Source organism: Desulfococcus sp., from assembly GCF_050178255.1.
Classification (GTDB): Bacteria; Desulfobacterota; Desulfobacteria; order Desulfobacterales; family Desulfococcaceae; genus Desulfococcus; species Desulfococcus multivorans.
In genome coordinates, this window is the sequence record NZ_JBFXGG010000002.1 from 63018 (window position 1) to 151556 (window position 88539).

Consider the following 88539-nt stretch of genomic DNA (forward strand, 5'->3'; position numbering starts at 1 on the left):
AAAGCTTTGATCTTCGATTCATCCCCCACTCTCCAAGGAAAGGAATGCAGCATGAGTATAAAACGCGATGTAACGGGGTTGTGGATTGGAAGTCTCCTGGCAGGAATGTTGCTTTCGGGTGCAACGGCTGCGGCAGAGACCTATCAGGTGGATCCGGTCCATTCCTATGTCCTGTTTCGGGTAAAGCATCTTGACATCGGGTATTCTTACGGTCGCTTTCCAGGACCTGCAGGCGTCATCCAGTGGGACGACGCCGCGCCGGAGAAGAGCCGGGTGGAGATGTCGGTGGATGTCGCCTCCGTTGATACGGATGTCGAAAAACGGGATCAGCACCTCAAGAGCGCTGATTTCTTTGATGTCGAGCAGCACCCGGCCATCACCTTCAGGAGTACGTCCATAAAAAAGACCGGAGACGAGACCTTTGCGGTGGCGGGCGATCTCACCCTTCTGGGGAAAACCCGTCCCGTGACGGCGGTGGTACGGCGGACCGGTGCCGGAAAGGACCCCTGGGGACAGTATCGCATCGGGTTTGAGACCGTCTTCACCATCCAGCGGAGCGCCTGGGGGATGAATTTCATGTTGAACGGCGTCAGCGACGCGGTCGATATAACGGTGAGCGTCGAGGGCATCCGGCAATAGAAGAACCGCCTTGAAACCGTCGATGCGCACCCCCGACGAAAGCGGGGATGGCGACGCCCGCTTGACGGAGAGGGAGATACCGGTGGCGCTCGCGGATTTCGCCAAAGTGAAAATTCGTCTCGTCCTGGCGGTGTCGGCATTTGTCCTGGCCGCCGCCGCCCAATGGGGGGGAGGTGATCTTTATGAACGGCTGGACGCAACCCTGGTCGACCGCCTGGCCGAACTGAAGGGTATGCCGACGGAAGGCGTGTCTGCCGGCGACGCCCTTTCCGGCGCGTCGGATCCCATTGTCTACATCGATGCCAATTTCTATTACGATCGCTCCCACCACGCCCGGATCATCGACAATCTCGCCGCGGTAAAGATCAGAAGTCAGATTGTCGATTTCGTTTTCGAGGAGCATCTCGGGGATGAAAACGATCGGCGGATGACGGCGGCGGTAAGGGCCGCCCGGCGCGTCTACCTGGGGATGGTGTTCGGGTCCCTCGAGCCTCCCGTGAACGGGGTGTGGGGCTCGGCCCGAGGGGACGCCGCGGACCCCGAAGACTGGGCCGCGTCCGTCGTCTCGTCCTCTGATGACGTCTTTGTCGGCCGTCACCCCCGGATGACGGCCTCGCACCTGGCGAAAGCCGCTGCGGGCATCGGATTTTTGAACCTTCCCGCCGATGCCGACGGCATTCTGAGAGGCCTGCCCCTGTTTGTTCGCCACCGGGGCGCCTTCTACCCGAGCCTCTCGCTTCTGGCGGCCTGTGATTACCTGGGCGTTTTACCTGCGGACATCGAGGTCGACCCTGAAAAACAGATCATCCTCAAAGGTGCCAAAACCGCCCCCGGGGCGCCGGGCCGGGACATCGTGATTCCCGTTGACCGTCGCGGCCGCATGCTTGTCAATTTCAACGACATTCCGACCCGGACGGCCCATTACAGCTATCGGGAGATCTTTCGGGCCGCTGAAGACCCGGGCGTGAGGGCACGGTTGGAGCGGGATCTCGCCGGAAAAATCGCCGTCATTGCCGAAAACGTGGCTGCCGAGGTCAAGGTCCGACCCGCCGGGGGGCAAAAGCGTCTCACGACGGGGGCCGTCCACGCCGCCGTCATCCGGAATATTCTTTCGGAGACGTTCCTGCGCACCCTGTCCCCGGGAGTCGGCATAGGGGCTGCTGCGGTGTTGGCCATCGGTATATTCGGGTTGTCCCTGATCTGTTCGTCCACAGGCTTGATACTGGGAACCCTGGTGCTGTCCGGCCTCTATCTGGGAACCGGCGCAATTGCCTTCACGATGTTTTTGACTCTCCTGCCCTTTTCAGCGCCTTTGTTCACGGCGGGGTTGACCTGCGTTTTCATCCTGGCAGCGATCGCCGCGGAGCGGGCCATGCACTTTGCCCGTACCGAACAGGCCCGGCATCGGGCGGAGCACGAGCTCGACATCGGTCGCCGGATTCAAGCCGGTTTTTTCCCGACGATTCTGCCGGAGGTCGGGGGATGGGAGATCGCCGCGCATTTTCATGCCGCCCGTCACGTGTCGGGGGATTTCTATGATGCCTTTTGTTTTGAAGACCCCAGGTACATGGGGGTGGTGATTGCCGACGTGTGCGACAAAGGGGTGGGGGCCGCCCTTTACATGGCCATATTCAGGAGCCTTGTACGTATCCTCTCCCGGGCATCCGGCGTCGACTGCGGCGCCGCGCGGGGTCCGGAAAATTTCGACCCTTCACGGGTCCTTGCGAAAACGATCCGCTCCGTCAACGAATACATTGCCGTCACCCACGAAAAGGACGCCATGTTCGCCACCCTCTTCTTCGGAATTCTCGATACCGAGACCGGAGAGCTTTTCTACATCAACGGCGGCCACGAACCGCCGCTGATCGTAAGCGGCCTCGGGATCAAGGCGCGTCTGGCGCCCACGGGGGCGGCGGTGGGGGCCTTCCGGGAGGCGTCCTTCACGGTGCTCCGGGTCCGCATCGGCCCCGGGGAGACCCTCCTGGCCTACACCGACGGCGTGACCGAAGCCTGCAACCCCGCGGGGCGACTGTTTACCCGAGAACGCCTTGTCCGGAGGGCCGGCGCCTTTTGCGCTGCCCCCCACCACCTCATCGACGAGATCAGGATGGAGATCGAAAGCTTCACGTCGGCCGACGGCCTCCGCGACGATGTCACCCTTCTGGCCCTGGGACGACAACCTTCGGCGAGTGCGGATTAGGATGATGGAACCTCATTCGGCCCGGAGCGCCTCGATGGGGTTCAACCGGGCGGCCTTCCGCGCCGGGAAATAGCCGAAGACCACGCCCACGGCGCCGGAAAAGAAGAACGCAGCCCCAACGATGCCGGCGTTGAAGACAAAAGGAATGCCCATCATCCGTGCCCCCGCCATCGCCGCCCCGAGTCCCAGAATGATGCCCGTGAGGCCGCCAAAGGCGGAAAGGACCACCGCTTCCACCAGAAACTGGAGCAGGACGTCCCGCTCGAGTGCGCCGATGGCCAGCCGGGTGCCGATCTCCCGGGTGCGTTCCGTGACCGACACCAGCATGATGTTCATGATGCCGATGCCGCCCACCAGCAGGCTCACGGCGGCCACGGCCGCCAGGAGTCCCGTCAGGACTCGTGTGGTGCCGGTGAGGGTGGCGATGATCTCCTTCATGTCGCGGACGGTGAAATCGTCTTCCTTGCCCGGGGAGATGCCCCGGCGCTGACGCATCAGGCGTTCGATATTGGCCTGGACCGTTTCGGTGGCGACGCCGCTTTTCGCCGACACCATGATGGCGGTGACGTCGGTGTTTCCCGCAAGCCGGCGGTGGAGGGTCCTGAGGGGGATCAGCACGATGTCGTCCTGGTCCATGCCGAAGCTGGACTGCCCCTTTTCCGCCAGGAGACCAATGACCTTGAAGGAGATCCGGCCTAACCGGATGGTGTCCCCCACCGCCTCCGCCCTGCCGAAAAGGGCCTCCTTTACCGTTGCGCCCAGAAGACAGACCGCCTTTCCGGAGCGGATTTCCCCGCCTGTGAAGTTTCGGCCCGCCCCGATGTCCCAGTCCCGGACCTCGAGATACGCCGACGTGCTGCCGGTCACCGAGGTGGACCAGTTGGCGTTGCCGTAAATGGCCTGGACGGTCTGACTCGCCGTCGGCGCCACGGCCGAAAGACCGGGGATCTGACGCGCTACGGCCGCGGCATCGGCGGCCTCGAAGGGCCTGGCATCGGATCTTGCCCCCCCGGGCCCCCGGAATCCCTGTCCGGGTCGAATCTGGAGCATGTTGCTGCCCAGTTTCCCGATGTCGCCGGCGACCTTGGCGGTGGCGCCGTCCCCAAGGGTCACCATGGTAATGACGGCGCCGACCCCGATGACGATGCCCAGAATGGTGAGTGCGGAGCGCAGCACGTTGCGGCGGATCTCCCGCTGGGCCAACATACAGGTTTCCCAGAGCATCAGGTTTCCTTGTCCTCTTCAAATCCGCGGTCGATGCGGCCGTCGCGGAACTGGATCCGTCGGCCGGCATAGGCCGCCATATCGGCCTCATGGGTGACCATGAGGATGGTGATGCCCCGCCGGTCATTGAAGTCGGCAAGGAGTTCCATGATCTCTCGGCTGCGGGCGCTGTCGAGGTTGCCCGTGGGCTCGTCGGCCAGAAGCACCTGGGGTTCGCTCACGATCGCCCTCGCAATGGCCACCCGCTGCTGTTGCCCGCCGGAGAGTTCCCCCGGCGTGTGGGCGGCCCAGTCCGCCAGCCCCACCGTCTCGAGGGCCGCCAGGGCCGACTCCCGGCGTTGCCGGGCCGGTATCTTCCGGTAGATCAGGGGCAGTTCCACATTCTCCAGGGCCGAGGTGCGGTTGAGCAGGTTGAACCCCTGGAAGATGAAACCGAGGTAGTGGCGGCGCAGCAGAGCCCGCTGATCCCGGGTGAGGCCCCCCACATCCACCCCGTCGAAGCGGTAGGTGCCCTCGGTGGGGGTGTCCAGGCATCCCAGGATGTTCATGCAGGTGGATTTTCCCGAACCGCTGGGACCCATCACCGCCACGAACTCGCCCCTGGCGATGGTGAGATCGACGCCGTCCAGGGCCCGCATGACCGCATGCCCCTTGCCGTAGACCTTCGTGACCCCCCGGAATTCGATCAGGAGGGCGCTTCCGGCCGCTTTGCTGCAGGTTCCGGTCATGACGCCTCTCCCACGGCGTCCACCACCAGCGCCTGCCCGGCGTTGAGCGCGCCGCCGGTGACGGCGGTGAGGGACCCGTCGGTGGCGTCGACGGTTACGGGCACCGGTACGGGACGGCCATCCTTCAAAACCCATACCTGCCTGGCGTCGGGAGTTTCATCCGAACCGGCCCTGGGTTTTCTGGAATGGGGCGGACGCGGCAGGATCGCCCCCATCAAACCGCGGCGTTGGGACGTTTTGGGCTGGGGCGGCGTGAAATGGAGGGCTGCGTTGGGCACCAGGAGGGCGTCGGTCCGGCGCTCCACCGTGATGTCCGCCGTTGCCGTCATTCCCGGCCGCAGCAGCAGATCGGGGTTGTCGACATTCATGATGGCCGTGTAGGTGACGACGCCGTCGGTGTCCTGGGCCCCGAATCGCAGCTGGGTGATGCCGGCTCTGAAGGTGAGGTCGGGATAGGCGTCCACGGTAAATTCGGCGGATTGCCCCTCCTTCACCTGGCCCACGTCGGCCTCGTCAACGTCCACCTGGAGCTCCATCCGGCGAAGGTCCTCGGCCAGGGTGAAGAGCACGGGAGCCTGAAGGGAAGCGGCCACGGTCTGCCCCGGATCCACGTCACGGTTCAGCACGATGCCGTTGACCGGAGAGTATATGATCGTCCTGGCCAGGTTGGCTTCGTCTTCGACCCGTTGGGCGTCGGCTTCGTCAATGGCCGCCCGGGCGACGCCCACCGCGGCGACGGCCCGGGCCAGGGCGGCTTCCGCGGTCTCGAGCTCTTCCACGGAGGGCAGTTTTCCGCCGGTCATGGCACGGGTCTTCCGGTACCGGGCGAGGCGCTTTTCCGTTTCCACCCGGGTTGCCCCGGCCTCCTCGAGCCTGGCCCGGGCCGAGGCGAGGGCGGCGCGGGACTTCATAACAGCGGCCCTGAACTTGATATCGTCCAGTCGGGCCAGTGGCTGCCCCTTTTCCACCGGGTCGTTGTAGTCAACCTCTACCGTCTTGATGATGCCCGACAGCTCGCTGCCCACCATCACCTCGTTGGTGGCGGCGAGGTTTCCGGTGGCCGTGACGGTGACCACCAGGTCGCCGCGGGTCGCGGGTCGGGTAATGTAGGTGAGGGCGTTCCTATCCGCCTTCATGCGCCATATTGTGACCGCGGCGATGAGGAGAAGAAGGGCGACACCCGCCCCGATGATCCATCGTCTGCGGCGGGCGCGACTTCGGGTGGCGCCGATGCCCAGCGTTTTCCGGATGTCGGTTTCAGGGGGTTGTTTCATGGCTCTCCACTGGGATGAGGGGTTGGGTTTCGGAAGCGGCCGGTCGAACAACGTCCCATCCACCGCCGAGGACCTTGTAGAGGCGCACGAGATTGGCGAATACCGCGCCCCGGCTCGCTGCCGCATCGTCCTCGAAGGTGAGCAGGGATCGCTGGGCATCCAGCACGTCGGTGAACCCGACGAGACCCGACACGAAGCGCTGTTCGGCCAGATCGGCCGCCGACCGGGCCGAGCGGGTGGCCGCTTTCAGGGCCGTGAGCTTTTCCTGTTCCCGGACATAGGCGACCAAGGCGTTCTCCACCTCCTCCAGAGCGTTCAGGATCGCTGTTTCGTAGGCCAGCATCGCCTGCTCCTGGATGGCAGTCTGAATTTCGATGCCGCTGCGAATGGCGCCGGCGTCGAATATCCGCCAATTGAGGGCGGGTCCGATGCGCCATTGCCGGGACGAAGTCTGGAGGAGATCCCCGAGGGAGAGGGCCTCCAGCCCGATGGTGCCGTCCAGGGTAAACCGGGGGTACCGTTCGGCTTCGGCCACGCCGACCCGGGCGGTTTCCGCCGCCAGGATCCGTTCCGCCCTGCGGATGTCGGGGCGGCGGCGCAGAAGGTCCGCCGGGACGCCGATGGCGGCCTGGATGGCGACCTCGGGCAGAGGACGTGCCGCGGACAGCATTTCATGGACCGATCCCGGGGGCCGGGCCGTCAGGATGTCCAGCCGGTTAAGGGCCTGTGCCAGCCCGGTTTTCAGGTCGGGGATCCTGGATCGGCTGCTTTCCAGGTTGTACCGCGCCTGTTCCGCGGCCAGCCCGTCGCCCAGGCCGGAACGGTGGACCGTGTCCAGCAGCGCCCAGGTCTCCTCCTGGGTCGCCACGTTGGACCTGGAGACGGCGAGCCGGGCCTGGTAGGTTCTGACGTCGATGTAGTTGAGGGCCACCTCGGCCATCAGTGAGATTTTCACGTCCTGGAAATCCGCTTCATCGGCCGCCAGATCCGCCTGGGACGCCTCGAGGGACCGTCGCAGGCCCCCGAAGACGTCGAGCTCCCATGCGGCATCGACACCGCTCCAGTAGAGTTCGGATGTGCCGCCGGCGCCGCTCTTCCCGCTGCTTCGGCTTTTGCTCGCCGAGGCAGCGGCGTCGACGGCTGGAAACAGGTCTGCACGGCGGCCGCGCTGACGGGCCCGGGCCTCCCGAACGCGGGAAAGGGCCTGTTTCATGTCCAGATTTCGGCGGACGGCCGCGTCGATCAGGGCGGTGAGGGCCGGATCATCGAAGGTCTCCCACCAGCGCGCCAAGACCCCGGCATCGGATTTCCCGGAGCTCTCGGAGACCGGCGGGCGGGCGTACCAGGCGTCGGGCGTCCGGATGTCCGGTTTCACATAGTCGGGGCCCACCGGCGCACAGCCCCAGATGAGCAGCCAACAGACGATCAGGCCGCCAATCGCGGTGCGGATCCGGCCTTGCAGCCGGCGGGCGAAAATGTCATCATTGCGTTTCATGGTTTCAATGCCGTTTCATTCATGTCAACAGTCCTGGTAGAACCGACGCGAACCGTTCCGATCCATTGGATACCTTCAACCTTCGGATGTCGTGGTGATGACGGGCTGAGTGATATAGTATCAGTCGGCGTTTCGATGCATTGGGTTACACCTGGATCTGCCGGGTGTCTTTTGGCTTCCCCGGCAGCCCGGATCTCACGGTATCGATGACGCTTCCAAAGCCGTCGGGGAGGAGGGGCGTTGTCGGCCGGAAAGGGATGCTCGGACCGGGGAAGCGTCAATGAATCGCTCGATTTTTCAAAACGGCAACATACGAGAGGCCTGTACCGGTGTCAACACGTTTGATATCTCAACCCGGGTTTCCAGGCCGCCCGGAGCAGGCTTCAGCGGCATTTGATCGAAACCGCGCGGGGCATGGGTCGTCCCCTCGGTACTGGAAATTGAAAATATGGATGAGACTTTTCCCGGCTGCGAGAGGCATCGGTTGCGAAGGGCATTCCGCCTGTGGTAATGGATGGTGAGCCCTGGAAGGCACGTGCGAGGACGGATCCGCCGTGCCGACCTCGGCGGAAGGCAACAGGATCGTCGGATGTGCAACGATCCCGAAACGACGGAGTGAGGATATTGGTGAAACCTATCGGAGCAGGACGCCTGGCGGTGTTGACGGTGGTTGCGGCAGTGGTCGCCGCCTTGGGCTGGATGATCTACAACAAACTCCAGGGGGGCGGGGATCCCGAAAAACAGAGCGGCGGGCCGCAGCCCGCTCCTGTCGCAGTGGCCCCGATTCAGCGTGGCCCCATCGTGCTCAGCCGCACATTCAGCGGCGCCCTGGAGGCCCCGGCAAAGTTCGTGGTGGCGCCGAAGGTGAGCGGGCGCATCGAAGCGGTTTTCGTCGATCTGGCCGACACCGTCTCAAGAGGCCGGGTCGTGGCGGCCCTGGATGACGACGAATATGTCCAGGCGGTGGCCGAGGCCCGGGCCGAACTGGCGGTGAACCGCGCCAATCTTGCCGAGGCGGAAAGCGCCCTCGAGATCGCAGGCCGCGAGCTGGCCCGCATCGAAACGCTTCGGAAGCGGGGTGTGACCTCGGATGCCCAGATGGACACGGCCCGGGCCAATCAACTGGCCAAAAAGGCGCAGCTCGAGGTGGCCCGGGCCCATGTGACCAAAGCCGAGGCCGCTCTGGCGGCAGCCAACATCCGTCTCGGCTACACCCGGGTGACGGCGGGGTGGACGGGATCGGACGCCCTGCGCGTCGTGGCCGAGCGCTACGTCGAGGAAGGCGACACCGTCTCCGCCAACACGCCGCTGATGGCCATCGTCGACCTCGATCCGTTGATCGGGGTCATCTTCGTGACCGAGAAGGACTACGCGCGCCTGGAGCTCTCTCAGAGCGTCACCCTGACCACCGACGCCTATCCGGGCGAGCGGTTCGAAGGGCGGGTGGACCGCATCGCCCCGATCTTCCAGGAGGCCACCCGGCAGGCCAAGGTGGAGTTGACCATCGAAAACCCCCGGCATCGGCTCAAACCCGGTATGTTCATCCGGGCCACCGTGGTACTCGACCGGGCCGAGGACGCCGTGATCGTTCCGGAGGAAGCCCTGACATCGCGAGGGGACCGGACCGGGGTGTTTGTCGTCGATGCGGCGGGGCGGTCGGTCTCATGGCGCAGCGTCACCGTGGGTATTCGCGAGGCCGGACGCGTTCAGGTGGCGGGGGAAGACCTTGACGGACGGGTCGTGATTCTGGGGCAGCAGCTGCTCGAAGACGGATCGCCCGTCACGATTCCCGACGACGCCGGGAAGAGCGGCGGAGGCATCGGATGACCCTGCCGAAATTCAGCGTGGATCGGCCCATCCTCACCATCATGGTCACCCTCATCGTTGTCATCGTGGGTGCCGTCTCCCTGAGCCGCCTGCGCATCGACCTGCTGCCCAGCATCGAACTGCCCACCGTCTCCATCCGAACCGAGTACGAGGGGGCGAGCCCCGAGGTCATGGAGCGGCGGGTCACCCAGATCATCGAGGAAATCGTCGCTACGGTCCCGGGAGTGGAAGAGATCACGTCCACCTCGTCCGAGGGAAGCAGCATCGTCCGGGTCAACTTCGTGTGGGGCACGGACATCGACACCGCGGCCCTCGATGTCCAGTCCAAACTCGAGGATGAGATCAACGAATTGCCCGACGACATCGTGCGTCCCAGGGTCAGCAAGTTCGACATCGCCGGATTTCCAGTGGTCATTCTCGGCATCTCCAGCAGTCTCGACCCCGTGGAGCTCACCCAGCTCATCGAGGACCGGATCCGGTACCGGTTCTCGCGCATACCGGGGGTCGCGCAGGTGGACCTCTGGGGTGAGTACACCCGGGAGGTGCGCATCGCGCTGGACCCCGACCGGATCAAGGCCCTGGGGCTTCCCTTGAATCGGATCGTCGATGCCCTTCAAAACGCCAATATCGACCTGCCGGCGGGTCAGATCGAGTCGGGTCGGCATGAGGTCACGATCCGGGCGCCCGCCGAGTTCACGGATCTCGACCAGATCCGCAATACCGCGGTTTTCCGGCAGGGGGGCGCCGTGGTGACCCTCGGTCAGGTGGCCGATGTTCGGGACACCTACGAAAAGCGGACGCGCATCGTCCGCGTCAACGGCGAACGGGGTCTCCGGGTTGGGATCCGCAAACAGGCCGACGCCAATACCGTAGAGGTTTCACGGCGCGTTCTCGCCGAGATCGATGCGGTGAACGACGCCTTTCCCCAGGTTCGGGTCATTCCGGTGATCAACCAGGGCAACTTCATCGAAAGATCGATTGCCAACGTCGCGCAGTCGGTGCTTTACGGCGGCGGGCTGGCTGTTGCGGTGCTCCTCTTTTTCCTGCGCAATATCAGGAGCACGATCGTCATATCCGTGGCCATTCCCATCTCGGTCGTCGCCACCTTCGCGCTCATCTATTTCGGGGGCTTCACCCTGAACCTGATGACCCTTGGCGGCCTGGCGCTGGGGGTCGGTATGATGGTGGACAGCTCCGTGGTGGTTCTGGAGAATATCGTCCGGCGCGCCGCCGAGAACGGTGAAACGCCCACGGATGCCGCGGTGAACGGGGCTCAGGAGGTCGGCCCGGCCATTGTGGCCTCCACCATCACCACACTGGTGGTTTTTCTGCCGATGGCCTTTGTCCGCGGCGTATCGGGCATTCTGTTCCAGGAGCTGGCTTACGTGATTATCTTTTCGCTGGTCTGCTCCCTTCTCGTTTCCCTCAGCCTGGCGCCGATGCTCGCCTCGAGGCTCCTCCGTCCGGCCGGGACCCGCCTTCGCCCCCTCCCGGCCCGGATCGCCCGATGGGGGGCTGCTCTGGATCGGCTCTTTGAGGGCCTCAACAGCGGCTACCGCGATGTGATCGGCTGGGTGCTGGATCACCGGGGCCTTATCGTGGCGGGCTCCGTCGCTGCGCTCGGCGGGAGTCTCCTTCTGCTGCCGATGATCGGATCTGAATTCCTTCCCCCCAGCGACGAGGGGGAGGTGCGCGTCACGGGTGAGATGGAGATCGGCATCCGGCTTGACCTGCTGGACCGACAAGTCCGGCGCATGGAAGACATTATCACGGCGGCCGTGCCGGAGGCTGTCTCGTGGGTGGCCAGCCTTGGCGCCACTGGATGGCGCCCCGGTCAGTCCTCCGAGGGGGAGATCCGCATCTCCCTGCAGCCCGCGGGTCAACGGACCCGATCCAATGTGGAGATCGCCAATGATCTCCGGCGCCGCCTCACGGGCAGGATTCCGGGCATGGCGATCCGCACCCAGGCGCCCCAGGGACAGTTTCTTCTGGAGCGGATTCTGGGGGGGGAAGAGGGGTTGACCATCGAGATCCGCGGTTTTGAGCTGGAAACGCTGAATCTTCTCTCCCAGAGGGTCGCTGCGGCGGTTGCCGGAATTCCGGGACTCACCGACATCGACGTGGAGAATGAGGGGGGTATGCCCCAGCAGGAGATTTATGTGGACCGTGCCAAGGCCGCCGATCTCGGCTTGAGCGTCCGCGACGTGACCGAGGTGCTGGAAACCGCCGTGGCCGGCTCCCGTGCCGGCGAGTACCGGACGGGCGGCAACGCCTATCGGATCTTCGTGCAGCTTGAGGACGTCGAGAAGCGTTCCCTGGACGAAATTCTCGACCTGACCCTTACCGCCGCCGCAGGCGAGTCGGTGGCCCTCCGGAACCTCGTTGCAACACGGGCGGGTGAGGGGCCCATTTATATCGACCGGAAGGACCAGCAGCGAATCGTCACGGTCAGGGCCAACGTCACGGACGGGGATCTGGGCACTGCGGCAAAGGCCGTCCAGGCCCGGCTGGAGGGGATCCCCCGGCCTGTCGAGTACGATCTTCAGGTGGCCGGCACCTTCGAGGAGCAGCAGAAGGCTTTTCGCGAACTCGTGTTGTCCCTGGTCCTGGCCCTGGTCTTCGTGTACATGGTGCTCGCCTGTCAGTACGAATCGCTTCGGGATCCCGTCATCGTCATGGTCTCGGTGCCCCTGGCGGCGGTGGGGGTGCTGGTGACCCTCTTCCTGACCGACACGACGCTGAACCTGCAGTCCTACATCGGCTGCATCATGCTCGGGGGGATTGTCGTCAACAACGCGATTCTGCTGGTGGATCAGGCCGGGCGCCTGCAGGGGGAGGGCATGAGCCCCCGGAAGGCCGTGACCGAGGCCGGACGGCGCCGTCTGCGGCCGATCCTGATGACGACGCTGACGACCATCCTCGCCCTCCTGCCCCTGGCCTTTGGGATCGGTGAAGGCGCCGACGCCCAGGCCCCGCTGGCGCGGGCGGTTGTGGGCGGGCTTACGGGATCGACCCTGATTACGCTGATGCTCATTCCGGCCGTTTACCTGATCTTTCATCCCGAACCCAAAGGACGCGACCATTGAGACGGCAGAGCTGCTCCGGATGCCTGATACCGGCCGCGGTAATGTGGGCGATCCTGATGTCCGGGTGCATGATGCCGGATCATCGGCCTGTTTTCACGCCGGATTTCGATGTCCATATTGCCGAAGACGACGCCGAACCCGTGGCTGTTCCCGACGTGCTTCAACCGCGTCCCGACGCGCTTTCCCCCGCGGAATTTCCGAAAGACGGCCCCCTCGACCTGTCGGTGGAACAGGCCGTGATGCTTTCCCTCGCCAACAACCGGGACCTCCGTGTGCGACGGCTCGGCCCGGTGATCGCCGGCACCTTCGAGCAGATCGAGCGTGGAAACTTCGATCCTGAGATATTTGGAGAATTCGAATACGCCGAGGAGGAGGCGAGCGAGACCGCCCGGTCCACCGGCACCCAGTTCAGTGTCAAGGGACATGACGCTTTTGCCGCGGGCGGGGTCCGTCAGCAGCTGCCGTCGGGAACCCGTGTGGAGGCCTCCGTCTCCCATGAAAGGAGCATCTCCAACCGGGCGCCGGAACAGCAGATCGCCCGCCTGGGGGTGAGCGTCACCCAGTCACTCCTCAGAGGATTCGGTCCTGCGGTGAACCTGGTCAGCGTGCGCCAGGCCGAGCTCGATACCGCCGCAAGCGTGTATGAATTGCGGGGATTCACCGAGGCCCTGGCGGCCGATACGGAGATTGCCTACTGGAATATGGCCCTGGCCCGGAAGGAGATCGCCATCTACGAACAGTCCCTTGCCGTAGCCCGGCAACAGCGGGACGAGGTGGAACAGCGCATCGAAGTGGGCGTGCTTCCCGAGATCGAGGCCCCGGCCGCCCGGGCCGAGGTCGCCCGACGCGAGCAGGCCCTGATCGACGCCCGGAGCCAGCTGGAGGAGCGCCGCCTTCGGCTGCTGCGACTCCTCGACCCTGATCCGGAAGGGCTGCTGGATCGGGCCGTCAACACCGCCAGCGAGCCGTCTGTCTCGACTGTGCCCATAACCGATCTGGCCGATCGGCTTCGCCTCGCCGAACAGCTTCGTGCCGATCTGAACGAGGCCCGTCTGCGGCTGACGCAGAATCGCCTCGAAACCATCGTGACCCGGAACGGTCTTCTGCCGCTCCTCGACCTCTTCGTCGTTCTCGGTAAGACCGGCTTCGCCGACACCTTTCCCGATGCGTTCCGCGAACTGGACGGCGACACCTACGATGCGGCGGTGGGCATTCGCCTGAGCCGGTATGTCGGAAACCGGGCGGCCAAGGCGCGTGATCTGGCGGCCCGGGCATCCCGTCGACAGTCGGCCGAAGCGGTGGAGAACCTCCGGCAGCTCGTCCGTCTCGACGTCCGCCTCGCCGCCAACGAGGTGGAACGCGCCCGCAAGCAGATTTCAGCGTCGCGGATCACGCGGGAACTCGAGGAGCAGACGCTTCGGGCCGAAAAAGAGATGTATGACGTGGGGACGAGCACCGCGCTTCTGGTCGCCCAGGCCCAGCGCGATCTCCTGTTGAGCCAGATCGCCGAGGTAAGGGCCGTGATCAATTATCGCATCGCTCTCGTGAGGCTGCATCTTGCCGAGGGGAGCCTTCTGGAGCGGCGGGGGGTGAAAATGGCCGGGGATCTTCGCCGGGATCCGCATCAGGCATGGATGCCGTAGAAGAAATAGAGCATCGACATGACCACCGCGATGAAGATCAGGGTCATGCCGGCGCCGGCCCGGACATAGTCCTTGACCCGGTAGCCGCCGGGCTTCATGATCAGGGCGTTGACCTGATGGGTGGGGAGGATGAAGGTGTTGGAGGCGGCCACACCCACCAGAAGGGCCGCCATCCTCGGATCGGCGTCGCATTGCAGGGCCATGTTCATGGCCAGGGGCACCATCAGGACGGCGGCGCCGATGTTGGAGGTCACCAGCGTGAAAAAGGAGGTCAACAGGCCGATGACCAGGAATACGACCAGCGGCGTCAATGCTCCCGACATCGCATGGGTGATGGTGGTGGAGAGATAGAAGGCGGCGCCGGTTTTTTCAAAGGCGAGCCCCAGCGGAATCAGTCCCGCCAAAAGAAACACCGTCATCCAGTCCACCCCCCGATAGGCTTCGTCCAGCGAGAGCACCCCGGTCAGGATCATGCATAGTGCACCGCTGAGGAGCGCGATGGAGAGCTGGACCTTGAAGCCCAGGGCCAGAACGAGCGCGAGCGTGACCGCGGCAATGGCGAATCCCGCCTTTTCGGGATGCAGGATTTCGCCGGGGATGTGCTCGGTGAAGGCCAGATCCGGCTTTCGTTGAAGAATATGGAATTTTTCCCATTCTCCCTGAAGCAGCAAGGCGTCTCCGGGCTGGATCCGGGTCGCCGAGATATCTTCCAGCATCACCTGGTTTTTGCGGTAGAGGGCGAGCGGGTTCACATGGTATCGTTTCCGGAAATAGATCTCGTGGAGCGTCTTTCCCACCAACTCCGACCGGGGCGTGACGACGGCCTCGGTGATGCCGGCGACATCGGGGCTGAGCACCTCGTTGAGACGATCCAGTCCATCGCACAGGGCCCACCCCGTATCCGCCGCGAGCCTTTCCACATGCTCCTGGTTGCTGATGATCCCGACCACATCCCCGGGTTCGATGATGTCGGCCCGGGCGGGAACGGTCACCTTGTAACGCCCCTCCCGCTTGCAGATGCAGATGACGGTGGAATGATAAAGCGGCCGGATTCTGAGCTCGTCGAGCCGGCGGGTTTTGAAGTCCCTGGGGACATGGAGTTCATAGGCCCGCTGGATCTCCTTGCCGTAGGTGCATTCCAGGTCGTTTTTCAGGATACACCCGTCGGTTTCCGGGTGGGATGGGACTGCCGGCAGAACGATCTTGCCGAAGACCACGAAGTAGAGGATCGCGGCCAGGACCAGGGCGATGCCGATGGGTGCCACGCTGAAAAGACCGAAAGGTTCGAAGGCCCTGCCGTCTGCCAGGGCCGAGGGGGTGTTGGCCCACCAGGAAGCCATCAGGTCGTTGAGGAGGATCAGGGGACTGGACCCCACGAGGGTGATGCATCCGCCGATGACGGCGCAGTAGCCCATGGGGATGAGGATTCTGGAGATCGGAACGTTCAGCTGATGGGAGATGCGGTGGGTTGCCGGGAGGAAGAGTGCCGCCGCTCCGATATTTTGCATGAAGCTGGATATCAGCGCTACGGTTCCGGCGATGAGGGCCATGATCCGGCGCTCGCTTTTTCCGGCCAACCGGATGATCTGTCGCGCAAAAACGTTCATGACGCCGGTCTTGTCCAGCCCCTCTCCGATGATGATCACCGCGATGATGGACACCACGGCATTGGAGCTCAGGCCGCTGACGGCCAGGCCGGGCTCGATGACGCCCGACAGCGGGAGAAGAACCATCATCAGAAGCCCGACCATGTCGACGCGCACGACCTCGAATACGAAAAGGGCGGTGACAAGGACCAGAAAACCGAAAACCATGAGCATGTCCGGTGTCATTTCAAGGGGTGCTTCCATGCTGTTCTCCACCTCCCGGGCGTCCCGGGACTCCAGTCGGATTAGCGCCGATGCCGTCCCGGCGGTTTATGGCGTCAATGAACCGGGTTTTCATGACATCCTCTGCCGCTTTCGATTTCAGGGCGTCTGTCCCGCCGTATCGGGCACGAACCACTCCTTTTTTCGATAGACCAGGTTTTGGCTCCTGGCCACTATCGCCCCGGTTCGATCGTTCCGCACGGTGATGTCATAGAGGGCTACGGGCCCCGATTCGCTCTCTTCCACCGCTTCGGCCACGAGCCGGTCCCCGGATGTCGTCGCCCTCAGAAAATTGATGGCCACGTTCAGCGCCACGGCCGTTCGACCGTGGGAATTGCTCGCCGCGGCGAAGGCCATGTCGCCCATGGCGAAAATCAGGCCGCCGTGGGTGCTGCCGTGGAAATTGAGCATGTCGTCGGTGACCGTCAGGGTCACCCGGGCATGGCCCGGTTTCGGGATCTCCACATCGGCCCCCAGGAACCGGGCAAAGGGATCCTGCCGGATATAGTCGTTGATCGCTTCGGTTCTGTCGTCCACTATCGTCTCCTTGTTTTCGTCGGTCTTACGCCGGATCCTGTCGACGCGGCCGGTTCACCCAGTCGGGAACCCGCACCGTCTCCGCCGTTGTCTTGTCCATGGGAATGAAGGCCTTGATGTCGATGACGGGTGTCTGATCATAGGCGTCGACGGCATCGATGTGGATGAGGCTCCCATCGATGCCCGTGATCCGGCAGTGGGTCATGGCGATGAGATTGGGACGGCAAGGGGAGTGGGTGGCGAATACGCCGGTGAGGGGATTGGCCTTGTCCTTTCGGGGATGAACCTTCAGGATGGACCGCTTCTCCGGCGTGTCGTTCTGGTGGAACCAGTAGAGCACCGTGATGTGGGAGAACCCGGAAAGCCCGTCCATGGCCTCCCGGTAGGCCTCCTCGATCTCGATCCAGGTCTTGTCGCCGTTCTTGTGGATCCTGCCGACGGGATAAATTCGATAGGATGTCGTCATGATCTTTCCTCCCTCCAGGCCGGCGCTTTGGTCGTTATCAGGCCTTTTCCAGTTTGTCCAGTTCGTCGGTTTTCATGGTGAAGCTGTGCCGCTCCTCAGGAAACCGGCGGTTTTTAACCTCGTCGGCGTAGGCGGATATGGCCGATGCGATGATATCGCTGACCTTGGCGTACTGTTTGACGAATTTCGGGGTGAACCGATCGAAGAGTCCTACCATGTCGTGGATGACCAGCACCTGGCCGTCGCAGTGGACCCCGGCGCCGATGCCGATGGTGGGAATCGCGAGGGCCTCGGTCACCATCTGCGCGATGGGGGCGGGAATTGCCTCCAGGACAATGGAGAAGCAGCCCGCGGCTTCGAGGGCCTTGGCGTCATCGATGAGCGTTCGCGCCGCTTCGGCGCTCTTGCCCTGAACCTTGAACCCGCCCAGGGCCGACGCCGTCTGGGGCGTCAGGCCGATGTGTCCCTGGACGGGGGTTCCGGAGCGGACGACCGCCTCCACCACCGATGCCATGCTTCTGCCGCCTTCAAGCTTGACGGCGTCGGCCCGCCCCTCCTTCATTATCCGGTTGGCGTTCTCCACGGCCTTCTCGATGGAAACGTTGTAGGCGCCGAAAGGCAGGTCGCTCACCACGAGGGCGTGTTCGGCGACCCGACTCACCGCCTTGGTGTGGTGGACCATCTCGTCCATGGTGACGGATATGGTGTCCGGATAGCCCAGAACCACCATGCCGAGGGAGTCCCCCACCAGGATCATGTCGATGCCGCCCCGGTCCACGAGGAGGGCCATGGGATAGTCGTAGGCCGTCAGCATGGTGATGGGCGGACCGGTTTTTTTTCTGGCCTTGATGTCGACGATGGTCGTTTTACGTGTCATATGCGTTCCTTTCGGGAAGATGGTTTCGGATCAGACTGAATGGGGGACAAGTCCATGTCCCCATCGAGACGGGCCGCACCGGGGTTCATCGTGGTCAGTCGATGCGATGGGCCGCCGTTGCTTCGAGGGCTTCGATGATCTCCGACAGGAAGCGGTTGCAGGGCGTCTCCACGCCCAGGGCCGCACCTTTTTCGACGATGGCCCGGTTGATGACCCCCACCTCGGTCCGTGCGCCCCTCAGGACGTCCTGGAGCATACTCGCCCGGTTTTGAGCGGTTTTCCGGCAGACGGCCTTCACCTGCGCCAGGGGGTCGTCGTAGGGGAGGGTGATATGAAGCTGTCGCGCCACGGCCACCGCCTCATCGACGGCCCGGGCCATGAGGATTTCGCATGCGGGTGTCATGGCCAGGACGCCGTTGGGAACCCGCAGAGTGGCGGCCAATGCGTTGATGCCGACGTTGATGATGAGTTTGCCCCAGATGAGCGTGTCGGGGTTATCTGTCCGATCGGTATCGATACCCGCGGCCCGGAAGGCCGAGACCACCGCCTGGACGCCCCGGGTATCCGGCGATGCGCCTGCAATGTAGGTGAGGCCTTCTCCGGCGTGGCGGACATGACCCGGTGCGATGATCGTGCCCCCGTGGGAGGTGACGCCCACCAGGGCTCTTTCCGTGCCCAGCACCCTGACGATGTCGTCCAGGTTCCCCAGACCGTTCTGGAGGGTGAGGGCCACGCCCGTCGGCTTCAGCAGGCTGTCGGCCGTGAGGACGGCTTTCGGGGTGTCGAAGGATTTGGTAAATATGACGGCCAGATCGAAGGTCGGGGCGAGGGTGGCCGGATCCGTCGTGCCGTGAAGCCGAAAGATTCTTCGGGACCCGTCGGTGCGTTCGATGGTCAACCCGGTCTCCGTGATGGTGTTGATGTGATTTTCCAGGAGGTCCAGCAGCACCACATCCGACGTGGAAGACAGCATGGCGCCAAAGATGGAGCCCATGGCCCCGGCGCCGATAATGACGATACGCATGATTTCGATTTCCTGTAATTCCTTAAAACTGAATCTTATATCCGGTGGAGCGTGAGGGGGCCGTCTCCCATCTCCTCATTGGCCGCCCTCAGCTTCTCCTCGCTGGAGATGACCACCGTCGCCTGGGGTCCGGCACCGCCGAACCAGGTTTCGGCCGCCGCCTGGATCTGTTGCCGGTCGAGGGCCAGAAGGCGGGTCTTGAAGCCGAGGCGAATGTCGTCATCGAGGCCGATGAGTCGGCGGAAAAATGCCTTCCGGGCCGCCGGCCCCGGCGGATCGGGCTTGTCGATCTCCGAGCAGACCTGGAGGACGGCCTCCTTGACGTCCTCATCCGTGAATTTGCCGGACCGGATGAAGGGGCCCGCCTGATCGTAGACCTTGAGGGTGTTGACCACGTGGGGGTCCCGATAGGAGCCCAGGCAGAAGAGGCCGTCCTCGGGATTGTATATGGAAAATCCGCCGTAGGCACCGCCTTTTTCCCGAATCTCTCTGTGGAGGTAGAGGCTCCGGAGCATCTTGCCGATGACGGCCAGAGCGGGCGCGTCGGGATGTTCCATTGCCGCGGTTTCGAAGCTCCGTGCCACGAAGGAGACGGCGGTTCCCGTGCTCCACCCCTCCCGGGGGACCGTTGTTCCGGACAGCACGTCGGGGGGGGCGGCAAATTCGCTCCCCGTGCCCGCGCCGAGGCCGCCGAGAAGTCCCGAAAGCGGTGATGCCGCGTCCCGGAGGACTGCATCCTCCCCCACCAGCGCAATCTTCATGTTGCTGCGGGTGAAGATCCGGCGTCCGACGGCGATCAACTGTTCGGAGATCCCGGCGAGGTGGTCGTCCGAAAGATCTTCGGTAAGGGCCTTGACGGTCTTGAGTTGATGGACGCCCTGCCACGCCTCGCTCAGGGCCCGGGACACCGAAAAGTTCCGGGAAGCCAGGGAGATGGCGAGGATGTGGCCGTTCCGGACGATCATCGACTCCAGATTGGCCCGGTATTCCAGAAAGAGGGTCCGAAGTCGCGCGAGATCCGCGAAATTGAAGTCGTGGACCAACTCGGCCAGGATGTCGAACAACCGCTCCTGGTTGCGAGCGAGGCACTTCCCGCCCAGGGTGACGAAGGGCATACAGGGCCGGTTTTCGCCGTAATGGGTCCGGGTGTGGGCCGCGAGCCCGATACCGCCGGTGTACCGGTCTATCAGACGTGCCAGCTGGATGTAGTCCCGACGGGCGGTGCCGACCTTCGGAAAGGCGTAGCAGAAAAAGGGCACCAGGGGCACCAGATTCCCCGGCAGTCCTCCGACCCCTGCGGCCGCCGTGAAATAGAAAATGCCCGATGTCGACTGGGCATACCATGTCGCGGGCCCGGGTCCGTAAGGTTCGGCGGATGCGACGGAGTGGATGGACGGCGGGATGTCCTCGATCTCCAGGGTCGGCAGTACGGAAAGGTTCTCCTCAGCCTCCTGGAGGGCCTTCAGGGCCTCCTGGTCGGCCTTGATACGGGCGATCTCGGCCGGTGAGAGGCCTTTCTGAATCCGTTCCAGTTCGGCCGCCGTCCGGATCTCCGTCTCCCCGGCCATTTTCGGGTCGGGCACCAGGGTGAAGCGGATCCGGTGGGGGTTGTCGATCAGGAAGCGCCGGATGTAGTTCTCGAAAACGCTTTCCACGGAAAGCGCGGCCTTCAGACGGGAGAGATCCTCATCAAATCTCAGACTTCTGACGGGATTTCCGCCGTGGAACCAGGGGCCGGAAAACGCCAGGAACAGCTTGAGTCCGTACGGATAGGGCGTGTTGGTGATCTCCTTGCGGTGGAATTCAAGCTGGTGGATCGCCGCATCGACCAGCGCCGTGTCGATACCCTTTTGGACCAGGTCGCCCAGGGTATCGAAAACAATTTTCTCGATGACGTCGGCATCCGTGCCTTTGACGTCCTTGAGGCCGCAGGCGAAGAGGGTGTCCCGGTTATCGGCGTCGAAGCCTGTGCCGTCGGCCAGAGACGAACCGAGGCCGGAATCGATGAGCGCCTTTCTGAGTGGGGATGCGGCATTGCCCAGAAGGATTTCACCCATGAGCGAGAGGACCAGGACGTCATAGGCGGATTGGATATCCGCCGTGAGCCATGCGATGCTGACCTGATATTTTTTTTCGGGCGCCTCGTTGGGGTCGATGGGATAGGGATCAGCCGCCTTTCTGGGGGCGCTCCAGCGCGGCTGGGGGGGGACTTCGGTGTCGGGATCGATGCGGGTGAAATGATTCAGCACCTTTTTCTGAATGATGTCGAGGTGATCCGTCAGGGGAAGGCTCCCGTAAGTGTAGAAAAAAGCGTTGCTGGGGTGGTAATGACGCTGGTGAAAGGCCTTGAGTTGGGCGTGGGTCAGCCGGGGGATGACCTCGGGGTCGCCCCCGGAGTTGTGGCTGTAGGTCGTATCCGGATAAAGGGCTTTCAACATGGACCGCACCATCACCTGGTCCGGAGAGGACATGGCCCCCTTCATCTCGTTGTAGACCACGCCCTTGTAAACCAGCCGGCCGTCCTCCAGCTCCAGGCGATGCCCCTCCTGCTTGAAGTTGAGCTCCGAGAGCTCGGGATAAAAGGTCGCATCCAGGTAGACGTCCATGAGATTGTAAAAATCCTTCCGATTCTGGGTGCAGAAGGGATACATGGTCCAGTCGGATGCGGTGAAGGCGTTCATGAAGGTGTTGAGGCTTCGCTTGATCATGGAAAAGAAAGGGTCCCTCACCGGGAACTTGCGGGAGCCGCAAAGGGTGGTGTGTTCCAGGATGTGGGCGACCCCCGTCGAGTCCGTGGGGACGGTCTTGAAGGCGACGCTGAAGGCGTTCTCATTGTCGTCCCGGCTGATGTGGGCATGTCGTGCCCCGGTGGGCACGTGCTCCAGCTCGATATAGCGCGCGCCGATCTCCTCGAGCTCTGCCACGCGACGGACGCGATAGTCGCCGAGGCGGTCTTCCACCCTCAGGTTGGGATGTTGAAATTCCGCTGAAGCGTTCATGGATGTTCCTTATGTTTTTTGATGAAGGGTTCGTCCGCTTCCCAGGGAATGGGCGGTGGCGGACGCGTCATTCCCGGGATGCGATGTAGGTGCCGCGGTTGATCCGTTCGATCTTTCCCATTCGGTGAAGACGGTAGATGATATTTCGGAGCTTTTTTTCCTCGAATCCCGTGATATTCTTGATTTTGGCGAACTGGATGCCGTTCTGGAAATCCTGGATGACCGCCAGGACCTCGTCGGAGGCGGCTTTCCCGCTGCCGACTTTGGGTTGAGGCCTTTTGGGGCGACTGCTTTCCATGTCGAGCTTGATGAGCTGCTCGAGACGGTCGATCCTGGCCATCAATCGATCGACGTCCTTTTTGGTCGGAATGTTGTACTCCCGCAGGAACATCCTGACCAGCGCGTTGAGATTGACGTTTTTCTTCTTTCGGGTCGACATCGATGATCCTTCCCGGATCCTCCGAAGGATAACCGGCAGAGCCGAAACTCTCATGGAGACTTCGGTCGAGCCGCGATAGTGAATTGCCCGCAAGGTCGGAGTCCCGGCCCGATCGAGGGCTTTTCATCACCTTTTGTGCTGAAGTTAGACATTGAAATTTCTGAAGGCAATTACTTCAAAACTAGAAAAAAGTCAACACAATGCAAGACGACGGCTCGAAATCATTCAACTCCGGGCGGAACGGAGACAAGCCCTTCCGTCTGTCGCAGCCGCCCCCTTCAGCCTTCACGCTTTCATGGCGGCGACCGGATCGCCGTGTTGAAAAACGGTGGATTTCGTGATATTCACAAACGATGACATCACCGGTGACCCTACTCAAAGCATGGAAGATGCTGCCCAAAAAGCAGCTGGGCCAGAATTTTCTGACAAACCCCGCCATACCGCGGGCCATCGTCAACCGGGCCGGTATATCGGCCGGGGACGTCGTCCTCGAGATCGGTGCCGGACTGGGTGCCCTCACGGTGCCTGTGGCAGGCGCTGCCGGGCATGTTTATGCGGTGGAGACGGACCGTCGGCTCGTCGATCTTCTTGGGACGGAGCTTCTGCTGCACAAGTGTGATAACGTCACGGTCATCACAGCGGACATCCTCCGGCTCGATCTGGGGAATTTCGTCCGGGATGCGGGCATCGACCGTCCCCTCGTGGTCATCGGCAACCTGCCCTATCACATCTCCTCCCAGATCGTGGTCCGTCTCATCGAAGCGCGGCGGTGGATCGACCGGGCGGTGCTGATGTTCCAGAAGGAACTGGCCCGACGCTTCATGGCCAAACCCGGCGGGCGGGATTACGGGCGGCTCTCGGTCATGCTGGCATACTGCGCCGAGGTTCGGTCTCTTTTGACCGTTGGCGCCGACCGCTTTTTCCCCAAGCCCAAGATCGACTCCGAGGTCATCGAGATCCGGTTCCGGGAAACCCCGGTGCACCCGGCGCCGGACGAGGCCTTCCTGTTCCGGGTGGTCAAGGCGGCCTTCGGGCAGCGGCGCAAGACCCTCCGCAACGCCCTTGCCGGGAGCGAACTCCACATCCCGGCGGCGTCGGCCGAACAGGCCCTGACGGCGGCCGGCATCGACCCGGCCCGCCGGGCGGAGACGCTCACGGTGGCGGAGTTCGTGGCCCTGAGCCGAACGCTTGGAAATATGCCTCGTTAATCCTCACCATCATCTTGCGGATACCTGATTGTCAGCCTGACCTTGCGGTTATTGAGAAGCAGCGGCATACAGGTGAAAGCCCCTGTCAGGTGACCGCGATCCAATGTTACCGTCATCGGGATGACTCAACTTTCGACTTTCATGATGTTGACCGGAAAGCGGCCTGTGAAAGTCGAAAGTTGAGTTGAGGAAATGTCTTACATGCTCTCGGCGACGGTGACCGTCCGATCGCCCAGCATATTGACGTAGCTTCCCATCTCGTTGTCGTACCAGCCGTAGATGACGGCCTGGGTGATGGGGATCCTTACAACGGTCTCCTTCAGCAGCTCCCGCGCCCCCGGCGCTATCCCTGGGATGCGGCTCAGGTCCATAGTGACCTCGGCGGTCCGGGTGTGGGTTTCATGACCCTCGATGACGGCGGCGGCCCTGGGCGCTCCGATGATGTCGCCGGAAACGTTCTGCTGTTCCGAAAAATGGAGGTATTGGTGGGGATCCTGGAGGGCGGCCTGGCGATAGACGTCGTTGATGGTCTCCCGTCGGATGGGTTCCCCTTCAGGCTCCTCCTGGAAATTGACGACCAGGATGACCAGAGAGCCCGAGCTGGTGGGAATCCGAACCGACTCCGCAATGAAGCCGATCTCCTCCATCTCCGGGATGACCAGGCGCAATGCCTTGGCGGCCCCCGTCGAGGTGAGAATGATGTTGTTCATGATGCTCCGGTTTTTCCGCAGGTCTCCGGCGCCCGCCTTGGGCAACCGGTCGAGCACCTGCTGGGAGCCCGTGGCCGCATGGATCGTGGCCATGGACGCCGAGAGGATCTTTCTCGGCCCGAACATGTTGATCAGGGGCTTCATCATGTGGGCGAGACACGTGGTGGTGCACGAAGCATTGGAGATGATCCGGTGCCGGCGGGGGTCGTAATCGTGATCATTGACGCCCATCACGGTGGTCACCGCGTCCGTCGGCATCTCCCGTCCCTGATCCTTGATCTTGAACGGCGCCGATACGACGACCTTTTCGGCGCCGGACTCCAGATGGCCCCGGACGGATCCCTTGGCGTGGTCCCCCGGAAGGGTGGGATCCAGAAACTGACCGGTGGTGTCGACCACCAGCCGGACGTCGTGCGCTTGCCAGTCGATGGCCTGGGGATTGCGGTTTTCCAACAGAAACCGAACCCGGATGCCGTCGATGACAAGGGTCTGATTCGCGTCGTCGATTTCCTGGATGACCGACCCCCCTGCGTACCCCCGAAGGTAATTGGCGAGAAAGCCGTAGGTGGAGTCCCGCTCCACATAGTGGGCGATATCCGCCATGGATTTCCCCACCGACCGTCCGAGGTTGACCACCAGCTCGTCGAAATGTTTTCGGGCGATATGGTGCCACAGGGTGAGTTTGCCGATTCTGCCCAGTCCGTTGATGCCCAGCTTTGATGACGTGCTATCCATTTGTCTCCTTTCCGAATTTAAGGGTATCGAGATTGGAGTTTATTCTGCTATGCTTCCTTGATCTTCATGAAGCCTTTATAGACCAGACCTTCCTGACCGTCGATGCTGACGAAGTCCCCGGAGGTGATGAGGACGTCGCCGAAAAGACCGTTCCGTTCGGCTTCGTTGCAGACCAGATTGACGCACCCGACCACGCAGGTCTTGCCAAGCCGGTGGGCGACCACTGCCGCGTGGGAGGTGACGCCCCCCCTGGCGGTCATGAGGCCGTCGGCAGCGTTGATTTCCTGGATGTCGTCGGGCACCGTATCCCCGCGGATGAGGATGAGCTGGGTCTCGGGCTCGACGGTGCGCCACCGGTCGATCTCTTCCAGGCTGAAGACGGCGCGGCCGCTCATCGCCCCGCCGCTGACCCCGATGCCGCTGCCCAGAAAGACCCGTTCGTCCCCGGCGTCCTCGAGATCGAAGGTGAAGACTTTCTTGCGCTCCCGGATCGACATGTTCCGGCTTTGGAGAATATAAAGGTCTGCCTTGCGGGGGCTTTCGAAGGTGAACTCGATTTCCTGGGGACTCCAGCCGTTGTGGTAGATCAACTGGTTGGCCCACCCCTTGAGCGCCTGGTAGATTTCAGGAAAGTGGGTCTCCAGGGTGATGTCGGTGTCCCGCATCTCGTTCTCCTGCTGGATGATGGAGATCGGCAACGTTGTCACCAGCCCCGCGACCACGTCCTCCCCCTGGTTGCCTATGGTGAAATCCCCCCACAGTCGGAGATTGTCCTCGCTCCATTTGGGGTTGTGGGTGAAGAAGACCCCCGAGCCGGAGGCGGGGGAGAGGTTTCCGTAGACCATGGCCTGTACCGTGACGGCGGTACCCCAGTCGTCCGAGATGCCGATGATCTTCCGGTAGGTCTTGGCTTTGGCCGACTCCCACGAGTTGAGCACCTTGTTGATGGTCAGGAGGAGCTGCTCGAAAGGGTCTTCGATGATGGTGATCCCCGCTGCGGTGATCCGTTTCTGGTAGGCCAGGGCCAACTCCCGCATCTGGTCCCCGGTAAAGCCCCGCTTCACGGCGATCTCTTTCGCCTTTTTGAACAGCCGCATGATCTCGTCGAAGTCGTTTCTCTTGAGATCGAAGGCCATGCCGTAGCATTGAAGAAAGCGCCGGTAATTGTCCCAGGCAAACCAGGTGTTGCCCGTCTGCCGGGCGATGCCGTCGGCGATCTCCTCGTTGATGCCCACGTTCAGAAAGGTGTCCATCATGCCCGGCTGGGAGATGGATGAGCCGCTTCTCACGGAACAGAGGAGGGGGTTCTCCGGGTCTCCAAAACGTTTGCCCGTCTGTTCTTCGAGAAGCTGAATGTGCCGGGCGACCTGGTCCTTGAAATTCTGTCCGGCGGGGGGATAGGACTCGATGACGTCCCGACTCCGAAAGACCTCCGTGGTGATGATGAACCCGGGGGGCGTCTGGAAACCGAGCTGATTGAGCTTGACGAGGTTGTTCCCCTTGTTCCCCAGGTGGATGATGCCCTCGGCCGATTTTTTAGGGTTGCGGATAGGCGTCATGGCCCGTTGGGGGTTGTAGTTGAGCAGAAGCCTCAGCTTGCTGTCCGGCAGCTTGTAGGACTGGTGAAACAGGGTGGTGAGGATTCGGCTCAAAAAGAGGTCGAGCTGCTGGATCCCCAGGGAGAGGGCGATTTTTTCCCTGAGAAAAATCTCGGAGATCCAATGCTGAAGTTTTTCCGGGTCGCCGTCGCCGTCGGGGATGCGGTATTTGTCCAGAATTTCGTTTCGCGACATCCGGGCAATGATACGATTGAGATTGTACTCATGAATATTGTTGAAATAATCGTTGATGACATTGGACACCGATCGGGCGAATCCCTTGAAGATATCGAGATACTGGGTGAAGGTGAACCCGCGGGTTTCGAGCGAGTGTTTCAGCAGCTCCATCTGGCTCTGAAATTCCACCGAGGAGATGCCGTCCAGCTTCAGCGCCCGGTCGAAAAGCTTCAGCAGGCCGTAAATCTGGTAGAAGGTCTCCTTGGTGATGAGACTCAGGTCGATTTGGTCGACAACCTCCTCGAAACAGACATTGACCACGGATTCCACCCGAAAGGTCAGTCCCAGGGCATTGAACTTCATTTCGTGATAGCTGCCGTACATGGAGGGGATATCCACCGTGATGTGGCGCTTTTTGTAGATGTCCTCCCGGATTTCGTAAGTCTCCTTCGACAGAATGAGCGCCTTGAGCTCTTCGAGGTAGCCCAGCAGTCCGTGCAGTTTTCCGGAGATGTCATCCTCACGGAGCATTGTGTTCAGACGGTCCACGCCGGGGAATCCGTCCGATCTCAGCTGGGAGAGGTAGTTGTTGAGGTCTTCGCAGGCCTCCGGCGCCAGGATGAGGGAGTATTTTCGGTGGAGGAGCTGATAGAAATGGATCGCCAGGGTCATTCGCTCCAGCTCATGTTCCGGAACCGGCGGCAGATCCGCCAGAAGCCGGTCCAGGTCTGTTTTGCCCCGGGAAAGCAGATCCTCGGGCAGATGGAGGCCCTTCTCCCGCAGGTGGGTCAGGATCTTGTGGAGATCCCGGACATGGCGGCCGTGGGCGTCGATTTGTTCGAAGATGCTGGGGGGCACGAAAGGCTCGATGTGGCGCTTGTCCAGGGTCAGCCAGAAACGGAGCGTCGCCTCGATGAAGGAAACCACCCGGTTGCTGCTCTCCACGTGGGCCTGTTTTCTGAGAAAATGGATGAGGGGGTCTTTCCGGTGGGCGATCTCATCGATATTGGTGGATATGTCCCGGAGCGCCCCTTCGGCGCCGATGTCGTTGAAATAGACGGGAAAGAGCCGGGCCAGCTGCTTTACCAGGTTGTAGACGGGACCGATATCGCTGTTGAGCAGGCCGGTGATGTCCCGGGGAAAGAGGTCCGTGTCCTTGATGAAAACCCCGGTGAGCGAGAGGTGGATGATAAGATCCGACAGGAGGCGGGTCGACCATTTGGGGTTCAGCTCGATGAGCTCCAGCCAGGTCCGGATATTCTGGATGTGCGCTGGGTTGACCCGAATCTGCCAGTCGTTGCCGACCCCCCGGATCATGGGCGCCTGGAATCCCAGTTCGCTGACGTGATTGATGAAGGATTTGACCAGGTCGAGCTCATCGGTCTTGTAAAGCCCCTTGCCCATGTTGAGGATGCAGGAGAGCGCCGTCTGGGGAAACTCGCGGGTGCGGGCCTTCAGGATCGAAAAGGTGTCTTTGATCAGCTTTTCGATATAGGTGTATTTTTCATTGCCGATGAGCCAGCCGAGGGTCCGGTTGATGTCCCTGAGGGCCTCCTCGTGGATGAGGGCGAGGCCGGCGATGTTCATGATGTGAAAGAGGAAAATGACCTTTCTGCGATTTCCCTGGCTCTGATCCCTGCCGGAATGGAGCAGTTTCTGGGGGATCTCCCGATAGACGTCCGTAAAATGACTGTAGCCGGGCAGGGTCAAAAGCTGACTGAGCTGATAGAGCTGCTTGTCGACGGCCGCGTCAACGTCGATGTGGCCGATGCCGTCCAGCTCGACCTTCAGTGCCTCGATCTGCCGGTGGGAGACGGTCTCGAAAATATCCATGAGCCGATCCCGATCCGTCACCTGTTTCACCTGCTTCTCGAACCATTCCATGGGATCTTCGATGCCCAGCCAATACGCATAGGTGAACTGGAAATACTTGAAGAGAAGGGCGTTGAGCTCCTTCAGATCCAGCGCGATCTCCTTGGTGTGGAGGATCAGCTCCTCTCCGATTTTTTCCATGGGGTAATAGCTGGTGACGAAGAGGAAAAAGGCGGCGTCGTCGAGGGCCCGAATGCGCCGGAAGGCGTCGTCCAGCACCGGCATGAACCGTTCGATGTGATCGGATCCGGCGTCCTTGGCGGTTTTCTGGATAAAGAGGAGAAGGTTGTCGATGGCATCCCTCAAAACCTCCGGATCCGCAGTGGAGTGAATGGCGTCGAGAAAGATATCGACGTAGAGGGACGCTGCTCTGGGGCCTTCGGGATGCGTTTTGAGCAGATAAAAATACTTGAGGGCATACCCCCGGGCCTCGTCCACGATAAACTGGAGGTTCCGTCGGGGGTGGGAAAGCTCCTTCAGAAAGGTGTTCATCCCCTCCATCAGGCCGTAATATTTGGCCATGACCTCCTGGAGGACGGTGTAACGCGGGTCGATTTCGACCTCGACGTGATAGCTGGCCAGATTGACCTCGAGAGCCTGGGATCGGATCAACGCAACCTCCTCGCCGATAGGTCCTGGGATGATATCGTGGGCAGAGGACTTTTCATCATTGGTGTTGATAAAACAGGGAAATCAGTCGGTAGACCAGCATTCCGGCATACCAGGCGACGTCTTCGGGTGAAAGGAAGTCCGCGATGTTTTCCCTGAAGAGGATGTTGGCTTCAGGTTCGAACTCCTCGTCGCCCTCCCACAGAATCAGCTGGACAGGGATGTGCGGCAGGACATGAAACTCGAATCCGGCATCGCCCGCCTTGATGGGGGTGCCGCCCAGAATCGACGCGGGTTTCCCCAGACTGTCGGCGCTGCGGCCGAAAACCTTTTTAAGGGGATCGACGGCCCGTTTCACGAAGGAGGAAAAATAAAAGGCCGCACCCTCGATCTCCCGGTAAGCGATGAACTCCTCCGTGACGGCGGTGCTCCCCCCGGTCAGGTAGTGGAGGATCAGAACCTGTTCCTGAACCGGAATCTCCGCGCCGTCGCCGGTTGCGTCCTCGAACCGGAACTCGGGGTATGTGACCCGGTAGACCCGATTCAGAAAAGGGATCCTGAGTTCGTTTTCAGCCGGGGATTCCAGGCCGGAGCGCCCCTTGATCGCTTCAAAGGGCTGTGCCGCAAGCGTATCGACGGCGATTTTCCTCGCATTGAGATAATCATCCATTCGTGCCATAAAACCAGGTTCCTTCCAGAAAAAAAAGCCTCGCCCCGAAGGGAGAGGCTTCGTTGAAATCGTGCGGAAATCAGACTTCCAGCCAGGAGTCGGAAAACAACGTTTTTCCGAGAATGACGTTGGTCGACTTCACGTAATGCTGAAGTTCCTGGGAAAGGCTGCTCATATCCGGCGGGTTGCCGTCCATGGTGTCCTTGATGGCTTTCATGATGTCCGGACGTTTGCCGTGGGCCAGGTCCATGGTGATGTCGTCCTTGCAGTCGGCGATGAAGGACTTCATGCCGTGATGGTAGAGCATCACGGTAAAGGTGATGTTCAGGACATGGCGCAGATTGTCCGGAACCCCGCTGGAGATGTTGGAGACGCCGCAGGTGCTCATGGCGCCCGGCATGATCTCGGGGAGCATGTCCATGAAGTTCATGAGGGAGATGGCCTGGGGTTGCTGGATGTTCACCGGCGTCACGATGCCGTCGACCCACATCTGGTCGTTCTCAATTCCGGCCTCGTTGGCCACGGTCATGAGTTCCACCAGAAGGGCGGCCCGCTCGTTCTCGTCGCGGGGCAGACCTTCGGGTCCCCACATGAGGGCGCAGAAGTCGGCGCCGAACTCGGCGGCCATGGGAATCATTGCCTCGTAGCGCGCCGGCCGCACCATGATGGAGTTGATCATGGGGGGCATCTTGCACTTCGGCAGGGCAGCCCGGATGGCTTCGATGTTGGAGGTGTCGAGCACCAGAGGAACGTCGTCCACCACCTCCTGAACCGTTTCAACGACCCAGGGCATCAGTTCGTGACCGTCCTTCTTGGCCGGTCCGAGGTTGATGTCGATCAGGTCCACCCCTTTTTCCTTCTGAACCAGGGCTTCCTTCTGAATGGGCTTGGGGTCCCGCTCCTTGAACGCCTTGCCGATCTCTTTTCCGATCACGTTCAAGCTTTCTCCGATAACCCAGAATTCACCGTCGTTCAACGGCCGCAACGCATCTTTTAATTTCGCCATGAAAAATCCTCCTACCCGGAAAAATAGTTAACCCAAAAGGTTGACTGCAACCGATCGGCCCGCCCTGACGGAGTTGCTTTCGAAGGAACCCGAAAGAAAGATACGACGCCTGAAACTGGAAGCGCCGTCCGGGGCAGCCGACGGTATTGAACAGATATTATCAAGCCGCGGACAAATGCAATAAAAAAATGCCGAAGCGGCTCCCCCCGCAGATAAGCCCGGGGGGGATGTCCGGCATTTTTCGTGGATGATTTACTTGGTCTTCTCCTTCAGGAAGGCCGGAATGTGGGCGGCTTCCCTGGGGCCTACGGTGATTTTCCACCCGGGCAGTTCCTCCTCCACGTCGCCTGCGATGGCCGCGGCGTACCCGGGGATGACCAGCTCGGTGGTCTTGGCCTTGTCCATGATGCCCGATTTCTTGACGAACATGCCGACATCGTCTCCGGAGAATTTGCCTGCGGCCCAGGCCGTCAGTACGGAGAGTCCCTCGGAGTCCTTGATCAGCAGCCAGCACGGCACCTTGCTGCCTTCGATCTCACCGGAAACGATGAAGTAGGTGAGGGCGAAGTTGGTGGTGATCAGGATCGGGGAATTCTCGTCGGGGTTGTTGATGGGATAGATGCCCTCGGTGACCGTCATGGGCCGCTGCGGGTCGGTGTAAATGTTGAGGCGTTCCAGAAGCAGCGGGAAGATGCTTTCGCCGGCGAAGTCGGACATGACGTTGACGGCGCCGTATTTGGCCGTGAACATGGCGCTGATCAAGGTCTCCATCTCCAGGTTGTCCGCCATGGCGCAGGGGAAGGTGATGGTGGGGAAGCCCAGCTTTCGGTTCGCGTTCTTGAGGGCGGAGCGCCGGATGGCCACCTGATCCTCCAGAGCCTGCTTGATCTCGCGGGAACCCGGATCCAGGATGATCTTCTTGTGGCCCATGCCCACCAGCTTGTCGGTCAGGTCCTGGAGGGCTTCCACCGATTCGGCCCTGACAACGATGGGCAGGTTGTTCTCCTTGGCCAGAGCGCCCCATTCATCGATGTTGGCCGACGTTGCAGCGCACATGAGGGGATTCTTGAACCCGCAGGCCTCGATGCCGGCTTTCATGACGTCGGTCTTCTCGGTCATCAGGATCACGTTGAACTCGGAGGTTTCGGCCACGGTCTTGGCAACCTTGGCGAAGGCGGCGGCGTCGCCGTTCACGTCGTTCACGGCCACCAGCTCGGGTCTCAGGTTGAGACCCACCCGTTCGTACTGCAGGGCGTTCCATGCCTTGAGCTTGGTCTCGAGATCGGCGTCGGGGATATCGGAGCCCACAACGGCGGCGTAGGCGCAGGCGTTGAAAAATGTTTTTTCGTGGCGGTAGAGGACGGTTTCACCGCCGACGGTGACCTTGCGCACGCCCTTGCCGATCTCCACGGGGAGGATCGGCGGTGCGGAAGCCTCGGCGAGCTTCTCTCTGGCTTCGTCGGATACGTATGGGCACTGGTCCAGTTCAGCCTTCCCGGATGCCAGGTTCATGGCGAATGCAAGACATGTGGGAACCCCACATTCCTTGCAGTTGGTTTTGGGCAGGAGTTTAAAAATCTGAATACCGGTTAAAGCCATAAAATGATCTCCTTATTCGCTATCGGGCATCCGGCGGGGGGCCGGCGCCCGAATCGGTGTCTTGGTAAAGGAGCGGGATTCCGCATCCCGCTCCTCGATCTCGTCTAAAGGCCCTTACCCGACGATCGGCTCCATATCCAGGGCCGGATGCTTCTTCTCCTTGAGGAAGGGCATGATCTCCTCCTCGGTGACACCGACGGTCTCGTCGGCGATCCGGTCGATGAGGTCCGGACAACCCATCTCCGCGCCCCGTTTGAGCAGCCGCTCACGGATTTCTTCCTTCAGGCTCTTGGGCATCCAGACCATCCGGAGCAGCCCGCCGTCGCCCACGATGAACTTCCGCTGGGTAATGTTGTACTTGGAGTGGCCGACGAACCCCGGGGAGGACGCGCCGCCGCCCATGACGCCGGCCAGGGTCGTGAACTTCATGCCGCAGGGCGTCTCGCCGGTGTATTCCCGGTTGACGGTCATGACGCCGTTGCAGCCGGGCAGCAGGGCGGCGATGGCCTCGCAGCAGCCGCAGGTGGTCATGGGGTCGTGGACCAGGGAGTAGAAGTTATAGTGGGTGACCGCGCCGCGGGAGGCCTTGGACACGAAGTCGTTGACGCCTTTCCACTGGCCCAGCTTGGGATCGAGGCATTCGCCCTTTTCGATGGGCTGGTTGGGTCCGGTGGGGTTGATCTGGTAGGCCGCCTTGCAGTCCATCCAGTTGTAGGCGCCGCAGAGGCCCGTCCGCTCGGGGCTGACGCTGCAGACGTGGTTGGGGGCGAAGGACTGGCAGAGGGTACAGGAGTAAAAGGTATCCACGTCGTCGTCGGTCATCTTGTCGACGCGTTCGTCCCGATACTTGTAGGCGGCACGAGCCTTGGCCGTCAGCTTGTCCACATCCTCCTTCTTGGTGTAGATGATGATCTGGATCTTGTCGAGAATGGCCGAGAAATCCTGGTGGAGCTTGGCGTGGAGCACCACGCCCAGGTCTTTCAGGGTAAAACCCTTATCCACGGCAGCGTCGCTGATGCGGACCCAGGCGATGTCGCGCTGGCCGGCGTGCATGACGCCCTGGATATAGTTGATCAGGTGATGGGTCTGGCGTTCCAGGATCGGTTCGAAATCCTTCTGGAATTCGCGTCCGCCCACCTGGACGAAGATGCCCAGCGGAAAGACGTCGCCGCGCTTCATGTCGGGGATGTCCGGGCCGATGACCGTGACCTTGCCGTCGTCGATCTCCTTCATGTCGGCCAGTTCCAGGTACTCCGTGCACTGGGTCTTGCCGCCGCCGGCCTGGACAAAGAGGTCCTTGCCGCGGACCCGCTCGCCCTCGTAGGCGGGGCCGAAGGAGCAGGGGATGTCGATCTGGGCGATCGTGACCTTGAGGCCGCGGGTCTCGATGGACTTCTCCACGATGTCGTCATGCGCGATGTTGCCGACGACATGCTCGTAGGTACAGATACCCGTGGGCAGGATCTGGGGGATGTCGGTGTCGGCGATGGTGGGGAAGCCCCAGTTGACGGCACCGGCCGCCGCGGCGGCCCACTCCGCGTTGACGTCGCCCAGGGCGTTGACGAAGGCGAAGACGCGGTTCTTGTTGTACATGAGGATCTTCTTGTAGTCCCCGGCCGGAACGCCGCCGAAGGCCATGGCGACGCGGTTGGCGAAGCCCAGGGCGAAGACCGCCGAAGAGATTTCAGGCCCGAAGGGGACGATCTTGGTGTGCCAGCCGATGTCCACGCCGGCCTCGATCAGCTGTTGGGCGCAGGAAGTCCCGTTCTGATTGGCCGCCAGAAAGACGTAGATGGAGCGTTTCTGATACTCCTCGATGATGGTCTTGGCGATCTCCGGGGACGGGGCCGCGCCGACGATGGCGGCGAACCCGGGGGCGGAGCCGTCGACGAACTCGACGCCGCGTTTACGGAAGATGGTATCCTCCGCCGCACCCAGCCAGATTTTCCCGTTCTCGACGTCGGTTTCCTCGGAAACATAGTAGAAATCCGGTTTTTCGAGGTAGTTGAGGGCTTCGTCGAGCTCGAAGGCGAAGATGGCGGCCATGCCGGCGTCCAGAAGGGGCCCGAGGTAGGGCAGGTGGTTGCTCCCCTTGATATGGGGGGGCAGGAGCTTCCGGATGACGTCCAGGGGCTTCTTCATGTCCTCGAGGGTTTCGACCTTGAGGCCCAGAAGGGAGTAGATGACCGGCAGGTAATACGCCGTGTTGGGGAATCCGACCTTGGTGGTGGCGTCAAAGGATTCCAGAGCTCTGTTGTAACGGCCCTCGACCTTGGAAACGATGTTGTAACCGCCTTGAATACCGGCGAAAGCAACTAGTCTTGACATATACTTTCCTCCTTCGTTGAGGATTTAGGTGTGTTGTAATAATTTGTAACAATTATGGAACCGTCGATCATGGCTTGGGGCGCCTGTCAGGCGTCCAGGGCCTGACGATCGGCGAAGTCCATCATGACGCGCTCGCGGGCCTGGTCGATGCCCAGGGCCTTGCGCTTGGCGTCGATGTGGTTGATCATCTTCCACGCGTGCTTGATCGGGTCGGCTTCGAAATCCCACATGCCGCCGTACATCTTTTCCATCTCCTCGAAGAGATACCGCTGGAAGACCGGCGCGCCGGCCGTCGGGAAGACCGCGCCGAACACGGTGTAGATGCCGGAGGCCACGACGTACTGGCCGATGCTGATGGCCTTCTCGCTCATCCACTCGGGGGCGCTGCCGGCAACCGGCAGGTCGCTGATGTCGTTGCCCAGACCGCCTGCCTTGACCACCTCGGTGGCCGCCAGGAGGATCCGGCTGTTGTCGACGCAGGAGCCCAAGTGAAGGACCGGTGGGATACCCACGGTTTCACAGACCTCGGCCAGGCCGGGGCCGCAGAAGACCTTGGCCGATTCCGGCGTGAGCAGCCCTTCCATGGCGCAGGCGATGGCGTTGCACCCGGTGGAAAGAACGATCACGTCGTTCTTGATGAGCTCCTTGACGACGGCGATGTGGCCCTCGTTGTGCTTGACCCGGGCGTTGTTGCAGCCCACGACGCCGGCGATGCCCCGGATGCGGCCGTTGATGATGTTGTCGTTCAGGGTATAGTAAGTGCCGCGGAATGAGCCGCCCAGGTGGTACTCGATGGATTCAACGCCGAAACCCGCAACGATGGGGGATTTCTGGCGGGGAATCATGACCTCGGCGCCGCGGTTGGCGAAGTTGTCGATGGCCATGCGCACGATCTTCTCGGCATCCTCGACGGCGTGGTGCTCGTCGAATTCGATGTGAATCGCGTTGTCCTGCTCCATCTTGGCGATGGGGTGGGTCGTGATCAGCTTGGTGTGGAAGCAGTTGGCCACGTTGGCGATATTCTGCATGATACATTGAATATCCACCACCATGGCGTCGACGGCGCCGGTGATGATGGCGAGCTCCTGCTGGAGGAAGGTCCCGCAGAGCGGCACGCCGTGGCGCTGGAGGATCTCGTTGGCGGTGCAGCAGATGCCCGACAGCTGAATGCCCTTGGCGCCCTTGGACTTGGCGTATGCCACGATCTCGGGTTTCTGCGCAACCGCCACGATCATCTCGGAGAGGACCGGCTCATGTCCGTGAATCACGAGATTGACGTGGTCCTCCTTGAGAACGCCCAGGTTGGCTTCGGAGGCCAGGGGATAGGGGGTCCCGAAAAGGACGTCCTGGAGGTCGGTGGCCAGCATGGAGCCGCCCCACCCGTCGGCGATGGACGCGCGAACCCCTTGCTTCATGAGGTTCTTGTAGTCCTGGTCGACGCCCATGTGGGTCCGGTGCATGATCTCGACGATCTCGCGGTCGATGTTTCGCGGCAGTACGCCCTGTTTTTTCCAGAGCTCGTAGCGCGCCTTGGGCGCCCGCTTGAGGTATTGCAGCTCACCTTCGGCCTTGCCCCATTCCTCCATCGCCTTCTCGCCGACCTCAAGGGCGATCTCGTCAATATCCCGGTCCAGGACAGCCCCGTCTTTTTCCACTGTCGTGGCGACGCCCAGGAAGGGTGCGATCTCCAGGAGCTTCCGCACGTCTTTGATCTGGTAGGCGTCGGTCTCCTTCCGAGCCGCCGACAGGAAGACCTCGGCCACGCTTCGGCCGTGGTCGGAGTGGGCCGCGGCGCCGCCGGCGACCATGCGGATGAAGTTTCTGGCGGCGATGGTGTTGGCCGTGGCGCCGCAGATGCCTTTCCGGGTGTCGTTGGCTTCGTCGTAGTCTTTGGGCAGCGGCAGGCGGCAGGGGCCCATGCTGCAGTTCTTGCAGCAGGTGCCCTGGTTGCCGATACTACAGGGTTTCAGGGTGACGTTTCGGTCGAAGCAGGTGTCGATACCCAGGTCCTGGGCGCGTTTGATCATGATTTGACTTGCGACGTCAATCGTCGCATCCTGGGGATTGGCTACTTTTGCCTTTTCATCTTTTTTAACGACTGCCATTGAGGTTCCTCCTCGTCATTAATCTCTATCTCTCGCAGTTTGCAAACAACTGAAGGGAGTGGTTTGGGCTAATAAAGTCTTCCGTTGACCCATTGAATCTTTTCGACCAGTTTGTCCAGTTCGCTCTTCTGGATTCCCGCGGGGGTCATCCCGGCCCCTGCCGCAACCTTGCCGGCGCGCTCTTCCGCCATCTTCTTCAAACGCTCCTCGCGCTCCCCGGCTCTGGCCTGACGGATGGCGTTCTCCTCGGATTCCCGTTTGGCCACTTCGGCCGCCCTGGCATCGGCATCGGCTTTGGCCTTGGCTTCGGCATCGGCCTTGGCCTTGGCTTCGGCATCGGCCTTGGCCTTGGCATCGGCATCGGCTTTGGCCTTGGCCTCGGCCTCGAGTTTGGCCTTGGCTTCAGCTTCGGCTTTAGCCTTGGCCTCGGCCTCGAGTTTGGCCTGGACGGCCGGATCTACCGCGGGTGCCGCTGCTGCTGCCGGAGCGGGCGCCGGTTTTGCGGCTTCGGGTGCCGCGGGGGCGGCGGCTGCCGGGGCGGCGGGCTTGGGTGCTTCCTTGGGGGCTTCGGCCGCCTTGGGAGCGGCTTTTTTAGCGGGCTCCGCCTTTTTCTCTTCGGTGATCGTCAGATCCGGCGCGGGGGCCAGGGCCGCCAGGTCGATCTCCGCGGCCGGCAGTTTCTTTTCGATGGGAGCGACCGTCTTGGCCGATCCGCCGGCGATGCCGAGATCGATGAAGGCCTTGACCAGGCGGACGGATTCAGGGTGGCGCATGATCAGAATGTCGGAGCCGGCCAGAAGATAGCTCACGGCGCCTACGGCCTCCATGAGGATGCCGCGGCGTTCCGGGTCGCCCAGGGTGGGGGCTTCATCAGCCTTGAGCTTGGCTTCCTTGGATTTCCAGATTTCAAAGCCCAGGTTGTTGATGACGGGGTACTGGAGTTTGTCGTCGCCCTGGTTCATGGCCGCCATTCTCAGGCGCTCCATGACGGAGTAGCTGTATTCCATGCCGTATCCGAGGCCGCCGGTGGTGGGGTCCACGATCACGCGGTCCATGGGCATGCCCAGGTTTTCAAGGAGGATGTTGATCTGTTTGGCGATATTGACGTCGATGGGTGAAGACGAGATGACGGTGTGGCCGAAGCCCATGGCCGCGGCGCCGATGCCCTTGTGGTTCTTGTCCTCCACCGGTCCGATGATCAGGTTTTTGCCCTGGCAGTCCTCGGCGATTTTCTTGAGGACCTCTTCGTCCTTCTTGGGGCTTGCGGTTCCCCAGACGATTACGGGAACGTCGACGGCGGCCAGAACCTTTTTGACCGTCGCGGCGGCATCGGCCGGGCTCGCGTCCTTGTCGTTGGGGTCGGTGCTTCTGAGCTGAAGGGCGATCATCTCCGCTCCGTAGGTGTCAACGCACTTTTTCGCCCAGGCCGCCGGGTCGTCGAGGACATCCTCGAAAGGTTTGAGTGCCGACTCCGCCCAGTCCGTGGGTCTCATGTCCCAGACCTCCATGGCGATCTTGGGCTTGTTGGGCATCTCGCCTTCGAACTGATAAAACGGGTAGCATGTCTGGCCGCCGACGGTGACAGCCTTGTCGCCTTGTCCCAGCGTAACCTTCCTTACAGCTCCGGAATAAGATTCTTTGAAAAATTCAAAAGCCAATGTTGTACCTCCTCTGGATGTTCTCACGAATTGGTTTTAGTGGAAAACACACAAAAAAAGGGGGCAGTATGCTTACCCCCCGAAAGCATATCACCCCCCTTTTTGAAGCAGAATTATGTTCATATTGCTGAATTTTACGCGCACGTTATCCAATCTCACCAGGTTGATTTTCTGAATCGTCGTCCAGTTGCCGACGTATTTTCCAATGATTGAATGATCATTGTAAATCTGAAATATTCACTATATTTAACCGCGTACACGTTGTCAATATGTAGCTTGCACATTTCACGGCCGCAATTAAGAGACGCCGTCAACGGTTATCGACGGATTGTTGTCTTTTTTTCCGGATATCCTGTTGTAGCGTCGATGCCTCACGCTGTTTTCGGGCTCCCGGCGGCCTCGAAATTTCATGAAATCCGGGGGAAAGTCGACTCGGCAAAGACATAGCCTGCCTCTTCTCATGTTCGTTCATTTAGCAGAATGTCAACCCATTTGCCAAACCTTTTTTGCCCTGCCGCCGGTTTTCGGAAGGCTGAGTTCTTCTTGCTATTGCCGACAATTTAAAGTAAATGGAAATTTTAATGAAAAAAGAGATTTGATGTGAAAAACAACCGGGAAAGGAGGGCGTATGGCCAAGACGAGCTATTGGGCGGATGATTTTGTCGAGAAACAGCGAACGGCCAAGGAGGCCGTCAAAATGATCCGGCCCGGCCAGCGGGTGTTTATCGGATCGTCCTGCGGTGAGCCGCAGTACCTGGTCAAGACGCTTGCGGAGGCATCATCGGTCTTCACGGACCTCGAGATCGTCCGTCTGCTTTCCCTGGAACGGACGCCGCTGGGGCTTATCGCCGACAAAACCAAAAGCCGGAGCATCAATATCCGTTCCTTTTATCTGGGATCCGGGAAGGCCAGGGGGCTGGCCATGAACAAGCGTTTCATCACGCCCGTCAATCTTTCCGCGATTCCCCGGCTTTTCAAGAGCCGACAGCTCCCGATCCACGCGGCCCTGATTCAGGTGACCCCTCCCGACGATTTCGGCTGGATGAGCCTCGGCGTTTCCGTGGACGTGACCCTGTCCGCCGCCTTTTCCGCCGATCTGGTCATCGCCCAGGTCAACCCGCGCATGCCCCGGGTTCTGGGTCAGAGCTTCATCCACGTGGATGATGTGGACGTCATCGTCGAGCACGAGGAGGAACTGCTGGCGACGGAGCCCCTCCCGGAAACCGAAGCGGCCAACACCATCGGCCGGCTCATCGCCCGCCTCGTCGACGACGGGTCCACCATCCAGATCGGCCTCGGCGCCACATCCAAGGCCACGCTGCTGGCGTTGGCCGACAAGAACGATCTGGGGGTCCACAGCCAATACCTGACCCAGGATATGATGCACCTCTTTTCGCGGGGGGTCATCACCAATCGGCGGAAGGGCTTCAACGAGGGTAAAATGGTGGCCAGTGCCGCCATCGGCGGCGAGGTCCTCTACGAGTTCCTTCACGACAACCCTTCGGTCGATTTCAGGCCGTCCGACTATGTCAACGACCCCGCCATCATCGCCCGACATCATCGGATGGTCTCCATGAACGTGGCCCTGGCCATGGACCTCACCGGTCAGGTAGCCGCGGATGCCCTGCCGCGAACCTATTTCACGGGCGTCACCGGCATCAACGATTTTATCCGCGGGGCGGCGCTGGCCGAGGGCGGCAAATCGATCCTCATGTTCGCCTCGACCTCCGGGTCGGGAGAAGATCAAACCAGCCGCGTCGTGCCCAGCCTGGGCGATACCGCCGTGGTGGTCCCCAGGGGAGACGTCCACTATGTGGTGACGGAATACGGTGCCGTCAACCTTTTCGGGAAAAGCCTTCAGGAGCGGGCCCTGGCCATGATCAGCATCGCCCACCCCGAGTACCGGGAGGAGCTCTTCTTCGAAGCCAAGGAGATGGGACTGTTGAGCGAGGACAGGACCCTCAGCGACTCGATTCACGGCGTCTACCCGGTGAAGCTCGAGGAGGTCCGGGAGATCAACGGGGAGACCGTCGTCATCCGTCCCGCCAAACCGGTGGATGAACGCCGCATCCAGGAGCATTTTTACAATCTCGAACCCGATGACGTCGTCTCCCGTTTTTTCCACGAGAAGCACAGTTTCGTGAGGGACGATCTCGAGGAGATGCTCGAGGTGGACTATGTGAAGGATCTCACCATTGTGGCGGTGGTGGGAGAGTTCGGGTTCGGGAAGGTCATCGCCATGGGGGAATACCTGCTGAATGAGGCGAGCAACATGGCGGAGGTTGCCTTTACGGTGAACAAGGCATACCAGGGCAGGGGTCTCGGCAAACTCCTCATGCGGAAACTGGCCGAGGCTGCCCGGGAAAACGGTCTGGCCGGGCTGTTTGCCTATACCGCCCCCCATAACAGGGGCATGATCAATCTTTTCAAAACGCTGCCCTACAAAATCAAGACGGTGTTCGAGGACGACATGGTGCTGCTTTCCTGCCGGTTTGACACGATGGAGACGTGATGTCCCGCCCCATTTCGGCGGTAATGGTGTTTTTTTAGTTTACATTATCTCATTCTGTAATATCTTAGTGGGTATCTCATTGGTTTGAAAGAATCAGCCGGAGGAATCGCTTATGGATACCCATCTTGTAACGTTTCAACCCCAGAATCGAACGGTAAAGGTCCGGGACGGCGAAAGCCTTCTCCGCGCGGCCATGGAGGCCGGCGTCCACATCAACGCTTCCTGCGGCGGGGAGGGTGTCTGCGGGAAATGCCGGGTGATCATCGAGGCGGGTGAGGTCGAGGGCGGCCTTTCCGAACGCCTCAAACCCGAGGACCGGGAAAAGGGATACCGCCTGGCCTGCCGGGCCTCGGTGATCGGCGACGTCACCGTACGGGTTCCCGTGGAGTCCGTCGTCGATGCCAGTGTTCTCAATATTCCCCCGACGCCCCGGAAAACCGCCCGCGTCAAGACCTTCGATCTGGATGAACTGAAGGAAAAAGGGCTTTTCATTCCCCCTATGGAAAAGGTCTATCTGACCTTGCCGGAGCCCAATGCCCAGGATCATCTGCCGGACGTGACCCGCCTCGTCAGCTTTCTCACCCTAAAAAATCACGAGCATCGACTGGGGGTCGAGTTCCCGGTGATCCGAAAACTGCCGGACATTCTCAGGCGGGAGGGCTTTCAGGTGACGGCCACCCTGGCCCGACCGGTCCGCGAGGACGGCCAGACCGTCATCATCAACGTTCAGCCCGGGGACACCACCTCGGAGAATTACGCCGTGGCCGTCGATATCGGGACCACCACCGTATATGTGCAGCTGATCGATCTCGTTTCGGGGAATGTCCTTGCGGAAGAGGCTGATTTCAACGGCCAGATCAGCTACGGCGAGGATGTCATCTCCCGGATCATGTTCGCCGAGAAGGGGGATGGGCTCATTCGTCTTCACGACGTGGTGACGGAGACCATCAACAAGCTCATCCGAAAGAACGTCAAACGGGCCGGGATCGATCCCGACGGCATTTCGAGCGTCACCCTGGCGGGGAACACGACAATGACCCAGCTCTTTCTCCAGGTCGATCCCCGTTACATCCGGAGATCTCCCTACGTGCCGGCGGCCTCCATCTATCCGCCCATCAAGGCGAAGGACCTCGACCTCGACCTTCCCGACCACGTCACGGCCCTTGTCTACCCCCAGGTTTCCAGCTATGTCGGCGGCGACATCGTGGCCGGCGTCATGGGCTCGGGACTTTACCGGACCGAGGAACTGACGCTTTTCATGGACATCGGTACCAACGCGGAGATCGTGGTGGGAAACCGGGACTGGCTGGCCTGTGCCGCCTGTTCGGCGGGACCGGCTTTCGAGGGGGGCGGCATCGAGTTCGGCATGCGGGCGGCCAAGGGCGCCATCGAGGACTTTTCAATTGATCCCGTTACCTTCGAACCCATGAACCTCACCATCGGAAACGTCCGGCCCAAGGGGATCTGCGGTTCGGGATTGATCAACATCGTCGCCTCGCTTTTCGAGGCGGGGGTCGTCAACCCCAACGGCAAATATGAGCGGAATCTGCCCACGGACCGCGTCCGGGAACGCGAGGGCATCTGGGAGTATGTCCTGGTCCGACAGGCCGATACCCAGATCGACCGGGATATCGTGCTGACCGAGATCGACATCGAGAATCTGATCCGGGCCAAAGGGGCCATTTACAGCGGATGCCAGACCCTTCTCGAGGAGGTGGGGCTCTCGATGCAGGACCTGGACCGGATCTATCTGGCCGGCGGGTTCGGAAGCTACGTGGATCTGGCGCGGGCCATGGTTATCGGCCTCCTGCCCGAAATGGACGCCGACAAGATCACCTACATCGGCAACGCCTCGCTCATGGGCGCCCGGATGAGCGCCTTGACCAACCGGATTCGACGGGACGTGGTCGAGGTGACGCGGAAGATGACCAACTTCGAGCTTTCGGAGACACCGTCCTATATGGACCATTACGTCGCTTCCCTGTTCCTTCCCCACACGGACCTGGAGTTGTTTCCCAGGCTCAAGGCCCGGATCGACCTCAGGCGGTCGGCGGGACGATAGGCGGCGCCGTCAGCCCAGGCGGTGCCGCAACCGGGTGTGGCGCCGCCGGGTCTTGTCGTTCCGAATTCCCATGGCCAGAGCCTTTTTCGTTCCCACCAGGATCACCAGGTTGCGGCCCCGGGTCACCCCGGTGTAGATGAGGTTCCGCTGCAGCAGCATGTAGTGCTGGACCAGCACCGGCATCACCACAACGGGATACTCGGACCCCTGGGACTTGTGGACGGATATGGCGTAGGCCAGGACGATCTCGTCCAGGTCGGCGTAGTCGTAGACGACCTCCCGGCCGTCGAAAGCGATGACGAGCGTCTGATCCTCGGGCGTGATGCGGACGATCCGGCCGATGTCTCCGTTGAAGATCTCCTTGTCGTAGTTGTTCCGGATCTGCATCACCTTGTCCCCCGCCTTGTAGATTCGCTGACCCCGCAGCACCCCCGCTTCTCCGGGGTTGAGGGCCTCCTGAAGCGCGATGTTGAGATTGCCTGCGCCCACGAGGCCCCGGTGCATCGGGGTCAGCACCTGGATGTCGTCCACGGGGTCGAAGCCGAACCGGCGGGGGATTCGCTCCGTGACCAGTTTCAGGATAATGTCCAGCACCGCCTCCGGGGCCTCTTTCCGGATGAAATAAAAGTCCGTTCCAGGGGCGGTGGGATTGAAACGGGGCAGCTCGCCCCGGTTGATCCGATGGGCGCCCACGACGATGTCGCTCTCCCTGGCCTGCCGGAAGATCTCCTCGAGAACGATCACCGGGACCGTACCGGAGGCGATGATGTCCCCCAGCACGTTTCCGGGGCCCACCGAAGGCAACTGGTTGACGTCGCCCACCAGGATCAACGTGGCCGTTGCCGGAACGGCCTTGAGGAGGTGGTGCATGAGGACGGTGTCGATCATGGAGGCCTCGTCCACGATCAGGACGTCGCAGTCCAGGGGGTTTTCGAAGTTCATCTCGAATTCGCCTCTGGCGGGACTGAACTTGAGAAGCCGGTGAAGCGTCTTGGCCGGATATCCGGTGGTTTCCGCCATCCGCTTGGCCGCCCGGCCGGTGGGTGCAGCCGTGAGCATCCGGGCGCCTGCGGCGGTGAAGATCTTGAGAATGGCGTTCACGATGGTGGTCTTGCCGGTGCCGGGCCCGCCGGTGATGACCATGACCTTGCTGTCGACGGCACAGCGGACCGCGCGCTCCTGGGCCTCGGCCAGGCGGATGGCAAGTCGTTTCTGCACCCAGGACAGCGCCTTGTCCGGATCGATGGCCGGAAGGGATTTGGGCACGGCCAGAAGGATCCTGAGCCGGTTGGCGATGCCCGTTTCACAGACGTGAAATTTTGAAAGATAGACGGCCTGGTTGTCGGTTTCGCAGGCGATGGGGAGCTCGTTGAGCGCCTCGATGCGGATCTGTTTGTCGGCTTCGAGGCGGGCCAGGGCATCGACGAGGATCTCGCGGCTCACCGATAGCACCTCCCGGCATTTTTCGATCAGGGGTGCGTATGGATAGTAGACATGGCCTTCATCGGCCAGGCGGTTCAGGACATAGACGATCCCGGCCTCGGCCCGCACCGGGGAATCCTTGGTGAAACCCAGGTTCAATGCGATGCTGTCGGCGGTGATGAATCCGATGCCGAAGATGTCCATGGCCAGGCGATAGGGGTTTTCCCGAACCACCGGAATCGATCGATCCCCGTAGAACTTGAAGATCTTGGCGGCATAGGCGGCGCTGACCCCGTGGGACTGGAGAAAGAGCATCACCTGTCGGATCTCTTTCTGGTCTTCCCAGGCCTTTCGGATCATGGCGATACGCTTTTTGCCGATGCCCTCCACCCTGGCCAGGTCCTCGATGTTCTCCTCGATGATGTCGAGGGACTTTTCCCCGAAGGTGTCGACGATTCTTTCGGCAATGACGGGGCCGACCCCCTTGATGAGGCCCGAGCCCAGGTACTTTTTGATGCCGTAGGTCGTGGCCGGGACCGTGATGTGATAAGCGGCAATCTTGAACTGCTCTCCGTATTTCGGGTGCTGAATCCATTCCCCCGTCATCTTGAGAACGCCGCCCGGCATGGGTGCCGCCAGGTTCCCCACCACCGTCACCAGGTCCTGCCGCCCCCGAACCTTGAGCCGGGCGATGGTGAAGCCGTTTTCTTCGTTGCTGTAGGTGATTCGCTCGATCTGTCCCTGGAGTTCGACCAACATCCTGCGCCGTCCTTTGGGGTTGACGATGAGGCCCGGGTGTCCGGGCCTGTTTTCAGGACCTCTGATATCACATTATCGGGTTTCGGAAAATCCGCAGATGCCGTCCGAGCACAAAAAACTTGCCTTTTGAAGGGGAACATTTTATAAAGATCAGCCATGTCGACGCCGAATTTCAGCCAACTCGAAAAACAGGTCATCGCCGCGACGCAGGGGGATATACCGATTACGGAGCGGCCCTATCTCGCCATCGCCGAACGGCTGGGGGTGACGGAAAAGGATGTGATCGAGACACTTGACGCCCTTACCCGCCGAGGCGTCATCCGCCGGTTTGGCGCCACCCTCAAGCACCAGAGATCGGGGTTCCGGGCCAATGCCATGGTCGCATGGTGTGTGGACGAGGCCCGAATCGACGCGGTCGGGACGAAAATGGCGGCCTTCAGGGCCGTAAGCCACTGCTATCGAAGGGATCCAACGCGAGAGTGGCCCTACAACCTCTACACGATGGTCCATGCGTCGGACGAGGCGGCCTGCCGGGAGATCGCCGGTGAAATGGCCGCGGCCACCGGCGAAACGGAGTACGCTCTGCTCTTCAGCCGCAAGGAGTTGAAGAAGATCTCCATGCAGTACTTTCCGGACCTCCTGTCAACGTCGCCGGAGGACTGATCCCCGTTTCGCGGTGAACGCAAAGCCCCCCCAGATTCTCCTCGTCAACCCCTGGATCCACGACTTCGCCGCCTACGACTTCTGGGCAAAGCCCCTGGGACTGCTCATCCTTGCCGCCCTTCTGCGGGAGCACGGCATGGGGATCTCCTACATCGATTGCCTGGATCGGTTTCATCCCGAGGCCCCGCTCCAGGATCCCTCAGCCCGTCACGGCCGGGGACCCTATCACAAACGCCGGATTCCCAAGCCGCCGGGGTTTTACGACATTCCCCGACATTTCAGCCGCTACGGCATCGAGCCTCCATGGCTTGACGCGGATCTGGAGGCCGTTCCGCCGCCGGATCTGATTCTGGTCACCTCCCTGATGACCTACTGGTACCCGGGAGTCCGGGAGACGATCGGGCGGCTTCGCCGTCGGTTTCCCGGGGTTCCGGTGCTTCTGGGGGGCGTTTACGCCACCCTGTGCAGGGATCACGCAGCAGCGCATGCCGGGGCGGACCGGGTCGCGGCCGGAGACGGCGCGGAAAGCCTGTTCCGCTGGATCGAAGTCCTTACGGGATTTCGACCCCAATGGCGGTTCGATCCCGGAGATCTCGACGCCTACCCCTATCCCGCTTTCGACCTGCAACGAACCATCGGCTACATCCCCTTGCTCACCTCCCGGGGATGCCCGTTTGCCTGCGCCTACTGCGCCTCCCGATATCTGGAACCGCGACGCCGGACACGGCGACCGGAGCGCGTGGTCGACGAGATCCGCTTCTGGCATGATCGTCACGGTGTAACGGAGTTCGTCTTCTACGACGACGCCCTGCTTATCCATCCCGAGCGGCACATCGTCCCCATTCTGGAAGGGGTGATCGCAACCCGGCGTCCCGTCCGGTTTCATACGCCCAACGCCGTACATATCCGGGAAATCGACGGATCCCTGGCAGATCTGATGCTCCGGGCGGGGTTCGAGACACTCCGTCTGGGGCTTGAGACCACGGCCTTTGATCGCCGTTCGGCCCTGGACCGGAAGGTCGATGAACGCCAGTTCCGGGAGGCCGCGGTCTGTCTCCTGCGCGCGGGCTTCGATAAAGACCGTCTGGGCGCCTATCTCCTGGCCGGGCTCCCCGGGCAGCCGATTTCAGATGTCGAACGTGCCGTCCTTACGGTCAAGGCAAGCGGCATCACACCGGTGATCGCCCACTACACACCCATTCCCCATACGGACCTCTGGCCGGCGGCCGTGGCGGCGTCCCGCTACGATATCGAGGCGGACCCCGTCTATACCAACAACGCCGTCTTCCCCTGCATGCCCGAGGGGTTTGCCTGGGAGATCCTGACCCGTCTCAAAAATCTGGTTCAGGAGGGTTGAGCGCCGGTATCCGGCGGCGTCGTTTTATCGCCGAAGGGCGATTCTCCCGCCAGGGTCCGCGGTGCGCCGCGGCGCGCCGTTCCGGGTGATGGGTTCGGGCGGCGGGAACAGCCGCTTCCGCAGCGCCAGTTCGTCCGCAAGTTCACGGATGCGGCGGGAGAGCTGATATCGACCGTCGGCGAAAACCCCGAAATCCCCGCCGCCGGCCATGGCCGAGGCAAATCGAACAGTGTTGGCGTAGAAGAGCCAGCTGTCGCACCAGGTCCGTTCGATCGCCTCGTCAAAGGGGCTGGCCTGCTGCGCGAGACCCTGGGCATATCCCCGCGCCCAGATCTCTTCCATGAGGCGGGTGGCCGTCAGGATGTCGCGGTCGGTCGTTTCGAGGGTATTCTCGAAGCGTTTCCAGTGACCGTCCACCCAGGCCTTGCCGTGGCACCCCAGACAGACCGCCTGGAGGGTACGGTTACGGGTTTCCTGCTCGAGGGGGGCGATCAGGAATTCCGAAGCCGGGGTCCCGTCGAAATCCGTCGGCAGGGGGAGACCGTCCCGGTTTCGGATAATGCTGGTTTCCGGCCGTCGCGGGTGGGGGTGGCTGAAGGGCAGGCCGAAGATCCGCCAGGCAAGGCGATCGCTCATGGCGTGGGTTCTTTGCACGACGGTTTGACCGTCGGTGTTGACCAGAAGGCTCATGTGGCAGGCCCCGCACGTGGGTGCCGTGAAGTCCTTGCCGATGGTCCAGGGAACGGCGGCGAAATCCCAATCGGCGCCTGCGGCGGAAAAAATGTTGCCGTGCTTGCTGGCGGTGTAGACCTTATAGGCCGGAACATCGGGACCGACATGGCATTCCCCGCAGGTGTACGGTTTTCGGGCCGCTTCGATGGAAAAGGCGTGGCGGGTGTGGCAGGCGGCGCAGGAGCCCAGGCTGCCGTCGAGATTGATGCGGCCCACGCCTTGGTTGGGCCACCCGTCGATCCTCGGAAATTCCATCTCTCCCATGTCGGTGTTTCGGGTCTCCATCCCTTTGTGGACGAGGCGGGTACCGTGGCAATACTCGCAGGCTTCGGCCCGGGTGTCCGCATCGGCGGGCTCGTACCGGATGCCGGCGTCGCTCATAACGGGAGTGCCGATGATGCTCAGCTGGAGATCCTGGAACACGGGGTTGTCCACGAGGTTTCCCCGGGCATGCGCCATGATGTTTTCGGCGTATTCGTCGGCTTCGGTGACGTGGCAGACGGCACAGTCCCGGGGACTCACAACGACGTGGATCTCCACCTCGTTGTGGATGAAGGCGTCGGCGTGATGCTCGACGCGCAGGGTATGGCATTCGGCGCATCCCACGGAAACGTATTTCAGGCGATCTGGGATGTCGGTGGCGGAAATCCTGCGAGCGATGGGCTTTTCCCTCAGGGCGTCCCGGGGAGCGACCCGGGCGTGGCGACTTTTCTGCCACTCCTCCACGATGCCCGGGTGGAGGGACGAATGGCATCCCAGGCACGCCTCGGTGGCCTCGCTCACCGGCGCCCGGGCCGAGAGCCCGATCGAAGGCGGCAAGAGAATGAATGCGATAATGAGCCGGATTACGGTGCTTCTCATCATGGTCTTCCCCTCTCCCTTCAGGTTTTTATCCTTGGGCATCACCGCCGGCGACGGACGGCGCCGGGCGATGTCCATTCGGTGGAACTGCGAAAGCCGCCGTAACCGCCACGGTTTTCGGCACGGCCGATATCTTCGACTATAGCCGGTGGCGTGCCGATATCAAAGAAAAAATTGATTCGAACGAGGCGATGGTGTAGATTCGGTGCCCGTTGGGACGATTTTTTCGCAGCTTCGCGCATCCGAACGACAACAATCATGGAGCAGGATTCCAAGATGGGTAGATGGGTTCGAACCGCCCTTATCGCCGTGGTTACGGTTTCAGGGCTGCTGATGCTGGTGCTGGTGGGCGGCGTTTCATATCTCAAGACCCCCCAGGCCCAGAAGCGCCTTCAACAACATGTCGACCGGATTCTTCCGGGGGCCGTGAGGTGGGGAAACCTCGATTTTTCATTGCTGGCCGGCCGTGTCGACATCCGTGATCTGTTGGTGGAAGGCCCCGAACAGGAGCGGCTGGCCGGACTCGATCATCTCCGTATCGACGTCTCCTGGTGGGCGTTGCTGAAGGGCGTGATTGCCGTGAAGGCGGTGCGCGTCGAGGCGCCCTGGGCAGACCTCGCGGTGGATGCCAGGGGCCGGCTCAACCTCATGGGGGCCTTCCCCGAACCGGAGCCCCGGGCGTCGGAACCGGCCGAGACACCCGGTCAGTCCGCCGTCGAGGTGGTCGTCGACCGTTTTCGTCTGACCAACGGCGTGTTTTCATACAAGGATCCCGAAGCGCCTCTGGCCGTTTCGCTGGAAGGCGTTTCCATGCAGATTGACGCCCTGTCGTCGTCGACCCCGGCAGGACGCCTTCGGATCGGCATCGTCGGCGGCGATATCGAAAGTCCGGCCTTCACCGGCCCCATCGATCAATTCGAGGCTGCGGCAGACCTGAACGCCGACCGGCTTTCATCCGTTATATTGGCGCTTTCGGCCGGCAAGACCCATATCCGACTCGCCGGAGCCGTGGATCGACTGGGCGATGATCCGGTTCTCGATCTCACGCTCGATGCGGATCTGGCCCTTGCCGAGATCCGGGACGTGCTTAACCTCGATCCCGAACTGAGCGGCAGCGCGGCGATGCACCTTTCGGCAAAGGGGCCCCTCAGCGATCCCGACGCCGCGGTGAAGCTTGATTATGGCGGCGGTCTTCTGGGCGGCTTTCCCGTGGATCGGATCGATCTGCACCTTTCCTTGGCGGACAGGCATCTCCATATCGCCCCCCTGTCGATCACCTCCCGTCTCGGAACCCTGTCCGTCCAGGGGGACGCCGATCTGACGGCCGCTTTTCCCCGGGGATTCCTGTCGGCGGATCGGGCACTTTTCGCCGTGGGCCTGAAGGGCGATCTCGCCCTTCAGGCGCCTGATCTGGCGGCGCTCCTGTCTCCGGCGGGCATCGAGGGCGTCGCCGGGGGGCTGTCGGCGAATCTTTCCATGAGCGGCAGCCCGGACCGCCCCACGGCGACGCTCGCTGTCTCCGGAAAACGGCTCGTCGCGCCGGGGGCCGTCCTGGGAGATGTTCTTCTCGAGGCCGACCTGGACCAAAGCGGCACCGTCGCGATTTCGACCCTGACGTTGAAGAACAGGGGGTCCCGGGCGACCGTCCGAGGCAGCATCGCCCTCCTGGAGAACCGTCCGGGCGACGTCCCCAAGGTCCGTCCGGATTTGCCGGTGGATCTCGCCCTCGCTCTCGAAAACGTTGCGCCGGGAGACTTTCTTGAAATCGGAGATATCAAAGGCCGGTTCGCCGGCACCGTCAAGGCCGATGGCCCGGCGCGTTCTCCGGACCTGCGGGCGGACATTTCGGGTGAAGGGCTTGCCGTGGGATCCAACCGCATCGGTGACGTGGATGCCCGGATCACGATGACCGAGGGACGGGTTGGACTGTCGCCCGTTGCGGTGGTGAACGGAGAATCCCGCCTGACCCTGACCGGCACTGTCGGGGTCATGACGCCCGGGACCGGGGCCTTTTCGGATGACCCGACCCTCGACATCCGACTTTCAGGCGACCCCGTTCGTCTGGAGGATTTTGTCGACGGCATGACCGGCACATTTTCTCTCGCGGGTGAGATCGGGGGGAGCGTCGCCCGGCCCCGGGGGACGATCACCGTGGACGGGGGACGGCTGGAACTTGGCGACCAGCCCCTGGACGGCGTGACGATGAACGCCCGGATGGACGGGGGGACCATCCGGCTCGACCGGTTTCGGGTGGCCGTGACCCCGGAAGAGTTCCTCGACGGACAGGGCATCATCGATCTCGACCGGTCCACCTACGAGATGCGCGTGACGTCGACGGGGATTTCCCTGGGCAGCATTCCTGCGGCAGGCGGCCCCGACCGCCTCGCCGGTACGGTCTCCCTCGATCTTTCCGGCAAGGGGTCCTTCGCGGATCCGCGGGCCGAGGGGCGCGTGGCCATGACGGATATCCGGATCAACCGGAAGCCGATGGCGGATTTTCGCATCCAACTGGCTCTCGCGGATCGCACGGCACGCATCTGGGGACGGCCGGGGTTTGACCTGAACGGCCGGTATCATCTGGACCGGAAGACGTTTTCCGCGGTCCTGGGCTTTGACCGAACCGACCTGGCGCCCTATTTCCGGATCGCGGGGTTGGACGACCTGACGGGACGCATCGACGGCACCCTCACGGCCGAGGGGAAAAGCGACGCTTGGGAGACGATCCGGGTCGCGGCAGACCTGCGCGACCTGAGCCTGGTGAGCGGGGGGCGGCCGTTGCTGGCCGGCCGGCGGATCGAAGCCCGTTTCGAGGAAGGGCGTTACACGCTGCCGGCTACGGAGATTCGCCTGCTGGAGGACGGCCGCATCACCCTGAAGGGCGCCGGGGACCTGGCCGGAAGGCTGGCGCTGAGCGCCGACGGCCGTATTCCCCTGGCGGTGATCCGACCTTTCCTGGATGCGGAAAGCGATCCCCAGGGGGTGATTCTCCTGGCGGCCGAAATGTCGGGAACCCTCGAAAAACCGGAACTTCAGGGCCGCCTCACCCTGGATCGTCTCGGCATGAACCTCCCGGGGCTGGATCAGCGCCTCCATGACGTGACGGGCCGGGTTGTCCTGTCGTCCGGAGCACTGTCGCTGGAAAATGTGACGGGCCGTATCGACGACGGAAGCTTTGGCCTGGACGGGCGTGTCGACCTCGAGGCATTTGCGCCGGTAAGGGTGGATCTCCAGACCTCGGCCCGGAGACTCCCCATCGAGATTCCCGACACCTTGAGCCTGCTTTTGGACAGCCGGTTGAACCTGAGTGGAACCCCTGAAAAATCCATGCTTTCGGGAGAGATCGTTCTTCTGGAAGGTCGCTACACCAGGGATGTCGAACTCAACCTCCTTCAGGGCATGACGACGAAGACCCGTGAGACGGCCCCTGAACCGGACGCGGGGGAGACCCCGTTCCTGAGCGATATGGCCCTCGATATCGTCGTCAAACGCCGGGAACCTTTCGTGGTGGAGAACAATGTGGCGGACATGCGCCTCAGTCCGGATCTCCGTGTGCTGGGCACGGCCCAGCGTCCGGTGATCAGCGGTCGGGCCGCGGTGGACGAAGGGGTGGTCACCTATCAGAAGCGGGCTTTCGAGATACGGAGAGGGGTTGTCGACTTCCTCAATCCTTACCGGACGGAACCCACAATCGAGATCGAGGGAGAGGTCGAGGTGCGGGACTGGATCGTTACGCTCAAGATCGGCGGGACGCCGGATAATCTGAGATTCGAGCTGACATCGAATCCCGCGGAAGAGCACGGGGACATCATCTCGCTTCTGGTGTTCGGAAAGACCCTGAAGGAGATGCGTCGGGATGACGGCGGTTCGGGCTTCTCCGCCCGTGGGATGCTGGGGGAGATTCTCTCGGATTCCCTATCGTCGGGTGTCAGAGACGCCACCGGCCTGGACATCGTCGAGGTGGAATTGAGCGAGGCCGGAAACGGCGGTGACGCAGAGGACATCAAGGTAACCCTGGGCAAGGAACTTTCCCGACGGATTACAGTGAAATACGGCGCCGACATCAAAAATGGCGTGACCGTCCAGAAGGTGATTTCGGAATACAGGATTCTGGAGGAGCTGATGGTGAGCGCTTTTCAGGATACGGCGGGCAATTTCGGCGGCGCCCTGACCTTCCGGATGGAATTCCGGTAATGCATGACGCGTCCTTGCGTCGGGAAAGGGAATCATTGATACCCAGAATGCTGTTGATTGGCGTTGCGCTGCTCTTGATCCTGGACTCGGCTTCCGCACCTGCGGCGGACCCGAACGGCAACGGCCGTCTTCCGGCCGGAGAGGGACCCATCGTTTCAGGGATCGATATCGAGATCGAGGAGGGCCGGGGGGATACGGCCCGGTGGGAATCCATGGCCAGGGGCATGATCCTGGTGAAGGCGGGGGAGCCGTTTTCAGAGGCCGCGCTTCAGAAGAGCCTTGCGGCGCTGGATGACTCCGGGATGTTCGAGGCTGTTCACGTTCCAGACCCCGATTGGACGGCGGACAAGATCGTGCTGACCTTCCGGTTGACGCCCTTTTTCAGGATCCGGGCGATCCAGGTGGCGGGGGCGTTTCCCGTCTTCGATCGGGAGGTGCGGAATGCCCTCACCTTCCATTCCGGCGGCAGTTATGACGCTGAAAGGATTCCGGCCGAGGAGGCGTCGGTGGTCGATCTCTTCAAAAGCCAGGGCTACATCGCGCCGGTGGTGCGCATCACGGCGGAACCGAGCGAAACGGCGGGGATCGTGGACCTCCGGGTAAGGATCGATAAGGGCCGGTACTTCCGGCTCGAAAGCTTTGCCGTCGACGGCAACCGCGCTTTTTCCGACTTTCGGCTCAAATTGAGGACGGACGCATGGAAAAAATCGCTCCTTTTCGGGGGCGTCACCCGATTCGTTCGGAAGGATCTCGATGAAGACGTGCGGGAGCTTGTGAAATTCTATCGTGCCAAAGGCTATGCCGACGCGGCGGTGGACGCCCGTGTGGCCAGAGACGTCGAGACGGCGGCAGTTGACGTATGGCTGGCGGTGGAGGAAGGGCCGCGATATGACGTTTCGTTCGAGGGGAACGATGCCTACTGGGCCTGGTGGACCCTGCGCCGGGATCTCGCCCTTTCAACCGGAAACCGAAACGATGCGGGCCTCAAAAAAAGCCTGCGGAACATCCGCAATCGCTACCGAAGCGACGGATATCTCGACAGCCGCGTGACGACGACCGAATCGCTTTCCGGGGAGGCCTCCGAAAAGCGGCGGGACATCCGCATCCTGATCGACGAAGGCCCCCGGTCCGTTGTCGAGCATATCGACATCGAAGGGAACACCACCTTTGACGACGACAGGATACTGAAACAGATGCTGACGCGGACCCCGGGCCTCCTTGCAGACGGCGAATACGATCCGCGGCGGCTCAAAGACGATATCGGCGCCGTCAAGGCCCTCTACCTCCGGGAGGGATTCCTGAAGACGACCGTGGCGTGGAAGATGGATTGGCAGGCCGGGACGGAAACCGCCGACGGCGACGACAGCGGGGACGGTAAACGCTACGGCCGTCTGGCCATCACCATCGACGAGGGGGTTCAAACCCGCGTATCTTCCCTGTCGATCACCGGTGTGTCCGTGGTCTCCCTGGAGACCCTCGAGACGGTCCTTCTCCTGAAGCCCGGCGAACCCTACCGGGAGTACCTGCTCAAAACCGATGAAGACACCATCACGGGCATTGTCGCGGAAAAGGGGTATCCATACGTTCAGGTCAAGGGTTCGGCCGCGCTCTCTTCCGACGGCACCGGCGCCCACGTCCGCTATACGGTTTCGGAGGGCGGATACGTGGGAGTGGGGCGGATCCATTTTACGGGGAATTTCCGGACGGTGGAAGAGATTCTCCGGAATGAACTGGAGATCCGGCCCGACGGGCCTTTTTCGGCCCGGAAGATCCTGGAAAGCCGTCGGAACATCCAGAACATGGGGGCCGTCGACTCGGTTCGTTTCAGGTTTCCCGGGTTGCAGGAGCGGGCGGAGACGGTCGATCTGATCGTAGAGGTGGAGGAGGAACCGCCTTACTGGATGGAATTCAGTCTGGGGTACGACACGGAACGACACTTTTTTGCCGCAGCCAGGGGCGGAGACCGCAATTTCCTGGGACGGAACCAGGACCTGAGGGGCGGCATGGAGATCAGTCAGATCGGCTATCGCCTGGAGGCCGCCTTTACGGAGCCCCGTTTCCGGCAGAGTCGGATTTCCGCCACAAGCACCGTGTTCGGCGAAAAACGGGAGGCGTTCAACCAGGATTTCGGAACCCGCAACTTCGGCGTTTCCCAGGTGTTCAGCCGTCGGCTGCTGGACGGGGCGCTGGATCTCGGACTGGCTTTCAGCCTGGAACGGCGGGAACAGTATATGCGCGGCGGCAGCCCGATTCCGGAGGGCGACGAGGAACTCTACAGGACGCGAACCGTCCTGGTCGGGACACCCTCGGCCGTTTACAATACGACCGATTCCTTTGTACGACCCACCCGGGGGGTATTCGCCTCTTTCCACGTCGATCTGTCCAGAGGGCTCCAGGAATCCCTGGACGATTTTCTGAAGTATCGATTTGAAACCCGTTATTACAAGACGCCGGTGGATCGCCTGACCTTTGCGATTCGCGGCATGTATGGCTATATTTACCCCTATGGATCCGACAGCGTCGTCCCGGACGACCAGTTGTTCTATCTGGGGGGGACCGCCACCGTGAGGGGGTTTGACGAAAACCTTCTGCGGATCGATGCCGACGGCAGGGCCGTGGGCGGTCGGGAATCCCTTCTGGGAAACCTCGAGGTCCGCTATGACCTGGGGATGAACCTCGAAATGGCGGCCTTCTATGATGTGGGCCGGATTGGTCGCGCCGGCGGCTCGGGCGGCTCGGACGATCTGCGGTCTTCCGCGGGCCTCGGTCTCCGATACATCACCCCCATCGGCGCCGTCGGTATCCTGTACGGCTGGAAACTGGACCCGATGGCGGGAGAGGATGCGGGGCGTCTTCACTTTTCCATCGGTTACACCTTTTGACGTCTCGGGCAGCCCCGACCCGGGTGAAAGGCAACAGATGAGGAGGTACCGTTATGTCGGTTCTGATGGAGTTGGCCATTTTTCCGACGGACAAGGGCGGGAGTGTCGGCGCGGCGGTCGGCCGGGTCGTCGAAATGATCCGGGACAGCGGCGTCGTTTATCAGGTGACGGCCATGGGAACCCTTGTCGAGACCCCGACCCTGGCGGAGGCCCTGGACATCGTCCAGCGTGCCCATGATGTTCTGGCGGGCGATTCATCCCGTATTTACGCCACCGTCAAACTCGATATCCGCAAGGGGGATACCGGACGCATTTACGGCAAGGTCCGATCCGTCACGGACAGGATCGGCAGCGTCAATACGTGACGCGTTCGTGCTATTTCAAAAAAGGAGGCATCATCATGACGAATCGAGGATTTCTTTCGGTAATCGCAATTATTGTCGTCGTTCTTGCCGCGGGTTTGGGAGCCGGTTTGGCCGGCGGTCCCAGGGAGATGGGGGGGTGGGAGATCGACGGCCCCTACAACCAGCTTTACAAAAACAGCGAACGGGACCGGCTCAAAGGAACGGTGGAGGGCTTCTCCGAAGTGGTGCCCCTGGCCGGCATGTCCCCGGGGACGGCGATGATCCTCAAGGACGAAGACGGCGATCGGATCGAGGTTCATCTGGGGCCGAAATGGTTTGTGGACCCTGACGGGATCGGGATACGAAAAGGGGATGAGGTGAAAATCAAGGGGGCCTGGGCTGAAATCGAGGGGCGGGACCTCTTTATCGCCGCCAAGGTGAAACGGGGTGAATTTGATGAGTACAAGATTCGACGGACCCGGGACGGCTTCCCCTTCTGGTGTATGAGCGACGAGGAGCTTGCCCGTGAAAGAGCCGGCGAATAGTGCCGCGATCCTCGGGAAAGGCTCCTGCCGCGGCCGGCGCTCCCTGGGTTTCGCCAAGGCGCCGGCCATAATGCATTGTCAAAACAATCGGAATTTGTTATCAATGGATCGAATTCCGGTGCCCATTGTCCGGACGACAACGTGACGGGCGCCGTCACCCTTTCGAGGAGGATCCGTGTGGGCGACAAGAAACGGATCATCATCATCGATGATCATCCCCTGTTCCGGGAAGGATTGAAAACCATTCTGGGGAGAAGCGACCGCTACGACGTGGTTGGGGAAGCGGGGAACGCCGATCTGGGGCTGAAAACCGTCAAAGAGATCAAACCCGACCTGGCCATCGTGGACATTTCCCTTCCCGACCGGAACGGGATCGAGCTTGCCCGGGACATTCTGAAGTGCTCGCCCGATACACGCGTACTGATGGTCAGCATGTATTCAAAGATCGATTATATCGTTCGCTCCTTCCAGGCGGGCGCCGCCGGATATCTGGCCAAGGAGTCGGCCGCGGATATGCTGATCAAGGGGATTGAGCACGTTCTCAACGGCGACTATTTCATGGACGCGAAGGTTTCTGAAAAAGTGGTCAAGAAGCTCGCCGAACTGCCTGAAAAGAAGATAGCCGTCAGTACGGACGGCTATGAGTCCCTGACGCCCCGCGAGCAGGAGGTGATGACCCTCCTGGGGGAGGGGTATTCCGCCACGCAGGTGGCTGAAAAACTTTTCATCAGCCCCAAGACGGCCGAGAACCATCGGGCCAACATCATGCGAAAGCTGGGCCTGCACAGTACGATCGAGCTGATACGGTATGCCGCCAAGATCGGGATCATCGACGTAGATCTCTGGAAGGAATAGCCTTCGGAGCGGTGTTTTCTGCCCGATAGCCCTCCGCTCTTTATGGGAGTCGATCCCGACCGGGACATTCCCCTACCGAAAATGATGCCTTTCCCCTATGGACAAACCGATTCGATAATCGATAGGTATTACTATCTTCAATTTTCGACTTTCAAAAGCCGGGAATGTCCCACGGATTGCTTACTTTTGTTCATGCTCCGCTGAAGTTTGTTCCGGGGGCCTGAAAACACGCCGACGCTCAAGCCGCCCGAGCGGCTGATGATTCACGACGCTCAAACGACGCGTGAGCGCCTCGTGCAAAGGGCTTCGTCATTATCCCCGACATTACTGCTTCCCGGTCAACATTGTGAAAGCCGGAAGTTGATTGGTGCTGTGAACCCATCCTGATATGCCGAGAAAACATGGAAAAATCGATCGAAAAAAAGGTTCGTCCGGAAGAGGGATGCAAGGCGTCGATAGAGGTCAACTATTTCAATATGCCGGTGGGAACCACCAGCTGGACCTTCAGCCATTGGGGGGAAGGGGTCTGTTTCCAGTCCACCCGGCCGTTTGAGATCGGATCGACCGTATGGATCCGTTCCCGCAGAGCCAAAGCGGGCGTCGCCGGCAACAGGTTGCCGCCGATGAATGCACTGGGCCGGGTGATGTCGTGCAGGGAGATGCCGGGAACGATGCCCTCCAGATACGAGGTCAGGGTCCGATATTTTCTTCCGGAATACTGAGACGGCTGTGAAGGGTGCAGGGTTTTTCCCAAGTCCTGCTGTGTCGGCAGGTCGCCGGAGGGATATCACCTGCATCGGCAAGTACGGCGACGTCATCAAACCTCGGCGGGGGGTGTCGGTTTCATGCGGCGATGACGTGACGCCTGCAGGCCCCGTGCCGATCCCGGGGAAGGAAATGGCTGCCGGTGAGCGCTTTGGTTTGCCGAAAGCGGCCTTTCCGTGCTATGGACGAATCCGGAAAAAGGAGGTCCATGCATGGGCGTTGAAGAAAAACTGGCGGTGCTCGATCACATCTATCGGGTGTACGAGGGGTTTATCGCCGAATATGAGACCGCATGCCGAAAGGGATGCGCCCGATGTTGCACGCGAAACGTCACCCTGACCACCCTTGAAGCCTATGCCCTGTCGGTCCGTCTTGTTGACGAGGGAAGAGCCGACTTTTTTGAGAAACTTCGGGGGGCGATCGACCTGCCCCGGTTTATCCCCCGGGTGACGACCAACGCTCTGGCGGAAATCTGCATCCGGGGGGAGGATCCCCCGGAAGAAGCGAGCGATCCGGATTGGGGTGCCTGTCCGTTTCTGGAAGAGGGGGAGTGTCCGGTCTACGCCGTGCGCCCCTATGGATGCCGGTGTATGGTTTCGGCACTTCGGTGCGATGATACCGGCTTCGCGGAGATGGATCCGTTCATTGTGACGGTCAACAATGTGGTCCTGCAGTACCTCGAGCATGTGGATCGGGACGGCTATTCCGGCAACCTGACCGATCTTCTCCTTTTTTTCGCATCGGCGGATAACCGTCGACGATATCGGGCGGGCAGCCTTGGCCCCCCGCCCGAAGGCCTCATCCGAAACCGGCCGATCCGCGCGCTCATGGTCCCGCCCCGACACCGACAGAAGATGCTTTCCTTCATCGAAAGCCTTCAAAAGGTGCCATCCAACCTCCCCTGATCGCCTGTCCGTGTTTTTCAACGACGGCACCCCCGTCACCGTCGGGGCTTACAATCCCAGGAGTTTTCGGGCATTCTCTCCGCAGATGTCGGCCCGATCCTCGCTGGAAAGGTCCGTTTTATCCATGTCGCTGAAATAGCGGCCGGGCTTGAGAAGCGGATAGTCGGTGCCGAAAAGGATCTTTTCCTGGCCGGCCATCTGACCCGCCATGGGATAGATGTCGATGTCATAGAGAAAGGGGGAGGCCGCCGTGTCGAACCAGACGTTCCCGAGGGTCTCCTTGACCTCGCGTTTCAGGAGGTTGTAGAAGAAGATGCCGCCGCCCCAGTGGGCCAGAACGATTTTGTTTTCGGGAAAGGTCTGGATCATCCGATAGATTTGGGCGAGGGTGTTGGGACTTTTACCGGGGTATTGGTGACCGACGGGCTCGTTGGTGTGAATGAGAATCAGGCGGTCGTGGTCGCGGCAGAGGGCCATGACGGGCTCCAGCGCGCTGATGCACGTCTCGTCGATTCCCGAGGTGTAAAACGCCAGTTCTCCGACGCCGTGCAGCCCGGCGCCAAGGCATCGCTCGGTCTCATCGGCCGCCTTCGGGTTCAGCGCATCGAAACAGGCGAGGCCGATGAACCGGTCCGGGTATTTCAGGACCGTCTCGATGATGTAGTCGTTCTCTCTTCTGAAGGTGTCTGCATCCTGCCAGGGGAAGCCGAAGATTACCGAGCGGTCGACGCCTTCCTCGTCCATCATCCGCAGGGTGTCCTCTGCGCTCACCAGCCGGGATTTGGGAGAATCGTAGAGGAGTTTGAACGCCGGTTCCGATGGAAAAAAGGCGGATCGATTCTGTCGGATTTTTTCGGAAAAGATGTGTACATGAAAATCAATGATCATGTCGTGCCTCCGCATAGAGGGGGTCGTCGGATGAAAAATGCCTTTGACTTTTTGGGGATTCACTTTTATTCAGGGAATTGCCGATTGATAGAATAGGAACAAACGCGGCATTAGATCAAGTATAAATTTCGAGTCGCGGCACTTTCATGAAGGAGGATGCATGTGGTTTGACAGACCCGGCAGGGAAAACACGGACAGAACCTTGGAACTGGCATACGAGCGGGGCAAAGCCCTGGGGATCGAGGAGATGGTGGTGGCCTCCACGAAAGGGGAGACCGGATTCAAGGCACTCGAGATCTTCAAGGGGTTCAAGGTAGTGGTGGTGACGTATCACTGCGGGTTCAAAGAGCCGTTCAAGAGTATCATGCCCGCCGATGTGAAGAAATCGCTGATCCAAAAGGGCGCTGCGGTGGTGGCGGCCACTCATGCGCTTTCCGGGGTGGAACGGGCCGTCGCCAACAAACACTCGGGCATTTATCCCGCACTTCTGATTGCCGACACCTTGAGGCTCTTTGGCCAGGGGGTCAAGGTGGCGGTGGAGGTTTCGATCATGGCGGCGGATGCCGGCGCCCTGTCCGGCGGGGACATCGTCGCCGTCGGCGGCACCGGCAAGGGGGCCGACGCGGCGGTGGTTCTGAAGCCGGCCAATCAATCGGATATGTTCGACATTCGTATTCGGGAAGTGATCTGCAAGCCTCGGGATTTCTGACCATCTCCAAGGCCAGGCCTCGTGAGGGGGGAGGACGGCATGTTTTTTCTGATTGGCGGCATCACGCCAAGGATCAAGGTCCTGGACGAAAAGCCCGTGATATGTCCGGTGTGCGGTCTGGCCCAGGCCTATCACAAGCGGGTGGACTATTGGTTGAATCTTTTTTTCATTCCTGTCGTCCGAATCCGGAAGGGGGAACCGTTTTTGATGTGCGAGCGATGTGAACGGCAGATCCATGAGATGGGGGAAGAATATCTGGCCGCTGTCGATCGGATGAACGCCCGGTGCCGGTATTGCGGCAGAGCTCTCCATCCCGAATTCCGCTACTGTCCTCATTGCGGAAAAGCCGTGTCGACGCCTTCCGGCGCTTCGACCCCTGAATCCTGACCGGAACCTCGAATGGATCAATCTCCGAAAGCACCCGCTTCGCCGTCAGTGGAACGTCATGTGGTCCTGGTAGCGCCGGAGGTCCATTGGAACACCGGAAATATCGGAAGGACCTGTCTGGGGGCCGGGGCGTTCCTCCACCTGGTCAAACCCCTCGGATTCTCCCTGGCGGAGCGGGAGGTGAAGCGGGCGGGTCTCGATTACTGGCCCAGGGTTCGGTTGTCGGTCTGGGAGTGTTTTGAAGAGTTCCTGGCGGCCGCCGCACCGTCTTCCGCGGAAATGGCGCTCTTCGCCAAAAAGGGATCGCGGCCTTTCTGGCACATGACGCCGCCGCAACGGTTCTTTCTGGTTTTCGGCGCCGAGACCCGGGGCCTGTCACCGGACATCCTCGCCCGCTATCCCGCCAACACGTATCACATCCCCATCACCCGAGAGGTGAGGTGCCTCAATCTTTCCACCAGTGTGGGCATCGCCCTTTACGAAAGCCTGCGGACCGCTTCCCCCTTTCACGCCTGGTCCTGAGTCCGGGGTCGGCCCCTTTCAGTCAAAAATTCGAGGATCCGGTTCCGCATCGTTTCCAGATCATGGGGCGGCACCCACCACACTTCGGGGTCGGCCCTGAACCAGGTGTATTGTCGCTTGGCATACCTTCGGGTGTCCCGCTTGAGGGTTCTCACGGCTTCGGCCCAGGTTGTCCGTCCTTCGATGAAATCGGCCATGTGACGGTATCCGATGGATTTCATGGATTTGAGCTGCGAAGGGTATCCCAGTTCGAGAAGCCCACGGACTTCTGCCGCCAGGCCCATAGCGAGCATAATGTCCACGCGCCGGTCGATGCGCTCGTAAAGCGCCGACCGTTCCATCTCCAATCCGATTTTGAGGGTCCGGAAGGGGGCGTCGCCGAATCGATGCGTCGAATGATGGTCGGAGAGGGGTTTCCCCGTCGTTTCAAAGATCTCGATGGCCCGAATGATCCTGAAGGCGTCGTTGGGGTGGATCCGTCCGGCGGTTATGGGGTCACGCTCCTGAAGCCGACGGTGAAGCGCCGGGGCGCCCATCCGGTCCACCTCCTGTTTGAGCCGTTCGCGGAGTGCCGGGTCGACGGGTTTGGCGCGGAAGATGCCCTGGGTCAGGGATTTGATGTAGAGGCCCGTGCCGCCGGTGACGATGGGCAGGGCGTTCCGGGCGACCACCGCCGCGATGACGGCTCGGGCCTCTCGCGCATAGCGGGCGGCATCGAACGGTTCGTCCGGATCCGCGATATCGATCAAGTGGTGCGGCGCGGCGGTTCGTTCTTCAGGCGTCGGTTTCGCCGTACCGATATCCATGTGCCGGTAGATCTGCATGGAATCGGCGCTGATGATTTCGCCGTGGAAGATCCGGGCCAGCGCTATCGCCGTCGCGGTCTTGCCGATGCCGGTCGGGCCGCAGATGACGACGATATCCGGTTTTTTCCGATGCGAATTCATGGCGGACTGGTCTCCTGACACAAAAGCCGTGGAGGGCGCCGCTGCAGCAATCCGGTGATCAGTCGCCGCCTCGAGCCCGTTCGTAAAGACCCTGGCGCCGGTTGGGCAGAAAGAATCGCATCTTGTGGCCGCGAACCCGTTCCATGGCGGCCGCTGAAAGGTCGGCCAGGAGCATTCCTTCCCGTCCGCTCAGGTCTTTTCCGATGATGTTGCCGGAAGGATCGATGGCCAGGGCGATTCCCGGAAAATAAAGTCCGTTGCTGTTTTCTCCGGCCTGGTTGCAGGCGATGACAAAGAGGCTGTTGTCGAAGGCCCGTGCCGGCAGGTGGCGCCGCCATGACCGGTATTTCTCCTCGGGGGTGCCCCGGGGGGAGGCATGAGGCATGAAAATGACGTCGGCACCTTTCTGGGCCATCAGCGTGGACAGGTCGGGAAAATGAGCATCGTAGCAGAGCTGAATCCCGAACCTGATCTCCGCCAACTCGAACACGGGTACCGCATTCCCCGGTGTAAAGACCCCCTGCTCGGGCGGCGCGATGTGAACCTTGCGATAGACGCCGAGCCCGCCGTCCGGGAAGGCCGCCAGGTGGCTGACAAACAGCGCGCCCCTGTCCCCCTTTTCGGCCATGCCGGCCAGGATGACGATGTCCTCCCGCCGGGCGAGACGGGAGATCGCCTCGCTGACGGGGCCGGGCACCGTTTCCGCGACGGTCTTGATGTCGGGGCGGCTGCTGTACCCGCAGATATTCATCTCGGGAAAACAGATAAGGTGGGCCCCCCTGGATCTGGCTGCCAGAACCATCTCCGTCATCCGCTCCATATTTTTCTGGATATCGGGGGCGGCGGAATGGAATATGGCCGCGGCGATGCGAATATCTTTCATCTAGAGATCGAAGTGGGCTTTTATCTTGTAAACGGCGGTGGCCGGAAGGTTGATGATCTCTTTCACGCCGGTGACATCGACGATCTCCCGGAGATGCCTTTCGATTTCAGACATGGACGGGGCGATAAAGGTAAACCATACATTGAAGTCGCCGTCCCGTGTATAATTGTGGGTCACCCCGGGGTAACGATTGACGGTTTCCGCGAAAAGCGCGTGCCGGTCCTCCGGAACCTTTGCGGCACAGAGCGTACTCACGAAGCCGAGCTTGCGGGGGAAAAAGTTGGCGCCGATTCTCCGGATGATGCCGCATGCCTTGAGACGCCGCAAGCGACGGATGACCTCCGCTTCCGGAATGCCCAGTTCCGCTCCGATGTCGGCATAAGGGTTGGGGGATATGGGGAAGTCGGATTGTATCCGGTTCAGGAGCCGGCGATCCGTGGCGTCCATTTCGTCGATCGGCGCCGCATCGGACACGGGCGTATTCGGGAGATTCGCTTCAGCACCCGGAATCGACCTGTTCGCCGAACCGTTCATACCGTCATTCCCCGTTTGCCGTACCGCCGGAGGCGTTGCGGATTCATCCATGGTGTCCTCCTTTCAGAAAATTGACATGCAGATTCCGGTTTCGCGGTCCGTCGAACTCGCAGAAGAATATGCCCTGCCACCGACCCAGTATCAGGCGACTGTTCTCGATGGTCAGCAACTCGGAAGCCCCCACCAGAGTCGATTTGACGTGGGCCGGTGAGTTGCCCTCGAGATGGCGGTAGGCCGCATCCCAGGGAATCACCCGGTTCAGGACCATCAGGATATCGTCTTTTACGGTGGGGTCGGCGTTTTCGTTGATAGTCACCGCCGCAGTCGTGTGCGGCACATAGAGCATGCAGAACCCGTTGTCGATGTTTTCGACCGCAACGGCCTTTCGCACCGCTTCGGTGACGTCGATAAGCTCGGTTTTCTGATTGGATCGGATCGAAAGGATCATGGGGTCCGCCTCTTTGGTGGCGCCATCACGGAAATCGCATGGGTGCCGGGTTCTTATTGACTTCGACCGCCTTTTTTTGTATAGGAACAGACGATGGATGTCAATATGAATTGTAATATTTTCAAGAAGCTATAATTTAGTGTCCAGGGTAATGGTTTTTTTGTTAAATTTTCTTGAAATCAATTTTGATGTTGACAATTCCGAATCATAAATATAAACATCCTACATAAAAAATTACCATCAGGCGATATACATATACGTATATGGAGTTGAAGTATCGTTCAAACATTAGAAGAGGGGGTTTTTTGAATGGCAACAATCGAGTTTAAAGGCAAAGAATTTGACGTTGACGAGGATGGTTTCATCACGGATTACAAGCAGTGGAACCAGGAGTGGGTCGAGTACGTTAAGGAGCAGGAAGGTATCGACGAGTTGACCGACGAGCATCACCTGGTCGTAAAAGTCCTCCAAGAATACTATGAGAAAAACGGTATCGCCCCCATGGTCCGGGTTCTTTCCAAGCTGACCAAGATGAAGCTGAAACACATCTATGAGCTCTTCCCGTCAGGTCCGGGCAAGGGCGCCTGTAAGATGGCGGGTCTGCCGAAGCCGACCGGCTGCGTCTAATCGACGTCCCGGTTTTCGCTTTTTCGTTCGATCGTAAATGGGGTGATGAAAATCACCCCATTTGTGTTGGGGCGCCGGGTATCCATCCGTCCCGATTTTTCCGTCATGCCCGTTTTCGGCGTCTTCAACCTCGCCGCCCACCCTTTTGGACAACGCTTTCCCTATCCGTTTCCCGCCGGCTTGATTTCCTCCCCGAATTCCGTTAAGACTGGATCCGTACGATCTTCCATCGGTTTTAGCGGTACTTGACCATTGAGGCCCCGTCCGCAAGGGCGATGCCGCGGAGAAAATGACATGAACGATATCGTCCCGGCCGTCTCATTGGCCTTCATCCTGGCGGGGGCCGTTCTGGCGGGGGGGTTCAGCATCGACGCCGTCAAGCGAAGGGTGTCGGTCCCGCAGATGAGCGGCATCCTGGCGCTGGCGCCCCTGGGTGCGCTGGGGGCCGTTCTGTCGAGGATCCCCGATATTCTGGAGGGCGCCGTGCTCACCTGGCGATTCTCGTGGCTCCCGTCCATCGGGGTGACGTCGGGCTTCTATGTCGACGGCCTTTCCGCGCTCTTCGCCGTTATCATCACCTTTATCGGGGTGTTGATCATTGTTTACGCGGGGCAGTATTTCAAGGGAGATCCGGGGGCCTGGCGATTTTTTTTCTATCTGCTGCTGTTCATGGGGGCCATGCTGGGGGTGGTGATGGCCGGAGACGTGATAACGCTGTTCGTCTTCTGGGAAGGGACCGGCATCACCTCCTTTCTTCTGATCGCCTACGATCCCTCCCGCCCCGATGCCCGCAATAGCGGATTCAAGGCTCTCGTCATTACGGGGGCCGGAGGCATCGCCCTTTTGATCGGGCTGCTGCTTGCAGGCGATCTTTCGGGGGGTACCGAGTGGGAAGTGATTCTGAAAGGGGGAAACCGCTTGAGAGAGAGCCCCACGTACCCGCTCGTCCTCGGGCTGACGCTGTTGGGGGCGTTCACCAAGAGCGCCCAGTTTCCTTTCCATATCTGGCTTCCCCAGGCCATGACGGCGCCGACGCCGGCGAGCGCCTATCTGCACTCGGCCACCATGGTCAAGGCCGGCATATACCTCATGGCCCGGATGAATCCGGTCCTGGGGCAGACGGAGTTGTGGTTCTGGCTGCTGACCGTCTTCGGCATGACAACCATGGTCATCGGGGCCTACCAGGGCTTCAGACAGAACGATATCAAGGCCTTGCTGGCCTACTCGACCATCTGCCAGCTGGGCATTCTCACCATGATGATCGGCCAGGACATCCCCATCGCCTTCAAGGCCATGGTCGTGGGCGTGGCCGCGCATGCCATGTACAAAAGCGCCCTGTTTCTGGTGGCGGGCATTCTGGATCATGAAACCGGGACCCGGGATATCCGCCGCCTGGGCGGGCTTTGGCGACGGATGCCCGCAACCTTCGGGATCGCTCTGGTGGCCGCTCTATCCATGGCAGGACTCCCCCCCCTCTTCGGGTTTCTCGCCAAGGAGACCCTTCTGACCGCTACCGTCCATCCTTCCGTTCCCGAAAACCTGGCCTGGGTGTTGCCGGCCTCGACGGTGATTGCCGGCGCATTGATATTGGCCCAGGCGGGGATGCTCATATGGGATGTTTTCTGGGACCGTCCAAAGGATTCGACCGTTCAGGGGCATGAAGCCCCGATCCTGATGCTGCTGGCGCCGGCCCTCCCGACCCTGATGTCCGTGTCCGACGCCCTTTCGCCGGATCCCGAGGCCGAAGCCCTGCTGCTGGCCCGGGCGGCGAGTGCGGCCTACGGCGCCGATGTCAAGGTGTCGCTTCACATGTGGAGCGGGCTGAATGTTCCCATGGCGCTCTCGGCGGCGGCGGTCGGCACCGGGCTGATCCTTTTCGTTCACCGCAGACGGCTTCGAACGTTCCAGGCGCGGATCGGCGGCCGCTTTTCCATGAACATCCTGTATGAAGTACTGTTTCGGTGCATCGATGCGGCCGCCGGCCTTGCCGTCCGTCTTCAGGTCGGTCGTCTCCGGTTTTACCTCTCGGCGATCATCGGGGCGACCGCCCTTCTCGTCTTCGGCCTGAGCGGTGTTCGACTGCCCCCCGTCACCGACATGTTTCACCGCTGGCCTCATCTCGATTTTGCGGGAGAATTGTTATACCTGAAGATTTTTGCCCTGGGCCTGACGGTGGGGACGGCCCTGGGGAGTGTTTTTCTCCAGCGGGATTTCTGGGCCATTCTGGCGGCGGGAGCCTCCGGCCTGGGGATGGCGCTGCTGTTGGTGCTGGAACCGGCGCCCGACGTCGCGCTGGTGCAGATCGTGGTGGATATCCTGACGCTGGTGATCCTTGTCCTGGCCTTGACGCGGATTCCTTTCGGACAGCGCCGGACGGCCCACGAGGTCACGTTCAAACAGACCCCTTACGGCTTGGTGCGGGACACCCTCGTGGCCGTGTTCAGCGGACTCGTCGTCATGATCATCACTTTTGAGGCGCTCTCCGCCAGGCCCCGCGACAGCGTTCTCACCCCGTATTTCACGGCCAATGCGGAAACGCTGACCGGCTCCAAGAGCATTGTCGGCGCCGTCATCGTCGATTTCCGGGCCCTCGACACCCTGCTCGAGATCACCGTGTTCAGCATCGCCGGCCTCGGCATCTTCATGCTCCTTCGACACGCCGCTCAAAAGCACAACGACACCTTCGCCCGGGCGGGCGGGGATCTGGCGGAGGTGACGGCCGTAGGGGTCGGCGTGCAGGGGCGGCCGGTATCCCCCTTCATCCGGACGCTCGCCTATCTGATCCTGCCCATTGCCATGATCATCGGCGCGCTCCATATCCTTTACGGCCACGACCAGCCCGGCGACGGATTTACGGCAGGGGTCATCGTCAGCCTTGCCGTGAGTTTCTGGTATGTGGTGTTCGGTTACCGTGAGACCCGACGGATGCTGCCCTGGCTTAAACCTTCCCTGTTCATCGGGATCGGCGTTCTGCTCATTCTGTTGTCCGGCGCCGTCGGAGCCGGGGTGAAGGGCAGCTTTCTGGCGGGCGTCGATTTCGGCCACGCACTGGGGATGACGCTTCCCCGGGGTGTTCACCTCGGTACGTCGCTGATTTTCGAATTTGCGATCTGCCTGAGCGTGGTGGGCAGCGTCGCCCACATGGTGAACACCCTGGGAATCCCAGACCAACGGCGTTCGGAGGGGACGGATGCGACTGACGAATAATTTTCTTTCTCGGCAGCAGGGAGGTGCGGCATGGAATTTCTGACGGCTTTGTCCATCGGGGCGTTGTTCGGCATCGGTATTTTTCAGGTTCTGAGGCGTAATCTGATCCGTTCGGCCATCGGACTGATCCTCCTGACCAATGCGGTCAATCTCTTTCTCCTTTCCGCCGGGGCTTATGACGGTTTCGTGCCGGCTTATGTAAACGCGCCGCCGGGAACGGCGAGCGACGCGCTGCCCCAGGCGCTGATTCTCACGGCCATCGTCATCAGCATGGGGGCGACAGCCTTCATGTTCGCCGTCATGATCGTGATCTCGGGCCGATACCGGACGAGTGACGCCGATCAAGTGAACGGCCTCAGGCAATGACGCTGATGGGAAAAATCTTCGGAGGATCCCGATGAATCCCTCGCAACTGGTGCTTCTCCCTATCCTGATTCCCCTGACCGGCGGGGTCGTCGCGCTGCTCCTGCGCAGCCGTCCCCGTCTTCAGCGGTTCTGGAGCCTGGGGGCCATGACGGGGGCCCTGGCCGGAAGTCTTGCGCTTTTCGCCGAGGTGTGGGAGAGGGGGGCGCCGGTGGTCTGCCAGGTCGGGGGATGGCCGGCGCCCTTCGGCATCGCCCTTGTGGGTGACGGGCTCTCGGCACTCTTCGTGGTGATGACCTTCATCGTCATGGTCACGGGGGTGATTTACGCCATGGGGAGCCGCGATGTCGTGGTCCGTTATCCAGCCTTCCATCCGCTCTTTCTTTCCCTCGCGGCGGGTCTGGCCGGGGCCATCCTGACTGGAGACCTCTTCACCATGTACGTCTTTGCCGAACTTCTGGTGATCTCCGGAACGATGCTCACCGCGGCATCTGACGATCCCTTCGGGGTCGAGGCCGCTTACAAATACTACTACATGAGTCTGACGGCATCCTTTTTCATGCTGCTGGCGGTCGGTTGTCTCTATGCCGCCTACGGCACCCTCAACATGGCCGACCTGGCCCGACGGATTGCGGCCGACCCTTCGCAACCGTTGCTTCTCCCGGCCGTGGGTCTGTTGACCGCGGTCTTCATGATCAAAAGTGCCGTGTTTCCTTTCCATTTCTGGCAGCCGGACTTTCATTCGGCCGCCCCCACCGCCGTGAGCGCCATGCTTTCCTCGGTGGTCGTGAAATTCGGTGTTTACGGTTTTTTTCGGATGACCACGCTCCTGTTCGTCGTGCATGCCCCCACGATCCGAAGCCTTCTTCTGGTCCTCGGGGCGGCGGGGATTCTGTTCGGCGGTCTGTCGGCCGCCGGCACCCGGAACCTGAAGCGGATGCTCGCCTATTCCACCATCGCCCAGGTGGGGTTCATCCTGGTGGGCATCGGCTGGGGAACGCGCATGGCCCTTGCCGCTGCCGTGGTCTTTGCCGTCAACCACAGTATGATCAAGGCGGCTATGCTGATGCTCGCCGGTGCCGTGGTCAGTCGCGCTCCGGTCAAATCCGCCGCCTACAATGTGATCGACGGCATAGGGCGTCCGATTTTCGGGGCGAAGCTGCTTTTTTTTCTGGGCGGGATGGGATTGGCCGGGATTCCGCCCACCAACGGCTTCATCGGCAAGATGCTCCTGTTTCGGAGCGGTGCTGCGGAAGATCGATTCGGGATGCTCGTCATCATCGGTGCCGCAGGGACGTTGACCCTGGTCTATACCATGCGGGCGTTCCAACGGGTCTTCTGGACGCCGGCGTCCGAAGAAGGCTTGGCCAAACCGGTGGGAGACAGGCTGCTGGCGCCGGCCTTGCTTATCGGATTGGTCGTCCTGCTGGGCCTCTGGGCCGAGCCCCTGGTGCGCTGCGCCGGTGATGCCGCTCAATGGATGACCACCCCCATGGTCTATGTCCAGGCGGTGCTTGGAGGATAACGATGACCTGTTACATGCGGATTTTAATCCCCTTACTGGTGGCGTATCTGGTGTTGTCCGCGAATCTGGAACCGGACAACGTCATTCTGGGAACGGCCATTGCCGCAGGGGTGATGGCGCTCCTCCCCCGTCTGTCGGGTGAGCGGAAATGTACAGGATTTCTGACGGCGGTCCCGGCAATCGTTCAGTACGTCGGCATACTCGGTTTTGATCTCCTGAAAAGCGGGATCCAGGTGGCCGGAATCGTCCTTTCGCCTGAAATGCCCATCCAGCCGGGAATCGTGGCGGTGCCGTCGGATTGCCGGTCCGACCTGGGGAGAGCCCTCAGCGCCCATGCCGTCACGCTCACGCCCGGACAGTTGGTGGTGGGCATCGGCAGAGACGGCGTCATGTACACCCATTGTCTGAACGTCTCCGCAGCCGCCGAGGGGCTTTTCCGAGCCCAGAAAACCCGGGAGGCGCTTCTTCATCGCATCTTTCTGTCGCCGCCCTGAAGAGCGTTTTGAAGCGCCGGAAACGGGGACCTTCCGGGGGAGCGGGTCCTGCCGGAAAGGAAGACATATGACACCGGTTTTCGATATCATATTATACATTTCCCTGTTGATTCATGTTATTCTGATGGGAATCGCCCTGCGACATCTGTGGGGCGGTGAGAACGTCGTCGACCGCCTGATCGGCTTCGACCTCCTGGGCACACTGACCCTGGCGGTGCTGGTGCTGGTTTCCCTCATCTACCGACAGAGCGTCTATATCGACGTGGCGCTGGCCCTGGCGGTGCTGAGCTTCGTGGGGAGCGTGGCCCTGGCGAAATATCTGGCGGACGATAAAATGTTTTAAAGGAGCGGACATGGACAGTGACATCCTTCAATACCTCGCCGCCGCCGCTGTCGTCGTCGGGACGTTTTTTTCGATAGTCGGCGTGCTGGGGTTCATCCGCCTGCCCGACGTTTACACCCGGCTGCACGCCACGGGGAAGGTCGGGGTCTTCGGGGTGGTCTTTCTGCTGATTGCCGCGGTGATCCACACCCCCCTGGGATGGGGAAAGGGGCTTTTTCTGGTCTTCTTTCTTCTGGTGACCGGGGCGGTGACCGCCCATGCCCTGGCCTCGGCCGCCTACCACCTCGGTCTTCCCATGAAGGGGGAGATGGAAGGGGATCGCGGCGTCGATCCGGCGGGGCCGGAGGAGCGCGGCGCCGCCGACCCGCGGCCGTATAACCGGAAGCCTTGAGTTCCGACCTTGCTATGGAGCATCGTATCGAAAATGATCATCAGAAAAGCCGTCATCAATGATGTCCCCCGGATCCACCGCCTGCTTCAGTATTACGGCCTGAAGGGGGAACTGTTGCCGCGTCCCCTCAGCCGGCTTTACGATCATCTTCGGGATTTCTGGGTGTGCGAGGATGACGAAGGCGGCGCCGGCATTGTCGGGTGTTGCGCACTGCAGTTTTGCTGGGCAGACCTGGCGGAGATCCGGTCGCTGGCGGTCCTGCCCGAGTTCGGAGGGCGGAAGATCGGGACGCGACTGACTGAGAAGGCCCTTGACGAAGCCCGGCGTTACCGCATCCGGCGTGTATTCACCCTGACCTATCGGCCGGGGTTCTTCAGGCGGCTCGGGTTCGTACCCATTGACCGTGCGGCGTTGCCCCTCAAAATCTGGAGCGATTGCATCACCTGTGTCCAATTTCCCAACTGCGATGAAAACGCCATGATTCTGGCGCTTGGGAACGACACCCCGGACAGCGCCGAAGAAAGCAGCGATCAGGAATAAATGATGTTGAGCGGCAGCGGCGGGTACTGGCGAACCCCAGGCTTGGGAAGAACCTGCTGGGCGTCAACGCTGAGCCAGTTCAGGTCGGGCTTGATCTCCCGGAGTTTGCCGTCCTCCGGCGGTCGTGCGGGATTGTTGTAGGCATAGGAGGCCTGGAAAATGCAGATGCCGCCGCCGCCCTCCCTGGCCGTGACATAATGTTTTTTGAAAGAGCGGATATTGATGTTTCGGGTTTCGGATATCTGTCGGATTTCTTCTTCAGAGAACTTCATCAGCACCGTTTTGGAGACCCCCCGCTCGGAAAAACGCATCAGCGCCCGGGATTCGCTGCTCCCGGCGTAGATGGTGCTGATGCAGGGAATCCGGCGGAGATACTGGGCGGCCACGCACGCGGCGGTCCGCCGTCCGCCGACCATGACCGGCAGCCCGTAGTATTCGAAAAATTTTTTCTGGATGTCCTCGGCGTACTTGTCCCCTTTTTCATAGAGATCCTTGGATATGTAGCGGAGGTGTTGGGCGAGGTTTTCGGCCGCATCGGCGATGGGCCAGTCGATGCGGACGTGGAAATGAGAAAGAAGATACCGGTTTTTGGATCGGCTTGCGGGGTCCCGCTGGATCAAAAGCGCGTAATCGACCGGGAGGAGAATCCTCAGAAAATCAGTGAAACGGGCCGATTCCAGGTATTTGTGATATCGATCGAACTCACCGCTCAGGGGAAGGGCTTTCGTCCGGAGGAGATTCCCTTTGGTGGTCTTGTTGGCATCGAAAAATCGGATATACTTCTTGAGAATGTCGGGTATGGTGTCTTCCACGAAGATGACGAGAAAGGCGTTCTGGCATTTGTATTCCACGTCAGGGAGGATGGCGCGGGGCTTGAGTTCCCGCTTTTCCACGAATGGGTATGCCTCTCCCTGATCGCAGAAATTCCGGTAGGATTCGATGAGCCCGTATTCGATCATGTACTGATCCATCTCATCCCGCAGCAGTTCGTAATACGACCGACGCAGCCGGTTCTCCTGACTCAGTTCCTCCCGGACGCTCCAGAATGCCAAAAGCCGCCCTCCTATGCCGCGGGGTTGGTGTCGACCGCCTCCAGAGCCTGGATCGCCGGCAGGGGATTCCCCTCCAGGAGTGTGAGAAACGCTCCTCCCCCGGTGGAGATATAGCCGATTCGATCGGTGACGTCGGCTTGGTGGACGGCGGCGTTCGTGTCGCCGCCCCCCACGATGGTCAGGGCGTCCAGGCCGGCGATGCATTCGGCGATGGCCGTGGTGCCCCGGCTGAAGGGTGCCATCTCGAAGGCGCCCATGGGTCCGTTCCAGACCACGGTGCCGGCATCCGCGAGGGCTTCGGCATAACGGCGGGCGGTCTCGGGACCGATGTCCAGGGCCATCCATCCCGACGGAATTTCTCCGGCCGGCACGATCCGGGTCTCGGCTCCGGGGTCGAAGCGGTCCCCTGCAATCACGTCCACCGGCAGAAAGAGCCCGATGCCCTTTTGGGCGCAGGTCGCCTTCAGGGTTCCCGCGGCCGCTACCATGTCGTCCTCAACCAGAGAGGCGCCCACATCGACGCCTGAGTGTTTCAGAAACGTGTTGGCCATGGCCCCGCCGATGATGATCCGATCCACCTTTTCGAGCATTCGTTCGAGGGCTGCGAGCTTGCTGGACACTTTCGCGCCGCCCACCACGGCCACCAGCGGGCGTCGTGGATTGTTCATGGCCTTGCCGAAATACTCGAGCTCTTTCTGCAGGAGAAAGCCGGCAACGGAAATCGGCGCAAACCGTGTAACGGCCGCAACCGATGCATGGGCACGGTGGCAGACGGCAAAGGCGTCGTTGACGTAGACGTCGCACAGGGCGGCGAGGGCCTCGGCAAAGACCGGATCGTTTTTCTGCTCGCCCTCGTGATAGCGGAGGTTTTCCAACAGCACGACATCACCGTCGGCCATGCCGTCGACAGCGGCGGCGGCGCCGGGTCCGATGCAGTCCTCGGCCAGGCGGACCCTCCGTTCGAGCAGTAACGTCAGCCGTTCGGCCACCGGAGCAAGGCTGAATTCCGGTACCCGACGTCCTTTGGGCCGCCCCAGATGGGAGGCGACAATCAACCGGGCACCGTGCTCCACGACATATCGAAGCGTCGGCAGAGCGCCCTGGATGCGCGCATCGTCCGTGATCCGGCCTTCCTTGTTCAAAGGGACGTTGAAGTCCACCCGGACGAGTACGCGTTTGCCGTCAAGATCGATCGATTGAATGGTTTTCACGATCCTCTCCTTTGTTGGATGTGCTCTGTTTCATTCGGCGATGAATCGCCTTCTTTCTCGACCAGCGTTCGAAGAAGCCCATGGTGCCCGATGCGTAGGCCCGATCGATCTTTTCGTCGCGGACCGTCATTCCCCGGGCGCCTTTGAGAGCATTTCTAAGGCATTCGGTCTTGTGGGGGCAGGCCAGACAGGCATCCGGTGATGCCCGAAGACCGTCCTGCGCCATGGGGAAGACGGTGTCGAGGTCTCCGTAGCAGGATGGGCGTTCCGTTGATATTTTCATGATGATCTGCCTCCGACGTCGCGGCGTTTAGGAATCGGCGGTTCTCTGAAAAATTCGGTGATTGCCCCGGGTCGATCTCCTGTCGTCGGGGCCAGCCCCGATTACGCCGAATTAATTGGAACTTTCATGCCTGAATCCCGAACGTTTCGTGAATCCTTCCGGAGGTTGACTTCCGGCGGATCCATCAGGCGCCATATCGCTCGAATTCCCGATTCATGTCCGCGATGTAGCCCTCGTCGGCGAAGCTGAAGTAGCGGTTGTCGCCGATGACGAGGTGCTCGTGAACCGTGATGCCCACCACCTTGCAGGCGAACAGGAGCTGCCGGGTAATGGCCACGTCCTCGGGGGACGGCTTGGGGTCCCCGGAAGGATGGTTGTGGGCGAAAATCAGCGCCGCGGCGCGGTGCGTCAAGGCCTGTTGCACGACCTCGCGGGGGTAGACGGCGCCCGAGGTAAGAGTGCCCTCGAAAAGAGTCTCCGCAGCCAGGATCTGGTTTCGGACGTCCAGATAGATGACCTTGAACCGTTCGCGGTGCTTGTCTTTCATGTTGTAGTAAAGATAGTCGAACACCTCCCGGGCGTTTCGGATCGGGTCTTTCCCAAGCATCCTTTCCTTGAGGAAACGATCGGCCACCTCCTTGATGAGGCGGATGCCGAAGATGTTGACGGGGCCGAGGCCGTCGATTTCGCAGAGTTCACCGGGGGATGCTTCCAGGACCCCCTGGAGGGTCTTGAATCGTTTCAGGGCGGCCTTGGCGATCTCCTTGCAATCCCGTCGCGGGGTGGCCAGGGTCAGGAGCAGTTCGATGACCTCGTAATCGTGAAACCCTGAAAGCCCCGAATTGAGAAAGCGTTCCCGCAGACGCCTTCTGTGGCCGTCGCCCTTGTGCGTCTTCCGTTCAGCCATGACGCCTTTCCCGGCCGGTTTCGTCGGGTCGGATCCGGCAGGCGCGGATACCCGCCGGCATGGGGCGCTCAGGATTCATCCAGCTCATCTCTGAGGTCCCGGGTCATGAGGCGATGGAGGGCCTCCTTCGGCGGCACGTTTTCGTATAGGATGTGGTAGATTTCATGGCATATCGGCATCTCCACCCCCAGCTTTCGTGAAAGGTTGTAGACCGATTTCGCGGTCTTGACCCCTTCGGCCACCATCCGCATTTCAGCGAGGATTTCCGTCAGTTTCATACCCTGCCCGATTTTTTTTCCCACCGTGTGGTTTCGGCTCAGATCTCCGGTGCAGGTCAGCACCAGGTCGCCGATGCCCGCCGTTCCGGTGAAAGTTCTCGGGTTGGCGCCCATCTTGACGCCCAGGCGGCGCATCTCCGTGAGCCCCCGGGTGATGAGGGCCGCTCGCGTGTTGAGGCCCAGCTCCAGCCCGTCGAGAATGCCCGCGGCGATGGCGATGACGTTCTTGACGGATCCGCCCAACTCTACGCCGATGAGGTCTTCATTGGTGTAGACCCGGAAAACGGGGGTTGCGAAGACCTGCTGGACAAAGGCGGCCACGGCCTTGTCCTTGGCTGCCACTGTCACCACCGTAGGGAGGCCCATAGCCACCTCCCGTGCGAAACTGGGTCCGGAGAGAGCGGCGAGATGGGATTCGGGAATACGGTTCAATGTTTCCCTGAGGATGCCAGACATGGTCAGGTGCGTCAGATTTTCGATGCCTTTGGATGCCGATACCACGACGCTTTTCTCGGAGACGATGTCGGCGATCTTGAGGGATACTTCCCGCATCACGTGGGATGGGACCACGATCAGGATGAGGTCCTTATCGGATGCGACAGCCGATAGATCATTGGAGGGGAAGAGATTCTCCGACAGCGGGATGCCGGGCAGAAAGAGCGTGTTTTCCCGCTCCCGGATAATGGCGTCTTTCACCTCCGACTCGAACACCCAGAAATCGACGGGATATCCCTTGGTTCCCAGAAGGTTGGCCAGGGCGGTTCCCCAGGAGCCGCCGCCGATCACGCCGATTTTTGCTTCATGAACGTCTTTAATCCTCATCGCTGTCGATTTCCCCCTCTTCTTCCGCATCGTCCGAAGACGGTGTCTCGGCGTCTTCTTGTTCGGCGAGCCGGGCTGCCCCGATAACCCGCTCTTCGATGTCCAGATCCATCAGTTTTACACCCTGGGTGTTTCGGCTGATGACGGAGATGCCGGAGACGGGCATGCGAATCAGCTTGCCGCTGTCGGTCATGAGCATGAGTTCGTCCTCTTCCGCCACCAGAAGAATGGCGATGACCTGTCCGTTCCGTTTGCTGGTCTTGATGGTGATAACCCCCTTTCCACCCCTTCGCTGGATCGGATATTCGTCGATGAGGGTCCGTTTGCCGTAGCCGTTCTCCGTTGCGGTGAAGAGCGTCTGGCCGTGACTCAGCACCTCCATGCCGACGAGGATATCGTCGGCGGCGAGGGTCATGCCCCGGACACCCCTGGCCGTGCGGCCCGTGGGGCGGATTTCCGATTCATGGAAGCGGATCGACTTTCCGGATGCAGACCCCAGAAAGACGTTGTTGGTGCCGTCGGTGATTCGGGTTCCGATCAGTTCGTCTCCGGGCGCAAGGGCCAGCGCGATGATGCCGCCGGCTCTGGGCCGACTGAAGGCCATGATATCGGTCTTCTTGATGACGGCCTGGCGGGTCGCCATCATGATGTAGGATCCCGGCTGGAATTCAGGTACGGCGAGCACGGTGGTCAGCTTTTCACCGGCCTCGAAATTGAGAAGGTTCACGATAGCCCTTCCCTTGCTGGCGCGGCCGGCCTGGGGGATTTCATAGACCTTGCACCAGTAGACCTTTCCCTGGTTGGTGAAGAAGAGGAAAGTGTGGTGGGTGGAGGCGACGAAAAGATGCTCGACGAAGTCTTCCTCCCGCGTCCCCATGGCGGTCTTGCCCTTGCCCCCCCGGCGCTGGCTTTGATAGAGGGTGATGGGGTTCCGTTTGATATATCCGGCCTTGGAGATGGTCACCACCATGTCTTCTTCGGCGATCATATCCTCCATTGTCAGCTCCCGGACGGCCTCGATGATCTCCGTGCGGCGGGCGTCGCCGAAGTTTTCCTGAACCTCGGCGAGCTCGTTTTTGATGATGTCGAGGACGATACGCTCGCTGGCGAGGATTTCCTTGAACCAGTTGATGTCCTTGAGAATTTGAGCGTACTCCTCGAGGATCTTCTCCTGTTCGAGTCCGGTCAGCCGCTGGAGCCGCATATCGAGGATGGCCTGTGCCTGGAGAGCGCTGAGACCGAAGCTCTCCATGAGGCGATCCTTGGCTTCCCTGGCCGTGTTCGATGCGCGGATCAGGGCCACCACGTCGTCCAGGTTCTCGAGGGCGATCTTGAGGCCTTCCAGGATATGGGCCCGTTCCTCCGCTTTCCGGAGGTCGTAACGGGTCCGCCGGACAATGACCTCCTTGCGGTGGAGGATGAACTGCTCCAGCAGCTCTTTCAGGGTGAAGAGGCGGGGCCGGTTGCCCGCAACCGCCAGAAAGATGATGCCGAAGCTCGATTCCATCTGGGTGTGCTTGTAAAGCTGGTTGATGATGATTTCGGGGACCTGATCCCGCTTGAGCCCTATGGCGATACGCATACCATCGCGGTCCGATTCGTCACGGACGTACCGGATTCCCTCGATCTGTTTGAGCTTTATCAGTTCGGCGATTTTTTCGATCAGCCGGGCCTTGTTGACCTGGTAAGGGATCTCGGAGACCACGATGGTCTGATGGCCGCTCTGCCGTTCCTCCTCCACCGTCACCCTCGCCCGCATGCGGATGATGCCCCTGCCTGTACGGTAGGCCTCCCGGATGCCCTGGGTCCCGTATATGAATCCGGCCGTCGGAAAATCGGGCCCGGGAATATGCCGCATCAGTTCGTCGCAGGTGATGTCGGGGGCGTCGATGAGTGCCGTGAGGGCGCTTGTGACCTCCGTGAGGTTGTGGGGCGGTATGTTGGTGGCCATGCCCACGGCGATTCCCGAGGAGCCGTTGATGAGGAGACACGGGATGCGGGTCGGCAGCACCGACGGTTCGGTGAGCGATTCGTCGTAGTTGGGTGCGTAGTCGACCGTATCCTTTTCCAGGTCCGTCAGCATCTCATGGGCGATTTTGGCCATGCGGATCTCCGTGTATCGCATGGCGGCGGCGCTGTCGCCGTCAATGGAGCCGAAATTGCCCTGACCGTCAACGAGAGGGTAACGGAGAGAGAAATCCTGGGTCATACGCACGATGGTGTCGTAAACAGCCGTATCGCCGTGAGGGTGGTATTTACCGATGACGTCGCCGACGATGCGGGCGGACTTTTTGTAGGGTTTGTTCCAGTCGTTGTTCAGATCGTTCATGGCGAACAACACGCGACGGTGAACCGGCTTGAGGCCGTCCCGAACGTCCGGCAACGCTCGACCGATGATGACGCTCATGGCATAGTCCAGATAGGACTGCTTCATTTCGGCTTCGATGCTGATTTCGGGCATATTTTCAGTGGTTTCCCCAGTGAGTTCCATAGATGTCCTGCTAATGGATGTCCTGACGGATAGATGTCCTGCGAGACGTCCTCAATCCTCTTGAAACGACGCACGCCCTACCATGGTCGGGCGACTGATCCTTTCACTGCATTCAAGCGGCAGTGAAATGCATTGTTCAAAAGGTTTCGTCGTTCCCGGCGACACTGTTCTCCGGTCGACATCTCTAAAGTCGAAAGGTTGAGTTGAACAATCGAAATATGTGATTATATGATCAATCGATCATGGGTTCAAGGATTATTTGCAGGGAAAGTACAGCGGGTGGCGGCAGGACCGACGGGGCGGAGACAAGCCCTGAAACCGCCGAAAGGGGGAAAAGTCCCCCATGACGGTCCTGAAACAGGCGGATGATCCGCTGATCGCTCGCCGAGAATGCGGTGGTGGAAAACCCCTGGCGTTGTACTGACGGATGTCCCGGATTCGAGTGGTCTGGGATTGGGTCGCCGTCCGCCGATCAGTTTTTGCTGAGAAATGCGCCTGCGGTCAGCAGCAGGATCGCCTCGTAGATGATCACCGGTGTGAAGCTGTGGCCGAAAACGGCAAAAAGAATTCCCCCGCCGATGATGGCCGGGACGCCGCAAAAAACCAAAATCCCCATCTTCCTGCTGATGCTCATGTCAATCTCCTCTAAATCGATTTTCGCTGCTCCAACGGGTTTTTAATGGGTAAGAACCCCAATAGATCACCGAGAGTATTAGCAACAACAGGTGATGAAGTAAAGCGAAAAAAGGCCGGCCGCCCCACCCATCACCTGTTCCCGATTCAATCGACGCCTATACGCGCTCGACGATCATGGCCATTCCCATGCCGCCCCCGATGCACATGGAGATCAGGCCGGTTTCCAGGTTTTCCCGGCGCATGTGATGGATGCAGGTCACCATCTGACGGGCGCCGGTGCAGCCGATGGGATGGCCGATGGAGATGCCGCTGCCCAACTGGTTGGGTTTTTCGACGGGGATGTCGAGTTCCCGCATGCATCCGATGGCCTGAGCCGCAAACGCCTCGTTCAACTCGATCATCTGGATGTCGTTCAGGGTCATGCCGGTGGTTTTCAGCACCTTTCGAATCGCCGGCACCGGCCCCAGGCCCATGTATGCCGGATCCACGCCGCCGCCGGCGAAGGCCTTGATCCTGACGATGGGCTGAAGTCCGAGGGCTTTGGCCTTTTCGGGGGTCATCATGAGCACCGCGGCGGCGGCGTCGTTGATCCCGGAGGCGTTTCCGGCGGTGACGGAGCCGTCTTTCTTGAAGGCCGGCTTCAGTCTGGCCATCTTCTCGAGGGAGGTGTCCATGGGGCGTTCGTCCGTGTCGAAAACCACGTCGCCCTTGCGGCTCTTGATGACCACGGGCACGATCTCTTCCTTGAAAAGGCCGTCGGTGATGGCCTTGCGGGCCCGATTATGGCTCAGTACGCCGAGTTCGTCCTGCTCCTCACGGCTGATGCCGTAAAGTTTGACGATGTTTTCGGCGGTCATGCCCATGTGATATCCGTAAAAGATTTCATAGAGTCCGTCGAAAACCACCAGGTCCGTGACCTCTCCCGCGCCGGTCAGTTCCATACGATAGCCCCACCGGGCTTTGGGCAGAGCCATGGGAGCCATGCTCATGTTTTCCTGACCGCCGGCCAGCACGACTTCCGCCTGACCGGACATGATGGCCGATGCACCGACGGCGATGGCCTTGAGCCCGGAACCGCAGACCTTGTTCAAACTCATGGCCGGCGTCTCCTTGCAGATGCCGGCCCGGATCATGGCCTGACGGGCGGGATTCTGACCCTGGCCGGCTTGCAGGACGTTTCCCATGATGACCTCGTCGATGACTATCGGCGTGGCGCCGTCGTCCCAGTCCGCAGCCTGTTTTTCAAGGTCAACGGGCCCCTGGTCCTTCAGTTTCTCCGGAACGCCCGCTCTCATGTCGTCGCTCAGCACGGGCTTGAGATTCGCCTTTTTCAGGACGTCTTTCATGACCAGTGCTCCCATATCCACCACCGAAACGGTTTTGAGCGATCCTCCGAAACTGCCTACAGCGGTCCGCGAGCCGCTGACGATAACGACTTCGTTCATGTGCACTACTCCCTTGTTGGATGTAAATAAGGACTTAACAAACAAAAAATCTTTTAGTAACATAATTCAAAACTGAAGGTCAATGGTGATGCTATGTGTTTGATTCTTTTTTCATATGCGGACCACCCGGACTACCGTCTGATCCTGGGTGCCAATCGGGATGAGTTCCATGAGCGCCCCACGGCACCCCTGGGATATTGGGAGAGTGGTGCCGCAGGTCCCGTCTCCGCCTCGGTGCTGGCCGGCCGGGATCTGCGGGGGGGCGGAACGTGGATGGGGGTGACCCGTGCCGGTCGGTTCGCGGCCCTTACCAATTTCAGGGATCCTTCGGCCAATCGTAACGGGGCGCCGTCCCGGGGCGTCCTTGTGAAGGACTTTCTGACGGGTCATGAACCCCCTCTGCCCTACCTCACGCGCATCATGCGGAATGGGGCGTCCTACAACGGATTCAACCTTCTGGTCGGGGATCGGCGGGATCTCTTCTGCTATTCAAGCCGGCGGGGCGAGATCCAGGTCGTGACGCCGGGCATCCACGGCCTCAGCAATCGGTTTCTGGATTCACCCTGGCCCAAGGTCGATCGGGGGAAGGCCGCAATGGCGCAGGTCTGTTCCAACGGGCGGATCACGTCGGAAGCGGTTTTGAGGATCCTCGAAGACCGGCGCCGTCCTTCCGACGACCTTCTGCCGGAGACGGGTGTCGGGCTTGAATGGGAGCGGATCCTTTCTTCCATGTTTATCGTCTCCCCCACATACGGCACCCGATCCTCGTCTGCGTTGCTCGTCGGCAACGGCGGCGAGATCCGTTTTGTGGAGCGGACCTTCATTCCCGACGGCGATGAATCCCGGGCAGTGATGACCCGCCGGTTCAGGTTCACAATCGACGAATAGGTTTCATCCCGGGTCGGGTCACGGCCTTCAGGACGGCATCCACGTCCAGGCCGGTCATGCAGAGGTGATCCCCCCGGGGGCAGGAGCGTTTGAAGCACGGGCTGCAGGAAGGCCCCAGCCGAACCACCGCATGCCCTGGACCGAAGGGGCCGGTCCGCCACGGGGCTGTGGGGCCGAAGATGGCGACAACGGGGGTTTCCACCGCCGCCGACAAATGCATGGGGCCCGTATCCGTTGAAATCACCATTCGGGCCCGCCGGTAAAGGGCGGCCAGGGTCCGCAAAGTGGTCTGTCCCGTCAGGTCGCCTGCCTTCCGGCGCATTCGGGACAGGATATCCGCTACTGTCGGCCGGTCGTCGGGACCCCCGGTGAAAACGATGTCGACGCCGTGGTCGTGAATGAGGCGGTCGGCCAGAGCCGCGAACCGGTGGTTGGGCCACAGCTTGGTCTTCCACTGGGCCACGGGATTGACCGCCACCAGGGGCCGATCCCCGGCGATGCCCGCCTGCTTCAGCAAAGCCGCCGCCGCCTCGTGATCCACTGCATCCATAGGGAGCCGATAGACGATCCGGGAAGCGGGAACACCCAGCGCCCGGAGGAGCATCAGATTCCGCGAGAGGGCGTGGTGCTCCATGGAGACGCTTGGGATACGTCGATTGAGAAAGAGGTAGCTCATCTCCATGTGCTGCATGCCCGGACCGAAGCCGACCTTGACGCCGCCTCGGGCCAGTGCCGTCACGGCCCCGCTTTTGAGGAGCTGCTGAAAGTCGATGACCAGATCGTATCGGGTATCTCTGAGATCGCGCAGGAAGCGGCCGATCTCACGAAGCGTCTCTTGTCGTCGATATCCCGATCGCAGCGCTTCCGCCCACCGTTTCCGACCGGAGACGATCACCCGATCGAGGGCCGGGTGTCCCTTGACGAGTGGAGCGGCGGCCTCCTCCGCCACCCAGGCGATGTGCGCGCCGGGATAGTGCGCGCGGAGAGCGTTTACGGCCGGCAGGGTGTGGATGACGTCGCCGATGGCGCTGAGTTTGACGATCAGAATCTTCACCCGCGACCGCCTTCCTCGTCAATGCCGAGAAACGGCACGGCCTCGCTCAAAACCCGTTCCACCGTCACCGCCTGCATGCATCCATGCCGCTCCAACCCGTCCGCGATGGGGCATTCGGGCATCATGCAGGGGCTGCACGGTACCGGCACCCGGACCATGCGGCTGCAGGGGCCCGACGGAGACGTCGTGGTCGGGTCGGTGGGGCCGAAAATCGCCACCAGCGGAATATCCAGGGCATCGGCAACGTGCATCAAACCGGAATCGTTGGTGATGAAAAAACGGCACCGTTCAATCAGGGCGACGGCCTCGCGCAGGGTGGTCCGACCGGCCAGATTGATGCAGCTCCCGCCGATGTCCCGCTGGATCCCGTCACCCAGGGCCGTCTCTCCCGGTCCGCCGAAAACGGCGATGGGCAGAGCGGGGTAATGCGCCGCGATGCGCCGGCCCAGTTCGACAAACCGTTCCCCCGGCCACCGCTTGGCGCCGCCGAAAGCCGCGCCGGGATTGAGGCCAATGATGCCGTCCGTACGGATTGCGCCGGCTTTTTTCAGGATTCGTGCGGCTCGGACCCGTTCGGCGGGCGACACCCAGAGGCTTGTCTCCCTCCCGAAGGTGCGGAGGCCGGCGCCTTCCAGCACGCCCAGGTAATAGTCGATCTGATGCCTTCGCTTGAGGCGGCGTGTCATGGGCACGGCATGGGTGAGCAGCAGCGTCCGTCCGTCGGTGGCATAACCGAGCCTCCGGGGTATTCCCGCGAGCCTTGCGATGAGGGCCGCTTCGAAGGCGTTCTGGACCAGAACCGCCAGATCGAAACCGACGGATCGAAGCTCTCCGCAGAGTCGAAGAATGCCCGGGAAACCTTCATGCCGTCCCCGGGCGTCGTAAGGGATGATCTGGTCGACGTCGGGGCTGTTCTCAAAAACGGGCGCCACCCACGGTTTGGCCAGAACATGGATCTCCGCCTGGGGAAAGTTGTGTCTCACCGCCCGGATCATGGGTGTGCTCATTACGGCGTCCCCCACCCAGTTGGCGGCGCGGATCAGAATGCGGCGGATGTCTTCGGGTGCGATGGTATTCATGGATGTGTCCTTCGGGTCCCGGCGTTGACGGCGCTGTTCAAGCCGGTGCTGAGGGGTTGACGGGCGGGGATTCCGGGATGCCTAAGCGGCTGCGGACAAACCGGCGGAAGGCCGGGTTCTCAGCCCCGAAATCCATCTCTATGCCGATGACGAAAAGATCGAGGGGCCATGTAAACCCTCGGTCCATCCGGGCGTAGTCCTTCTCCGTGGTGACGATGCCTCCGGCTCCGGACGAGACGGCTGCGGCCGACAGATCCGTCAGGTCCGAGGGGGTGTAAGCATAATGGTCTGGAAAACCCGCCTGGCCCGTCACCTGAAATCCCAGGGACTGCGCGGTGAAAATAAAGGTTTCGTTTCGGGCGATGCCGGAAAAGGCGAAGACGGCAGGTCGCCGGTCGATCGCTTCGGGACGGACCGGACCGGGCTCGTCCGGAACCGGAGCTGAATACCGCACGATCTTGCGGACGAACGGCCGATGAACCGTCCGAAAGAGGGGGCATCCGAGGACCCCTCTTTCAATCTCCCGGGCGGCCGGAGAGACCCCCGGATCGCAGCGTGTCAGGATCACGGCATCGGCCCGCTTCAGGGCGGAAAGAGGCTCCCGGAGCGGTCCCCGGGGCAGTACACGGCCGTTGCCAAAAGGCGCCCGGGCGTCCAGAAGCAGGAGGTCAAGGTCCCGGGCAAGCCTGAGGTGCTGGAAGGCGTCGTCCAGAAGAAGGATCTTCGCGCCGAATCGACGAACGGCTGTCATGCCGGCTGCGTACCGATCTCGGCCCACGACCACCGGCACGCGTCGTTGGGCCGCCATGAGGGTTTCGGCCATCATGAAGGGTTCGTCCCCGGCCGTCGCGGCATCCATGAAAAGGGTTTCCCCGTCGCTGACAACGCCGCCTTCGGCTTCCGCCTTCCCCCGGTAGCCGCGGCTCACAATCACCGTGGGGATCCCGGCATCCGCAAACTCTCCGGCCAGCCGGAGGGTCATGGGTGTTTTTCCGGTTCCGCCCACGGTGATGTTGCCTATGGAGACCACCCGGCAAGGCAGCCGCCGCGATCGTCTTCGGTCGGCGGCATACCAGAGAGCCCGCCGGACCATCGCCGTTTCATAGAGACGGGCGACCGCCGACAGTCCGAGGGCCGGGAGCCCCGACGCCATGGGGCCGTCGTTTTCAATGGCGGCCAGAATCGCTCGACGAAGCGTGCTCATGCGGTTATGCCTTCCGTGATCAGTGCCGCCGTTCGGTCGACGGCCCCCCGGTTGACCAGTACGGTTTCGCGGGCCGCCTGGCCCATGTCGGCCCTGCGGGTCCGGTCCTCCAGGAGTGCCTGCAGGACCTCGGCAAGCCGCATTGGGTCCGGTATTTCCAGGGCGCCGCCCCCCGCGATCAGAAGATCGGCGATTTCCCTGAAATCGCTCATATAGGGGCCGAAGAGAACGGGCACGCCGACGGCCGCAGGCTCCAGCGGGTTGTGGCCGCCCCGGTTCACCAGGCTGCCCCCCACCACGGCCGCCTCGGCCAGGGCGTAAAGGCGCTTGAGGAGGCCGATTCGGTCGATCACCACAACGTCCAAGCGTTTATCGCCACCGTTTTCGAGCTGACTCAGGGTTTCGGTCTCGATTCCGGCTGAAGCGAAGATTCGCCGGACCCTCCCGGCCCGGTCGGGGTCCCGGGGGGCCGAGATCAGGCACAGGTCCGGATAAACGGCCTTCAGCCGTAGGAAAGCCGTCTTCAGTACCTGCTCCTCTCCGTCGTGGGTCGATCCGGCCACCACGATGCGCCTTTCCGGAGCGATCTTCAGGGCTCGTCGCATCCGTTGCCGTTCGGTTTCGGGGATGTCGGGGATGGGCTGATCGAACTTGATGTTTCCCGTCCGGATAATGCGCTCGGGCGATACCCCCAGCGCCGTCCATCGGAGACCGTCCTCCGCCGACGGCACCCCGATTTTCGTAAGGGCGCGGAACATCGGGCGGGTGAGGAACGACAGCCGCCGGTATCCCGCGCAGGAACGACTGGAGATCCGGGCGTTGACGAGAAACACCGGAACGGCGCGTCTGTGCATCTGTTCCAGGAAATTGGGCCAGAGATCCGTCTCGACGATCACCATGACATCCGGAGAGACCCGGCGGACCAGCCTGGAGACCGAAAAAGGGAGATCGTAGGGAAAAAAGAAAAGGGCCTGGACAATACCGTCCAGGAGGCGCCGGGCCGTTAAAAATCCTGTTCGGGTCGAGGCCGAGAAAAAGATGTCGTGGTCGGGGAATCGGTTTCGGAGGCCCATCGCCAGCGGGACGGCCGATGTCACCTCTCCCACGGAAAGCGCGTGGATCCAGATCCGCCTCCGGCCGGAACCGCTTTTTTCCGGTGTCGGCGGCAGTCCCCGCAACCCCAGGCGCTCCAGAGCGGTGGCCCGCCGCTTCCCGGAGCAAAGCGCCAGGGGCAGGACCAGCGGGAGTCCGCAAAAAGCCCCGAGGCCGAGAACGATATTATAGAGTATCATGCCTTTCGCAGCCATGCGAAGATTTGGGGGAGAAGGTCAATGTAGATGGGACGCCCCTTCACGGTTCTGGCCAGCAGGTACCCGCCGAACCCGCCGGTGACGATATTGGGGAGCCACATGCCGATAGCCGGCGGATAGGCGCCGGTTTCGCCGAAGACCATACCGGCGGAAAGCAGAAGATAATAACCCAGGAAGAGAAGGAAGCCCAGGGCGAACCCGAAGGATTTGCGGGCGGATTTGGACTGGACCCCCAAGGGAATTGCCAGAATGCCCAAGGCGAAGCAGGCGACGGGAATGGAAAACTTCTTGTGGAGTTCTATCAGGCATCGGTAGTAGCGGACATCTTTTGACGAGGCGGCTTGCAGATACGCCCACAATTCGGTGAGGTGCATTTCGCGCTCGTTTTTGGGTTCGTCGGAGATGTTCTCCATGGCCTGCTTGAGGTCGAGTTGGATGTCGTAGGTGTCGAAGTGAACGGTGTTGACGGATTTTTTCCGGAGATCCACCTGGTTGATGGTGCCGTTGTGGAGCCGCATGTGGAAGAGAAGATTGTCGGGATCGCTGCCCATTTTCCCCAGCGGAGCGACCACCGTGACTGCGGTGTCCGGGTTGCGTTCGTCCTGGATGAAGACGTCGATGAGTTCCTTTTTTTTCAGGTCGATCTCGTTGACGTAGAGCATGACGCCCTTGAAGGCGTTGTTGAAGGTCCGCTCCTTGAGGCCGATATCGACATTGGATTTGGCGATCTCGATGGTGAGCGTCTTCAGGGCGGTGCGGCTCCAGGGTTGTCCGTAGACGGTCATGAGGCCGGTGATAATCGATCCCGCCAGACAAAAGGCGAAGACGGCCGGCAGCAGCTGGTATATGCCGATGCCGCTTGATTTGAGGGCGATGATTTCGTTGTCTCCGGACATACGGAGAAAGGTCAGAAGGACGGCCATCATTACCGACATGGGAAGGATAAAGATGAGGAAATAGGGCATGGAGTAGGCGAGTATCCTCAGTACCGCCCACAGGCCCACCTTATAGTTGACGATCATATCGGTGATGTCGAGGATCTCGGTCAGAAGAAATACGAACATGAAAAACAGGACGTTGACGGCAAAGGGCGGGAACATCTCCTTCAGGACGTAACGGGTGATGAGGGCATTGTATTTCATAAAAGTGAAGATGTCTCCGCGGTTGGTGCGACATCGCGTGCGGCCGAGCCGGTATGCGTTCAGAAGATTTACTCGACGTTCGATGTTAATGGGGCGGTGGTGCCGGAAAGGCGGCCCACGCCCACGCAGTTGCATCAGGAGCTGAGGCGGATTGAAGTCGGGCGCTTGCGGGGCGTTTATCCCCTTCCAGCCGGCCTCAGCCGCTTTCCGGTAAACATCACCAAAAATCGAATATTGAAATTTACCTTAATGAGCTTCGTCGTCCAAGTCAATACCGCCGACGCCGTGGTGTGCATTCCGATCCCTCGTCTGCCGGCGGAACAGCTAATCCCGATCGGGCATGAGGGGTTTGCCGATGCCGAAAGCCTTGCCGATCTGCCGCCCCACTGTGTGGTAAAGACTCACTTCGGGGCTGAAGACCAGTGGACGGATTTTTTCGATGTCGGGCTTTCCGTCGGCGTTCAACGCCGATG

The 88539-nt window shown here is 61.2% G+C and carries 68 protein-coding genes; 28 read left to right on the plus strand and 40 right to left on the minus strand.

What is annotated here, in order from left to right; translation table 11 throughout:
- Positions 1-51 precede the first annotated feature (51 nt).
- A complete protein-coding gene (locus AB7S84_RS01065) occupies positions 52-639 on the plus strand; it encodes a YceI family protein (protein WP_020877693.1) in 588 nt (195 codons plus the stop codon).
- A gap of 10 nt (positions 640-649) precedes the next feature.
- On the plus strand, positions 650-2839 hold the full coding sequence (locus AB7S84_RS01070; protein ID WP_428152755.1) for a SpoIIE family protein phosphatase: 2190 nt from the start codon (positions 650-652) through the stop codon (positions 2837-2839).
- Positions 2840-2851: 12 nt separating this feature from the next.
- On the opposite strand, the gene AB7S84_RS01075 is transcribed toward AB7S84_RS01070, so the two are convergent.
- Genes AB7S84_RS01075 through AB7S84_RS01090 form a run of 4 tightly spaced genes read right to left on the minus strand, consistent with a single transcriptional unit; the run spans position 2852 to position 7560 of the window.
- Positions 2852-4063, minus strand: a complete 1212-nt coding sequence (locus tag AB7S84_RS01075) for an ABC transporter permease (RefSeq protein ID WP_020877691.1) — start codon at positions 4061-4063, stop codon at positions 2852-2854.
- Positions 4063-4791 (minus strand): ABC transporter ATP-binding protein, encoded by a 729-nt coding sequence (locus tag AB7S84_RS01080; RefSeq protein ID WP_020877690.1) that lies wholly within the window; start codon positions 4789-4791, stop codon positions 4063-4065. The genes AB7S84_RS01075 and AB7S84_RS01080 overlap by 1 nt, the downstream gene beginning before the upstream one ends.
- Entirely contained in the window at positions 4788-6065 is a 1278-nt protein-coding gene (locus AB7S84_RS01085) for an efflux RND transporter periplasmic adaptor subunit (RefSeq protein WP_020877689.1), read from the minus strand. The genes AB7S84_RS01080 and AB7S84_RS01085 overlap by 4 nt, the downstream gene beginning before the upstream one ends.
- Entirely contained in the window at positions 6049-7560 is a 1512-nt protein-coding gene (locus AB7S84_RS01090; protein ID WP_020877688.1) for an efflux transporter outer membrane subunit, read from the minus strand. Before AB7S84_RS01090 ends, AB7S84_RS01085 begins: the two co-directional genes overlap by 17 nt.
- 627 nt (positions 7561-8187) lie before the next feature.
- On the opposite strand from AB7S84_RS01090, the gene AB7S84_RS01095 reads away from it, so the two are divergent.
- The 3 genes from AB7S84_RS01095 to AB7S84_RS01105 are packed head-to-tail and all read left to right on the plus strand — an operon-like array spanning position 8188 to position 14116.
- Positions 8188-9387: an efflux RND transporter periplasmic adaptor subunit gene (locus AB7S84_RS01095; RefSeq protein WP_040416202.1), complete on the plus strand. Its 1200-nt coding sequence runs from the start codon at positions 8188-8190 to the stop codon at positions 9385-9387.
- Positions 9384-12473, plus strand: coding sequence for an efflux RND transporter permease subunit (locus tag AB7S84_RS01100; RefSeq protein WP_020877686.1), 3090 nt, complete (start codon positions 9384-9386; stop codon positions 12471-12473). The genes AB7S84_RS01095 and AB7S84_RS01100 overlap by 4 nt, the downstream gene beginning before the upstream one ends.
- On the plus strand, positions 12470-14116 hold the full coding sequence (locus tag AB7S84_RS01105) for a TolC family protein (protein ID WP_020877685.1): 1647 nt from the start codon (positions 12470-12472) through the stop codon (positions 14114-14116). Before AB7S84_RS01100 ends, AB7S84_RS01105 begins: the two co-directional genes overlap by 4 nt.
- Here the strand turns inward: AB7S84_RS01105 and AB7S84_RS01110 are convergent.
- The 7 genes from AB7S84_RS01110 to AB7S84_RS01140 form a co-directional block, all read right to left on the minus strand.
- Positions 14098-15966 (minus strand): SLC13 family permease, encoded by a 1869-nt coding sequence (locus tag AB7S84_RS01110; protein WP_020877684.1) that lies wholly within the window; start codon positions 15964-15966, stop codon positions 14098-14100. The genes AB7S84_RS01105 and AB7S84_RS01110 overlap by 19 nt on opposite strands.
- 117 nt (positions 15967-16083) lie before the next feature.
- Entirely contained in the window at positions 16084-16521 is a 438-nt protein-coding gene (locus AB7S84_RS01115) for a hotdog fold thioesterase (RefSeq protein WP_020877683.1), read from the minus strand.
- A 25-nt stretch (positions 16522-16546) separates the two neighbouring features.
- Positions 16547-16987, minus strand: a complete 441-nt coding sequence (gene tsaA / locus AB7S84_RS01120; protein ID WP_020877682.1) for a tRNA (N6-threonylcarbamoyladenosine(37)-N6)-methyltransferase TrmO — start codon at positions 16985-16987, stop codon at positions 16547-16549.
- A gap of 37 nt (positions 16988-17024) precedes the next feature.
- Positions 17025-17864, minus strand: a complete 840-nt coding sequence (gene panB / locus AB7S84_RS01125; RefSeq protein WP_020877681.1) for a 3-methyl-2-oxobutanoate hydroxymethyltransferase — start codon at positions 17862-17864, stop codon at positions 17025-17027.
- A 94-nt stretch (positions 17865-17958) separates the two neighbouring features.
- Positions 17959-18888 carry a ketopantoate reductase family protein gene (locus AB7S84_RS01130; protein WP_020877680.1) on the minus strand — a complete coding sequence of 310 codons (930 nt, stop codon included), beginning with the start codon at positions 18886-18888 and terminating at the stop codon, positions 17959-17961.
- Between the two features lie 35 nt (positions 18889-18923).
- On the minus strand, positions 18924-21887 hold the full coding sequence (locus AB7S84_RS01135; RefSeq protein ID WP_428152756.1) for an insulinase family protein: 2964 nt from the start codon (positions 21885-21887) through the stop codon (positions 18924-18926).
- Between the two features lie 67 nt (positions 21888-21954).
- Entirely contained in the window at positions 21955-22326 is a 372-nt protein-coding gene (locus AB7S84_RS01140) for a hypothetical protein (protein WP_428152757.1), read from the minus strand.
- A gap of 365 nt (positions 22327-22691) precedes the next feature.
- Here AB7S84_RS01140 and rsmA point away from each other — a divergent pair, with 365 nt between their 5' ends.
- Entirely contained in the window at positions 22692-23534 is an 843-nt protein-coding gene (rsmA, locus tag AB7S84_RS01145) for a 16S rRNA (adenine(1518)-N(6)/adenine(1519)-N(6))-dimethyltransferase RsmA (protein WP_234979098.1), read from the plus strand.
- A 197-nt stretch (positions 23535-23731) separates the two neighbouring features.
- Here rsmA and AB7S84_RS01150 read toward each other — a convergent pair whose 3' ends face one another.
- From AB7S84_RS01150 to AB7S84_RS01185, 8 genes are all read right to left on the minus strand, one after another.
- The gene (locus AB7S84_RS01150) at positions 23732-24979 is read right to left on the minus strand and encodes a type I glyceraldehyde-3-phosphate dehydrogenase (RefSeq protein WP_020877676.1); all 1248 of its coding nucleotides are present in this window, start codon (positions 24977-24979) and stop codon (positions 23732-23734) included.
- 47 nt (positions 24980-25026) lie between these two features.
- On the minus strand, positions 25027-29238 hold the full coding sequence (locus AB7S84_RS01155) for a PEP/pyruvate-binding domain-containing protein (RefSeq protein WP_020877675.1): 4212 nt from the start codon (positions 29236-29238) through the stop codon (positions 25027-25029).
- A 55-nt stretch (positions 29239-29293) separates the two neighbouring features.
- Positions 29294-29914, minus strand: coding sequence for a DUF3786 domain-containing protein (locus tag AB7S84_RS01160; RefSeq protein ID WP_428152758.1), 621 nt, complete (start codon positions 29912-29914; stop codon positions 29294-29296).
- A 70-nt stretch (positions 29915-29984) separates the two neighbouring features.
- A complete protein-coding gene (locus AB7S84_RS01165) occupies positions 29985-30911 on the minus strand; it encodes a dihydropteroate synthase (protein ID WP_428152759.1) in 927 nt (308 codons plus the stop codon).
- Positions 30912-31163: 252 nt separating this feature from the next.
- Positions 31164-32510, minus strand: a complete 1347-nt coding sequence (gene acsC / locus AB7S84_RS01170; protein ID WP_428152760.1) for an acetyl-CoA decarbonylase/synthase complex subunit gamma — start codon at positions 32508-32510, stop codon at positions 31164-31166.
- Positions 32511-32624: 114 nt separating this feature from the next.
- Complete coding sequence (gene acsB / locus AB7S84_RS01175) at positions 32625-34838, minus strand: acetyl-CoA decarbonylase/synthase complex subunit alpha/beta (protein ID WP_428152761.1); 2214 nt, start codon at positions 34836-34838, stop codon at positions 32625-32627.
- Positions 34839-34924: 86 nt separating this feature from the next.
- Positions 34925-36943 carry an anaerobic carbon-monoxide dehydrogenase catalytic subunit gene (gene cooS, locus AB7S84_RS01180; protein WP_428152762.1) on the minus strand — a complete coding sequence of 673 codons (2019 nt, stop codon included), beginning with the start codon at positions 36941-36943 and terminating at the stop codon, positions 34925-34927.
- A gap of 68 nt (positions 36944-37011) precedes the next feature.
- Positions 37012-38601, minus strand: coding sequence for an acetyl-CoA decarbonylase/synthase complex subunit delta (locus tag AB7S84_RS01185; RefSeq protein ID WP_428152763.1), 1590 nt, complete (start codon positions 38599-38601; stop codon positions 37012-37014).
- Between the two features lie 628 nt (positions 38602-39229).
- On the opposite strand from AB7S84_RS01185, the gene AB7S84_RS01190 reads away from it, so the two are divergent.
- Complete coding sequence (locus AB7S84_RS01190; RefSeq protein WP_428152764.1) at positions 39230-41113, plus strand: GNAT family N-acetyltransferase; 1884 nt, start codon at positions 39230-39232, stop codon at positions 41111-41113.
- 112 nt (positions 41114-41225) lie between these two features.
- On the plus strand, positions 41226-43175 hold the full coding sequence (locus tag AB7S84_RS01195; RefSeq protein WP_428152765.1) for an ASKHA domain-containing protein: 1950 nt from the start codon (positions 41226-41228) through the stop codon (positions 43173-43175).
- Between the two features lie 9 nt (positions 43176-43184).
- Here AB7S84_RS01195 and recD2 read toward each other — a convergent pair whose 3' ends face one another.
- Positions 43185-45356 (minus strand): SF1B family DNA helicase RecD2, encoded by a 2172-nt coding sequence (recD2, locus tag AB7S84_RS01200; protein ID WP_428152766.1) that lies wholly within the window; start codon positions 45354-45356, stop codon positions 43185-43187.
- Between the two features lie 156 nt (positions 45357-45512).
- Here recD2 and AB7S84_RS01205 point away from each other — a divergent pair, with 156 nt between their 5' ends.
- A complete protein-coding gene (locus AB7S84_RS01205) occupies positions 45513-46019 on the plus strand; it encodes an Lrp/AsnC family transcriptional regulator (protein ID WP_428152767.1) in 507 nt (168 codons plus the stop codon).
- A gap of 13 nt (positions 46020-46032) precedes the next feature.
- Positions 46033-47376, plus strand: a complete 1344-nt coding sequence (locus tag AB7S84_RS01210) for a B12-binding domain-containing radical SAM protein (RefSeq protein WP_428152768.1) — start codon at positions 46033-46035, stop codon at positions 47374-47376.
- 24 nt (positions 47377-47400) lie between these two features.
- Here the strand turns inward: AB7S84_RS01210 and AB7S84_RS01215 are convergent, their stop codons facing one another.
- Entirely contained in the window at positions 47401-48972 is a 1572-nt protein-coding gene (locus AB7S84_RS01215) for a multiheme c-type cytochrome (protein WP_428152769.1), read from the minus strand.
- Between the two features lie 273 nt (positions 48973-49245).
- On the opposite strand from AB7S84_RS01215, the gene AB7S84_RS01220 reads away from it, so the two are divergent.
- From AB7S84_RS01220 to AB7S84_RS01240, 5 genes are all read left to right on the plus strand, one after another.
- On the plus strand, positions 49246-53160 hold the full coding sequence (locus AB7S84_RS01220) for a translocation/assembly module TamB domain-containing protein (protein ID WP_428152770.1): 3915 nt from the start codon (positions 49246-49248) through the stop codon (positions 53158-53160).
- A 35-nt stretch (positions 53161-53195) separates the two neighbouring features.
- On the plus strand, positions 53196-56042 hold the full coding sequence (gene bamA, locus AB7S84_RS01225) for an outer membrane protein assembly factor BamA (RefSeq protein WP_428152771.1): 2847 nt from the start codon (positions 53196-53198) through the stop codon (positions 56040-56042).
- A gap of 53 nt (positions 56043-56095) precedes the next feature.
- Entirely contained in the window at positions 56096-56407 is a 312-nt protein-coding gene (locus AB7S84_RS01230) for a thiamine-binding protein (protein WP_428152772.1), read from the plus strand.
- Positions 56408-56442: 35 nt separating this feature from the next.
- Positions 56443-56931: a hypothetical protein gene (locus AB7S84_RS01235; RefSeq protein ID WP_020877659.1), complete on the plus strand. Its 489-nt coding sequence runs from the start codon at positions 56443-56445 to the stop codon at positions 56929-56931.
- Between the two features lie 177 nt (positions 56932-57108).
- Complete coding sequence (locus AB7S84_RS01240; RefSeq protein ID WP_020877658.1) at positions 57109-57786, plus strand: response regulator; 678 nt, start codon at positions 57109-57111, stop codon at positions 57784-57786.
- Between the two features lie 466 nt (positions 57787-58252).
- Here AB7S84_RS01240 and AB7S84_RS01245 read toward each other — a convergent pair whose 3' ends face one another.
- Positions 58253-58540 carry a hypothetical protein gene (locus tag AB7S84_RS01245; RefSeq protein WP_144016378.1) on the minus strand — a complete coding sequence of 96 codons (288 nt, stop codon included), beginning with the start codon at positions 58538-58540 and terminating at the stop codon, positions 58253-58255.
- 223 nt (positions 58541-58763) lie between these two features.
- Here AB7S84_RS01245 and AB7S84_RS01250 point away from each other — a divergent pair, with 223 nt between their 5' ends.
- Positions 58764-59456, plus strand: coding sequence for a YkgJ family cysteine cluster protein (locus AB7S84_RS01250; RefSeq protein WP_020877656.1), 693 nt, complete (start codon positions 58764-58766; stop codon positions 59454-59456).
- A 48-nt stretch (positions 59457-59504) separates the two neighbouring features.
- On the opposite strand, the gene AB7S84_RS01255 is transcribed toward AB7S84_RS01250, so the two are convergent.
- Positions 59505-60344: an amidohydrolase family protein gene (locus tag AB7S84_RS01255; RefSeq protein WP_020877655.1), complete on the minus strand. Its 840-nt coding sequence runs from the start codon at positions 60342-60344 to the stop codon at positions 59505-59507.
- A 160-nt stretch (positions 60345-60504) separates the two neighbouring features.
- Between AB7S84_RS01255 and AB7S84_RS01260 the strand changes: the two genes are divergently transcribed.
- From AB7S84_RS01260 to AB7S84_RS01270, 3 genes are read left to right on the plus strand one after another with little or no spacing between them, the layout of a single operon-like run.
- Complete coding sequence (locus AB7S84_RS01260) at positions 60505-61053, plus strand: pyruvate kinase alpha/beta domain-containing protein (protein ID WP_428152773.1); 549 nt, start codon at positions 60505-60507, stop codon at positions 61051-61053.
- Positions 61054-61092: 39 nt separating this feature from the next.
- Entirely contained in the window at positions 61093-61440 is a 348-nt protein-coding gene (locus tag AB7S84_RS01265) for a zinc ribbon domain-containing protein (RefSeq protein WP_020877653.1), read from the plus strand.
- Positions 61441-61452: 12 nt separating this feature from the next.
- Positions 61453-61962: a tRNA (cytidine(34)-2'-O)-methyltransferase gene (locus AB7S84_RS01270; protein WP_020877652.1), complete on the plus strand. Its 510-nt coding sequence runs from the start codon at positions 61453-61455 to the stop codon at positions 61960-61962.
- Here AB7S84_RS01270 and miaA read toward each other — a convergent pair.
- The 4 genes from miaA to AB7S84_RS01290 are packed head-to-tail and all read right to left on the minus strand — an operon-like array spanning position 61947 to position 64774.
- Entirely contained in the window at positions 61947-62909 is a 963-nt protein-coding gene (gene miaA / locus AB7S84_RS01275) for a tRNA (adenosine(37)-N6)-dimethylallyltransferase MiaA (protein ID WP_428152774.1), read from the minus strand. The two genes, AB7S84_RS01270 and miaA, sit on opposite strands and share 16 nt — an antisense overlap.
- 58 nt (positions 62910-62967) lie before the next feature.
- Positions 62968-63792: a nitrilase-related carbon-nitrogen hydrolase gene (locus AB7S84_RS01280; RefSeq protein WP_020877650.1), complete on the minus strand. Its 825-nt coding sequence runs from the start codon at positions 63790-63792 to the stop codon at positions 62968-62970.
- Positions 63793-64377 (minus strand): AsnC family transcriptional regulator, encoded by a 585-nt coding sequence (locus AB7S84_RS01285; protein ID WP_020877649.1) that lies wholly within the window; start codon positions 64375-64377, stop codon positions 63793-63795.
- Positions 64370-64774 carry a secondary thiamine-phosphate synthase enzyme YjbQ gene (locus tag AB7S84_RS01290; protein ID WP_020877648.1) on the minus strand — a complete coding sequence of 135 codons (405 nt, stop codon included), beginning with the start codon at positions 64772-64774 and terminating at the stop codon, positions 64370-64372. The genes AB7S84_RS01285 and AB7S84_RS01290 overlap by 8 nt, the downstream gene beginning before the upstream one ends.
- 309 nt (positions 64775-65083) lie before the next feature.
- Here AB7S84_RS01290 and AB7S84_RS01295 point away from each other — a divergent pair, with 309 nt between their 5' ends.
- From AB7S84_RS01295 to AB7S84_RS01330, 8 genes are all read left to right on the plus strand, one after another.
- On the plus strand, positions 65084-65401 hold the full coding sequence (locus AB7S84_RS01295; RefSeq protein ID WP_020877647.1) for a TusE/DsrC/DsvC family sulfur relay protein: 318 nt from the start codon (positions 65084-65086) through the stop codon (positions 65399-65401).
- A gap of 294 nt (positions 65402-65695) precedes the next feature.
- Positions 65696-68608, plus strand: coding sequence for a hydrogen gas-evolving membrane-bound hydrogenase subunit E (gene mbhE / locus AB7S84_RS01300; RefSeq protein ID WP_020877646.1), 2913 nt, complete (start codon positions 65696-65698; stop codon positions 68606-68608).
- Between the two features lie 30 nt (positions 68609-68638).
- A complete protein-coding gene (locus tag AB7S84_RS01305; RefSeq protein ID WP_020877645.1) occupies positions 68639-68974 on the plus strand; it encodes a sodium:proton antiporter in 336 nt (111 codons plus the stop codon).
- A gap of 31 nt (positions 68975-69005) precedes the next feature.
- Entirely contained in the window at positions 69006-70496 is a 1491-nt protein-coding gene (locus AB7S84_RS01310) for a complex I subunit 5 family protein (protein ID WP_428152775.1), read from the plus strand.
- 2 nt (positions 70497-70498) lie between these two features.
- Positions 70499-70990 (plus strand): Na+/H+ antiporter subunit E, encoded by a 492-nt coding sequence (locus AB7S84_RS01315; RefSeq protein ID WP_020877643.1) that lies wholly within the window; start codon positions 70499-70501, stop codon positions 70988-70990.
- Positions 70991-71057: 67 nt separating this feature from the next.
- Positions 71058-71333 (plus strand): monovalent cation/H+ antiporter complex subunit F, encoded by a 276-nt coding sequence (locus tag AB7S84_RS01320; RefSeq protein WP_020877642.1) that lies wholly within the window; start codon positions 71058-71060, stop codon positions 71331-71333.
- Positions 71334-71343: 10 nt separating this feature from the next.
- Entirely contained in the window at positions 71344-71724 is a 381-nt protein-coding gene (mnhG, locus tag AB7S84_RS01325; RefSeq protein WP_020877641.1) for a monovalent cation/H(+) antiporter subunit G, read from the plus strand.
- Between the two features lie 33 nt (positions 71725-71757).
- On the plus strand, positions 71758-72264 hold the full coding sequence (locus AB7S84_RS01330; protein ID WP_020877640.1) for an N-acetyltransferase: 507 nt from the start codon (positions 71758-71760) through the stop codon (positions 72262-72264).
- On the opposite strand, the gene AB7S84_RS01335 is transcribed toward AB7S84_RS01330, so the two are convergent.
- The 8 genes from AB7S84_RS01335 to AB7S84_RS01370 all read right to left on the minus strand — a co-directional run bounded on the left by AB7S84_RS01335 (position 72255) and on the right by AB7S84_RS01370 (position 81389).
- Positions 72255-73316: a hypothetical protein gene (locus AB7S84_RS01335; RefSeq protein ID WP_020877639.1), complete on the minus strand. Its 1062-nt coding sequence runs from the start codon at positions 73314-73316 to the stop codon at positions 72255-72257. The two genes, AB7S84_RS01330 and AB7S84_RS01335, sit on opposite strands and share 10 nt — an antisense overlap.
- Positions 73317-73327: 11 nt before the next feature.
- Positions 73328-74527, minus strand: a complete 1200-nt coding sequence (locus AB7S84_RS01340) for a phosphoglycerate kinase (protein WP_020877638.1) — start codon at positions 74525-74527, stop codon at positions 73328-73330.
- A complete protein-coding gene (locus AB7S84_RS01345; protein ID WP_020877637.1) occupies positions 74499-74810 on the minus strand; it encodes a hypothetical protein in 312 nt (103 codons plus the stop codon). Before AB7S84_RS01345 ends, AB7S84_RS01340 begins: the two co-directional genes overlap by 29 nt.
- Positions 74811-74994: 184 nt before the next feature.
- Complete coding sequence (gene radC, locus AB7S84_RS01350; protein ID WP_020877636.1) at positions 74995-75717, minus strand: RadC family protein; 723 nt, start codon at positions 75715-75717, stop codon at positions 74995-74997.
- A gap of 68 nt (positions 75718-75785) precedes the next feature.
- Positions 75786-76817 carry an NAD(P)H-dependent glycerol-3-phosphate dehydrogenase gene (locus AB7S84_RS01355; RefSeq protein ID WP_020877635.1) on the minus strand — a complete coding sequence of 344 codons (1032 nt, stop codon included), beginning with the start codon at positions 76815-76817 and terminating at the stop codon, positions 75786-75788.
- Complete coding sequence (gyrA, locus tag AB7S84_RS01360) at positions 76807-79308, minus strand: DNA gyrase subunit A (protein WP_020877634.1); 2502 nt, start codon at positions 79306-79308, stop codon at positions 76807-76809. The genes AB7S84_RS01355 and gyrA overlap by 11 nt, the downstream gene beginning before the upstream one ends.
- A gap of 472 nt (positions 79309-79780) precedes the next feature.
- Positions 79781-79942: a hypothetical protein gene (locus AB7S84_RS01365; RefSeq protein WP_020877633.1), complete on the minus strand. Its 162-nt coding sequence runs from the start codon at positions 79940-79942 to the stop codon at positions 79781-79783.
- Positions 79943-80099: 157 nt separating this feature from the next.
- Positions 80100-81389, minus strand: coding sequence for a thiolase family protein (locus AB7S84_RS01370; RefSeq protein ID WP_020877632.1), 1290 nt, complete (start codon positions 81387-81389; stop codon positions 80100-80102).
- 93 nt (positions 81390-81482) lie between these two features.
- On the opposite strand from AB7S84_RS01370, the gene AB7S84_RS01375 reads away from it, so the two are divergent.
- Complete coding sequence (locus AB7S84_RS01375; protein ID WP_020877631.1) at positions 81483-82277, plus strand: NRDE family protein; 795 nt, start codon at positions 81483-81485, stop codon at positions 82275-82277.
- Here the strand turns inward: AB7S84_RS01375 and waaC are convergent.
- Genes waaC through lptF form a run of 5 tightly spaced genes read right to left on the minus strand, consistent with a single transcriptional unit; the run spans position 82261 to position 88066 of the window.
- Complete coding sequence (waaC, locus tag AB7S84_RS01380) at positions 82261-83331, minus strand: lipopolysaccharide heptosyltransferase I (protein WP_020877630.1); 1071 nt, start codon at positions 83329-83331, stop codon at positions 82261-82263. The genes AB7S84_RS01375 and waaC overlap by 17 nt on opposite strands.
- Positions 83328-84410 carry a lipopolysaccharide heptosyltransferase II gene (gene waaF / locus AB7S84_RS01385; protein ID WP_428152776.1) on the minus strand — a complete coding sequence of 361 codons (1083 nt, stop codon included), beginning with the start codon at positions 84408-84410 and terminating at the stop codon, positions 83328-83330. The genes waaC and waaF overlap by 4 nt, the downstream gene beginning before the upstream one ends.
- A gap of 37 nt (positions 84411-84447) precedes the next feature.
- Positions 84448-85614, minus strand: coding sequence for a tetraacyldisaccharide 4'-kinase (lpxK, locus tag AB7S84_RS01390; protein WP_428152777.1), 1167 nt, complete (start codon positions 85612-85614; stop codon positions 84448-84450).
- Positions 85611-86906, minus strand: a complete 1296-nt coding sequence (locus AB7S84_RS01395; protein ID WP_428152778.1) for a 3-deoxy-D-manno-octulosonic acid transferase — start codon at positions 86904-86906, stop codon at positions 85611-85613. The genes lpxK and AB7S84_RS01395 overlap by 4 nt, the downstream gene beginning before the upstream one ends.
- A complete protein-coding gene (gene lptF / locus AB7S84_RS01400; protein WP_428152779.1) occupies positions 86903-88066 on the minus strand; it encodes an LPS export ABC transporter permease LptF in 1164 nt (387 codons plus the stop codon). The genes AB7S84_RS01395 and lptF overlap by 4 nt, the downstream gene beginning before the upstream one ends.
- Between the last annotated feature and the right edge of the window lie 473 nt (positions 88067-88539).

Coding starts and splice junctions, on each gene's coding strand:
- AB7S84_RS01065 (WP_020877693.1), top strand. CDS start 52: ATGAGTATAAAACGCGATGTAACGGGGTTGTGGATTGGAAGTCTCCTG.
- AB7S84_RS01075 (WP_020877691.1), bottom strand. CDS start 4,063: ATGCTCTGGGAAACCTGTATGTTGGCCCAGCGGGAGATCCGCCGCAAC.
- AB7S84_RS01080 (WP_020877690.1), bottom strand. CDS start 4,791: ATGACCGGAACCTGCAGCAAAGCGGCCGGAAGCGCCCTCCTGATCGAA.
- AB7S84_RS01085 (WP_020877689.1), bottom strand. CDS start 6,065: ATGAAACAACCCCCTGAAACCGACATCCGGAAAACGCTGGGCATCGGC.
- AB7S84_RS01090 (WP_020877688.1), bottom strand. CDS start 7,560: ATGAAACGCAATGATGACATTTTCGCCCGCCGGCTGCAAGGCCGGATC.
- AB7S84_RS01100 (WP_020877686.1), top strand. CDS start 9,384: ATGACCCTGCCGAAATTCAGCGTGGATCGGCCCATCCTCACCATCATG.
- AB7S84_RS01110 (WP_020877684.1), bottom strand. CDS start 15,966: ATGGAAGCACCCCTTGAAATGACACCGGACATGCTCATGGTTTTCGGT.
- tsaA (WP_020877682.1), bottom strand. CDS start 16,987: ATGACGACATCCTATCGAATTTATCCCGTCGGCAGGATCCACAAGAAC.
- panB (WP_020877681.1), bottom strand. CDS start 17,864: ATGACACGTAAAACGACCATCGTCGACATCAAGGCCAGAAAAAAAACC.
- AB7S84_RS01130 (WP_020877680.1), bottom strand. CDS start 18,888: ATGCGTATCGTCATTATCGGCGCCGGGGCCATGGGCTCCATCTTTGGC.
- AB7S84_RS01135 (WP_428152756.1), bottom strand. CDS start 21,887: ATGAACGCTTCAGCGGAATTTCAACATCCCAACCTGAGGGTGGAAGAC.
- AB7S84_RS01140 (WP_428152757.1), bottom strand. CDS start 22,326: ATGTCGACCCGAAAGAAGAAAAACGTCAATCTCAACGCGCTGGTCAGG.
- AB7S84_RS01150 (WP_020877676.1), bottom strand. CDS start 24,979: ATGGATAGCACGTCATCAAAGCTGGGCATCAACGGACTGGGCAGAATC.
- AB7S84_RS01160 (WP_428152758.1), bottom strand. CDS start 29,914: ATGGCACGAATGGATGATTATCTCAATGCGAGGAAAATCGCCGTCGAT.
- AB7S84_RS01165 (WP_428152759.1), bottom strand. CDS start 30,911: ATGGCGAAATTAAAAGATGCGTTGCGGCCGTTGAACGACGGTGAATTC.
- acsC (WP_428152760.1), bottom strand. CDS start 32,510: ATGGCTTTAACCGGTATTCAGATTTTTAAACTCCTGCCCAAAACCAAC.
- acsB (WP_428152761.1), bottom strand. CDS start 34,838: ATGTCAAGACTAGTTGCTTTCGCCGGTATTCAAGGCGGTTACAACATC.
- cooS (WP_428152762.1), bottom strand. CDS start 36,943: ATGGCAGTCGTTAAAAAAGATGAAAAGGCAAAAGTAGCCAATCCCCAG.
- AB7S84_RS01190 (WP_428152764.1), top strand. CDS start 39,230: ATGGCCAAGACGAGCTATTGGGCGGATGATTTTGTCGAGAAACAGCGA.
- AB7S84_RS01195 (WP_428152765.1), top strand. CDS start 41,226: ATGGATACCCATCTTGTAACGTTTCAACCCCAGAATCGAACGGTAAAG.
- recD2 (WP_428152766.1), bottom strand. CDS start 45,356: ATGTTGGTCGAACTCCAGGGACAGATCGAGCGAATCACCTACAGCAAC.
- AB7S84_RS01205 (WP_428152767.1), top strand. CDS start 45,513: ATGTCGACGCCGAATTTCAGCCAACTCGAAAAACAGGTCATCGCCGCG.
- AB7S84_RS01215 (WP_428152769.1), bottom strand. CDS start 48,972: ATGATGAGAAGCACCGTAATCCGGCTCATTATCGCATTCATTCTCTTG.
- AB7S84_RS01220 (WP_428152770.1), top strand. CDS start 49,246: ATGGGTAGATGGGTTCGAACCGCCCTTATCGCCGTGGTTACGGTTTCA.
- AB7S84_RS01230 (WP_428152772.1), top strand. CDS start 56,096: ATGTCGGTTCTGATGGAGTTGGCCATTTTTCCGACGGACAAGGGCGGG.
- AB7S84_RS01235 (WP_020877659.1), top strand. CDS start 56,443: ATGACGAATCGAGGATTTCTTTCGGTAATCGCAATTATTGTCGTCGTT.
- AB7S84_RS01250 (WP_020877656.1), top strand. CDS start 58,764: ATGGGCGTTGAAGAAAAACTGGCGGTGCTCGATCACATCTATCGGGTG.
- AB7S84_RS01255 (WP_020877655.1), bottom strand. CDS start 60,344: ATGATCATTGATTTTCATGTACACATCTTTTCCGAAAAAATCCGACAG.
- AB7S84_RS01260 (WP_428152773.1), top strand. CDS start 60,505: ATGTGGTTTGACAGACCCGGCAGGGAAAACACGGACAGAACCTTGGAA.
- AB7S84_RS01265 (WP_020877653.1), top strand. CDS start 61,093: ATGTTTTTTCTGATTGGCGGCATCACGCCAAGGATCAAGGTCCTGGAC.
- AB7S84_RS01270 (WP_020877652.1), top strand. CDS start 61,453: ATGGATCAATCTCCGAAAGCACCCGCTTCGCCGTCAGTGGAACGTCAT.
- miaA (WP_428152774.1), bottom strand. CDS start 62,909: ATGAATTCGCATCGGAAAAAACCGGATATCGTCGTCATCTGCGGCCCG.
- AB7S84_RS01280 (WP_020877650.1), bottom strand. CDS start 63,792: ATGAAAGATATTCGCATCGCCGCGGCCATATTCCATTCCGCCGCCCCC.
- AB7S84_RS01285 (WP_020877649.1), bottom strand. CDS start 64,377: ATGGATGAATCCGCAACGCCTCCGGCGGTACGGCAAACGGGGAATGAC.
- AB7S84_RS01290 (WP_020877648.1), bottom strand. CDS start 64,774: ATGATCCTTTCGATCCGATCCAATCAGAAAACCGAGCTTATCGACGTC.
- AB7S84_RS01295 (WP_020877647.1), top strand. CDS start 65,084: ATGGCAACAATCGAGTTTAAAGGCAAAGAATTTGACGTTGACGAGGAT.
- mbhE (WP_020877646.1), top strand. CDS start 65,696: ATGAACGATATCGTCCCGGCCGTCTCATTGGCCTTCATCCTGGCGGGG.
- AB7S84_RS01305 (WP_020877645.1), top strand. CDS start 68,639: ATGGAATTTCTGACGGCTTTGTCCATCGGGGCGTTGTTCGGCATCGGT.
- AB7S84_RS01310 (WP_428152775.1), top strand. CDS start 69,006: ATGAATCCCTCGCAACTGGTGCTTCTCCCTATCCTGATTCCCCTGACC.
- AB7S84_RS01315 (WP_020877643.1), top strand. CDS start 70,499: ATGACCTGTTACATGCGGATTTTAATCCCCTTACTGGTGGCGTATCTG.
- AB7S84_RS01320 (WP_020877642.1), top strand. CDS start 71,058: ATGACACCGGTTTTCGATATCATATTATACATTTCCCTGTTGATTCAT.
- mnhG (WP_020877641.1), top strand. CDS start 71,344: ATGGACAGTGACATCCTTCAATACCTCGCCGCCGCCGCTGTCGTCGTC.
- AB7S84_RS01330 (WP_020877640.1), top strand. CDS start 71,758: ATGATCATCAGAAAAGCCGTCATCAATGATGTCCCCCGGATCCACCGC.
- AB7S84_RS01345 (WP_020877637.1), bottom strand. CDS start 74,810: ATGAAAATATCAACGGAACGCCCATCCTGCTACGGAGACCTCGACACC.
- radC (WP_020877636.1), bottom strand. CDS start 75,717: ATGGCTGAACGGAAGACGCACAAGGGCGACGGCCACAGAAGGCGTCTG.
- AB7S84_RS01355 (WP_020877635.1), bottom strand. CDS start 76,817: ATGAGGATTAAAGACGTTCATGAAGCAAAAATCGGCGTGATCGGCGGC.
- gyrA (WP_020877634.1), bottom strand. CDS start 79,308: ATGGAACTCACTGGGGAAACCACTGAAAATATGCCCGAAATCAGCATC.
- AB7S84_RS01365 (WP_020877633.1), bottom strand. CDS start 79,942: ATGAGCATCAGCAGGAAGATGGGGATTTTGGTTTTTTGCGGCGTCCCG.
- AB7S84_RS01370 (WP_020877632.1), bottom strand. CDS start 81,389: ATGAACGAAGTCGTTATCGTCAGCGGCTCGCGGACCGCTGTAGGCAGT.
- AB7S84_RS01375 (WP_020877631.1), top strand. CDS start 81,483: ATGTGTTTGATTCTTTTTTCATATGCGGACCACCCGGACTACCGTCTG.
- waaF (WP_428152776.1), bottom strand. CDS start 84,410: ATGAATACCATCGCACCCGAAGACATCCGCCGCATTCTGATCCGCGCC.
- lpxK (WP_428152777.1), bottom strand. CDS start 85,614: ATGAGCACGCTTCGTCGAGCGATTCTGGCCGCCATTGAAAACGACGGC.
- AB7S84_RS01395 (WP_428152778.1), bottom strand. CDS start 86,906: ATGATACTCTATAATATCGTTCTCGGCCTCGGGGCTTTTTGCGGACTC.
- lptF (WP_428152779.1), bottom strand. CDS start 88,066: ATGAAATACAATGCCCTCATCACCCGTTACGTCCTGAAGGAGATGTTC.